This is a genomic window from Streptomyces sp. NPDC056222 (assembly GCF_042264065.1).
GTDB lineage: Bacteria > Actinomycetota > Actinomycetes > Streptomycetales > Streptomycetaceae > Streptomyces.
Genome location: NZ_JBHJTL010000010.1, coordinates 1 through 112,729 on the forward strand (window position 1 = coordinate 1; position 112,729 = coordinate 112,729).

At 71.9% G+C, this 112,729-nt stretch carries 99 protein-coding genes and 1 pseudogene (1 of these 100 cut by a window edge); 44 read left to right on the forward strand and 56 right to left on the reverse strand.

What is annotated here, in order from left to right; genetic code table 11:
* Positions 1-6: 6 nt before the first annotated feature.
* Together ACFC0D_RS07305 and ACFC0D_RS07310 are read right to left on the reverse strand one after the other, a co-directional pair.
* Positions 7-378, reverse strand: coding sequence for a hypothetical protein (locus ACFC0D_RS07305; RefSeq protein WP_376432001.1), 372 nt, complete (start codon positions 376-378; stop codon positions 7-9).
* 19 nt (positions 379-397) lie between these two features.
* The gene (locus ACFC0D_RS07310; protein ID WP_376432003.1) at positions 398-6,814 is read right to left on the reverse strand and encodes an RHS repeat domain-containing protein; all 6,417 of its coding nucleotides are present in this window, start codon (positions 6,812-6,814) and stop codon (positions 398-400) included.
* A 467-nt stretch (positions 6,815-7,281) separates the two neighbouring features.
* Here ACFC0D_RS07310 and ACFC0D_RS07315 point away from each other — a divergent pair, with 467 nt between their 5' ends.
* Together ACFC0D_RS07315 and ACFC0D_RS07320 are read left to right on the forward strand one after the other, a co-directional pair.
* Positions 7,282-10,821 (forward strand): ricin-type beta-trefoil lectin domain protein, encoded by a 3,540-nt coding sequence (locus ACFC0D_RS07315; RefSeq protein ID WP_376432005.1) that lies wholly within the window; start codon positions 7,282-7,284, stop codon positions 10,819-10,821.
* 84 nt (positions 10,822-10,905) lie between these two features.
* On the forward strand, positions 10,906-11,310 hold the full coding sequence (locus ACFC0D_RS07320) for a DUF1992 domain-containing protein (RefSeq protein WP_376432007.1): 405 nt from the start codon (positions 10,906-10,908) through the stop codon (positions 11,308-11,310).
* A 98-nt stretch (positions 11,311-11,408) separates the two neighbouring features.
* Here ACFC0D_RS07320 and ACFC0D_RS07325 read toward each other — a convergent pair whose 3' ends face one another.
* Positions 11,409-11,759 (reverse strand): hypothetical protein, encoded by a 351-nt coding sequence (locus ACFC0D_RS07325; RefSeq protein ID WP_376432009.1) that lies wholly within the window; start codon positions 11,757-11,759, stop codon positions 11,409-11,411.
* A gap of 50 nt (positions 11,760-11,809) precedes the next feature.
* Positions 11,810-12,463, reverse strand: a complete 654-nt coding sequence (locus ACFC0D_RS07330) for a TIGR03086 family metal-binding protein (protein WP_376432011.1) — start codon at positions 12,461-12,463, stop codon at positions 11,810-11,812.
* Positions 12,464-12,514: 51 nt separating this feature from the next.
* On the opposite strand from ACFC0D_RS07330, the gene ACFC0D_RS07335 reads away from it, so the two are divergent.
* Positions 12,515-12,931, forward strand: a complete 417-nt coding sequence (locus ACFC0D_RS07335) for a MarR family winged helix-turn-helix transcriptional regulator (RefSeq protein WP_376432013.1) — start codon at positions 12,515-12,517, stop codon at positions 12,929-12,931.
* Between the two features lie 37 nt (positions 12,932-12,968).
* On the opposite strand, the gene ACFC0D_RS07340 is transcribed toward ACFC0D_RS07335, so the two are convergent.
* Positions 12,969-14,189, reverse strand: coding sequence for an RNA-guided endonuclease InsQ/TnpB family protein (locus tag ACFC0D_RS07340; protein ID WP_376432015.1), 1,221 nt, complete (start codon positions 14,187-14,189; stop codon positions 12,969-12,971).
* Positions 14,190-14,512: 323 nt separating this feature from the next.
* On the opposite strand from ACFC0D_RS07340, the gene ACFC0D_RS07345 reads away from it, so the two are divergent.
* Both ACFC0D_RS07345 and ACFC0D_RS07350 read left to right on the forward strand, forming a co-directional pair.
* Positions 14,513-15,019, forward strand: coding sequence for a DinB family protein (locus ACFC0D_RS07345; protein WP_376432017.1), 507 nt, complete (start codon positions 14,513-14,515; stop codon positions 15,017-15,019).
* A gap of 133 nt (positions 15,020-15,152) precedes the next feature.
* The gene (locus ACFC0D_RS07350) at positions 15,153-17,378 is read left to right on the forward strand and encodes an FG-GAP repeat domain-containing protein (RefSeq protein ID WP_376432019.1); all 2,226 of its coding nucleotides are present in this window, start codon (positions 15,153-15,155) and stop codon (positions 17,376-17,378) included.
* Between the two features lie 68 nt (positions 17,379-17,446).
* Here the strand turns inward: ACFC0D_RS07350 and ACFC0D_RS07355 are convergent, their stop codons facing one another.
* Together ACFC0D_RS07355 and ACFC0D_RS07360 are read right to left on the reverse strand one after the other, a co-directional pair.
* Positions 17,447-17,827, reverse strand: coding sequence for a VOC family protein (locus ACFC0D_RS07355; protein ID WP_376432021.1), 381 nt, complete (start codon positions 17,825-17,827; stop codon positions 17,447-17,449).
* 263 nt (positions 17,828-18,090) lie between these two features.
* Positions 18,091-18,456, reverse strand: coding sequence for an SSI family serine proteinase inhibitor (locus ACFC0D_RS07360; RefSeq protein WP_376432023.1), 366 nt, complete (start codon positions 18,454-18,456; stop codon positions 18,091-18,093).
* A 72-nt stretch (positions 18,457-18,528) separates the two neighbouring features.
* Between ACFC0D_RS07360 and ACFC0D_RS07365 the strand changes: the two genes are divergently transcribed.
* Positions 18,529-19,161 (forward strand): HAD family hydrolase, encoded by a 633-nt coding sequence (locus tag ACFC0D_RS07365; RefSeq protein ID WP_376432025.1) that lies wholly within the window; start codon positions 18,529-18,531, stop codon positions 19,159-19,161.
* An 89-nt stretch (positions 19,162-19,250) separates the two neighbouring features.
* Positions 19,251-21,197 carry a protein kinase gene (locus ACFC0D_RS07370; protein ID WP_376432027.1) on the forward strand — a complete coding sequence of 649 codons (1,947 nt, stop codon included), beginning with the start codon at positions 19,251-19,253 and terminating at the stop codon, positions 21,195-21,197.
* Between the two features lie 181 nt (positions 21,198-21,378).
* Here ACFC0D_RS07370 and ACFC0D_RS07375 read toward each other — a convergent pair whose 3' ends face one another.
* Both ACFC0D_RS07375 and ACFC0D_RS07380 read right to left on the reverse strand, forming a co-directional pair.
* On the reverse strand, positions 21,379-21,771 hold the full coding sequence (locus ACFC0D_RS07375; RefSeq protein WP_376432029.1) for a Zn-ribbon domain-containing OB-fold protein: 393 nt from the start codon (positions 21,769-21,771) through the stop codon (positions 21,379-21,381).
* Positions 21,768-22,220: a DoxX family membrane protein gene (locus tag ACFC0D_RS07380; protein WP_376432031.1), complete on the reverse strand. Its 453-nt coding sequence runs from the start codon at positions 22,218-22,220 to the stop codon at positions 21,768-21,770. Before ACFC0D_RS07380 ends, ACFC0D_RS07375 begins: the two co-directional genes overlap by 4 nt.
* A 191-nt stretch (positions 22,221-22,411) precedes the next feature.
* On the opposite strand from ACFC0D_RS07380, the gene ACFC0D_RS07385 reads away from it, so the two are divergent.
* The 5 genes from ACFC0D_RS07385 to ACFC0D_RS07405 all read left to right on the forward strand — a co-directional run bounded on the left by ACFC0D_RS07385 (position 22,412) and on the right by ACFC0D_RS07405 (position 31,351).
* The gene (locus ACFC0D_RS07385) at positions 22,412-23,566 is read left to right on the forward strand and encodes a flavin-containing monooxygenase (RefSeq protein WP_376432033.1); all 1,155 of its coding nucleotides are present in this window, start codon (positions 22,412-22,414) and stop codon (positions 23,564-23,566) included.
* Positions 23,567-23,728: 162 nt separating this feature from the next.
* Positions 23,729-25,960: an acetate--CoA ligase family protein gene (locus ACFC0D_RS07390; protein ID WP_376432035.1), complete on the forward strand. Its 2,232-nt coding sequence runs from the start codon at positions 23,729-23,731 to the stop codon at positions 25,958-25,960.
* Complete coding sequence (locus tag ACFC0D_RS07395) at positions 25,951-26,793, forward strand: enoyl-CoA hydratase/isomerase family protein (RefSeq protein ID WP_376432220.1); 843 nt, start codon at positions 25,951-25,953, stop codon at positions 26,791-26,793. Before ACFC0D_RS07390 ends, ACFC0D_RS07395 begins: the two co-directional genes overlap by 10 nt.
* Before the next feature lie 99 nt (positions 26,794-26,892).
* Positions 26,893-30,570 (forward strand): hypothetical protein, encoded by a 3,678-nt coding sequence (locus tag ACFC0D_RS07400; RefSeq protein WP_376432037.1) that lies wholly within the window; start codon positions 26,893-26,895, stop codon positions 30,568-30,570.
* 181 nt (positions 30,571-30,751) lie between these two features.
* The gene (locus ACFC0D_RS07405) at positions 30,752-31,351 is read left to right on the forward strand and encodes a flavin reductase family protein (protein ID WP_376432039.1); all 600 of its coding nucleotides are present in this window, start codon (positions 30,752-30,754) and stop codon (positions 31,349-31,351) included.
* Between the two features lie 37 nt (positions 31,352-31,388).
* Here the strand turns inward: ACFC0D_RS07405 and ACFC0D_RS07410 are convergent, their stop codons facing one another.
* Both ACFC0D_RS07410 and ACFC0D_RS07415 read right to left on the reverse strand, forming a co-directional pair.
* Positions 31,389-32,708, reverse strand: coding sequence for an MFS transporter (locus ACFC0D_RS07410; protein WP_376432041.1), 1,320 nt, complete (start codon positions 32,706-32,708; stop codon positions 31,389-31,391).
* A gap of 88 nt (positions 32,709-32,796) precedes the next feature.
* Positions 32,797-34,008, reverse strand: coding sequence for an MFS transporter (locus ACFC0D_RS07415; RefSeq protein ID WP_376432222.1), 1,212 nt, complete (start codon positions 34,006-34,008; stop codon positions 32,797-32,799).
* Positions 34,009-34,149: 141 nt separating this feature from the next.
* On the opposite strand from ACFC0D_RS07415, the gene ACFC0D_RS07420 reads away from it, so the two are divergent.
* Positions 34,150-35,121 carry a GlxA family transcriptional regulator gene (locus ACFC0D_RS07420; RefSeq protein ID WP_376432044.1) on the forward strand — a complete coding sequence of 324 codons (972 nt, stop codon included), beginning with the start codon at positions 34,150-34,152 and terminating at the stop codon, positions 35,119-35,121.
* Positions 35,122-35,142: 21 nt separating this feature from the next.
* Here the strand turns inward: ACFC0D_RS07420 and ACFC0D_RS07425 are convergent, their stop codons facing one another.
* The gene (locus ACFC0D_RS07425) at positions 35,143-36,192 is read right to left on the reverse strand and encodes a Zn-dependent alcohol dehydrogenase (RefSeq protein ID WP_376432046.1); all 1,050 of its coding nucleotides are present in this window, start codon (positions 36,190-36,192) and stop codon (positions 35,143-35,145) included.
* A 508-nt stretch (positions 36,193-36,700) separates the two neighbouring features.
* Positions 36,701-37,615, reverse strand: coding sequence for an SDR family NAD(P)-dependent oxidoreductase (locus ACFC0D_RS07430; protein WP_329117409.1), 915 nt, complete (start codon positions 37,613-37,615; stop codon positions 36,701-36,703).
* A gap of 71 nt (positions 37,616-37,686) precedes the next feature.
* On the opposite strand from ACFC0D_RS07430, the gene ACFC0D_RS07435 reads away from it, so the two are divergent.
* Positions 37,687-38,655, forward strand: a complete 969-nt coding sequence (locus tag ACFC0D_RS07435; protein WP_376432049.1) for a cyclase family protein — start codon at positions 37,687-37,689, stop codon at positions 38,653-38,655.
* A gap of 178 nt (positions 38,656-38,833) precedes the next feature.
* Here ACFC0D_RS07435 and ACFC0D_RS07440 read toward each other — a convergent pair whose 3' ends face one another.
* The 4 genes from ACFC0D_RS07440 to ACFC0D_RS07455 all read right to left on the reverse strand — a co-directional run bounded on the left by ACFC0D_RS07440 (position 38,834) and on the right by ACFC0D_RS07455 (position 42,887).
* A complete protein-coding gene (locus ACFC0D_RS07440) occupies positions 38,834-39,292 on the reverse strand; it encodes an ATP-binding protein (protein WP_376432051.1) in 459 nt (152 codons plus the stop codon).
* Between the two features lie 390 nt (positions 39,293-39,682).
* Complete coding sequence (locus ACFC0D_RS07445) at positions 39,683-40,546, reverse strand: acyl-CoA dehydrogenase family protein (RefSeq protein WP_376432053.1); 864 nt, start codon at positions 40,544-40,546, stop codon at positions 39,683-39,685.
* Between the two features lie 14 nt (positions 40,547-40,560).
* Positions 40,561-41,697 (reverse strand): acyl-CoA dehydrogenase family protein, encoded by a 1,137-nt coding sequence (locus ACFC0D_RS07450; protein WP_376432055.1) that lies wholly within the window; start codon positions 41,695-41,697, stop codon positions 40,561-40,563.
* Positions 41,697-42,887, reverse strand: coding sequence for an amidohydrolase family protein (locus ACFC0D_RS07455; protein WP_376432057.1), 1,191 nt, complete (start codon positions 42,885-42,887; stop codon positions 41,697-41,699). Before ACFC0D_RS07455 ends, ACFC0D_RS07450 begins: the two co-directional genes overlap by 1 nt.
* Before the next feature lie 151 nt (positions 42,888-43,038).
* On the opposite strand from ACFC0D_RS07455, the gene ACFC0D_RS07460 reads away from it, so the two are divergent.
* Positions 43,039-44,562: a class I adenylate-forming enzyme family protein gene (locus tag ACFC0D_RS07460; protein WP_376432059.1), complete on the forward strand. Its 1,524-nt coding sequence runs from the start codon at positions 43,039-43,041 to the stop codon at positions 44,560-44,562.
* Here ACFC0D_RS07460 and ACFC0D_RS07465 read toward each other — a convergent pair.
* Both ACFC0D_RS07465 and ACFC0D_RS07470 read right to left on the reverse strand, forming a co-directional pair.
* Positions 44,549-45,067: an EF-hand domain-containing protein gene (locus tag ACFC0D_RS07465; protein WP_376432061.1), complete on the reverse strand. Its 519-nt coding sequence runs from the start codon at positions 45,065-45,067 to the stop codon at positions 44,549-44,551. The genes ACFC0D_RS07460 and ACFC0D_RS07465 overlap by 14 nt on opposite strands.
* 147 nt (positions 45,068-45,214) lie before the next feature.
* Positions 45,215-45,586: pseudogene (locus tag ACFC0D_RS07470) on the reverse strand (STAS domain-containing protein); the annotation flags it as partial.
* 221 nt (positions 45,587-45,807) lie between these two features.
* Here ACFC0D_RS07470 and ACFC0D_RS07475 point away from each other — a divergent pair.
* Both ACFC0D_RS07475 and ACFC0D_RS07480 read left to right on the forward strand, forming a co-directional pair.
* On the forward strand, positions 45,808-46,389 hold the full coding sequence (locus tag ACFC0D_RS07475; RefSeq protein ID WP_376432063.1) for a sigma-70 family RNA polymerase sigma factor: 582 nt from the start codon (positions 45,808-45,810) through the stop codon (positions 46,387-46,389).
* Positions 46,386-47,708 carry a maleylpyruvate isomerase N-terminal domain-containing protein gene (locus ACFC0D_RS07480; protein ID WP_376432065.1) on the forward strand — a complete coding sequence of 441 codons (1,323 nt, stop codon included), beginning with the start codon at positions 46,386-46,388 and terminating at the stop codon, positions 47,706-47,708. The genes ACFC0D_RS07475 and ACFC0D_RS07480 overlap by 4 nt, the downstream gene beginning before the upstream one ends.
* 573 nt (positions 47,709-48,281) lie before the next feature.
* Here ACFC0D_RS07480 and purU read toward each other — a convergent pair.
* Complete coding sequence (purU, locus tag ACFC0D_RS07485) at positions 48,282-49,133, reverse strand: formyltetrahydrofolate deformylase (protein WP_376432067.1); 852 nt, start codon at positions 49,131-49,133, stop codon at positions 48,282-48,284.
* 46 nt (positions 49,134-49,179) lie between these two features.
* Complete coding sequence (locus ACFC0D_RS07490) at positions 49,180-49,626, reverse strand: hypothetical protein (protein WP_158994551.1); 447 nt, start codon at positions 49,624-49,626, stop codon at positions 49,180-49,182.
* A 203-nt stretch (positions 49,627-49,829) separates the two neighbouring features.
* Here ACFC0D_RS07490 and ACFC0D_RS07495 point away from each other — a divergent pair, with 203 nt between their 5' ends.
* Positions 49,830-51,116 (forward strand): ABC transporter substrate-binding protein, encoded by a 1,287-nt coding sequence (locus ACFC0D_RS07495; protein WP_376432069.1) that lies wholly within the window; start codon positions 49,830-49,832, stop codon positions 51,114-51,116.
* Positions 51,117-51,126: 10 nt separating this feature from the next.
* Here the strand turns inward: ACFC0D_RS07495 and ACFC0D_RS07500 are convergent, their stop codons facing one another.
* The 3 genes from ACFC0D_RS07500 to ACFC0D_RS07510 form a co-directional block, all read right to left on the reverse strand.
* A complete protein-coding gene (locus tag ACFC0D_RS07500; RefSeq protein ID WP_376432071.1) occupies positions 51,127-52,341 on the reverse strand; it encodes a glycosyltransferase in 1,215 nt (404 codons plus the stop codon).
* Between the two features lie 123 nt (positions 52,342-52,464).
* Positions 52,465-53,994 (reverse strand): hypothetical protein, encoded by a 1,530-nt coding sequence (locus ACFC0D_RS07505; protein WP_376432073.1) that lies wholly within the window; start codon positions 53,992-53,994, stop codon positions 52,465-52,467.
* A 179-nt stretch (positions 53,995-54,173) separates the two neighbouring features.
* Entirely contained in the window at positions 54,174-55,556 is a 1,383-nt protein-coding gene (locus ACFC0D_RS07510; protein ID WP_376432075.1) for a transcriptional regulator, read from the reverse strand.
* A 263-nt stretch (positions 55,557-55,819) separates the two neighbouring features.
* On the opposite strand from ACFC0D_RS07510, the gene ACFC0D_RS07515 reads away from it, so the two are divergent.
* The 5 genes from ACFC0D_RS07515 to ACFC0D_RS07535 all read left to right on the forward strand — a co-directional run bounded on the left by ACFC0D_RS07515 (position 55,820) and on the right by ACFC0D_RS07535 (position 60,090).
* The gene (locus tag ACFC0D_RS07515; protein ID WP_376432077.1) at positions 55,820-56,506 is read left to right on the forward strand and encodes a bifunctional DNA primase/polymerase; all 687 of its coding nucleotides are present in this window, start codon (positions 55,820-55,822) and stop codon (positions 56,504-56,506) included.
* 57 nt (positions 56,507-56,563) lie between these two features.
* Entirely contained in the window at positions 56,564-57,409 is an 846-nt protein-coding gene (locus ACFC0D_RS07520) for an ABC transporter ATP-binding protein (protein ID WP_376432079.1), read from the forward strand.
* A complete protein-coding gene (locus tag ACFC0D_RS07525) occupies positions 57,406-59,016 on the forward strand; it encodes a transporter (RefSeq protein WP_376432081.1) in 1,611 nt (536 codons plus the stop codon). Before ACFC0D_RS07520 ends, ACFC0D_RS07525 begins: the two co-directional genes overlap by 4 nt.
* Complete coding sequence (locus ACFC0D_RS07530; RefSeq protein ID WP_376432083.1) at positions 59,013-59,309, forward strand: hypothetical protein; 297 nt, start codon at positions 59,013-59,015, stop codon at positions 59,307-59,309. Before ACFC0D_RS07525 ends, ACFC0D_RS07530 begins: the two co-directional genes overlap by 4 nt.
* 322 nt (positions 59,310-59,631) lie before the next feature.
* Positions 59,632-60,090 (forward strand): SSI family serine proteinase inhibitor, encoded by a 459-nt coding sequence (locus ACFC0D_RS07535; protein WP_376432085.1) that lies wholly within the window; start codon positions 59,632-59,634, stop codon positions 60,088-60,090.
* A gap of 24 nt (positions 60,091-60,114) precedes the next feature.
* Here the strand turns inward: ACFC0D_RS07535 and ACFC0D_RS07540 are convergent, their stop codons facing one another.
* Positions 60,115-61,050, reverse strand: a complete 936-nt coding sequence (locus tag ACFC0D_RS07540) for a LysR family transcriptional regulator (protein WP_376432087.1) — start codon at positions 61,048-61,050, stop codon at positions 60,115-60,117.
* A 124-nt stretch (positions 61,051-61,174) separates the two neighbouring features.
* Here ACFC0D_RS07540 and ACFC0D_RS07545 point away from each other — a divergent pair, with 124 nt between their 5' ends.
* The gene (locus ACFC0D_RS07545; RefSeq protein WP_376432089.1) at positions 61,175-62,578 is read left to right on the forward strand and encodes an MFS transporter; all 1,404 of its coding nucleotides are present in this window, start codon (positions 61,175-61,177) and stop codon (positions 62,576-62,578) included.
* Between the two features lie 69 nt (positions 62,579-62,647).
* Here the strand turns inward: ACFC0D_RS07545 and ACFC0D_RS07550 are convergent, their stop codons facing one another.
* The gene (locus tag ACFC0D_RS07550) at positions 62,648-63,433 is read right to left on the reverse strand and encodes a sulfite exporter TauE/SafE family protein (protein WP_376432091.1); all 786 of its coding nucleotides are present in this window, start codon (positions 63,431-63,433) and stop codon (positions 62,648-62,650) included.
* 214 nt (positions 63,434-63,647) lie between these two features.
* Between ACFC0D_RS07550 and ACFC0D_RS07555 the strand changes: the two genes are divergently transcribed.
* Complete coding sequence (locus tag ACFC0D_RS07555) at positions 63,648-64,391, forward strand: class I SAM-dependent methyltransferase (protein ID WP_376432094.1); 744 nt, start codon at positions 63,648-63,650, stop codon at positions 64,389-64,391.
* Between the two features lie 208 nt (positions 64,392-64,599).
* Here the strand turns inward: ACFC0D_RS07555 and ACFC0D_RS07560 are convergent, their stop codons facing one another.
* A complete protein-coding gene (locus ACFC0D_RS07560; protein WP_376432096.1) occupies positions 64,600-64,956 on the reverse strand; it encodes a DoxX family protein in 357 nt (118 codons plus the stop codon).
* Between the two features lie 132 nt (positions 64,957-65,088).
* Here ACFC0D_RS07560 and ACFC0D_RS07565 point away from each other — a divergent pair, with 132 nt between their 5' ends.
* Positions 65,089-65,955 (forward strand): arginase family protein, encoded by an 867-nt coding sequence (locus tag ACFC0D_RS07565; protein ID WP_376432098.1) that lies wholly within the window; start codon positions 65,089-65,091, stop codon positions 65,953-65,955.
* 204 nt (positions 65,956-66,159) lie between these two features.
* Positions 66,160-67,356, forward strand: coding sequence for a serine hydrolase domain-containing protein (locus ACFC0D_RS07570; protein ID WP_376432100.1), 1,197 nt, complete (start codon positions 66,160-66,162; stop codon positions 67,354-67,356).
* Positions 67,357-67,365: 9 nt separating this feature from the next.
* Here the strand turns inward: ACFC0D_RS07570 and ACFC0D_RS07575 are convergent, their stop codons facing one another.
* Positions 67,366-68,217, reverse strand: a complete 852-nt coding sequence (locus ACFC0D_RS07575; protein ID WP_376432102.1) for an alpha/beta fold hydrolase — start codon at positions 68,215-68,217, stop codon at positions 67,366-67,368.
* 487 nt (positions 68,218-68,704) lie between these two features.
* Positions 68,705-69,397: a metal-dependent transcriptional regulator gene (locus ACFC0D_RS07580; protein ID WP_362362954.1), complete on the reverse strand. Its 693-nt coding sequence runs from the start codon at positions 69,395-69,397 to the stop codon at positions 68,705-68,707.
* Positions 69,398-69,546: 149 nt separating this feature from the next.
* On the opposite strand from ACFC0D_RS07580, the gene ACFC0D_RS07585 reads away from it, so the two are divergent.
* The gene (locus ACFC0D_RS07585; RefSeq protein ID WP_376432105.1) at positions 69,547-70,314 is read left to right on the forward strand and encodes an SIS domain-containing protein; all 768 of its coding nucleotides are present in this window, start codon (positions 69,547-69,549) and stop codon (positions 70,312-70,314) included.
* Here ACFC0D_RS07585 and ACFC0D_RS07590 read toward each other — a convergent pair.
* Complete coding sequence (locus tag ACFC0D_RS07590; RefSeq protein WP_376432107.1) at positions 70,311-71,051, reverse strand: DUF2470 domain-containing protein; 741 nt, start codon at positions 71,049-71,051, stop codon at positions 70,311-70,313. The two genes, ACFC0D_RS07585 and ACFC0D_RS07590, sit on opposite strands and share 4 nt — an antisense overlap.
* 228 nt (positions 71,052-71,279) lie before the next feature.
* Here ACFC0D_RS07590 and ACFC0D_RS07595 point away from each other — a divergent pair, with 228 nt between their 5' ends.
* The gene (locus ACFC0D_RS07595; RefSeq protein WP_376432109.1) at positions 71,280-72,008 is read left to right on the forward strand and encodes a DUF6333 family protein; all 729 of its coding nucleotides are present in this window, start codon (positions 71,280-71,282) and stop codon (positions 72,006-72,008) included.
* 37 nt (positions 72,009-72,045) lie between these two features.
* Here ACFC0D_RS07595 and ACFC0D_RS07600 read toward each other — a convergent pair whose 3' ends face one another.
* A complete protein-coding gene (locus ACFC0D_RS07600; protein WP_376432111.1) occupies positions 72,046-72,549 on the reverse strand; it encodes a hypothetical protein in 504 nt (167 codons plus the stop codon).
* Positions 72,550-72,735: 186 nt separating this feature from the next.
* Here ACFC0D_RS07600 and ACFC0D_RS07605 point away from each other — a divergent pair, with 186 nt between their 5' ends.
* Positions 72,736-72,999, forward strand: coding sequence for a hypothetical protein (locus ACFC0D_RS07605; RefSeq protein WP_376432113.1), 264 nt, complete (start codon positions 72,736-72,738; stop codon positions 72,997-72,999).
* A 44-nt stretch (positions 73,000-73,043) separates the two neighbouring features.
* Here the strand turns inward: ACFC0D_RS07605 and ACFC0D_RS07610 are convergent, their stop codons facing one another.
* Together ACFC0D_RS07610 and ACFC0D_RS07615 are read right to left on the reverse strand one after the other, a co-directional pair.
* Positions 73,044-74,249, reverse strand: coding sequence for an ATP-binding protein (locus ACFC0D_RS07610; protein WP_376432115.1), 1,206 nt, complete (start codon positions 74,247-74,249; stop codon positions 73,044-73,046).
* Positions 74,246-74,905: a response regulator transcription factor gene (locus tag ACFC0D_RS07615; RefSeq protein WP_376432118.1), complete on the reverse strand. Its 660-nt coding sequence runs from the start codon at positions 74,903-74,905 to the stop codon at positions 74,246-74,248. Before ACFC0D_RS07615 ends, ACFC0D_RS07610 begins: the two co-directional genes overlap by 4 nt.
* 89 nt (positions 74,906-74,994) lie before the next feature.
* On the opposite strand from ACFC0D_RS07615, the gene ACFC0D_RS07620 reads away from it, so the two are divergent.
* From ACFC0D_RS07620 to ACFC0D_RS07635, 4 genes are read left to right on the forward strand one after another with little or no spacing between them, the layout of a single operon-like run.
* Positions 74,995-75,486, forward strand: a complete 492-nt coding sequence (locus tag ACFC0D_RS07620; RefSeq protein WP_376432120.1) for a hypothetical protein — start codon at positions 74,995-74,997, stop codon at positions 75,484-75,486.
* Positions 75,483-76,544 carry a peptidoglycan-binding protein gene (locus ACFC0D_RS07625; protein ID WP_376432122.1) on the forward strand — a complete coding sequence of 354 codons (1,062 nt, stop codon included), beginning with the start codon at positions 75,483-75,485 and terminating at the stop codon, positions 76,542-76,544. Before ACFC0D_RS07620 ends, ACFC0D_RS07625 begins: the two co-directional genes overlap by 4 nt.
* Complete coding sequence (locus ACFC0D_RS07630; RefSeq protein ID WP_376432125.1) at positions 76,541-77,368, forward strand: ABC transporter ATP-binding protein; 828 nt, start codon at positions 76,541-76,543, stop codon at positions 77,366-77,368. The genes ACFC0D_RS07625 and ACFC0D_RS07630 overlap by 4 nt, the downstream gene beginning before the upstream one ends.
* A complete protein-coding gene (locus ACFC0D_RS07635; RefSeq protein WP_376432127.1) occupies positions 77,368-78,573 on the forward strand; it encodes an ABC transporter permease in 1,206 nt (401 codons plus the stop codon). The genes ACFC0D_RS07630 and ACFC0D_RS07635 overlap by 1 nt, the downstream gene beginning before the upstream one ends.
* Positions 78,574-78,975: 402 nt before the next feature.
* On the opposite strand, the gene ACFC0D_RS07640 is transcribed toward ACFC0D_RS07635, so the two are convergent.
* A complete protein-coding gene (locus ACFC0D_RS07640; protein WP_376432129.1) occupies positions 78,976-80,313 on the reverse strand; it encodes a PAS domain-containing protein in 1,338 nt (445 codons plus the stop codon).
* Between the two features lie 127 nt (positions 80,314-80,440).
* Between ACFC0D_RS07640 and ACFC0D_RS07645 the strand changes: the two genes are divergently transcribed.
* Both ACFC0D_RS07645 and ACFC0D_RS07650 read left to right on the forward strand, forming a co-directional pair.
* Positions 80,441-80,593 carry a hypothetical protein gene (locus tag ACFC0D_RS07645; RefSeq protein ID WP_376432131.1) on the forward strand — a complete coding sequence of 51 codons (153 nt, stop codon included), beginning with the start codon at positions 80,441-80,443 and terminating at the stop codon, positions 80,591-80,593.
* Between the two features lie 37 nt (positions 80,594-80,630).
* Complete coding sequence (locus ACFC0D_RS07650) at positions 80,631-81,254, forward strand: hypothetical protein (protein ID WP_376432133.1); 624 nt, start codon at positions 80,631-80,633, stop codon at positions 81,252-81,254.
* Between the two features lie 261 nt (positions 81,255-81,515).
* On the opposite strand, the gene ACFC0D_RS07655 is transcribed toward ACFC0D_RS07650, so the two are convergent.
* On the reverse strand, positions 81,516-81,668 hold the full coding sequence (locus tag ACFC0D_RS07655; RefSeq protein WP_376432135.1) for a helix-turn-helix domain-containing protein: 153 nt from the start codon (positions 81,666-81,668) through the stop codon (positions 81,516-81,518).
* 182 nt (positions 81,669-81,850) lie between these two features.
* Between ACFC0D_RS07655 and ACFC0D_RS07660 the strand changes: the two genes are divergently transcribed.
* Positions 81,851-82,654, forward strand: coding sequence for an esterase/lipase family protein (locus tag ACFC0D_RS07660; RefSeq protein WP_376432137.1), 804 nt, complete (start codon positions 81,851-81,853; stop codon positions 82,652-82,654).
* A 22-nt stretch (positions 82,655-82,676) separates the two neighbouring features.
* Here the strand turns inward: ACFC0D_RS07660 and ACFC0D_RS07665 are convergent, their stop codons facing one another.
* From ACFC0D_RS07665 to ACFC0D_RS07675, 3 genes are read right to left on the reverse strand one after another with little or no spacing between them, the layout of a single operon-like run.
* A complete protein-coding gene (locus tag ACFC0D_RS07665) occupies positions 82,677-83,498 on the reverse strand; it encodes an ABC transporter permease (RefSeq protein ID WP_376432139.1) in 822 nt (273 codons plus the stop codon).
* A complete protein-coding gene (locus ACFC0D_RS07670) occupies positions 83,495-84,469 on the reverse strand; it encodes an ABC transporter ATP-binding protein (protein ID WP_376432141.1) in 975 nt (324 codons plus the stop codon). Before ACFC0D_RS07670 ends, ACFC0D_RS07665 begins: the two co-directional genes overlap by 4 nt.
* Position 84,470: 1 nt before the next feature.
* Positions 84,471-85,274 carry an ABC transporter permease gene (locus ACFC0D_RS07675; protein WP_376432143.1) on the reverse strand — a complete coding sequence of 268 codons (804 nt, stop codon included), beginning with the start codon at positions 85,272-85,274 and terminating at the stop codon, positions 84,471-84,473.
* A 122-nt stretch (positions 85,275-85,396) separates the two neighbouring features.
* Here ACFC0D_RS07675 and ACFC0D_RS07680 point away from each other — a divergent pair, with 122 nt between their 5' ends.
* On the forward strand, positions 85,397-86,275 hold the full coding sequence (locus ACFC0D_RS07680) for a winged helix-turn-helix transcriptional regulator (RefSeq protein WP_376432145.1): 879 nt from the start codon (positions 85,397-85,399) through the stop codon (positions 86,273-86,275).
* On the opposite strand, the gene pdxH is transcribed toward ACFC0D_RS07680, so the two are convergent.
* Positions 86,267-86,899 carry a pyridoxamine 5'-phosphate oxidase gene (gene pdxH, locus ACFC0D_RS07685; RefSeq protein WP_376432225.1) on the reverse strand — a complete coding sequence of 211 codons (633 nt, stop codon included), beginning with the start codon at positions 86,897-86,899 and terminating at the stop codon, positions 86,267-86,269. The two genes, ACFC0D_RS07680 and pdxH, sit on opposite strands and share 9 nt — an antisense overlap.
* Before the next feature lie 219 nt (positions 86,900-87,118).
* On the opposite strand from pdxH, the gene ACFC0D_RS07690 reads away from it, so the two are divergent.
* Entirely contained in the window at positions 87,119-88,228 is a 1,110-nt protein-coding gene (locus tag ACFC0D_RS07690; RefSeq protein WP_376432147.1) for a citrate synthase 2, read from the forward strand.
* A gap of 308 nt (positions 88,229-88,536) precedes the next feature.
* On the opposite strand, the gene ACFC0D_RS07695 is transcribed toward ACFC0D_RS07690, so the two are convergent.
* The gene (locus ACFC0D_RS07695) at positions 88,537-89,577 is read right to left on the reverse strand and encodes an isopenicillin N synthase family dioxygenase (RefSeq protein WP_376432149.1); all 1,041 of its coding nucleotides are present in this window, start codon (positions 89,575-89,577) and stop codon (positions 88,537-88,539) included.
* 277 nt (positions 89,578-89,854) lie between these two features.
* On the opposite strand from ACFC0D_RS07695, the gene ACFC0D_RS07700 reads away from it, so the two are divergent.
* Positions 89,855-91,579: an FAD-dependent monooxygenase gene (locus tag ACFC0D_RS07700; protein WP_376432151.1), complete on the forward strand. Its 1,725-nt coding sequence runs from the start codon at positions 89,855-89,857 to the stop codon at positions 91,577-91,579.
* 19 nt (positions 91,580-91,598) lie between these two features.
* Here ACFC0D_RS07700 and ACFC0D_RS07705 read toward each other — a convergent pair whose 3' ends face one another.
* Genes ACFC0D_RS07705 through ACFC0D_RS07715 form a run of 3 tightly spaced genes read right to left on the reverse strand, consistent with a single transcriptional unit; the run spans position 91,599 to position 94,446 of the window.
* On the reverse strand, positions 91,599-92,177 hold the full coding sequence (locus tag ACFC0D_RS07705; RefSeq protein WP_376432153.1) for a TetR/AcrR family transcriptional regulator: 579 nt from the start codon (positions 92,175-92,177) through the stop codon (positions 91,599-91,601).
* On the reverse strand, positions 92,165-92,872 hold the full coding sequence (locus ACFC0D_RS07710; protein WP_376432156.1) for an enoyl-CoA hydratase family protein: 708 nt from the start codon (positions 92,870-92,872) through the stop codon (positions 92,165-92,167). The genes ACFC0D_RS07705 and ACFC0D_RS07710 overlap by 13 nt, the downstream gene beginning before the upstream one ends.
* Positions 92,869-94,446: a 4-coumarate--CoA ligase family protein gene (locus ACFC0D_RS07715; protein ID WP_376432158.1), complete on the reverse strand. Its 1,578-nt coding sequence runs from the start codon at positions 94,444-94,446 to the stop codon at positions 92,869-92,871. The genes ACFC0D_RS07710 and ACFC0D_RS07715 overlap by 4 nt, the downstream gene beginning before the upstream one ends.
* Before the next feature lie 184 nt (positions 94,447-94,630).
* Here ACFC0D_RS07715 and ACFC0D_RS07720 point away from each other — a divergent pair, with 184 nt between their 5' ends.
* Entirely contained in the window at positions 94,631-95,428 is a 798-nt protein-coding gene (locus ACFC0D_RS07720) for a sporulation protein (protein ID WP_376432160.1), read from the forward strand.
* A 72-nt stretch (positions 95,429-95,500) separates the two neighbouring features.
* Here the strand turns inward: ACFC0D_RS07720 and ACFC0D_RS07725 are convergent, their stop codons facing one another.
* The 6 genes from ACFC0D_RS07725 to ACFC0D_RS07750 form a co-directional block, all read right to left on the reverse strand.
* Positions 95,501-96,634: an acyl-CoA dehydrogenase family protein gene (locus ACFC0D_RS07725; protein WP_376432162.1), complete on the reverse strand. Its 1,134-nt coding sequence runs from the start codon at positions 96,632-96,634 to the stop codon at positions 95,501-95,503.
* Positions 96,631-98,556 (reverse strand): acetyl/propionyl/methylcrotonyl-CoA carboxylase subunit alpha, encoded by a 1,926-nt coding sequence (locus ACFC0D_RS07730; RefSeq protein WP_376432164.1) that lies wholly within the window; start codon positions 98,554-98,556, stop codon positions 96,631-96,633. Before ACFC0D_RS07730 ends, ACFC0D_RS07725 begins: the two co-directional genes overlap by 4 nt.
* A gap of 106 nt (positions 98,557-98,662) precedes the next feature.
* Positions 98,663-100,261, reverse strand: coding sequence for an acyl-CoA carboxylase subunit beta (locus ACFC0D_RS07735; protein WP_376432166.1), 1,599 nt, complete (start codon positions 100,259-100,261; stop codon positions 98,663-98,665).
* A 19-nt stretch (positions 100,262-100,280) separates the two neighbouring features.
* Positions 100,281-101,969, reverse strand: a complete 1,689-nt coding sequence (locus ACFC0D_RS07740; protein WP_376432168.1) for an acyclic terpene utilization AtuA family protein — start codon at positions 101,967-101,969, stop codon at positions 100,281-100,283.
* The gene (locus tag ACFC0D_RS07745) at positions 101,969-102,757 is read right to left on the reverse strand and encodes a TIGR03084 family metal-binding protein (protein ID WP_376432170.1); all 789 of its coding nucleotides are present in this window, start codon (positions 102,755-102,757) and stop codon (positions 101,969-101,971) included. Before ACFC0D_RS07745 ends, ACFC0D_RS07740 begins: the two co-directional genes overlap by 1 nt.
* Positions 102,758-103,396: 639 nt before the next feature.
* Complete coding sequence (locus ACFC0D_RS07750) at positions 103,397-104,005, reverse strand: TetR/AcrR family transcriptional regulator (protein WP_376432227.1); 609 nt, start codon at positions 104,003-104,005, stop codon at positions 103,397-103,399.
* A gap of 105 nt (positions 104,006-104,110) precedes the next feature.
* Between ACFC0D_RS07750 and ACFC0D_RS07755 the strand changes: the two genes are divergently transcribed.
* Complete coding sequence (locus tag ACFC0D_RS07755; RefSeq protein ID WP_376432172.1) at positions 104,111-104,584, forward strand: VOC family protein; 474 nt, start codon at positions 104,111-104,113, stop codon at positions 104,582-104,584.
* On the opposite strand, the gene ACFC0D_RS07760 is transcribed toward ACFC0D_RS07755, so the two are convergent.
* Entirely contained in the window at positions 104,581-105,537 is a 957-nt protein-coding gene (locus ACFC0D_RS07760) for a DMT family transporter (RefSeq protein ID WP_376432174.1), read from the reverse strand. The genes ACFC0D_RS07755 and ACFC0D_RS07760 overlap by 4 nt on opposite strands.
* Positions 105,538-105,645: 108 nt before the next feature.
* Here ACFC0D_RS07760 and ACFC0D_RS07765 point away from each other — a divergent pair, with 108 nt between their 5' ends.
* Entirely contained in the window at positions 105,646-106,545 is a 900-nt protein-coding gene (locus tag ACFC0D_RS07765; protein WP_376432177.1) for a LysR family transcriptional regulator, read from the forward strand.
* Positions 106,546-106,555: 10 nt separating this feature from the next.
* Here the strand turns inward: ACFC0D_RS07765 and ACFC0D_RS07770 are convergent, their stop codons facing one another.
* A complete protein-coding gene (locus ACFC0D_RS07770; protein ID WP_376432179.1) occupies positions 106,556-107,554 on the reverse strand; it encodes a hypothetical protein in 999 nt (332 codons plus the stop codon).
* A 53-nt stretch (positions 107,555-107,607) separates the two neighbouring features.
* A complete protein-coding gene (locus tag ACFC0D_RS07775; protein WP_376432181.1) occupies positions 107,608-108,201 on the reverse strand; it encodes an MBL fold metallo-hydrolase in 594 nt (197 codons plus the stop codon).
* Positions 108,202-108,316: 115 nt separating this feature from the next.
* Here ACFC0D_RS07775 and ACFC0D_RS07780 point away from each other — a divergent pair, with 115 nt between their 5' ends.
* Entirely contained in the window at positions 108,317-109,315 is a 999-nt protein-coding gene (locus ACFC0D_RS07780; RefSeq protein ID WP_376432183.1) for a GlxA family transcriptional regulator, read from the forward strand.
* A gap of 31 nt (positions 109,316-109,346) precedes the next feature.
* Here the strand turns inward: ACFC0D_RS07780 and ACFC0D_RS07785 are convergent, their stop codons facing one another.
* The 4 genes from ACFC0D_RS07785 to ACFC0D_RS07800 all read right to left on the reverse strand — a co-directional run.
* Positions 109,347-110,036, reverse strand: coding sequence for a DUF5701 family protein (locus tag ACFC0D_RS07785; RefSeq protein WP_376432185.1), 690 nt, complete (start codon positions 110,034-110,036; stop codon positions 109,347-109,349).
* A gap of 70 nt (positions 110,037-110,106) precedes the next feature.
* Positions 110,107-110,694 carry a DUF2867 domain-containing protein gene (locus ACFC0D_RS07790; protein ID WP_376432187.1) on the reverse strand — a complete coding sequence of 196 codons (588 nt, stop codon included), beginning with the start codon at positions 110,692-110,694 and terminating at the stop codon, positions 110,107-110,109.
* Positions 110,633-111,364 (reverse strand): TetR/AcrR family transcriptional regulator, encoded by a 732-nt coding sequence (locus tag ACFC0D_RS07795; RefSeq protein ID WP_376432189.1) that lies wholly within the window; start codon positions 111,362-111,364, stop codon positions 110,633-110,635. The genes ACFC0D_RS07790 and ACFC0D_RS07795 overlap by 62 nt, the downstream gene beginning before the upstream one ends.
* Before the next feature lie 9 nt (positions 111,365-111,373).
* Positions 111,374-112,729 carry the end of an FAD-binding and (Fe-S)-binding domain-containing protein gene (locus ACFC0D_RS07800; RefSeq protein WP_376432191.1) on the reverse strand. It continues 1,398 nt past the right edge of the window, so 1,356 of the gene's 2,754 nt are visible here — the last part of the coding sequence; its start codon lies beyond the right edge, outside the window; the stop codon is at positions 111,374-111,376.

The window sequence follows — 112,729 nt, forward strand, 5'->3', positions numbered from 1 at the left end:
GCTCTCCTACGGGGCGATCAGCTGCGGCTTCGGCATGATCCAGATCGCGAAGACCACCTGCGCGAGGAACCAGATCCCGAAGAGGCTGCCGCTACCGCCGAAGATCAGCGGCAGCACGGGCAGGATCAGCAGGAACAGGGCCCAGGTGCGGAAGCCGCCCGTCGTCCCGTACCTCTTGCAGAGCCCGAGCATCAGCAGCAGGAACAGCGAGGCCGCTCCCAACGCCAGAGTCAGGCCGATACTGAGGCCCACCTGCCGGCCGAAGGAGTCCCAGAAGAACTCACCCTCCTTCCGGGGAGCGAACGCCGAGGTGAGCACGTGCCCGGCGAAAAGCACCGGTATATATCGGAGCACACAGTGCACCAGCCATTCACCCATCGTTACGGCCTCCGCCCGTTCAGTTGCCGGGAACGCAGTAGTCCGAGTGCCATCTGCGCATCCCCTTGTCGTTGTTCCCGGGGATGGAGTCCAGCCCGCTGGGGTCGTTCATGACGTCCCGCACGATCGCGCGCGGGGCCTGCGTCCGGCGGTATTGAACCACTTCCATGTCCGGGTACTGGTCCCCCTTCTTGGTCACCTCGACCGTGGACCTGTTGGCCGCGATGGTGACCCTGACATCCACGGCGAACAGCGGGAAGAGGCTCTGAACCCCGTGGATTCCGAGATCCAGCTTGTCGGAGTTCGACTGCATGGGGCCGAAGTTGTGGTTCACGACGTTGTTGCCGAGGATGGTCTCGGACGGGTAGTCGTTGAGCAGGAGCTCGTTCGCCGGGATCATCCGTGACGGCGTCTCGATCGTCATGGGCGCGCCGCCTGTCGCGTAGGACGAGATCGTCCGCTTGCCGGGCAGGGTGTGCGACGGGGCGACCTTGAAGGTCACCTCGCCCGAGGCGGTGTCCCAGAAGAGAACCATGCGGTACGCCTGGTCAGGATCCAGCGAATGCTCCCGGTTGTCGCCGAGCAGCTGGTAACCCAGCCCTGGGATGTTCATCGCCTCCTTGGTGTGGATGAAGAACCGCATCATGATGATGCCCCTGTCCTCGCCCTTGCCCACGTTGAACTTCCCGAACTTGGTGCCCTTCGGCCCCTTCGACCACATGGCCCGCTTGGCCGCGTAGTAGCTCCAGGAGGCCGCCCGCTTGCGCACATAGGCGACGACCTTCCGCACGTACTGGACGATCTTCTTGAGCTTCTTGATGATCGAGCCGAAGGCCCACTCACCGGACGGGTCGCTGTCCGTCACCGGCGAGTTGCCCGCGTAGGCGTAGCCGTTGATCTGCTGCGGGTCGTCCGTGCTCAGCACCGGGTCGACGGAGATGAACCGGCCGTTCGCGGAGTCGTATTCGCGCGCGCCGATATGGGTCAGCCCCGTGGAGGCGTCGTTCGTACCGCCTACGAAGCCCCGGTCACCGGTCCACTTCCCGGCCTCCGGCTGCGTGCCGCGCGGCGTGCCGAACGGGCCGAGGTCCCGGCGCTCATAGCCCAGCGTCGAGGAGTTCACCTCGACGTCGTTCGTTCCCTGGTGGTCACCCAGCTGATATGACACCGAGCCACTGGAGGAGCGGATCACGGTCGCCTTGCCCGCCGTGTAGTAGCGCAGCGCGGACACCGTGGAGCTGAGCGTGTCGAGCTTGAGCTCCATGGACCCCAGGTACAGGGTCACCGCGCCCGGGTCGCGGCGCAGCAGCCGGCTGCCGTCCGCGTCGTACAGGAAGGTGGACTTCTTGCCCGCCGTCGTCGAGGAGGCCATCCGACCCTCGGCGTCCCACGTGATGCTCTGGTCACCGGCGGCGGTCACGCGGCGGGTGGTGTTGCCCGAGTCGTCGTACTCGAAGCTGTCGGTCCGGGCACCTGGGCCGCCTATGCCGACCTCGTCGAAGGCGTGCGGCCGCGTCTCGCCCGGCGCCGGGTAGGCGTACGAACGCGTGACGTCCTTGGCAGTATCGCCGAAAGGATCGTGCCGGATCTCGGACGAGCGGTTGCCGACGGCGTCGTAGGCGTACGAGTACCAGTACGGGTCGAGGCCGCCGACGTGCGGCCGTACACCGGTTGATGGCTTCAGCGCGCAGTCGTCGGTGCCGGTCCAGGCGTGCGAGAGCCGGGCGGCGAAGTCGTACGTGAAGCACTGCGTGTCGGTGACGGCCTTGTCGTCCCGCTCGTTGCGGATGCGGGTGATGTTGCCGGCCGGGTCGTAGGTGTACAGCTTGTTGTCGATGGTCTGCGGGCCGTCGGCCTCCCGGTCGTTGATCACCGTGGACAGTCGGCGGGTGGCGTCCTCGAAGGTGAAGGTCTGGACGGTGCGTCCGCCGATGTCGCCGAGGATGGTCTGCAGGAGCTCGCCGGAGGGCGAGTACTCATTGCCGAGCGAGTAGACGGTGGATCCGCTGCTCAGTGAGGTGGCCAGGCCGTACTCGGTGTAGCTCTGCCGCACGGTCTCGGCGGGCAGACCGCCCGCGGCCGGGAACGTGGTCGTGGTGGCCAGTCCGGTGTTCGCCGAGTAGGTGGTGCTGAACTCGTAGGTGCCCTGCAGCTTTCCCTCCGCAGCGGGGACGGTGATCACGGATCCGAGCGCCCGGCCCGCCGTGTCGTATCCCTTCACCGCAGTGGTGTACGCGTGGCCGTTGTCATACCGGGTCGACGAGGACAGCATGCCCTTGCCGCCGGCCAACGCGTCGTACGTCCAGGAGGCGAGCTTGGTGCCACCGACCCCGTCCTTGTACAGCGCGGTCGGCCGGTTCAGCTCGTCATAGGTGTACGCGACGGTCTGCTCGCGGCCGTCGGTGACGGTGTCGACCTTGTCGTCCGCCGTGTAGGTGGTCTTCGTCGTTCCCTTGTCAGGGTCCTTCGACTTCACCTTGCGGCCGCGCAGGTCGTACTCCATCGTCCACGTGTTGCCCGCCGCGTCCACCAGCCGGGTGAGCCGGTCGGAGGTGTCGTAGCCGAACTTCAGTGCCTCGTACGCCGTCGGGCTCGCGGTGTAGACCGGGTTGCCGCCCTTGTACTCGCGCACCTCGACCGGCTTGTCGTGCGCGTTGGTCACGGTGAGCGTGGCTGTGCCACCGGCGGGCGGCACGGTGGCGGTCCAGTTGCCGCCGTGGGACGTGGTGGTGCGCCACTTCTCGACGTTCTTGGAGAGGGTGACGGAGGCCGTGGCGCGACCCATTCCGTCGTACTCCGTCACCGTCTGGGACGGGACGAGGTTGTCGGCCACCGTTTGCACAGTCGTGGCCACCGGCTTGTCGTTGTAGTACTCGCCGTTGGAGCGGACGACCCGGCCGTGGGTGTCGTAGAAGTTGTCCGACACGAGACGGCCGGTGCCGCCGAACGCCTGGGTCTGGCTCTGCCGCTGCCGCAGCATGCCGTCGTAGAGCGTGATGGCGGTGCGGTACGCGCCGCTCTCCAGGAGCGTCTTGGAGGTGACCGTCGTCGGGCCGGTCTTGGTGACGCCGTACGTGAAGGTGACGTCGGCCGAGGAGGTGACGGGGCGGCCCGGCTTCCACGCCGCGATCAGCTGACCGAGGCCGTTGTAGTCCTGCACCGTGACCCGGCCGTTGGCGTCGGTGGCCTTGAGCGTGAGCCCGCGAAGACCGTCCAGTTCCGCCTTGGTCACAAACCCCTTGGCGTCGGTCGTCGTCACCACTGTCGGCTGGGCGCCGCTCGTGGGCGTGTAGGCCGTGATCGTCTTGAACCCGCTGGCGTCGCTCGCCTCCAGGCGGCGGCCCGCAGCGTCGTACGAGACCCTGGAGGTGGTCACGAAGACCGGAGCGCCTGTGGCGTCGTACCGGTCCAGCTCATCTATCCGGGTCGGATTGCCCTTGCCGGCGACCGGCGCGGCTCCGAAGGCGCTGGTGTCGTACCAGGTGCGCTGCTCGCCGACGACATTGGCCGGCGCGGCGGGCACGGAGCATACGGCCGACGTCTTCTGGACCGACGCCACGTAGGAGATCAGCCAGTTCGTCAGGTCGGGCGTCGTGTGCGTGGTGCGGGTGCACGACTCGTCGCCCATGACGGCGATGTCGCCCTCGTCGGACGAGGTGAGCGACTGGCCGTACGCGTCGAAGGTGTTGGTGACGCGCGTGGTGCGCCATGCGCCGGTGGACAGGAGCTTGCTCGACGACTGAGCGCGGGTGTCGACCTGGTACGCCTTCAGCGCCGTGGTGCCCGGCCGCGTCATGCTCGCGGTCTCCTTGGTCCACGGCTCGCCGATCGCGACCTCGGCGGGCGCGCCGCCGTCCTTGTCGTAGGTGACGGACTGGACCTCGGTGCCGCTGAGCGGCTCGGCGTCGGTGTGGACCTTGTCGAACACGTCGACGATCTCCGCGCCGTCGATGCCTCGGTAGTACGTCGTCTCTTCCAGCGTCCTGTTCTCGGTGCCGGTCCAGGTGCGCACCCGGCCGTACCCGCGGAAGTCGCTGTACGTGCGGTGCTTCTCCAGCGTGAACTCGCTGGTGTCCTTGGCCCAGGCCACCCCGCCGAGGTAGTCGTACTCGGTCACCGAGGACTCGGCGCCGGCGACCTTGTCGTCCTCGACGATCTTGGTGACGACATAAGTGTGGAACCAGTCCTTGGTGGGCTCGTTGTCGTTCTCCGGAGTCCACCAGACCGGGTAGCAGCGCTTGGAGTTGGTGACGGGGTCCGGCGCCGCGCCGTAGGTGCACTCGGTCGGCGAGTAGGTGACGAGGGTGTCTGCGCCGGTCTCGTTGCTGATCCGGGTGATCCGGTACTTGTTCAGCGGCGGACGGCCCTCGGCACCGTCGACACGGTTGGCCATGAGCGTGCCGCCGAACGTGACCGACGGCATGGCCATGGCAGTGCGGCCGGCCTTACCGGTGCGCACGATGGAGGCCAGCCACAGCGAGGGACCACCGGAGTCGCCGACACCCGGGAACTGGTGCGTGAACGTCCAGACGTCGATGTCCGTGTAGACGCCTGCCTTGAGGACCTGGGTGGTCACCGAGGTCAGGCGGTACTGGGAGAAGAAGGTCGGGGATCCGCTCAGGCAGTCCTGGCCGAGGACGCACAGCTGGTCGACCGGGGTGTCGGGCCAGTTCGCGGCGTGCGCCTTGTCGAAGGCGCAGTCCGCGGCGGTGGCGGCGAGGCAGCGGTTGCCGTAGCCGTAGACGACCTTGCCGGCGGGTGAGGCCGTGTAGACCTGGCCGGCGCGGTGGCCGTACTCGATGCGGGCCAGGGTGCCGCCTCGCACGTAGGTGGCGTCGGCCTTGGGCTTGGTGGAGGTGACGCCACCGGAGTTCTTGGCGTAGGCGTTGGCCTCCCGGTCGTAGAAGAGCGCCATCGCGTTGCCATGCGGGTCGACCACGTAGTCCAGGTTCCAGCGCCACGCCTGGGTGTCGGCCGAGTCCTTGAAGGCGGTTGCGTGGCCCGGCTCATCGGCGTGGTTGCCGAAGACGGGGGCCGTGTACGTCGACTTGGTCTCCGTCTTGCCGGCAGCCCAGCCGGGCAGCCTGTTCTTGCCGAAGAAGTACTGGGTGCCGTCGGTGGTCGTCACCTTCCAGTACTCGTTGTCCTCGTCGCCGTTGGCGGTGTCGGTCGCGGTGCCCTTGATCCGCTCGACGCGGGAGCCGTCGTCGTCGGCAGGGCGCCAGACGTCGCCCTGGCCGGTCTTGACGAGCGGGCTCGACGAGCCGTTCAGGGACAGGACGGCGTTGTCGCTCTTCCAGCACAGGTCACCGGACTTGGTACCGGCGTTGGAGCCGGTCGCGTTGTCGTCCTTGCAGGCCATGTACTGGCGCTCGATGAAGCCCAGTTCCATGGACCAGCCGTCGCCGACCGTGGACGACTGGTTGTTGCTGGCGGCGGTGCGTCCGTCGATGGAAGAGGACGAGTAGCCGAGCCCGAGCTTGGGGGTCAGGTCGCCGGGGACGGGCGGGACCTGGAGCGGGTACGACCAGTTGAAGCCGCCCTGGTTGCCGCCCGCGGCCCAGGACCCGGACGGGGACAGGGAGGTCGCCTTGAAGTCGCCGCCCGCACCGCCGCCACCGGCGGTCGCGGCCAGCACGGTCATGGTCGAGGCTGGGGCGGCCGCCACCGTCGCGGCGGCGGCATTGCCCCCGGAGGGGGTGGATTCGGCCGTAGCGGCCGTTGCCTTGCCGGGGGCGGTGTCGGGGGCGACATCCACCTCCGCGGTGAGCGTTCCGGTCCGCGTGTCGTTGCGCGTCGGCAGCGGCTCTGCCACCTGGCAGGCGGCCTTCTCCGGAGTGGTCAGGGCGCAGGCGGGCAGCTGCACCAGCCGAAGCCGGGAGGCCCAGTCGGCGCCGTAGGCCCCGCGGAAGGAGGTGTAGTCGAGCTGGACAGTGGCGCGGCCCGTTGCCGCCTCGCCGTCGGCGCGCGCCACCCCCATCAGCACGCCGTCGATACCGGCCTTCTGGGCCGTTGCACGGTCCGCCATGCGCAGCCGCAGCCGGTCCGGGGCGTCCCCGGAGACGGTCTTGCGCTCTCCCGTTCGAGCGTCGGACGCGGCGAGCTCGACCGGTGCCCCGGGCGCCTTCGTGAGGGCGCGCGCGTCACTCGTACCGGACGGGACGGTGGTGACGTCGACCTCGGTCTGCCCGGCCTTCGGCCAGACGATCTCGGGGGCGCGCCACGGCTTGCGGTCCGTCTCCGAGGAGGCCCTGGTCTCGACGCCGAGGTCCTTGCCCGGGACTGGGTCCGTCTTCTGTACCGGGCGGACCTTGAAGTCGAGGCGCGGATCGGCCTGGGCCGATCCTTGCAACAATGTCAGAAAGAGCGCACCGGCCGTGACGAGCGCCACGGAGCCGGCCCGGGTCGCCGGGCCGCCCGGCGCCCGGCCGAACATCGGTCTGCGGGCTCTCCCCCCGCTTTTTGATCGAGCGTTGAATATCAAAGCCCCACCCCTGTGTAGGAGTTCGCATGGAACTCTCTGATTGCGGATGAAAAGGGCACCCCAACTCCGGGGCGCCGGAGGGGAATTTAACACCCTCGATTCCCCACCCCCACCCAGTCCCCAGGCAAATGCGGAATGGTGAATTCCTGATCTGGGTGCGAGCCCCCAGGACGTCCACGCCCACCCGACCTGCGGGATCGCCCCCCCTGTGAGCCTGCCGTGAACTTCCTTTACTCTGACGGCACTTGCCGCTCATGGCCGCCGCGGACAGCGGGAAAATACCGACCAGCATTCCGGAATTCAGCATTCCGGGACTACTCTCTCGCTCGCACTACGCACCATCCACAATTGAGGGGGCGGAAAACTTGAGGGGTCATCGATCCAGATGGCTTCGGCACCGGCTGCCCACCGCCATAGCGGTGGCGGCGATCGGCACCGGCGTCCTGACACCCATATCCACGACACCGGCCTTCGCCGTGGACGCCCGGCAGTCGGGCGCACAGGAGGCCTTCGGCACGGAATCCGGATCGTCCGGGTCGTCCGGGCAGCCCGAGCAGGACACCGAGGAGGCCCGCGCACAGCGGGAGGCCGCCAAGAGCGGCAAGCAGGTGGAGATCCTCGGCAAGCGTGACGAGACCACCCAGGTCCTGGCCAACCCGGACGGCAGTTTCACCTGGCGCCAGTACATCCGCCCGGCCTTCGCGAGGACCGGCGGCCAGTGGCGCAAGGCCGACGCCACCCTCCGGCAGGACCCGACCGGCCGGATCAGCCCGGTCGCGGCCACCTTCGGGCTCTCGTTCTCCGGAGGCGGGACCGACCCGCTGGCCGTCATGGACAAGGGCGGACGGACACTGTCGATCTCCTGGCCCGACCCCCTGCCCGCCCCCCGACTGGGCGGCGACACGGCCGTCTACCCGGAGGTGCTGCCGGGTGTGGACCTGCGGATCCGCGCCGATGTCGACGGCTTCGCCCAGCACTTGGTGGTCAAGACCCGCGAGGCCGCCCAGCACCCCCGCCTGGCCGAGCTCTCGCTGGGCCTGAAGACCCAGGGCACCACGCTCAAGGAGGACGGCGCCGGAAACCTGGCGGCCACCGACGCCAAGGGCGTCAAGCTGTTCGGCGCCCCGGCCCCGGCGATGTGGGACTCTGCCCACCTGGCCGCTCCCGAGGCGGAGAAGCTCCGCAAGGGCAGCACGGTCGAGGTGGCCGAGACGGTCCCGCCTGCCAAGCTCGTCGAGATGGACACCGCGGTCGACGGCGACCGGCTGCGGATCACCCCCGACGCCGCGGTGCTCGACGACCCGAAGACCGTCTACCCGGTGGTCATCGACCCGATCTTCTCCGGTGGCCAGCGCAACAACTGGGCGATGGCCTACAAGCAGGCCGGCAACGCCAACATCGCCAACACCCCGTTCTGGAACGGCGGAACGTTCAGCGACAAGCTGGCCCGGGTCGGCCACGAGAACGCGACCGACGGCACGGCCCGCTCCTTCTTCCAGATGAACACCAAGGGCCTGGACGGGGCCACCATCCTCAAGGCCACCTTCCAGGTGTTCAACAGCTACTCGTGGTCCTGCACGGCCACTCCGGTGGAGCTTGGTCACACCGGCCCCATCACCACCGCCACCAGCTGGAACAAGCCCCCGGTCTGGCACAAGACCCTCCAGACCAAGACCTTTGCCCACGGTTGGAGCCCCACGCAGTGCGGGCCCGAAGGCGAGGACTTCGCGGATCCCAAGCTCAAGGCCGTCGTGCAGTCGATCGCCGACAGCGGCGCCGACACCCTGACGCTCGGTCTTCGTTCGGCCGACTCGCACGAGGGGGCCGTCAGCAGCTGGAAGAAGTTCCAGAACGACCCGTATCTGGAGGTCGACTTCAACAGCCCGCCGAAGGTCGACTCCTCGGCCGCCTACCAGGGCTCCTGGAGCCCTTCGGCCACGGGCAACCAGCACGTGCTGTGCAACACCTCCACCGACGCGGCGAGCTGGCCGCTGGTGGGCAACGCCGGCGTGACGCTGACCGCCAAGGTCTCCGACCCTCAGGGCGGCCAGGTCACCGGCGCGTTCTCCATCGGCGAGTACGCCGGGGCCAACCTGTCCCAGCCCGCCAACGCCGTCACTTCCGGCGGTACGTCGCAGGTGCGGGTGCAGTCGTCCGCGCTGACGGACGGCAAGGCGTACCAGTGGATCGTGCAGGCCCGCGACGGCATCGACACCTCCGCGTGGACGGCTCCGTGCCGCTTCAAGGTCGACAAGACCGCGCCGACCAAGCCCACCGTCACCGCGGCGGACGGGTTCGCCCTGGACGTGGCGGAGGTGCCCGCCCGGAAGACCCGCTCGATCACCTTCGAGTCCAGTGACACCGTCGGTCTCGACGGCTTCTGCTACAACCTGAACGACCCGCTGTCCGTCTCCAGCACCAAGTGCGCGAACGGCACGTTCGTCGCCGCCGACGCGAACGGCAGGGCGACCGTCAGTGTGACGCCGAGCCTCTGGCCCAACAACCGGCTGCACGTGCAGGCGTACGACAAGGCGGGGAACACCTCCCTGTACAGCGGCGCCGACGGCTCCGAGACCGACACCACCCTGATCGTCACCGCCCGCCCCGAGTTCGTCCGCGACGCCGACGGCCGAGCAGCCGGCGACCTGCCCGGCGACCTCGACGGCGACGGTCACATCGACCTCGTCGCCACCGACTCCGCCGGTGACCTGCGGCTGTACGCGGGCGACGGTAACGGCACCGGCGACATCCGCAGCAGCAGCGTCCTCGACCGGGGCGGCTGGAACGGCGTGGTGATCACCCACCGCGGCGACTTCACCGCAGCCACCGTCGGCCAGACCAAGGACGGCTACGAGGACTACTTCGTCAAGATCGGGAACAAGCTCTACCTGTACCCGGGCGACGGCACCGGAAATCTCCTCACTGCCAAGCGTGTGGAGCTGCTCCACCCCACCGGAAAGCAGACCGGCCGACTCACCGGCTCCGGAGGCAAGTGCCTCGACGTGAGGTCCGGCGCCACCGCGAACGGCACACCGATCCAGATCTACGGCTGCAACGACACCGCCGCCCAGGACTTCCACCTGACCGGCGGAGCTCTGAAGGTCCTCGGCAAGTGCGTGGCCGCGGACGGCGTCGACAACCGGGCGGCCGCCGAGCTCTGGACGTGCGACGGCGACTCCCGCCAGCAGTGGCGGGACCGCGGCGACGGCTCCCTGGTCAACGCCGCATCGGGGCTCTGCCTGGACCTGCCGGGCGGGAGCGCCACCGACGGCAACGCGCTGCAAATCTACGACTGCAACCGCTCCGCCGCCCAGCGCTGGGTCGTCCCCGGCAGCTGGTCGGGCACGGGCGAGATCCTGGCCGTAGGCGACGCGGACGGCATGCCCGGCAATGACCTGATGGTCCGCGAGGGCGTGGGCATGTGGCTCTACAGCGGCACTGTCGCAGGGCCTCTCGACGCCGAGCCCGGCTCGTACAAGCTGCGCCCGGGCAAGCAGTTCGGCTACAGCGGCTGGGACGCGTACGACTGGATCGCTCCGGGTGACATCACCGGGGACGGCGTGACGGATCTGCTGGGACGGCTCCACTCGGTGCCGTCCACTCACGCGGACTACGGGAAGCTGTTCCTGTACCCGGGAGCACGGACGACGGACACCACGGGCACGTCGCTCTACCGCACAGGTACGCGGTCGGTGTACGGCACCGCGAGCTGGCAGCCGGCGAACATCCCGTCGCTCGCCTCGGCGGGCAACGCCCAGGGCACGGTCGTCGACCACGGCACGTACAAGCAGTTCGTGCCCACTGCGGGCGAGGAGAGCCCGGACTTCTGGGCGACCCAGCCCGGCGGGGCCTCGGGGACCGGCGTGCTGCGGTTCTACCCGGGGCGGCCCGCCGCCCACGGCTCGCCGACCGTCGTCGGCGAAGCGGGCTGGACCTCGTCCATCGCCGCCATCTTCTGACCGAGCCGCCGAGCTGCAGGGCCCCCGTTCCGTACCGGAGCGGGGGCCCTGCCGTCGCCGGGGCCGTCTTCGTAGTCTGGACGTATGACCGAACGCAAACCGCCTGGCGTCAGCTTCGAGTCGTTCGTGGACAAGCAGATCCGCGAGGCCGCGGAGCGCGGCGAGTTCTCGAAGCTGGCCGGCTTCGGGAAGCCGCTCGACGACGACACCGCCCCCTACGACGAGCTGTGGTGGATCAAGGGGAAGATGCATCGCGAGGGCGCGTCCGTCCTCCCGCCCTCCCTGGCCCTGCGCAAGGAGGCCGAGGACGCGGTGGAGGCGATCGGCCGGGCCGTTTCGGAGTCGCAGGTGCGCCGGATCCTCGGCGAGATCAACACCAAGATCGCCGCGGCCCTGGCCCGCCCACCGGCCGGGCCGCCGCTGAATCTGAAGCCGTTCGACGTCGAGGAGACGCTGGCCCGGTGGCGGGCGGAGCGGGCGGACACGTAGCTCGGTCGAGTCGGCCGACTCGACCGCCCGAGTCGCGTCGCCCCCGGTCGAAGGCGCCGTCGGCCCACCTCGGGGCGCGGTCGGCGCCGTCGGTGCGGTCAGAGGGTGGTCCTTCCGGCCGTCGGCCGGAGAAGTGCGCGGGCGCGGGCCCACGTCTCCCCCGGGTCGAACTCCTCCGCCTCCCACCCGGTCGACGTCAGCGCGCCCCGCCCCCGGTACGCGCGCATGATCTCGACGTGCGGGGCCCAGGCGACGAAGGCCCGCAGGGCCGCTTCGTCGTGCCAGACGGCGACGGCGCCGCAGCGGCGGGCCAGGGGAAGCGCCCAGAGCCACATCCCGTACGCCCCGTCGAGCTCCGTCCAACGCGCCGCGAGCCGGCGGGCGGCGCGATGGACGCCGGGGAGGTCCGTAAGGCGGTCGAGGGTGAAGTCGGTGACGCTGACCAGCACGTGGCCCCCGTCGGCCGGTCCGCCGTACCGGCCGGGTGTCCACGCGGATCTCAGCACGCGGTGCCGCCGATCGGCCCGTCCGGTGTGCGGCCGAGGGTCGCGAGGATCCGGTCCAGTGTGGCCGCGCCCGGGGGCAGGGGGATGCCCGGGCGGAAGGGGCTGTCCGGGGCGAGTCGGGTGTCGCCGTCCGGGACGGAGAGGGCGATCGGGAGCGCGGCGTCGAGGACGTCGGGTTCGGGGTCGTACGGGAGGTCCAGGCCGCGGGCGATGTCCCAGCCGTGGACGACGTAGTCGATGAAGTGGAAGCCGACGGCGCGGCCGGCGGGGAACGTCCGGTCGACCGTGAACTCGGGCAGGAGGAAGGGCCGGTCCGGGGCGTCCAGGGCCGCGAAGGCGGCGACGACGCGCTCGGCGGCCTCGGCGTACCGCGCGACGGCTTCGACGGTGTCGGTCACGGGGCGGACGGACCAGTGGGCGAGATCCGCGCCGTCGCCGAGGGCGGCGGCCGCGAACCCGCGGTGCTGGGCCGTCATATGGGCGAGCAGATCGGCAACCGTCCATCCGGCGCAGGGCGTCGGCCGGTCGAGGTCGCCGGGGGTCACCCGATGCACCAGGGCGACGCTGTCGCGGACCACGCGCGCGTGGAGGAGCCGTAACCGCTCGAACCGCTCCGTGGGGTCCGCACCATCCGAAGAGATATGCATGTGCTTACGATCTGCTCGGGCTTATGAATTGTCAACGGGTATTTTCGTGCCATGGAAGAGCCCCGCCCCGATCTCGCCGCAATGGTCGTGCCGCTGGGCCGCACCCTGATGGCGGCGGAGCAGCCGGTCCTGGACGCCCACGGCGTGACCATGTGGGCGTACGCGGTCCTGCTGCACCTCGACGAGACCCCCATCCGCACCCAGGCCGCCCTGGCGGAGGCGATCCGGGCGGACAAGACCCGGATCATCGCCGTCCTCGACGACCTGGAGACGCGCGGTCTGATCCGCCGCCGCCCCGACCCCCAGGACCGTCGGGCGCGACTGCTCTCACTCACGCGCGAGGGCCGCGAGCTGCGGGACACCGTGCAGTCCGAGATCCAGAAGGGCGAGGAAGGCGTGCTGTCCCGGCTTCCGGCGGCGGACCGGGAGGCGTTCGTCCGGGCCCTGCGGATCCTGACGACCGAGTAGTTGAATCCTCCCCTCCTTGAGGGAGGGGATTCCTGGCTCAGGCCGCCTCCTGGAGCAGCGCTCCAGGAGGTCTTCCGCCATCAGCACCAGCCGGGTCGAGACCAGCCCGGACAAGCATCACGCGTGCGGAGTTCTTGTCCCTGGGAGACACGGCTCCGCATACGGTGCAGGTGTAGGTGCGCTCACCCAGCGGCAGTGCATGCTTGGCTCTCGCATGGCACTGCGCGCAGTCCATCGTGGTGTACGCAGGACGGACAAGGCGGATGTCCCGCCCGTGCTTGCGGCCCATCTCGATCAGAGCGGCTTTGGTGGCGCCGATGGCGGCGTCAGCCGCCTTGCGGGCCATCGTGGTCCTGGCGAGAAACCTCGGACGGAAGTCCTCCACCGCAAGGACATCGTGGTCGCGGACGACCTTCTTGGCCCACTTACGGCTGGTGTCCTCACGCTGCCTCGCGACCTTCTTGTGCGCCTTCGCCCGCAATTTCTTCGCCCCGCGGTAGCCCTTCGATCCAGGCCGCCCCCTCTCCGGCCTGCGGCGGGCCATCATTCGGTCGTACCGGCTCAGCTTCCCTTTCGCCTTCTTGCCATGCTCGGCGTGTGGCAAGTCATGCGCGTCGGACGTGGTGGTCGCGGTCTCCTTCACACCCCAGTCGACACCGAGGACACGGCCGGTCCACGGCAGAGGCTGGACCTCGGCGGCGACGACGAACGAGGCATACCAGTGCCCAAGGCTGTCCTGGTACACGCGCACCGAGGACGGCTCCGCCGGCAGCTCGCGCGACCACACCACAGTAAGGACGATGTCGCCCGCCAGGTGCAGTCTGCCGTTCTTCAGACGGAAACCGCGCTTGGTGTAGTTGAGACTCGGCAGAGCCTCCCGCTTCTTCTTGTGCTTCGGCATCCCGGCCCGGCGCGCCATGGGCAATCGCTCCCGAATGTCCTTGTGTGCCTTGGCGCGGGAGCGGCCGAAGTCGCGAATGATCTGCTGCTGACACACCGACGAGCCCTCACGCAGCCACGGCGTACATGCACGGGCCTCGGTAAGCATCCTGTCGAGTTGGGCCGGGCCGCACGTGATCTTCTGACCGGTGGCCTTGTTGCGCAAGTGCACCGCCCTGGACTTGGCGACGCATTCGTTCCAAACCCACCGGCACCGGCCCCACTCCGCCGCCAGGGAGGTGCGGGCGATGGACGACACGCGAAGCCGGTAGGCGTACCGGGCCAGCCCGGCCTCCGCAGCAGCGTTCACCCGCGCCATCCCCCCCTCACGCTCCCAGCCAAAACGCCGCGGCATCCGAACACTCTCAGCGACCATATGCACGACTGCCGCACGCGCGTACCCGATCCCCTTACCGTCACTCCAACCGGCGACGATCGGCACACGCGTTCGCGCCATTCCCGCTCGTACCGGCAGCCGTACAGATGCTCCGCACCCTGAACCGAATACCGGAGCCTCCTCACGAGAAAGGGTGAACTCGGCCGCCTCCCGGCCCCGTCACCGGCCGCGCGGCCCCGCCGCGGCACCTCCTCGATGGCCCACTGGGTGGAGCACACCGCACCGTCGAGCGAGGAGTGAGTGACATGAAAAGCGCCGATCTGCTGCTGGACGCGTTCGGCCGCGTCCAGGAGGCCGTGCACGGAGCCGTCGAGGGCCTGTCGGAGGACGAGCTGGCGCTACGGATCGACGAGGACGCGAACTCGATCGCCTGGCTGGTCTGGCACCTCACGCGGATCCAGGACGACCATGTCGCGGGCGCGTTCGACAGCGAGCAGGTGTGGACGTCCGACGGCTGGAAGACCCGCTTCGGTCTCCCGTTCGGCGCAGGGGCCACGGGGTACGGCCACTCCAGCCCCCAGGTCGCCAAGGTCCGGGCCCCCGCGGACCTGCTGCTCGGCTACTACGACGCCGTCCACGCCCGGACCCTGGAGCACCTCGGCTCCTTGACCAACGCCGACCTCGACCGTGTCGTGGACGACGCCTGGGACCCGCCGGTCACCCTCGGCGTCCGCCTGGTGAGCGTGATCGCGGAGGACAACCAGCACGCGGGCCAGGCGGCTTACGTACGGGGCGTGGTGGAGCGGCGGTAGAGGTCGTGACGGGTGCGGCCGGGGTTGCGGCTCCGGGGGGCCGCCTGCCGCCTCCGTACAACCCTTTCTCCCGAACAGGAGTCTGACCCGCCGCAACCCATGGTGCGCCTGGTACTCCTGAGGAGAAGACACTTTGCTCCACGCACGTCCCGCCCGTCGGCGACTCGCTGTCGCCGTCGTCACGGTGCTCGCCGTCACCGTCGGCTCGACCGCACTGACCGCCCCGGCGATCGCCGCCCCGGCCGCCGAGGGCGTGACGGAAGCGGCGACCACGAACGTCGCGCCGTACCCCAAGGACAGCACCATCGTCGGCGCGGGCGCCACGGGCTACCTGACGGTCACCAGGCCCCCGGGATCCCTCGCCTCGCGGCACTGGGTCCCGGCGGACGGTTCCCCCGTGAAGCCGATGGACTGGACGGACGAGAGCACGGGCTCGGGGGACATCGTCGCCGACCACTGGGCCGCCGGCGCCAGCCTGACGGACATGGCGACCGGGAAGCGGTTGCGGTCGGTGTCTCTCGACAGTGAGACGACGTACGCGGGCGCCGCGGGCACGGCCCTGTTCACCACCGTGGTCAATGTGAACGGGGACAGGCTCCTTCACATGCACACCACGACCAGTGGCACGGGCAGGATGACGACCGGTCTGCCGGGGGACGCCACGGGCATCGTGGTGAAGCCGGGCACGGCCGATCACGCCCTGCTGACCTACTCCGTCGGCACGGATGCGGCGGCCACGAAGTACGTGGCCCTGCTCGACTTCGCCACCAACGCGGTGACCGAGACGTACGCACTTCCGGCCGCCGCCGCGAAGGGCGACCTCGCCGTCTCGGCGACGCACCTGGCCTGGGTCGAGCACGACGGCGAGGCGCAGAACGTGACCGTGGTGGCCGTCGACCGCGCGACCCGGCAGTCCCAGCGCCTGAACGTCGGCCGCACCTGGTGGCAGAAGGACGTCGAAGTCGGTCTGGTCGGCGACTGGGTCACGTACGGCACGCGCGTCGGCCTCGAGGCCTTCGAGCCGAATGCTCTGGACGCCCTGACCGCCCGCAGCCTGAAGGACGCGTCCGCCCCCGCCCGCAAGCTCCTCGATCACACCCTCTCGGCCGCCGTCGCACCCGACGGCGCCCAGATAGTCCGCGGCGGCACGATCGAGCAGGGCGAAGGGCTCTATCGGATCGCCCCGGGAGCCGACGGGGCTCCTACCGCCACGTTCGTCGCGAGCAGTGGAGAGCCCACCAAGATCGGCCTGCTGCGCTCCGAGGTCCCCGCCGTGATCGACCTCGACCGGAATCGCGGCCGGATATCGCTCGAATGGCAGGTGACCCGGTACAACGTGTACGCCAAGGTGACCCTGCGCCACGTGCGGACAGAGAAGACGAAGTCGTTCCACGACCTCCAGCTGGAGGGTGGGGTCATGCGTGTCGACTGGGTGGGCGACATCGACCCCGGCACCAGCACCCCCTACCAGAGCGCCTTCAACGGCGACTACACGTGGGAGCTCAGCGCCGAGCCCATGAGCGGCATCGGCCCGACCCTGATCTCCACCGGGACGTTCAAGGTCGTCCGCAAGCCCGCCCCGCACGACTACAACGACAACGGCTCCCCGGACGTGCTCCTGCGCGACGGGTCGGGCCGGCTGTGGCGCGCCGACTCGCACTTCGACCACTACAACCCCTGGCTGTCGTCGGGGGAGGAGAAGCTCGTCGGCAGCGGCTGGGGCGGTTACAACCAGATCGAGGCCGCCGGGAACATCGCCGGAGCCGCCCACGGGGACATCGTCGCCCGTGACACGGCCGGTGTCCTGTGGCACTTCCTCGGCAACGGCGACGGTACCTTCGCCGGCCGGTACAAGATCGGCACGGGCTGGGGCGGGTACAACAAGATCGCCGCGGGCAGCGACCTCAACGGTGACGGCAGGCCCGACCTCGTGGCCACCGACGCCGCCGGGGCCATGTGGCTCTACAAGGGAACGGGCAGCTGGCGGACGCCGTACACGACGCGCGTGAAGATCGGTACGGGCTGGCAGGGATACAACCTGATCACCGCCACCGGCAACATCGCCGGAGCGGCTGCCGGAGACCTGGTCGCCCGTGACAGCTCTGGCGTTCTCTGGCTGTACCTCGGCAAGGGTGACGGCACCTTCGCGCCGCGCATCAGGGTCGGTGCCGGGTGGGGCGGGTACGGCCACATCGTCGGCGTCGGCGACGCCGACCGTGACGGCCGACCCGACCTGTTCGCGACCAACGCCGGCGACACCAACACGTACCTGTACAAGGGCACCGGAAGCTGGAGCGCCCCCTTCGGGCAGCGCCAGGCCACCACGATGCCCAACAGCAGGCCGACCTCCGTCGTCTGATCCGAGTGCCCTCGGCCCCGGGTGTGACGTGGTCACCACGTCACGCCCGGGTGCCCGGGGCCTTCGGCCTACAGGTACGGGCGGGTGATCAGCTCGATCGCGTGGCCGGCCGGGTCCTTGAAGTACACGCCCCGGCCGCCGTGTTCGTTGTTGATCTCGCCCGAGCGCTGCATCTGCGGATCGGCCCAGTGCTCGACGCCGCGGTCGCACAGTCGCCGGTACGCCCGGTCGAACAGCTCGTCGTCGATCAGGAGGGCGTAGTGCTGCATCTGGATCTCGATGTGCGGCGGCGGCGTCGCGAACTGGAGCAGCACGCCGTCGGTGAGCTGGACGTTGGTGAACGGCCCCCAGGACGGCGCTTCGGGAAGCTCCAGCAGCTCCCTGAAGAACAGCGCCGATTCCTTGCCGTCCTTGGCGGCGATGATGGTGTGGTTGAACGTGACTGACATACGGCTGACCTCGATGGTGTTCGACACGAAAGATGGACGCGAAGTGCAGGAGCACTGGGAGGTCCGCGTGCCGAACCGCGAGGGCTGGGGTGCGTCGAGCGCACCCGCCGTGCGATCAGTCCACCACCGGGTAGCCGATCCGTGTGTGGCGTCGAAGCGCCGATCCGGTGTTCACGTCGGATGATCTTACGGATCGCCGGTCGAGGCCGCAGGTCGATATCACGTCAGCGGTACGACGACGTTTCCGGCCAGGACGTGGCGCGTCAGAACGCGAAGACCGTGCCCGTCCTGGCATTCAGCTCGCAGATGTTCCCGAACTCCTTCTTCCAGCCCACCGGGACGTTGTCGAAGGTGCCTTGCGCCTCCGCCACCACCGGTTCGTAGACCATCGGGCAGACCACGTCGGCGTCGCCCTTCAGCTTCTCGAAGTTCCCGCGCGCGTCGTTCAGGGCGCCGCACGCGACCTCTCCCTGGGGATGGTTGCCCCCGGTGGGGCCACACCCGAGATAGACCTCCTTCACGTCGCCGGTCGCACCCGACGTGATCGTCAGGAAGATCCTGGTGGGCGGGGTCGGCGCGGCATCCTCCGCGCCCGCGAGGCCGAGGCCCGCGACGGTGGCCGTGGCCACGGCGAAAGCAAAGGTGCTCTTCATGCCCCGGCAAACGAGCGCTCCGACCCGCGGTCACTAAGCTCCACTCGCATGACCGGGAAGTTCATCCTCTTCGACGTGGACGGCACTCTGATGGACGCCGTCGCCAACCAGCGCCGCGTCTGGCACGCCTGGGCGGCACGGCACGGGCTGGACGGCGAGGAGGTGTACGGGATCGCGCTCCGCACGCGGCCCGTCGAGACGTTCGCCGCCGTCGCGCCGGGTCTCGACCCGGAGGCGTGTCTGGCGCTGCTGCACTCGCTGGAGGACGAGGACGTACGGAGCGGTGAGTACGGCGCCTTCGCGGGCGCCGCGGAGCTCCTCGGCGCCCTCCCTCCCGGCTCCTGGGCGCTCGTGACCTCCAATTACGAGCACCGGGTGCGGGGCCGTTTCGCGCGCACGGGCCTCCCGCTGCCGGGGCTGGTCGTGGACGCCGCCTCCGTCACCGAGGGCAAGCCGTCCCCGGCGCCGTACCTCCTGGCGGCGGAGAAGCTGGGCGCTTCGCCCGCCGACTGTCTGGTGATCGAGGACGCGCCGTCGGGCGTTCTCTCGGGCGTGGCCGCGGGGATGACGGTGTGGACGGTCAACGCGCCGGCGACGCCTCCGGGGTCGGGTGCGCACCGTCACTTCCCGACCCTGTCAGAGGCCGCTCCGGAGATCCTGGCCTTCGCCGTCTCGGGCTGAACTCGCCCTGCGAGGCGTCGACTTCCGCTTCTGTACTGTGACTTGACGGGTCGTTCAGATCGCAGGATAGCTCCGCTATCCTGCTGACCATGCAGGGGGAGCAGGCAAACAACTCACATCTGACCGGCAGCGGAGCCACGCCACTGGAGTCGGGGGATCCCCGGCAGATCGGCGCGTTCAGGCTACTCGGCGTCCTCGGATCCGGGGGCATGGGACGGGTCTATCTCGGGGCCGTGCCCGGGAAGTTCGCGGCGGTCAAGCGGGTGCTGCCCGTGCTGGCCGAGGACTCGGACTTCCTGAACCACTTCGGGCACGAGCTCGACAATCTGGCCCGGCTGCCCGGCGGCGCCAGTGTGAAGCTGCTCGCCAGTGACCGCACGGCGAAACCGCCGTGGTTCGCGACCGAGTACATACCGGGGGTCACCCTCAACGAGGCGATCAGGCTGCACGGCGGCCCGCTTCCCCCCGACGCCCTGTGGCGGCTCCTGCATCAGGCGGCCGCCGGGCTGAAGGCCGTGCACGCCGCGGACATGGTGCACCGCGACCTCAAGCCGTCCAACGTCATGCTGACGCCCGACGGCCTGTCGCTCATCGACTTCGGCGTCGCACGCGCCGCCGACCAGAGCCGGCTGACGCGGACCGGCATGGTCATCGGGACGCCCGCCTACATGGCTCCCGAGCAGGCCGTCGCCGATCCTCAACTGACGGGTGCGGCCGATGTCTTCGGCCTCGGCAGCCTCCTGCTGTACGCCGCCATCGGCCGTCCGCCCTTCGGTGACGGCTCCGGGCCCGGCCTTCTCTACCGGGTCGTCCACGGCGAGCCCGACTTCGGACAGCTCGCGGAGACGGCGCCCGAGCTCGCGGAGGTCGTACGGTCCTGCCTCGCCAAGGACCCGGCGGACCGGCCGACGGCGGCCGAACTCGTCGGCCTCACCGACGGCCACGCGGAGGGCGTCCGGTGGCCGTCGGCCGTCGCCGAACGGGTCGAGGAGCGGGCGGCCTTCGCCGCCGGGGCGCCCACGGCCGAGCAGCTCGCGGAGTTCGGGGACGCCGGGGAGGGCGACCAGGTCGAGGACATCGGGACGGTGGCGCTCACCCCGCGGGGCCCGAGGGAGCCCGCGACCGCCGGCCCCGACGCGGCCGCCGTCACCGGCCCCACCGCGGCACGCGGGTGGCGGGAGCGGCGCAACCGGTTCGTCCTGGTCGCGGTCCCCGTCGTGGTGGCCACCGGCACCACCCTGACCGTCGCCCTCGGGCCGTACGAGATCGGCCGACAGGGCGGCGGCCCCGACGCGTCGGCGGCGCCGCCCGCCGCCACCGCCTCGCAGCCCGCACCCGGCGCGCCCGCACCGGCGACCACTCCCCCGTCCACCCCACCTTCCGCCTCCGCCTCGGGATCCCCCTCGGGTCAGGGACCAGGGCCCACCACGGGCGGCGGCGCGGCGACAGGCGGTGGGGCTGCGGCAGGCGGCGGGGGTACGGCGGCGGGCGGCGGCGCGGCCGCCGGCGGCACCTTCCCCGGGAGCGCCAGCGGAAGCGGGGGCGGGTCCTCCTCGACCGGAGGCGGTTCCGGCTCCACGACCACGCAGCCCAAGCCCCGACCGTCGTCCGGCGGCTCGGCGCCCTCGGGGACGTACTCCCTGGAGAACGCCTCCAATGGCGAGTGCATCGGCGAGTACATGCCGGGGTACGGCATCTTCGCCAACACGTACGAGTGCGGTTCCGTGCCCAACAACAGCGGCAGCATGTCGTACGCATGGACCTACTCGGCGGGCGCGAACGGCACCTTCCGGCTGGTCAACAGGACGACCGGGCGCTGCCTCCAGTCGGGCGGGAACCCCGGCGGCGTCGGCGTCGGCGCCTGCAACGGCTCCAGCAAGCAGGCGTGGAAGATCCACGCCACGACGCCCTACGGCCGGACGATCATGAACGTGAGCAACGAGGAGTGCATGATCGTCGGGCCACCGTTCCTGACCACGTACGCCTGCGACTCGGGCAACCGCGCTCAGCTCTGGCGGAACATCCCACCCGTGTGAGCAAACCGCCGGGTGACACAACCTCAGCTCCCGCTCATGTGTCTGATCATGGATCGCGCGTTCCGCGCCGCTCTTGAGCAGCGGAGGACCTCATCAAGGGCACCGGCAGCTGGAGCGCGCCCTTCGGCCCCCGCTCGGCGATCGCCAACTCCGGGCTCGGTACGGCCGCTCCGATCTCCCTCTACTGACCGAAGACCGGGACCGTCACATCCCCCTCCGGCCGGAAGGCGACCTCCAGATCCATCCCGATCCGGAGGTCCGCCTCCGCCACCCCCACGACCTCCGTCATCATCCGCGGGCCCTCCGCCAGGTCCACCACCGCCGCCACGTACGGCACCCGGTCCCCGAACGGCGGGAGGTCGTTGCGGTGGACGACCGACCATGTGTAGAGCGTGGCGCGGCCGCTCGCCTCTTCCCAGCGCACGTCCTCGCTCCAGCAGTGGGGGCAGAACTCGCGCGGGTAGTGGTGCGCCCGGCCGCAGGCCTCGCAGCGCATGAGCAGCAGACGGCCCTCGGCCGCCGCGTCCCAGTACGGGCGGGTGAAGGCGTCGATGTCCGGGTCGGCGGCCGTCATCGGAACAGTCCGATCGCGTGGTCGAGGGACCAGGTCTGCCAGGACATCGCGAAGAGGGCGACCAGCGAGATCAGCGCCATCATCGCGTTCTGCCCCTGCTCGGCCCAGTCGTGGATCATCAGGACGAGGTAGAGGAGGTTCAGGAGGAGGCCGCCGATCAGGGCCACGGGCGTGAGGAGGCCGAGGATCAGGCCGAGGCCCAGGGCCAGTTCGGCGTAGACGACGACGTACGCCATCGTCTTCGGGCGCGGCGCGACGACCGAGTCGAAGCCTTTCCGCACGAACGGCCACCGGTGCTTGCCGGCGACGTCCGCGGCCCACGCGATGCCCGTGCCGCGCTCGAACCAGCCCTTCCTGTCCTTGTGGCGCCAGCTCTCCAGCCACCAAAGGCCGAGGCCTATACGGAGGACGGCAAGCCATTCCGCGCCGGTGAGCCAGATGGTCTGCATCGGTCGATACCTGCCCCTCCCCGGTCCTGATCTGACGGTACGTCAGTTCAGCGGATGCGGTGGCGTCTGCGCAAGACCCCCGCACGCCCCCGCGTACTCCCCCCACACCCCACGCACACGTGACCGTTTCGCAACCGATTCCCCTCTTGACCGAGACCCAACAAGTGAGCATCTCGTTACGCTGAGCATTCGTGACCAACACCCCCCGTTCCAGACCCGACCACCCCGTCTACGTCATCGGCGGCGGACCCGGCGGACTCGCCGTCGCCGCCTCCCTGCGCGAGCAGGGCATACGGGCCGTCGTCCTGGAGAAGTCCGAGGCGGTCGGCGCCTCCTGGCGGGCGCACTACGACCGCCTGCGGCTGCACACCACCCGCCGTCTCTCGGCGCTTCCCGGACTGCCGATCCCCCGCTCCTTCGGCCGCTGGGTCGCGCGCGCGGACGTCGTGCGGTACCTGGAGAAGTACGCCGAGTTCCACGAGCTGGAGATCGTGACCGGCGTCGAGGTCTCCCGCGTCGAGCGCGTCGGTGAGGACTGGCTGCTGCACGCCACCGGTGGCCGGCAGCTGACCGGCCGGGCCGTCGTCGTCGCCACCGGGTACAACCACACCCCGCGGCTGCCCGAGTGGGCTGGCCTGGACACGTACGGCGGCGAGCTGATCCACGCGAACGCCTACCGGAACCCGGGGCCGTACGAGGGCAAGGACGTCCTCGTCGTCGGCGCCGGGAACACCGGGGCCGAGATCGCAGCCGACCTCGCCGCGGGCGGGGCCGCACGGGTACGGCTCGCGGTGCGCACCGTGCCGCACATCGTGCGGCGCTCCACGGCCGGGTGGCCGGCGCAGCGCACCGGCATCCTGGTGCGGCGGCTGCCCGTACGCCTGGTCGACAGGATGGGCGAGCTGATGTGCCGCATCTCGGTGCCGGACCTGTCGGAGCAGGGGCTGCCCCGGCCGGACACGGGGCTCTACTCGCGGGTGCGCGAAGGGGCCGTCCCCGTGCAGGACGTGGGCCTGATCGATGCCGTACGCAAGGGGAAGGTGGAGATCGTCGGCGCGGTCGACTCCTTCGACGGCGACAAGGTCCTCCTCGCCGACGGCTCCGCGATCACCCCGGACGCCGTGATCGCGGCGACCGGATACCGGCGGGCCCTGGAGCCGCTCGTGGGGCACCTCGGTGTCCTCGACGAGCGCGGGCGGCCGGTGACCCGGGGCGCGCGGGCTCCGCGCGAGGCGGCGGGGCTGTACTTCACGGGGTTCACGAACCCGATCAGCGGGATGTTCCGGGAGATGGCGATCGACGCGGAGAAGATCGCCCGCGCGATCCGGAAGTCGGCCGGCCGGTAGGCGGCCGGCGGCCCGGGAACGCCCGCTCGGCGACCTCCGCCCCCGTCCCTCCGTTCATTGGCTCTGTCGCAGTCATTCCTGACTGAGCGTCAGTTCTGTAATCTGACTGAGTGTCAGGTGACGCGCTGCGGCAGAACGACGAGCGGGAGAGTGGGCGGAACGATGCTTGGATCGACTCACGGCACCTTCACCACCGACCTCCGCGCCCGCGTGGTCGCCTGCGGGGAGCATTCCGGGGCGCCCGGCATCGCCGTGCACGGTGTCACCGCCGTGGACGGCGACCGGGACGTCAGCGGACGGCCGCTGCACGCCCCCGTACCCGACCTCGACCGGTTCTTCCGGCCCGGGTCCGTCGCCGTCGTCGGGGCGTCCGACGCCGAGGGGCGGCCCAACACCGGCATCACACGGCAGCTCATCGCCTGGGCCGAGCGGGTCGGCGCCCGGCTCGTGCCCGTGCACCCCACCCGTACGAGCGTCTTCGGGATCGACTGCGTGCCCTCGGTCGGCGCACTCGCCGAGCCCGTCGACCTCGCCGTCCTGCTCGTCGCCGACCCGCTGCCCGTCATCGAGGAACTGGGCGAGGCCAAGGTGAGGTTCGCCGTCGCCTTCGCCTCCGGCTTCGCCGAGACCGGCGACGAGGGCGCCGCCGCGCAGGAACGTCTCACCGACGCCGTACGACGCTCCGGGATCCGCCTGCTCGGCCCGAACACCAACCTCAACGCCTTCGAGCGCTTCCGCGACGACCTCGACGGGCCGGCGATCGCGCTCATCACGCAGTCGGGCCACCAGGGGCGGCCCGTGCACACCCTCCAGGAGCTGGGGGTACGGCTCTCCCACTGGGCGCCCACCGGCAACGAGGCCGACCTGGAGACCGCCGACTTCATCTCGTACTTCGCGACCCGGCCCGAGGTCGGGGCCATCGCCTGTTACGTCGAGGGGCTCAAGGACGGCCGCTCCTTCCTCCTCGCCGCCGACCGCGCCGCCCGCCAGGGCGTGCCCGTCGTCGCGGTGAAGGTCGGGCGGACCGAGACCGGGGCACGGATGGCCGCCTCGCACACCGGCAAGCTCACCGGCGCGGACCAGGTCGTCGACGCGGCGATGCGGCAGTTCGGGGTCATCCGGGTCGACGGGCTGGACGAACTCCAGGACACCTCCGCCCTGTTGGCGCGGGCCCGCAAGCCGGTCGCCGACGGTGTCGTCGTCTACTCGATCTCCGGCGGCACCGGCGCGCACTTCTCCGACCTCGCCACGGCCGCAGGCCTGCGCCTGCCGACGCTGCCGCAGACCAAGCAGGACGAGCTGCACCAGTGGATACCGCCGTATCTGAACGTCGCCAACCCGGTCGACAACGGCGGGCATCCGGTGGGCGACTGGCGCGGCCGGAAGATCATCGACGCGATCCTCGCCGACCCTTCCGTCGGGGTTCTGATATGCCCCATCACGGGCCCCTTCCCGCCGATGAGCGACAAGCTGGCGCAGGACCTGGTGGAGGCGGCCGAGGCCACCGACAAGCTGGTGTGCGTGGTGTGGGGTTCGCCGGTCGGTACCGAGGCCGCCTACCGCGAGACCCTGCTCGGATCGTCGCGCGTCGCCACCTTCCGTACGTTCTCCAACTGCATCGGCGCCGTGAAGGCCTACCTCGACCACCACCGCTTCACCACCGCCTACCGCTCCCCCTTCGACGAGGCCCCCCGCACCCCCTCCCCCTCCTTCCGCAAGGCGCAGGCCCTGATGCGGCCCGGCCGGCAGCTCAGCGAGCACGCGGCGAAGCAGCTGCTGCGGGCGTACGGGATCCGGGTGCCGCGCGAGCAGTTGGTGACGAGCGCCGCGGCGGCCGTCCGGGCGGCCGGACTCGTCGGCTACCCGGTGGTGATGAAGGCGTCCGGCGCGCAACTGGCGCACAAGACGGAGCTGGGTCTGGTGAAGGTCGGGCTGACCTCGGCGAGCCAGGTGCGGGACGCGTACCGCGAGCTCACCGACATCGCCCGCTACGAGGGCGTCGACCTCGACGGGATCCTCGTCTGCCAGATGGTGGGGCGCGGGGTCGAGATGGTGGTGGGCGTGACCCGCGACCCGCTCTTCGGGCCGACGGTCACGGTGGGCCTGGGGGGCGTCCTGGTCGAGGTCCTCAACGACGCGGCCGTGCGCGTGCCGCCGTTCGGCGAGGACCAGGCGCGCGAGATGCTCGGCGAACTGCGCGGGCAGGCGCTGCTGAAGGGCGTACGGGGGGCTCCGCCGGCGGACGTGGACGCGCTGGTGGAGGTCGTGCTGCGGGTGCAGCGGATGGCCCTGGAGCTCGACGGCGACCTCGCCGAACTGGACATCAACCCGCTGATGGTGCTGCCGAGGGGGCAGGGCGCGGTGGCGCTCGACGCCCTCGCGGTCTGCCGATAGGAGCCCTGGTGGAAGACGTTCTGCACTCCGTCGAGAACGGCGTCTCGTGGATCACGCTCAACCGGCCCGAGGCGATGAACGCCGTCACCTGGGACCAGCGTGAGCGGATCATCGCGCTCCTCGGGGACGCCTCGGCCGACCCGGACGTACGGGCCGTGGTACTGACGGCGACCGGGCGGGGCTTCTGCGCCGGGGCGGACCTGAGGGGCGCCCCGTCGTCGGGCGAGGGAAGCGAGATGGGGGTCCCCCCGGCCGGAGGCCGGGGGCGAGTCCCGGGGGACGTGGCGCGGACCATCAGGCTCGGGGCGCAGCGCCTCATCGGGGCCGTACTGGACTGCGAGAAGCCGGTGATCGCGGCGGTGAACGGGACGGCGGCCGGGATCGGGGCGCATCTGGCGTTCGCCTGCGACCTCGTGCTCGCGGCGGAGCCGGCGAAGTTCATCGAGGTGTTCGTACGGCGCGGGCTGGTACCGGACGGGGGCGGGGCGTATCTGCTGCCCCGGCTCATCGGCCCGCAGCGCGCGAAGGAGCTGATGTTCTTCGGCGACGCGGTGACGGCTCACGACGCCCGGGAGCTGGGTCTGGTGAACCGGGTGGTCCCGGCGGAGGAGTTGGAGAAGACCGCGCGGGAGTGGGCCGAGCGGCTGGCCCAGGGCCCGACGCGGGCGCTCGCGCTCACCAAGCAGCTGGTGAACGCGTCCCTGGACACCGACCGGGCCGGCGCGTTCGCGGCGGAGGCGGCGGCGCAGGAGATCAACATGACGACGCGGGACGCGAACGAGGGGGTGGCGAGCTTCGTGGAGCGGCGCACGCCCCGGTACGAGGGGCGCTAGAGCCGCCCTCTCGAGCCCCCGGAATATGTGGCGCCGGGCGTCGGCTGCGGACCGTATCGTGTGTCGGGCATATGACAAGACCGCTCCGGGGGGAACGGAATGCCCGACTTCGCGCGTACGCGTGAGAGATCCACGGTGCCGATGGCACCGATCCTGCTCGTCCTGACTCTGCTGACCGCCCTGCTCGCGCCCCTGCTGCCCATCGGGCTCGGCGGGGTCGCGGTCGCTGCGACACCACAGACGCTCCCGGCCACCGTCGCCGCCACCGACGCTCCGGCCACCGGCTCTCCGGCCACGGACTCTCCGGCCACCGGTGACGCCACGGACGCGCCCGCCTCGGCCGGCGCCACCGCCGACGCCGAAGCCGCAACCGGCGCCACCGCGAGCGCCGCCACCGAGAACGGCACCACCGACGAGGCCGCCTGCCCGGCGCTCGCGCTCGCCCCGCTGGGCGACCCCGGTGACGCCGTCGGCCGCGCCACGATCGCCGCCAACGAGTCGGCCTGCTTCACCTTCACCGTCGAGAAGCCCGGCACGCACCGTGTGCTCCTCGGCGGCGGCATCCACCAGCAGGCGTACGCCCAGGTCTCCCAGGGCGAGACGCAGGTCGACTGCTACGACCCGTTCTACGGCGCGGGCTGGTGCGACCTGACCGCCGGCACGTACACGCTGAGCGTCCACAACTCCGGCTGGGAGCCCGGCGAGGCGCAGGCCGCCGTCGTCCCGCTGCTGCCGTCCACGAACTGCACCGACGCCGGCAGCACCGGGTACGACACCGCACCGCTGACCGGCGAGGCCGTCAGCCGGCTCGGGATCGTCTGCCGCGGCTTCGCCGCGAACGCCGGTGACCGGATCACCAGCGACTTCCGGCTCGAGAAGTACGGCCAGGCCATCCACTGGATCACCGACGACAGCGGCCGGCGCATCTGCCCCCGCTACAACGAGGACAACAGCGACGGCTGCGTCCTGCCCGCCGGCAACGGCGGCTACCGGGTGCTCGCCGAGGTCCGCGACGTCGAGAACGGTTTCCCCGCCGCGTACAGCCTGAAGATCCGCCGGCTGTCCACTCCGGCGGGCTGCGCCTCCGTGCCCGTCAACGCCTACGGCACCGCGCCCACCCAGGTCTCCCCGCAGACCGAGTGCAAGACGTTCACGCCGGCCACGACCGGCCGGTACGACGTCCACGGCGTCTCGGAGTCCGGCGAGCACACCGCGCTCAAGGTGTACGCGGCCGACGGCACGACGGCCTGCGCGGCGGGATCGGCCTGCACGCTGACCGCGGGCACCGCCCACACCCTGCTCACGGCCGGATCCGTCCTCGTCCTGGACCGTTCCTCGTCCAGCGGCTGCACGTCGGACGTCCCGCTCGCGCAGACCTTCACCGGCTCGTTCGGCGCTGCCGGTGAGGTCGACTGCCTGAACCTGCCGGTGCCGCAGGGCGCCCACATCGGCGTACTGACCTCGCACAAGTCCGGCGCCCCGGACCCGAAGGTCACGATCGTCGATGCCACCGGCGCCGCGTTCTGCGACGACACCTCCCTCCGCGAGGGCACCTGCGCGCCGGCCGGCACCGCCCCGTACCGCGCGCTCGTCTCCAACGAGGAGACGGTGCCGGCGACCGGTGACTACCACCTCGTCGTCCACCGCACGGACGTGGCCGGCGCCTGCCGGACGTTCGTGGCCGGCGACTTCACCGCCTCCCCCGCCCGGATGAGTGTGAAGACGGGCGACGGCGTCTTCGCCGACTGCCTCACCATCCCGGCGGATAACCACTCCGCGCAGGAGAACCTCCAGATCCAGGCGGTCTCCGGCACCTCGTCCGCCGAGGTCAGCGTCCTCGATGCCACCGGCAAGCAGGTCTGCACGGTCCGGTCGTACTACGGCACGTGGACCACCTGCTCGCTCACTCCCGGGCTCGCGCACACCGTGCTCTTCCAGGGCCGGGACGTGCCCGCCGAGTACGCCCTGACCCGACGCGACGTCACCGCCGCCGCGCGCGGCTGCGTGGCGACGCCGGCCGCACCGGTCGGCGGCCCGTCGACCGGGGGCACTCCGTTCGCCCCGGGCACCTTCCTGTGCCATCAGGTGACCACGGCCGACTCCGAGGACACCCTGCACCTGAACGTCCGGGACGCGCTGGGCACGGCGCGAGCCGTCGTGTACGGCGCGGACGGCACGGCCGTCTGCGACTTCTTCGCGGCCGGTTGCGCGGCCACCGGCTCCACCCGCTACCAGGCCCTCGTGATGGTCCCGGAGGGCAAGGCCGCCGCCGACTCGTACCGTCTGGACGCCCTGCGCATCGGCACGGCCGCCGGGCCCGCGCCCGAGTGCGTCAAGGTCCCGAACGTCAGCTACGGCTTCGGGCCGCTGACGGGCGCCCTGACCGAGCAGAAGACCGCGGTGTGCGCCGTCCTTCCGACCGCCTCCGGCGACCGGTTCGACCTGAAGATCACGCCCACGACGACCTTCGAGCAGACGGTCACCCCCTGGCTGTACGACCACGCGACCCGCAGGAACGGCTGCATGGGGTTCATCTCCAGCGCGGGCCACCGCTGGGAGTGCGCGCTCGCGAACGCCTACCCCCGTGTGGCCGGCCCCGCCACGCTCGTCATCGGGCTGCCCGAGAAGGCGTCGCAGGCGGACCTCCGGGTGGACGGCGTCTGCCGGGGCATCTGCGGTCTGGAGGAGAAGTCGATCGGGACCGTGACACCCGCGACGGGTGTCTCCGGCGCCAAGGTGACGGTCACGCTGACCGGTACCGCCCTGCACGAGAAGGACCAGGTCGGGCTCTCCGGCAACGGCTTCTCCGTGCGGTCGACGACCGTGACCGTGGCGCCCGACCGCAGGAGCCTGACGGCCACCCTGGACCTGACCGGCGCGCCGGTCGGTTCCCTGTCCATGAGCGTGCACACGGTCAACGGCACGCAGTACTCCAAGGGTTCGTTCGACGTCCTCGCCCCTAACCGGTCCACCGCCGCCCCGGCCCTCGCCGGCACGGTGGCGGTCGGCGCGGCGGTGACGGCCGGCAACGGCTCCTGGTCGGTGACGCCGGACTCCTACACGTACGAGTGGAAGGCGGACGGGGTCGCGATCGCGGGCGCCACGGCGTCCTCGTACACCGCGCCGGCCTCGCTGCTCGGCAAGAGGCTGTCGGTGGCGGTGACCGCCCACAAGGCCGGGCACCCGGCCGTGACGGCTTCGAGCGCGGCCGTCGCCGTCGCCAAGGGTGTCGCGCCGAAGGCGGTGCAGGCACCGTCCATGTCCGGCGGCATCCGTGTCGGCGTGAAGACCACGGCGGTACTGGGCACCTGGTCGCCCGCGCCGACCTCGTTCACGTACCAGTGGCGGGCGAACGGCGTCGCCATCCCGGGGGCGACCGGGGCGAGTTACTTCTCCCCCGCGTCCATCGTCGGGAAGAAGCTCTCGGTGACCGTGACGGCGCACCGCACCGGGCACCTGAGCGCGTCGGCCACGACGGCGGCGTACACCGTCGCGAAGGGGTTCGCGCCCAGGACGACGACGGCGCCGTCCATCACCGGCACGGTCAAGGTCGGCCGCACCCTGACGCTGAACCGGGGTGTGTGGACGCCGGCGCCGACGTCGTACACGTATCAGTGGTACGCCAACGGGCGGCCGATCTCCGGGGCGACGCGGGCCACGCTGACGCTGACGAAGGCGCAGCGCGGGATGAAGATCGCCGTCCGGGTCGTCGCGCACCGGACCGGTCACGACTCGGGTGTCGCCTGGACCAGGTCGACGGCGGGCGTCGCCGCCTAGTCCGACGCCGCATCCTCGGGGGACCCCGGGACGGGCCTGAACGGCCGGTCCCGGGGTTCTTCCGTGTGCGGGGTCCTGGACCGGGGCCGGGTCGAGCCGAGCCGGGTCGGGCCTCGGGCAAAGTCCTGGGTGGGGCCAAGGGTTCCTATCTGACGGATCGTCAGCTTCAATGGACGGTGTGATGGGACACGCAGGGATGGCGGCCACCGCCGTCCGATACCTCAGGTCGGCCGGATCGCCCACGGCCGTCGAACCACTCCCCAGGCCCCGGCTCCGCGCGGTACGGGAGGACGAGCGGCTGCCCGTCGACCCGGCCGAGTTCCGCCGGGTGCTCGGGCACTTCGCGAGCGGCGTCACCGTGGTGACCGCCCCCGGCCCCGAAGGACCGGCCGGCTTCGCCTGCCAGTCCTTCGCCTCGCTGTCCCTGGACCCGCCACTGGTGGCCTTCATGGTCGCCCGTACGTCGACCACCTGGCCCCGTATCGCCCACGCGGGCGTCTTCTGCGTCAACATCCTGGGCGCGGACCAGGGGGAGTTGTGCCGGGGGTTCGCGAAGAGCGGGGCCGACAAGTTCGCGGGCGTGGGGTACGACGGCGCCCCGGTGACGGGCTCCCCGCGCCTCGCCGGGGCCCCTGCCTGGGTCGACTGCACGATCGCCACGGTCCACACGGGCGGGGACCATCTCATCGTGGTGGGCCGGGTCGAGGCACTGGGCACCCTGGACACGGACGACGAGCCGCTGCTCTTCCACCGGGGACGCTTCGGCCGGTTCACCGGCTAGAGCGGGAACGGCCGGAGCAGTAGGAGTAGGCGTACGGTCAGGCGGCCGCCGGCTCCTTGACGCCCGCGCCCTCCCGGCGGCGGATCACCAGGGCCATCAGCGCCGCCGCCGCGCACAGGGCGCCCGAGGCGTACCAGACCACGTTGTACGAGCCGAAGACGTCCCGCGCCGCGCCGCCCGCGAAGGCGACCACGGCCGCGCCCACCTGGTGGGAGGCGAGGACCCAGCCGAAGACGATGGCGCTGTCCTCGCCGTAGTGCTCGCGGCACAGGGCGATCGTCGGCGGGACCGTGGCCACCCAGTCCAGGCCGTAGAAGACGATGAAGAAGACCATCGGCGGGTGCACGGACGGCGCCAGGAGCATGGGCAGGAAGAGCAGTGAGATCCCGCGCAGCGCGTAGTACACGGCGAGCAGGCGCCGCGCCTCGAAGCGGTCCGTGAACCAGCCGGACGCGATCGTGCCGACGACGTCGAAGACCCCGATGACGGCGAGTAGCGAGGCCGCCGCGGTGATCGGCATCCCGTGGTCGTGGGCGGCGGGCACGAAGTGGGTCCTGACCAGTCCGTTCGTCGAGGCGCCGCAGATGGCGAAGGTGCCGGCGAGGAGCCAGAACGGGCCGGTCCGGGCCGCCTCGAGGAGGACGGTCACGGCCCGGCGGGCCGCGCCGGTGACGGGGGCGGGCTTCGGCGCGAACGTACCGCCGTACGGTGCGAGGCCCACGTCGGCGGGGTGGTCGCGCAACAGCAGCCAGACGAAGGGGACGATCACGAGCGCGGAGAGGGCGACGGTCACCGAACCCGGGCGCCAGCCGTGGTTCTCGACCAGCCAGGACAGCAGGGGCAGGAAGACCAGCTGGCCCGAGGCGCCGGCCGCCGTGAGGATTCCGGTCACAAGACCGCGGCGGGCGACGAACCACCGGTTCGTCACCGTCGCCGCGAATGCCAGCGCCATCGTGCCGCTGCCGAGGCCGACGAGAATCCCCCAGTAGAGGACGAGCTGCCAGGACGCCGTCATCCACACGGTCAGCAGGGACCCGAGCGCGATCACGGTGAGGGCGACCGCGACGACCCTGCGGATGCCGAAACGGTCCATCAGGGCCGCGGCGAACGGCGCCGTCAGGCCGTACAGCGCGAGGTTCACCGACACCGCGAAGCCGATCGTGCCGCGCGACCAGTCGAACTCGCCGTGCAGCGGCTCGATCAACAGGCCGGGCAGCGAGGCGAAGCCCGCGGCGCCGATGATCGTGACGAAGGTGACCGCCGCGACGAACCAGGCGCGGTGGACACGGGGAGTACGAGTGGAGCGCCTGCCGACGGGTGCGGGGGTCTCGGTTGTCTGGGTCACGTCAGACAGCATCGTGATCGGGGACCACGCCCACCACTGGCCCGGATGACAGCTTTCACAAGGATCGGGCCACCGTCCGCTCCGAGCCCGCCTCCAGGGACTACGCCCGCGGCAGCGTCCTGATCGGCCGGACCACGAGGAGCGCCACCACCACCAGCACCGCGATCCCGGCACCCGCCAGCAGGACCTCCTCCGTGCCGACGGCCTCCGCCACCGGACCCGCCAGCGCCCGGCCGGCCGCCATCATCAGGAGCGAGCCGGCCACCTCGTACGCGTGCATGCGGTTCAACGCGTCCTGCGGCACATGCGTCTGGACCGACGTCGACCACATCACCAGCCAGAACGCGAAGGCCGCTCCACCCAGGAACTGCCCCGCCCCGAGCAGCGCGACGGGCGCTCCCGAGCCGAGCAGGACAAGGTTGACCGGGAGGCCGAGCAGGGCGACCGCGCCCGCCGCGAGCGGGCGGCGGGGCCGCAGCCGCAGGGCCAGGAGCCCGCCCGCCGCGTTGCCCGCTCCGGCGACGGCCATCAGCACGCCGTACGTCGCCGAGCCGTGGTCCCCGGTCACCAGGGTCGCGGTCAGCGGCACCATCGGCCCCGCGACCGTGAATCCGTAGACCGTCCAGATCGCGATCACGCCCCACAGCCAGGTCCGCGCCGTGAACTCCCGCCAGCCGACGACCATCTCGGCCCGCAGCGAGCCCCGCCGCACCGAGTCGAACGGGGCTGCCGGAATCCGCATCAGGGTGAGGCAGACCGCGCTGACGGCGAAGGTCGCGCCGTTGAGGCCGAAGGCGGCGCCCGCGCCGCCGGTGAGCGCGACCAGGACTCCGGCGGCGGCCGGACCCGCCATCGTCATCAGCGACTCGACGACCCGCAGGACGGCGTTGGCGCGCTGCACGTCGGGGGCGATACGCGGGATCGTGGACGCGACGCCCGGCTGGAAGAGCGCGGCGCCGATGCCGCTGACGGCACTGAGCGCGTACACCGCCCAGAGGGGCGGGCTGCCGACGCCGAAGGAGACGGCGAGGACGGCCGCGCCCGGCAGCCGCACCAGATCGGCGATGATCATCATCCGGCGGGCGGTGAACCGGTCCGCGAGGACCCCGCCGACGACGACGAACAGGGCGAAGGGCCCGATCCAGGCGCCCAGCGCGTAGCCGACGGAGGAGCCGGAGTGTCCGGCACCGAGCAGACCGGCGGCGAGGGCGACGGGCACCATGCCCTCGCCGAAGACGGCGGCGGCCCGGGCCACGAAGAAGAGCCGGAAGTTACGGTTCCACAGGGCCGGAGCCCCGACAGGCCCGGGAATGCGCTGCCGGTCCTCGGACTTGTACGGGTACTGCTCCGCCCGTCCGTCCGCTTGCCTGTCCGCTCGTCCGTCCGCCTGCTTGTCCGTCGTCACGGATCCGACTTCTAGCACCAAGTGGTCTGGACCACAAAGGACTTTCTCGTGCCGCACCGCATCGCCGTCCTCGCCCTGCCCGGCCTCCTCCCCTTCGAGCTGGGCATTCCCCACCGGATCTTCGGCCGCGCCAAGGACGCCGAGGGCCGGCCGCTGTACGAGATCGTGACCTGCGCCCAGGAGGCCGGTCCGGTCCGGACGGACGCGGACTTCGCCGTGCAGGTGGAGCACGGCCCGGAGGCGCTCGCGACGGCGGACACGGTCGTCGTCCCCGCCTCGTACGAACTCGGCCCCGTCTACGAGGAGGGCAGGCTGACCGACGAGCTGGCGGCCGCCCTAGCGCACATCCGGCCCGGGACCCGGCTGGTGTCCATCTGCACCGGCGGGTACGTGCTCGCCGCCGCCGGCTACCTCGACGGGCGTCCGGCCACCACGCACTGGGCGTCGGCCGAGCACTTCCAGCGGCTGTTCCCGAACGTACGGGTCGACGCGGACGTGCTGTTCGTCGACGACGGGGACGTGCTGACCTCGGCGGGCGTGGCCGCCGGGCTCGACCTGTGCCTGCACATCGTGCGCCGCGACCACGGGAGCGCCGTCGCCAACGAGGTCGCCCGCAGGACCGTCGTACCGCCGCACCGGGACGGTGGGCAGGCCCAGTACATCGCCCGCCCCCTTCCGGAGGCGGGCACGGCGACCACGACGTCGGCGCGCGCCTGGGCGCTGGCCCATCTGCACGAGCCGATCCAGCTGCGGGACCTGGCGGTACGGGAGTCGATGAGCGTACGGACGTTCACCCGCCGCTTCCGTGAGGAGGTCGGCATCAGCCCCGGCCAGTGGCTCACCCAGCAGCGGGTGGAACGCGCCCGCCACCTCCTGGAGTCCACGGACCTGCCGGTCGACCAGGTGGCGAGGGACGCGGGCTTCGGCACGCCCCAGTCGCTGCGGTCCCACCTCCAGGCGGCGATCGGCGTGACCCCGACGACGTACCGGCGCACGTTCCGCGCGGGCGCGGTGGGCTGAGGCCGGCGGGCCCGGGCGGAGCTAGAAGGTGAGCACCCCCCGCGCGACGCGCCCATGCTCGGCGTCCTCGGCGGCCTTGGTGAAGTCCTCCACCGGATAGGTCTCGGTGACGAGTTCGTCGAGGAGGAGGCGGCCCTGGCGGTACAGCTCGGCGTAGAGGGCGATGTCCTTCTGCGGGCGGGAGGAGCCGTAGCGGCAGCCGAGGATCGACTTGTCCAGGAACATCGCGGCGGGCAGGAAGCTCGCCTCGGCGGTGGGCGCGGTCATGCCGAGGAGGATCGCCTGGCCGTGCCGGTCGAGGAGGTCGATCGCGGTGCGGACGAGGCCGGTGTGGCCGACGCATTCGAAGACGTGGTCGGCGCCGGTGGGAAGGATGTCCCGTACGCCGTCGGTCGAGGTCAGGAAGTGGGTGGCGCCGAAGAGCAGGGCGGTCTGCTCCTTGGCCGGGTTGGTGTCGACGGCGACGATCGTCGTGGCGCCGGCGATCCGGGCGCCCTGGAGGACGTTGAGGCCGATGCCGCCGGTGCCGATGACGACGACGGTCTCGCCGCGGTCGACCTTGGCGCGGTTGAGCACGGCGCCGACGCCGGTGAGGACGCCACAGCCCATGAGAGCGGCGGAGGTGAGCGGGATGTCCTCGGGAATCTTCACGGCCTGGACGGCCTTGACGACGGTCCGCTCGGCGAAGGAGGAGTTGGAGGCGAACTGGAAGAGCGGGGTGCCGGCGCGGGAGAAGGGCTGCTTGGGCATCCCTATGGCCTTGCGGCACATGGTGGGCCGACCACGGTCGCAGTCGGCGCAGGCGCCGCAGTTGGCGAGCGTGGAGAGGGCGACGTGGTCGCCTTCGGCGACATGCGTGACGCCGGGGCCCACGGCCTCGACGACGCCGGCGCCTTCGTGGCCGAGGACGACGGGGGCGGGGAAGGGGATCGTGCCGTCGACGACGGACAGATCACTGTGACAGAGGCCGGCGGCACGGACGCCGACGAGAACCTCACCGGGCCCGGGATCCCGAACCACCAGGTCGTCGACGACCTGGACGTGCTTGCCATCGAAAACGACACCGCGCATGGACGTACTCCTTCGTCGGACTAGTTGTGGGCATGCGTTCGTTCGGTGGGGGCGGTGCCCCACCCCCACCACCGTTGTGGGCAACTGTTCCGCTGGGGCTGGGGGTCCCCCCGGACGGAGTCTGGGGGAGGGTGGGCACAACGGAACGGCGCCCTTGCAGGCGCCTGTGCCCCTTGTGCCCCGAGGCCCAGGGCCCTGGACCGTGCAGGTGCGTCGTGGTGCGGGGGTGGGTCGGAGCGGACGCGCCCGCAAGGGCGCCGTCCCGTGTGCCCACCCGTCCCGCCCAGCGGGACGATTGCCCACACGAGGGTGGGGCGTGTGGGGCGGCGGGACCCGAACGCCCACACGAGGGTGGGGTGGGTGGGGCAGCGGGACCCGAACGCCCACACGAGGGTGGGGTGGGTGGGGCAGCGGGACGCGAGCGCCCACACGAGGGTGGCATCGTGGGCCATCGCCCCCACAAGGCGGCGCGAGGTGACTGCCCCGCCGGCGGGCGCCCGCACCCCGGCTACCCGTTCGGGCGGGAGCCCTCCGCCGCCGCTCGCGCCATCTCCTCCAGCCGCGCCAGCAGCGGCATCGGGTCCACCCCCACCGTCCCCGGCAGGAAGTCCGCGATCCGTTCCGGCGTCCACGCGCCCCCCTCCGCGTACCCCGCCCGCAGCTCCCTCGGCTGCGCCCAGACCGCGATCTTGGGGCCCGCGATCGTGTACACCTGGCCCGTGATCTTCTCCGCCCGCGCCCGCTCCGACAGGAGGTAGACGACCAGCGCCGCCACGTCCTCCGGCTCCCCGATCTCCTTCAGCTCCATCGGCACGTTCGCCGACATCCGCGTCCGCGCCACCGGCGCCACCGCGTTCGCCGTCACCCCGTACTTGTGCAGGCCCAGCGCCGCCGACCGCACCAGCGAGATGATCCCGCCCTTCGCCGCCGAGTAGTTCGCCTGCGCCACGGATCCCTGGTGGTTGCCGCTCGTGAAGCCGATCAGCGTCCCCCCGCCCTGCTTGCGCATCACCGCCGACGCCGCCCGGAAGACCGTGAACGTCCCCTTCAGGTGGGTCGCGACGACCGGGTCCCACTCCTCCTCGGACATGTTGAAGAGCATCCGCTCGCGCAGGATCCCCGCCACGCACACGACGCCGTCGATCCGCCCGTACTCCGCCAGCGCCACGTCCACGATCCGCTGACCGCCCGCCATCGTCGAGATGTCGTCGGCGACCGCGACCGCCGAACCCCCCGCCGCCTCGATCTCCTTCACCACCGACAGCGCGACCTCCGACGTCGGCTCCCCGCCCTCGATGGAGACGCCGTAGTCGTTGACGACGACCTTCGCCCCCTCCGCCGCGCACGCGAGGGCGACCGCGCGCCCGATCCCCCGCCCCGCACCCGTGACGGCGACGACCTTGCCTGCCAAGAAGTTCCCCACGCCCGGCCCCTTCCCGCACTTTCTGACGGTCCGTTAGATTCGTTCGTCGACAGGATTCTACGGTCCGTCAGATGCAGGAAAACAAGACCCTGGAGGCCCCGATGTCAGTTCCCTCGCAGCTCCCTGTCGAATTCCACGACATCGCCAAGCGCGTCAACAACTGGGGACGTTGGGGCCGGGACGACGAGATCGGGACCCTCAACCTGATCACCGACGAGGTCGTACGGGAGGCCGTCGCGACCGTCCGCTCCGGGCACCGCGTCCCCCTCGCCCTCGACCTCCGACAGGACGGCGTCCAGACCGGCATGATCCCGGGACGGGTCAACCCCCTCCACGTCATGGTCCAGGTCAACCAGGAGCTCTTCGGCCCCGGCACCGTCGCCACCAGCGACGACGCCGTGACCCTCGGCCTCCAGGCCGCCACGCACTGGGACGCCCTGACCCATGTCTCCCACTCCGGAAAGATCTACAACGGCCGTCCCGCCGCCACGATCACCCCGCACGGCCGCTCCGAGTTCAGCGGCATCCACACCGCCCGCCACATCGTCAGCCGCGGCGTCCTGCTCGACGTCGCCGCCGCCAAGGGCCTGGACCGGCTGCCCGGCGACCACGCCGTCACCCCCGAAGACCTCGACGAAGCCGCTGAATTCGGCCGTGTCACCGTCCGGGCCGGCGACATCGTCCTCGTACGGACGGGGCAGATGCAGCAGTACCTGGCCGGGGACAAGCACGCCTACGCCTTCCCCTCCCCCGGACTCTCCATCCGTACGCCCGAGTGGTTCCACGCCCGCGATGTCGCCGCCGTCGCCAACGACACGCTCACCTTCGAGATCTTCCCGCCCGAGATCGAGAACCTCTGGCTGCCCGTCCACGCCCTCGACCTTGTCGAGATGGGGATGCTCCAGGGCCAGAACTGGAATCTGGAAAGTCTGTCCACAGCCTGTGCACAGAGGGAGCAGTACGCGTTCCTGCTCTCCGCGATGCCCGAGCCCTTCGTCGGCGGTACGGGCACACCGGTGGCCCCCGTCGCGATTCTCTGAAACGAGGGATCGAAGAAGTCTGTTACGCGGGTGGCGGCGCACTCGCACGCGCCCCGAGCACGGCACGGCCGCCGCCACCCCGGACACGACCCGCACTCGTCGAGGGCACCTTGGCGGGCCCCCGTCGTCCCCTCACGTCGAATCGCTCACCCCAGAGTGAACAAAACGGCACGAACCGTCAACAGTGCACCGAAGCCGTAGAGGTGGCGACGATCGACACCGACGGCTCCTTCGGCGCCCCGCGGTCCACCTCGCACCAGATGCTCTTGCCGGCACCCTCACGCTGCCAGCCCCATCGGTCGGCCAGGCCGTCCACCAGCTCCAGGCCGCGCCCGTTGGTGTCCTCGCCCTGCGCGTGGCGCGGGAGCGGCGGACGGTCGCTCGTGTCGGCTACCTCCACCCGTACCGTCCCGGCCTCCGGACAGCCCTCGCCGAACAGCATCCTCAGCACGGCCGGACAGCCCGTGTGCACCACGGCGTTGGTCACGAGTTCGGAGATGAGCAGCACCAGCGTCTCGGCCAGCGGTTCGTCATCCCCTATGCCCGATCCGGCGAGCCTCGAGCGTGCCCATCGCCGGGCGCGCCCCACCTCCGCCGGGTCCGGCCCGACCTCCAACTGAACCTGAAGCACCTGCACCGCTCACACCATCCGAACCGGCGGACACATCGCCTCGCGCCTCACAGCCATCGACGTCCTCACGGACCGTGATTCCCTTGTGAGACAGCATGGTTGACGTACAGTCACCGCAACAAGCGCTTCGGGCATATTCCAGCGCGAAGGAGTACGCATGGTCCATACTGTGCGACGCACGCTGCGGGGAGTCGAACAGGAGGGCGCCCAGCGCCTCCACGGGGTACGAACGGCGGGCATCGCCCGATCCGGAGCCGCCGCATCGGCGACACCGGGACGATCCGGGCCCACAACCACTCGCATCCCACGGAGCGTACCGGAGCGGAACCCCGACTCCGGGCCGTGACGGACCGGCCGAAGGACACAACCCGATATCGACGCTCCGTGAGCGTCCGCCTACAAGGCAGCCGCCTCCGCCTCCTCCGCCTGCGCCTTCGACGGACCACGCCGGGACCGCACCCAGGCCCGCTTCAGATGCAGATGCACATCGGCCTCCCACGTGAACCCCATACCGCCGTGCACCTGAAGACAGTCCCGCGCACAGTCCACCGCCGCCTCGTCGGCGAGCAGTTTCGCCCCGGCGATCTCGACGGGGTCGCCGGTGACGGCGGCCGCGTAGACGGCGGCCCGGGCCACCTCGGTCCGCACGAGCATCTGCGCACAGAGATGCTTGACGGCCTGGAAGGCCCCGATGGCCTGCCCGAACTGCACGCGGGTGCGCGCATACGAGACGGCCGTCTCGGTGGTGCGCGCAGCACTGCCGAGTTGCTCGGCAGCGGTGAGCAACCCCGCCACCCCCGTTGTGGGCACAACCACAGGCGCCGGCACCCGATGCAGCGGCGTGAGCGGATCCACCGACCGCACGGCCACGGCTCCGGCGACGTCCCCCAGGACCACGTCCGCCTCGTCGAGCCACTCGACCAGCCCGCCGTCGGCGGCAGCGACGACGACCTCCCCCTCAGCAGCCCCCTCAACCACCCCCGCCGCCACGTGCGTCGCCACCAACGGCCCCGGCAGCAGAACCCTCCCCGCCTCCTCGAAGACGAGTACCGCCTCCGGCAGCCCCAGCCCCACACCGCCCTCCGCCTCCGGCACCCGCAGCGCGAAGAATCCGGCGGCCCCCAGCTCCCGCCACAGCGCGCGGTCGAGCGTGCCGCGCTCGACGGAAGCCCGCAGCGCGTCCCGGTCGAAGCGGCCGGCGAGCAGCTCCCGTACCCCCGCCTTCAGCGCCTTCTGGTCGTCCGTCAGTCGGAAGTCCACGAGACCACCACCCCTCACCGCCCCTTGGGCAGGCCGAGGGTCCGCTCGGCCACGATGTTCGCCTGGATCTGACTGGTACCGGCCGCGATCGTGTACGAGAGCGAGGACAGCCGGTCCAGGTTCCACTCCCGCCCGAGGTCGAGCGCGTCCGGACCGAGGACGTCCGCCGCCGTGTCGTACAGCTCCTGCCGCGCGTGCGAGTACCGCAGTTTGAAGACCGAGCCGCCGATCCCCGGCACCCCGCCCGTCGCCTCCGCCTCGCTCACGTTCCACTGGGTCAGCCGCCACAGCGCCCGGAACTCGGCGCTCAGCCGGCCGAGCCCGCGCCGGATCACCGGGTCGTCCCAGGTGCCGTTCTCCCGCGCCGCCCCCGCGAGTTCGGCGAGCACCCGCCGGCAGGCGACGACCTCACCCACGAAGGCGGTCCCGCGCTCGAAGGAGAGCGTCACCATCGTCACGCGCCAGCCGTCGTTCTCCTCGCCAATCCGGTTGGCGACCGGCACCCGGACCTCGTCGAGGAACATCTCGGCGAACTCCGTCGACCCGGCGAGGGTCCGCAACGGCCGCACGGTGATGCCCGGGGCGTCCATGGGCATGGCGAGCCAGCTGATCCCCCGGTGCTTCGAGGCCGCCCCCGGGTCCGTCCGTACGAGCAGCTCGCACCAGTCGGCGACCTCGGCGTGCGAGGTCCAGATCTTGGAGCCGGTGACGACGTACGCGTCCCCGTCCCGCACCGCTCTCGTCCGCAGCGAGGCCAGGTCGGAACCGGCGTCCGGCTCGCTGAAGCCCTGGCACCACACCTCGTCGCCGCGCAGCACCGGCGGCAGCCACCGCTCCCGCTGCTCGGGCGTCCCCTCGGCGGCGATCGTCGGCCCGGCGTGCAGCAGTCCGACGAAGTTGGCGCCGACATAGGGGGCCCCGGCCCGTTCGGTCTCCTCCAGGAAGATCAGCCGCTGGGTCGGCGAGGCGTCCCAGTGCACATCCGCGTACCCGGCGTCGTACAGCGCCCGCTGCCAGCCGCAGTCGTAGGCGCGCCGTCCCGGCCAGTCCAGCGGGTCGGGCTTCGGCGGCAGCGCGGGCAGCGCCGTGGCCAGCCACTCGCGCAGCCGGGCCCGGAACTCCTCCTCCTTCTCGTCGTACGCGAGGTCCATCAGACGATGCCCAGGTCCAACATGCGGATGGCGTTGCCGCGCATGAGCTTGTAGATCGTCTCGTCGTCGAGTCCCTTGACGTGGTCGAGGGCGACTTCCTTGGTGTGCGGGAAGGTGGAGTCGACGTGCGGGTAGTCGGTCTCGAAGGTGGCGTTGTCCCGGCCGACGACGTCGAGCGAGGCGATGCCGTGCTTGTCGCGGAAGAAGCAGCAGAACATCTGCCGGTAGTAGTACGTCGACGGGGGCTCGGGGATGAGGTCCCTCACCCCGCCCCACGCCCGGTGCTCCTCCCAGACGTCGTCCGCGCGCTCCAGGGCGTACGGGATCCAGCCCATCTGCCCCTCGCTGTACGCCAGCTTCAGCCTCGGGAACTTGACCAGGACCCCGCTGAAGAGGAAGTCCATCATCGAGGCCATGGCGTTGTTGAAGCTGAGCGAGGCCTGGACGGCGGGCGGGGCGTCGGGCGAGGCGGCGGGCATCTGGCTGCTGGAGCCGATGTGCATGTTGACCACCGTGCCCGTCTCCTGGCAGACCGCGAAGAACGGGTCCCAGTAGCCGGAGTGGATCGACGGGAGCCCCAGATAGGTCGGGATCTCCGAGAAGGTCACGGCCTTCACCCCGCGGGCCGCGTTCCGGCGGATCTCGGCGACGGCGAGGTCGATGTCCCAGAGCGGGATGATGCAGAGCGGGATGAGCCGGCCGCCGCTGTCGCCGCACCACTCCTCGACCATCCAGTCGTTGTAGGCGCGGACGCAGGCGAGGGCGACCTCCTTGTCCTTGGCCTCGGCGAAGGTCTGGCCGCAGAAGCGCGGGAAGGTGGGGAAGCAGAGCGAGGCCTCGACATGGTTGAGGTCCATGTCCTTGAGCCGCTCGACGGGGTCCCAGCAGCCGCGCCGCATCTCCTCGCGGGTGATGCCCTCCAGCGTCATCTCGTCGCGGTCGAAGCCGACGGCGGCGATGTTGCGCTTGTACGGGAACTTGAGGTCCTCGTAGATCCACCAGTCGGTCGGCGGCCCGTCCGGGTCCATCGTGATCTGGTACTTCCCGCCGACATAGGCGAGCTCACCGATCCCGGCCGTCAGGGGCTGGGGCCCGCGGTCGCGATACTTGGCCGGCAGCCAGGTCTCGAAGAGGTGGGCCGGCTCGATCACATGGTCGTCGACGCTGATGATCCGCGGAAGTTCCGTCATGAGACCTTCTCCCATTCCCGCATTTCTGATGACCCGTCAGATACTGATCGGTCTCAGGCTAGCCCCCGACCTCTGGACCGACAAGCGGCGCGCCTCTACGCTCTCCAGGCAATCTGACTGGCCGTCAGTTATGGACGGAGAGGGGATCGTCGTGACCGACACCGCACACACCCTGGGCACCTCCCGCACCCTGTGGGAGCTCGTCCAGCGGCGCGCCGCCCTCACCCCCGAGCGGCCCGTCCTCCTCCAGGGGGACCGGGCCCTCACCTTCGGTGGGCTGCGCGAACGCGCCGAGCGGTGCGCCGCCGGGCTGTACGGGATGGGGGTGCGGCCCGGCACCGTCGTGGCCTGGCAGCTGCCCACCCGGATCGAGACCGCCGTCCTCTCCTTCGCGCTGGCCCGCATCGGAGCCGTACAGTCCCCGGTCATCCCCTTCTACCGGGACCGCGAGGTCGGCTTCGCGCTGCGCGAGTCCAAGGCCGACTTCTTCGCCGTGCCGGGGGTGTGGCGCGGCTTCGACCACACGGAGATGGCGCGGCGGCTCGGGGCGCGCGGGATCTTCGAGGCGTACGACTCCCTGCCGGACGGCGATCCGGCGGTCCTGCCGCCGCCCCCCGAGAGCGGCACCGATGTGCGGTGGATCTACTGGACCTCGGGGACGACCTCCGACCCCAAGGGGGTCCTGCACACCGACCGCTCGCTGCTCGCGGGCGGCGCCTGCCTCGCCCACGCCCTGCGCCTGACCTCCGCCGACGTCGGCTCGATGGCGTTCCCGTACGCGCACATCGCCGGGCCCGACTACACGGTGATGCTGCTGCTCTACGGCTTCCCGGCGGTGATGTTCGAGCAGTTCGCGCTGCCCGAGGCGCTGTCGGAGTACCGCCGGCACGGCGTGACTGTGGCGGGCGGGTCCACGGCCTTCTACTCGATGTTCCTCGCCGAACAGCGGAAACTGCCGCCCGGCGAGAAGCTGATCCCGAGCCTGCGGCTGCTCGCGGGCGGCGGGGCGCCGAAGCCGCCGGAGATCTACCACGCCGTCGTACGCGAGATGGGCTGCCAGCTCACCCACGGGTACGGGATGACCGAGGTCCCCATGATCACGATGGGTGCGCCGGACGACACCGCGGAGAACCTGGCGACGACGGAGGGCCGGCCGCCCGAGGGCATGGAGATACGTATCTCCGAGGGCGGCGAGGTCCGGCTGCGCGGCGAGGCCGTCTGCCGGGGCTATCTGGACCCCGCGCAGTCGGCGGCCGCCTTCGACGAGGACGGCTTTCTGATCACGGGTGACGTGGGGCATGTGACCGCGAGCGGGCACCTCGTCCTCACGGGCCGGATCAAGGACATCATCATCCGCAAGGGCGAGAACATCTCGGCCAAGGAGATCGAGGACCTCCTGCACCGGCACCCGGCGGTCGGCGACGCGGCCGTCGTCGGCCTCCCCGACACCGGGCGCGGTGAACGGGTCTGCGCGGTGATCGAGCAGCCGCCGGGCGCCGAGCCCCTGACCCTGGAGGCCGTCACGGGGTTCCTGCGCGCGGAGGGCCTCTCCGTCCACAAGCTGCCGGAGCAGCTGGAGGTGGTGGAGGCCCTGCCTCGTAACGAGACCCTGCGGAAGGTCCTCAAGTACAAGCTGCGCGAGCGCTACGCCGGGAGCCGGGTCACTCCGTCATGAAGTAGTGGGCGAAGGCGGTCACCGCCGCGGCCTCGTCGACCTGACCGGAGGCGACGGTCGGCAGCGTCCGGGCGCTCAGAGCCGCAGGCTCCGTGTCGACACCGAGCGCGAGCAGAGCTCGCTCCACGTCGGCGGGGGTCGCGGCGATGGCGAGGACGGCGTGCAGGAAGGGCCGGGCGATCTCGGCGAAGCGCTCGGGGTGGTCGTGCAGCCGCTTCACCGCCCCGCCGACGAACTCCTCGCGGCTGACCCGCTGGTCGCCGTCGACATCGGCGATACCGGCCATGCCCTGCCAGAAGGCCTCGGCGCCGTCGCACAGCGCCTGTCCCCGGTCGGAGCGGAACGACACCTCGAACTCCGTCAGAAGGCGTTTCGCCGCCGTACTGAAGTCCTCGCGCGAGATCGTCCCGTCGCCGTCCTGGTCGAAGGCGGCGAAACGGCGGGCGATCCGGCGCTGGTAGAGCTGTCCGGCGTCCTGGTCCTGCTCGGGTTCCATGGGCTCCATGGGCGGAGCGTACGACGAAGGGGGCCCTCGTGCCGAGAGGGGCGGCTGTGTGGAGCCGACCCGCTACGCGGAGAGACGGCGCGCCTCGTGGTTGCGTGACCGGACGGGCTGGGCGGGCACGGAGCTGGTCTGTCCGACGAGGGAGTCCACGGGCAGGGGCCGGGTCCGCTCGTCCACCGCGTCGGTGGCGTCCGCGTACACCTCGAAGAGCCTGCGGACGCCGAGCGCGGCAAGGACGCGGTTGACGTGCGAGCCCTCCACGGCACCGCGCGCGGGCAGCACGACCCGCAACCGCCCGCCGCAGGAGCGCATCAGACGACGCGCGGCGATCAGTACGCCCACACCGCTGGAGTCGCAGAACAGCACCCCCGACAGATCGAGGACCACGTCGTGCCGGCCGCCCGCGACGGCGTCGTGGACGCGTCTGCGGACCAGCGGTGACGTCACCAGGTCCAGCTCGCCCTCAATGCGCAGCACGGTCCAGGGGTCCCGCTCGTCTTCCTCGACGTGGAGCATCACGACTAGCACCCTTCAAACGGAGGCAGTGCTTCCTGTCCCCTCCCGCTGCCCCGCCACGGCGGAACGAAACACCCCGGATGAATGGTGGCGCTTTCTCTACCATCACCAGGCCCTGTGAGGGTGTACTTGCCACAAAGGCGGGTGCGCTGTCGGTCGGGCGCATTACTTTGGTTGGTGAACTCGGGTCGGGAGGGCAGCCGAAGAGCTCCGGAGGGCTTCGTATGGCGAAGGACACACCACCGCGCTGGGACCGCAGGATGCAGCAGCGGCTGGCGCGCGGTGAGGCCGCCGCGCTCGGCGAGCTCTACGACCGGTTCGCCTCCCTCGTCCACAGCCTGGCCCACCGGGTGCTCGACGACGACAGCGCCGCCGACCAGGTCACCCGCGAGGTGTTCGGCTACATCTGGGAGAACCCCGACGCCTACGACCCCAAGCAGGGCAACATGCGCTCGTGGGTCGCCAAGCTGACCCAGCGGCAGGCCGTGCACCGGCTGCGGCAGACGGAGGCGACGGCGTACGCGGAGACCGGCGAGGGGTCGGCGGAGGAGCTGGAGCTGAAGGTGCGCCGCGCCTCGGTCGCCGCCCGTGCCGACTACATCGTCACGTCGATGCCGGCGCCGCTGCGCGCCGCGCTGGAATTGGCGTACTTCCAGCGGCGGGACTACCGCCAGACCGCCGCCGACCTCGGTGTGACGGAGGACGAGGCGCGGCGCCGGCTGCGGCTCGGACTGCAGCTGCTGTCGACCGCGAACACCCGGCCGCTGGAGGGGACCTCACCGCCCGGCTACGGACGCACGCTGTGACCGGGGCGAACGGCGACCCGGACGAGTTCGCGCGCGCTCCGTGGATACCGGGACCACGGTCGGCCGCGGACGACCACGCGGATCTGACGGGACGGCCCGTGGTGAACGCGCCCGAGCCTGTGATGAACGCGCCCGAGCCGGCGGAGGAACCCGCGCCGCCGGTCGTGCCCGTCGTGCCGGTCGTGCCGGTCGTGCCGGTCGTGCCGGTCGTGCCGGTCGTGCCGCCGCACAGTGTGCTCAAGTCCCTCCTCGGGGCGTGGGCACTGTCCGCGTGCTCGGCCGAGGAGACCCAGGCCGTCGAGGACCATCTCACCGTCTGCGCGCCGTGCGCGGACGAGGCGCTGAGGCTGCGGGACGCGGTCGGGCTGCTGCACTCCGAGCGGGACCTGGACCTCGATCCGCTGCTGCGTTCCCGGGTCCTGGAGAACTGTCTCGGCCGGCGCCCCGCCCGTATCCCGGTGCCCGCCTGGGCGACGTCGTACGACGCGGAGACGGCCCGGCTCGACGCGCTGCTGCGGGACATCGGCGAGTCGGAGTGGCACGCGCCGGTACGGCTGAAGTGGTTCGAGGGCGAGCGCCCGGTGAGCCGCAAGACGACGGTGGCCGGCGTGATCGGGCATCTGCTGACGGTGGACGGCCTGGTGTCGGCGGCGCTCGGACTGGACGACCCGCTGGGGCCTTCGGCCACGGAGGTGTCGCCGACGGAGCGGACGGAGACGTACTGGCAGGGCTCGTACCATCCGCCGACGCGCGGGGTGCGCGAGCCGTGGCGGGAACAGAGCCACACGCTGATCCGCACGGTGTCGTTCGCCGGGCGGGGTGTCGCGGACCTGACGGTGACGTACGGCGACTTCGCGCTGCCGATGCGGGACTCGCTCCTTGAGCGGGCGTTCGAGTGCTGGGTGCACGCGGACGACATCGCGAACGCGGTGGCGTATCCGTACGAGCCGCCGAGCGGAGCGCATCTGCACGGCATGATCGACCTGGCGGCCCGGCTGCTTCCGGCGGCGCTGGCCGACCGGCGCCGAGCCGGCCTGGCGTCCCCGCCGCGCCACCTGGTGACGGCGGGCGCGCCCGGCCGCTCGCTCCATCTGGAGGTCGAGGGCTCGGGCGGCGGTCACTGGTACATCGCCCTGGACTCCCCGGGAGCCCTCGGCTCCCCGGACCACGCGGTGGCGCAGGTGGCGATGGACGGGGTCGAGTTCTGCCAGCTGGTGGCGGGCCATGTCCCACCGGAGGAAGCGGCGGCGGGTCAGGACGGGGACCGCGAGGCGATCCGCGACGTCCTCTTCGCAGCGGCGTCCTTGAGCCGCCTGTAGCTACGGTGCCCTGCGGCGCCCGCCCACCCGGTTGCGGGCAGGCGCCCCACGGGGCGGCGCCCACCCCTCGACCCCGCCCCCGCGGGTTGTGGGCAGTCGTTCCGCAGAGCGGTGCCCACCCTCGACCCCCGCCCCCGCGGGTTGTGGGCAGTCGTTCCGCAGAGCGGTGCCCACCCTCGACCCCCGCCACCCCGGTTGTGGGCAGGCGTTCCGCAGGGCGGTGCCCACCCTCGGCCCCCGCCACCCCGGTTGTGGGCAGGCGTTCCGCGGGGCGGAACGGGTGGGCACAACCCCACGACGGCGCCGCACCTTTGCGCACCGTACGAACCGGGAGCCTGGGCCCGGCAAGGGCGCCGTCCGTTGTGCCCACCCTCCCCCAGACTCCGTCCGGGGGGACCCCCAGCCCCAGCGGAACAGTTGCCCACAACGGGGGTGGGAGGGGTGAGGCGTGGGTGGGCCCGCCCCGCGGCACGGGTGCCCACGACGGCGGGTGGTCGGGGTTGCGGGTGCGCCCGCCCCGGCGGGGCGGCTGCCCGCCGCCCGGTTGTGGGCAGGCGCCGGCCCGTGGCGTGGCTACGTGAAGACCACCGTGCGGCGGCCGTTCAGCAGGATGCGGCGTTCCGCGTGCCACTTCACCGCTCGCGCCAACGCCTGGCACTCCACGTCGCGGCCGATCGCCACCAGCTGGTCCGGGGTGACCTCGTGGCCCACCCGTTCGACCTCCTGCTCGATGATCGGGCCCTCGTCGAGGTCCGCGGTCACGTAGTGGGCCGTCGCGCCGATCAGCTTCACGCCGCGCGCGTGCGCCTGGTGGTACGGCTTCGCGCCCTTGAAGCTCGGCAGGAAGGAGTGGTGGATGTTGATGATCCGGCCCGACAGCTGCTTGCACAGGTCGTCGGAGAGCACCTGCATGTAGCGGGCGAGGACGACGAGCTCGACGTTCTCCTCGCGGACGAGCTCCAGAAGCTCCGCCTCCGCCTCCGACTTGGTGTCCTTCGTGACCGGAATGTGCCGGAACGGAAGGCCGTAGGAGCCCACCAGCTCCTTGAAGTCCGTGTGGTTGGAGACGACCGCGACGATCTCGACCGGCAGCGCCCCGATCCGCGAGCGGAAGAGCAGATCGTTCAGGCAGTGGCCGAACTTCGACACCATCAGCACGACCCGCATGCGCTCGTCGGCCCGGTTGATGTGCCAGTCCATCGCGAACGAGTCACCCACCGCCGCGAAGCTCGCGCGGAGCTTCTCCACGCTCACCGGCGTCTCCGCCGAGAAGTGGACCCGCATGAAGAAGAGACCCGTGTCCCGGTCCTTGAACTGCTGACTGTCCTCGATGTTGCATCCCGTGATGAAGAGATAGCTCGACACGGCGTGCACAATGCCCTGTTTGTCCGGGCAGGAAAGTGTGAGGACGTACTGGTCGGTCATCCCCGTAGGGTGCCACACCCCGCCGGAACGGCAGGGCCGCCGTCCGTCAGGCGGACCGCGTCATGATACGGAGCACGTCCAGGGAGCGCGGGGGCGTGTCCGGGTCCTCGCCGTCCGCCGACGCCATCCGTACGTGCGCCTCGCGGGCGGCCCGCACGGCCTCCGGCCACCCGTGGTGCTCCATGTACGCGGAGAACGGCGCGTCGGGCCCCACCTGGTGCATGATCCGCAGCACCCGCAGCACGGCCACGTCCACCAGTGCGGCCTCACCGGAGTCGCGGAAGATCGTTCCGACGTACTTCTCGGCGGACCAGTTGTCCAGCCAGGTGTCCTCGACCAGGCGGTAGACGGCGTCGGTGACGTCGCCGTACCCGTCGTGACCGGCCAGCCAGGTCGTCTCGTGGAACCCTGGATCGGAGAGCATGTGCAGCGCCGAGCGCACATTGCTGCGCCAGCGCCACCACGGCATGTCGTTGAGCGGCATGCCGCCCATGGTGGGGGAGCGACGGCCGCGACGGGAAGAGTTCACCGAACCTGAGACTGGACTGGACACCGTTCGATCGTACGTTCCCCTTCAAGATCGGCCGACCGGCCCCCTCCCCCACCGTCGCCGACCCCCGTAATTCACCTTCACGTCACCCCGCGTTGAACCCCGCACACTTCTGCGTTACCCATGAGGCGGAAGTGTGCGTGTCCATGACCGGTAGGCGACTGACCTCACTCCTCGCATGTGTCACGGCGGCGGCGGCCGGAGCGTCGCTGCTCACCGGCTGTGGCGTGCTCCCTGGGATCACGGGGGGATCCAGGGAGCCCGTCACGGTGATGACCTGGGCACCGGACGGCACCCGTGCCACCAACCAGCCCGGGATGCCCGCCATGGCCCAGGCGTACGCCCGCTGGGTCAATGCCAACGGCGGCATCGACGGCCACGAGCTGCGCATCCTCACCTGCAACGAGCTGAACACCTCCGCCGGCGCGGCGACCTGCGCGCGCCGGGCCGTCCGCGAGAACGTCGTCGCCGTCGTCGGCTCCTACAGCCAGAACGGCCGGGCCTTCATGGCACCGCTGGAGGCCGCGAGCATCCCGTACATCGGGGGCTACGGGATCTCCGAGGACGAGTTCACCAGCCCGCTCTCCTACCCGGTGAACGGCGGCCAGGCCTCCCTCCTGGCCGGTCACGGGATGCAGCTGGCCGAGTCCTGCCGCAAGGTCTCCCTCGTTCGGCCCGACACCCTCGCCGGCGACAAGCTGCCCGACCTCCTCAACTCCGGCCTGAGCAAGGGCCGTCACAAGAACGCCACCGACATCCCCGCACTCGAGGACGCCGCCGAGTACACCGAACAGGCCGGCCGCGCCCGCGCCAAGGCCGGCGGCGAGGAAGGCTGTGTCGCGGCCGTCCTCGGCGAGCGCACCCAGACGTTCTTCGACTCCTTCCGGCGCCTGCCCGAGGACGAGGAGTCCGGCGGCGACGGGGACGACGGGAACAGCGAGGAGCAGGTACGGATCTCCTCCGTCCTCGGCAGCGTCAGCCAGCCCGTCATCGACCGCACCGGCGGCGCGCACAGCCCCTTCGAGGGCGCGTACGTCACCGGCTGGTACCCGGAGGCCAACGACGCGCGCTGGACGCCGATGCGCAAGGTGATCAAGGAGCACGCGTTCGCCGACAACCGCGTCGACCCGGCCGACGCGGGCGTGCAGACGACCTGGATCGCGTACACCGTCCTGAAGCAGGTGATCGAGTCGCTCGACAAGGACACGATCACGGCGGGGGCTGTCGCGCACGCCCTCGACCGCGGTGTCCAGATCGACACCGGCGGCCTCACCCCCGAACTGCGCTGGCACTACGAGGACATGCTCGGCGCCCCTCGCTTCCCCCGGATCGTCAACCATGAGGTGACGTTCCAGGTGGTCCGCAGGGGGCAGCTCGTGGCGCAGAAGCCCGGCTTCGTCGACGTCGGCGCGACCGTGCTCAGCGCGCCCTGACCCTTCTCGCTCAGCGGACTCCGTCGAGCAGCCGCCTCGCGGCGACCGTCGCCCCGTCGGTACGGATCAGGTCGGCCACGGCCTTCGCCCGCGCGCCGGCCTCGGGGGCGAGGGCCGTCGCGAGCGCGGCCGACAGGGACGCGACGGTCGGAGTCGGTCCGTCGTGCGCCACGCCGATGCCCAACTCGGCCACCCGGCCCGCCCAGTACGGCTGGTCCGCCCCCTGGGGAATCACCACCTGAGGCGCGCCGGCCCGGGCGGCCGTCGTCGTGGTGCCCGAGCTGCCGTGGTGCACGACCGCGGCCACCCGGGCGAACAGTGCCTGGTGGTTGGCCTCGCCGACGGCGAAGCAGTCGTCCCGCTCGTCGATCGGGACCAGGCCGCCGTAGCCGCGAGAGACGATCGCGCGGCGGCCCTGTGCGCGGATCGCCTCGACGGCCACCCGGACGACGTCCTCCGGGGCGCCGACAGGCGTACTGCCGAAGCCCAGGTACACCGGCGGTGCGCCGGCGTCCAGGAACGACAACAGCGCGTCGGGGAGCGGGCGTTCGTCCGGCCGGAACCATGCGCCGGTCTGTACGACGTCGAGGCCGGTCGGCGGCCACGGGCTGAGTGTCGGGTCCGTCGCCAGCCACGGCTGGTCGGAGAAGGCGTAGTCGCGGACGTTGTCCACCGGCGGCAGGCCGATCGCCGCCCGGTGGGAGTTGAGCATCTCGCCGAACATGTCGTTCGCGTTCCGGGCGTCCACGTCCCACAGCTCCAGGTTGTCGCTCACCCCGGGCGGCAAGGGACGGCCCCGGCGCGCGGGGGGCGGCTGGTGCGGCGACGGCAGGATGACCGGCTGGTGGCTCGCGTGCACATAGCGGATGCCCAGCTTCTCGGCCACCGACCGCGCGCCGGCCGTGACCGGCAGCGGGCCGCACGCCACCAGCGCGTCGCACCCCTCGGCCGCCGCGGCGACCGGGCCGAACTGCGCGGCGATCAACTCGGCAGCGCGCTGCGCCAGACCCACCGCCGAACCCGGCACGACCGTGGTCACCATCGGGCGCACCGGCCGGCCGACAGGCACCAGCGGAATGCCGGCACCGGCGAGGAGTTCCACGAATTCGTCGTCCGGCGGCGCGCACACCCGTACCTCGGCGCCGAGCTCCCGCAATCGGACCGCAAGCCCCACCATCGGTTCGACGCTGCCACGCGCCCCGTACGTCGTCACCAACACGCGCATGCGCGACTCCCCGTTCCGGCGTTCCCCTACCCAGCCCGGAGATTGTGCGCCATGGGCGGGGCCTTGCCGCAAGGCCCCGGCGCGGTTTTGTTGATCATGGAGAGGGTGGCAACTCCCCTTCCCCTACAGCTGGGTGGGAGTCCGCTGCGGCAGCCCGTACTTCGTGGCGGTCGGATTCCACAGCGTGGCCGCCTGGCGCTTGGAGGTCGTCGCCTCCGCGCTCTTGTTCGTCGCCGCCACCGTCTGGTTGGTGGAGCGGGCCTTGCCGCCCTTGCACGCCTTCTTGGGCTTCATCTGGTCGGCCCAGGCGGCGTAGTGGTCGTCGGCGGCGGCCGAGGCCTGCCACGCCTTGGTGAGGGCGGTGGTCAGGGCGGCGTTGTTCGGCACCTGGTCGACCGACAGCGCCTGCAGCCGGGTCACCAGATCCCGGCGCTGCTGGGCGGCGCCCCGCAGGTCGGTGGCGGCCTGGTCGAGGTTCTTGCACTGCTTGATGGCCTCGACCGAACGGATCACCGCGTCACGGCTGTTGTTGCTGTCCGCGAGCAGCTTGTCGAGCGCCTTCGCCTGCGGCTCGGCGGGGTCGGCGGCCTTCTCCGTCGTGCCCGTGGACGGGGCTCCGGAGGAGGCGGCCACGTTCTGGCCGGGGTCCTTCTCCTTCTTGTCGTCGTCCCCGCCGCTGAGCAGCGCGCCGGCGCCGAGGCCGACGATCGCGCAGCCGACGACGACGGCGGCGATGAGGGCGACGGGCGACTTGCGGCGCGGCTCGGGCTCGTCGTCGTACGCGTCCTGGTACGCGTCCTGCTGATAGGCGCCCTGGAACGGGGACGGCTGGGCAGGCTGGTGGAACTGCTGCTGCGGGGGCGGCTGGGGGCTGTACTGCTGCTGCGCCCGCGGCGGCTGGGTGTGCTGCGGCGGCTGGGGCAGGTGCTGCGTCGCGTCGCTGCGGAAGAGGTTGTCGAACTCGGCGGGCGGCTGCCGCTCGCCGGGCATCTGCGGCGGCACGGGAGCGATGTACTGGGTCGCGTCGGAGGCGCCGGCCGGCTGGGCGGGAGCGCCCGGCTGCTGGTGCAGCGGCCCGGTGCCGAGGAACTGCGTGTCCGGCCCGCCCTGCGCCGCGGCGACCGGCGGGATGTGCTGAGTCGCCTGCATGTCTCCGGCGCCCTGCGCGGGTGCCGCCGGAGGGTATCCGTAGCCACCCTGCGCGGGAGCCTCGGGAGGGTATCCGTAACCACTCTGCGGAGAGGCCGGCGGCGGGAAGCCGTAGCCGCCCTCCGGCGGACGGTGGGACGGCAGCGGGTGCGCGCCCGGTATGTCCCCGTTCGCCCCGGGCATGGCGCCCGGCATCGGGCCGGGCAGCGGCCCCGGTCCGGCGGCAGGCGGCGCGCCCTGCGGCGGGACCGGCGCGATGTACTGCGTCGCCTGCATGTCCGCGGCCCCGCCCGGCACGGTCTCCGGCGGCAGCGGCTGGGCCGGCGGCAGGGGCTGCCCCTGCGGCGCCCCACCGGGACCCCAGGCGCCGCCCCACGGCTGTCCGCCGGCCGGGCCTGCGGCCGGGCCGGTCTCCACGCCACCCTCGGCGGGCAGCACGACACCTTCGTGCGTGGGCCGTACCGCCGGATACTGCGGCTCCGGACCCTGTCCGCTTTGCGTCACCGGGACTCCTACTGATGGACCTACGGAATCGTCGGCTCACGCTACCGGGTGCGTCCAGGGCCGCGCACACACGTGTGAGTCCGGTAACAGACCCACAACAACCCCACACACAACTGCCGCACCACCGTGGCCGATCGGGCCCGCGGTGTGACCGGAACGGTGACCGTGGTCACACGATGTCAGGCCGCGAACAGCTCGAGACGCGCCCCGAACTCCCGCACCGAAGGCTCCCCCGCGTACGGCTCCAGCCGCTCCTTGAGATCGTCCAGATACTCCGCCCCGCGCGAGGACCGCAGTGTGGCCAGCAGCTCCAGCGCCTGCGTCCCGGTGTGACAGGCCTGCTCCACCTCGCGCCGCTGCACCTGCGCGGAGGCCAGCAGCACCAGACCGATCGCCCGGCGCCTCGCCCGCGTCTGCGGATGGCCGCTCAGCGACTCCTCCGCCGCCCGCGCCGCCGCCTCCGAACGGCCCAGGTCCCGGTGGCAGTGGGCCAGTTCGTCCGCCAGATACGCGTGGTCGAAGTGCGCGATCCAGTCCGGGTCGTCACCCGACTCCGGATCGGCCTGCTCCAGCGCCCGTACGGCCCGTCCGGCGACCGCCTCGAAGGAGTGGACGTCCCCGAGCAGCGCGTGTCCCCGGGCCTCCGCCGCGCAGAACATCGCCTCCGCCCTCGGCGTCACCCGCCCCCGCGCGCCCTCCTGCGCCGCCCGCGCCAGCTGCGCGATCTCCCTCGGGTTCCCGAGCTGCGCGGCCAGGTGACTCATCGAGGCCGCCAGCACATACCCGCCGTAACCCCGGTCGCCCGCCGCCTGCGCGAGCCGCAGCGCCTGGATGTAGTACCGCTGGGCGAGCCCCGGCTGCCCGGTGTCCACCGCCATGTACCCGGCCAGCTCCGTGAGCCGCGCCACCGCCGCGAACAGCTGCCGGCCCACCGCCTCCCGGTACGAGCCCGACAGCATCCCCGCCACCACGCTGTTCAGGTAGTGCACCACCACGGGCCGGACGTGTCCGCTGCCGAACCGCCGGTCCAGGTCGACCAGGGCACTCGTCATCGCCCGGACCGCCTCCACGTCCGAGACGCCCACCCGCGATCCGGCCGACCGGGCCACCTGCGCGTCCGCGCCCGTGATCAGCCAGTCCCGGCTGGGCTCCACCAGCGCGGAGGCCGCCACCGTCGAACCGGACAGGAAGTCCCGGCGCCCCACGTCACTGCGCCACAGCTCGCAGACCTGCTCGATCGCGCCGAGCACGGTCGGCGCGAACTGCAGACCGACACCGGAGGCCAGGTTCTTGCCGTTCGCCATGCCGATCTCGTCGATGGTGACCGTGCGGCCCAGCTTGCGGCCCAGCGCCTCCGCGATGATCCCCGGCGCCCGGCCGCGCGGCTGCTGCCCGCGCAGCCAGCGAGCCACCGACGTCTTGTCGTAGCGCAGATCGAGACCGCGCTCGGTCCCGACCATGTTCACCCTGCGGGCGAGGCCGGCGTTGGAACACGCGGCCTCCTGAATCAGCGCCTGCAGCCGTTCGTTCGGCTGACGGGCAACGAGTGGCCTGGCTGCCATGAGTACCCCCTGAGGCCGGAGTGCGATCCGAGAACTGATCACTGCCCGGCGGATATCCGGTCAATGCCGATGTGAACACGCGAAACCGGACGCATCACCCAGTCGTGCAGAACTCTGGGCGACACCCCCCGATGGTGGCTACCCACCCGCCGCGTCCCGGGCCCACGCGCGCCCCCACCCGTGCACCCATGCGCCCCGCATGCAGGATCGATGCTCCACACCGCTCTTCACCGCGCCCGTAACCCCAGGTGACGGCGGGAGTTGTGCTCACCGTGGAAGAGACCATCGGAGTCACGGAAGCCGCACACATCCCCAAGCAGCGAGGCGAGCTGCTGCTGGACTGCGCCGTGCGGTACGCGGAAGAGCGGCACTGGGACGTGTTCCCCGGGACCTGGCTGGAAGCCGTGGAGGGCAGGGAGCGCTGCTCCTGCGGCGTCGAGAGCTGCGCCACCCCCGGCGCCCACCCGGCCAGGCCCGACTGGTCGACACAGGCGACCGGCAGCGCCGTCGGGGCGCGGCGCATGTGGTCGAAGCAGCCCAAGGCGTCGATCCTGCTGCCGACCGGCCGCACCTTCGACGCGATCGACGTGCCCGAGTCGGCCGGCTTCCTGGCGCTGGCCCGGATGGAGCGCATGGAGCTCACGCTCGGCCCGGTGACCTGTACCCCCGACCGACGGATGCTCTTCTTCGTCCTGCCCGGCGCCGCCACCAAGGTCCCGGACCTGGTCCGCAAGCTGGGCTGGGCCCCCACCTCGATCGACCTGGTCACCCGGGGCGAGGGTCACTTCGTCGCGGCGCCGCCCACCCGGGTCGGCGGGTCCGGGGCCGTGCAGTGGGCACGGCGGCCCACCGCGGCGAACCGCTGGCTGCCGGACGCCGACGAGTTGATCAGTCCTCTCGCCTACGCGTGCGGCCGGGAAGCGGCGGCCGCCAGGGCACGTCGGCCCTAGGCGGTCCCCCTTAGGGTGTGCTCGTACTTACGGGGACAACCAAGGGGTTGACGGAAAATGCCTGACCAGGCATCTGACGGAGTGTTCGAACAGGCGGGCAGCGCACCGGGATCGGGTGCGGTGCCCGCCGTTCGTGTCGAGGGGCTGTGGAAGCGCTTCGGACAGCAGATCGCGGTGAACGGCATCGACCTCGTGCTGCCCGCGGGCAAGTTCATCGGTCTCGTCGGGCCCAACGGCGCCGGCAAGACCACCACTCTGTCCATGATCACCGGCCTGCTGCGGCCCGACGCCGGGCGCATCCTGGTCGCCGGTCACGACGTGTGGCGCGACCCGGAGTCGGTGGCCGAGGTGAAGGCCCGGATCGGCATCCTGCCGGAGGGGCTGCGCCTCTTCGAGCGGCTCTCGGGTCGCGAACTCCTCGGGTACAGCGGACGGCTGCGGGGGCTGCCCGGCGCCGAGGTCGACAAGCGGGCCGCCCAGCTGCTGGACGTACTGGACCTCGCCGGGGCGCAGAACAAGCTGGTCGTGGACTACTCGACCGGTATGCGCAAGAAGATCGGGCTCGCCGCGGCGCTGCTGCACAACCCCGAGGTGCTCTTCCTGGACGAGCCGTTCGAGGGCGTCGACCCGGTGTCCGCGCAGACCATCCGGGGCGTTCTGGAGCGGTACACCGGCTCGGGTGCGACCGTCGTCTTCTCCAGCCATGTCATGGAGCTGGTGGAGTCGCTGTGCGACTGGGTCGCGGTGATGGCCGCCGGGCAGATCCGGGCGCAGGGCCCGCTGGCGCAGGTGCGGGGCGAAGCGCCCTCGCTGCAGGCCGCGTTCCTGGAGCTGGTGGGCGCGAACGGGCGCGAGGCCGCCGGCGACTCCCTGGACTGGCTGGGCGGCGGTACCGCCCGATGACCGCGGTCGCTCCGGCCCCTGCCTCCCTGACCTCGGTCTTCGTGCGGCTCAAGCTGTCGCTGCTGCGCAACGGGCTGCGGCAGTCGGCCGGCCGTACCGCCGCGTACATCACCTCGATCGTGATCACGGCCGTCTTCGCGGCGGCGATGCTGCTCGCGTTCGTGCTGATGCGGGGCAACGCGGACACGGACTCGATCGTGGTCCTGCTGACCGCGGTGCTCGCGCTGTCGTGGACCGTGATGCCGCTGTTCGTCCCCAGCGGGGACGAGACGCTCGACCCGTCCCGGCTCGTGATGCTGCCGCTGCGGCCCCGGCCGCTGGTGCGCGCGCTGCTCGTGGCCTCGCTGGTCGGCGTCGGGCCCCTGTTCACGCTCTGCATAGCGCTGGGCGCCTGTCTGGCGCTGGCGCACGGCGCGGCGGCTGTGGCGGCCGCGGTGCTCGCGGTGCCGCTGGTGGTCGTGGTGTGCGTGGCGCTGTCGCGAGCGGTCGCCGCGGCCAACGTACGGCTGCTGACCTCGCGCAAGGGCCGTGACCTGGCGATCCTGAGCGGGCTGATGATCGCGGTCGGCATGCAGGTGATCAACTTCGGCGCCCAGCAGCTCAGTCGGTCCGGGGGCATGTCCTCCCTCGAACCGGCGGCCGCGGTCGTCAGCTGGCTGCCGCCCTCGTCGGCGATCGCCGCGGTGGACTCGGCGAGCAGGGGTGACTACACGGTGGCCGCGGCCCAACTGCTGCTGACCGTCGTGGCGCTGGGGGCGCTGCTGTACTGGTGGCAGCGGAGTCTGGTGCAGCTGATGACGACGCCGGACGGCTCGACGATCGGCGCGGCGTCCGACGCGGGCCGGGAGCGTGCCGGTACGGGACTCCTGGGGCGGATGCTGCCGGGCGGGCGTACGGGCACGGTGATGGAGCGCAGCCTGCGCTACATGTGGCGCGACCCGAAGACGAAGGGGGCGTGGGTCTCCTCGCTCGCGGTCGGGGCGATCGTGCCGCTGTTCAACGCCCTCCAGGGCACGGGCTCGCTCTACTTCGCGTGCTTCGCCTCGGGAATGCTCGGCATCCAGATGTACAACCAGTTCGGGCAGGACACCTCGGCGTTCTGGATGGTCGCGCAGACGATCTCCACGACGAAGGACGCGTACGCCGAACTGCGGGCGCGGGCCCTGGCCCTGCTGCTGGTCACGCTGCCGTTCACGGTCCTGGTGACGACGGGGACCGCCGCGCTCCTCGGCGACTGGTCCTCCCTCCCGGACGCGCTCGGCGTGGCGCTCGCCCTGCTCGGCGCGATGCTGGCGACGGGCGCGGTGACCTCGGCGATGTTCCCGTACTCGATCCCCCAGGACAGCGCGTACAAGAACGTCGCTCCGGGGCAGGGCGGGCTGGCCTGGATGTCGATCTTCGGCGGAATGATCGCGGGCGCTCTGCTGTGCGGCCCGGTGATCGGGGCGACGATCTACCTCAACGTGACGGACCAGGACTCCCTGCTCTGGCTCCTGCTCCCGGGCGGCGCGCTGTACGGCGCGCTGATCGCCTGGGCCGGCCTGAAGATCGCGGCGCCCAGGACGGCGCGGCGACTGCCGGAGATCCTGGCGGCGGTGAGCAAGTGACGACCTCCCCCTGGTCCGAGGACGAGGAGGAGCACGTCCGGATTCTGGCGAGCGAGCGCCGCGGCTTCGCCTGGGTGCTGCACCGGTACGGGGGCCGCACGAAGGCACAGGCGGGGGCGGAGGCCGTGGAGTTCTACGCGTACGAGCCCGCGGACAAGCCGTACCGGGGCCTCGTCTTCCACGACGAGGCGTGGCACTGGGCGATGGGCCGGGTCTTCGGCGACTCCTACCACCGGGACCGCCCCGAACTCGCCGCGCCGCCAGGGGAGTACAAGAGGTACATGGCGCTCTGAGAGCGCGAACAAGCGGACGCGGGTCCTGTTCGACTGGAGGCCTTCCAGTCGAACGGGACCCTTCGCATTTGCTCCAATGGAGAACCAATTTCGGATCCCCGCAGGTCAAAGGGTCGTTCGCGCTTGTACCAATGAGGCACGGAGCCGTTCTGGGCGGCTGCCGGCAGCTCGCCGCACCCCTTCCCAACTGCCTGAACGACCGGTCGGTCGGGTGCCGGAAAGGGGGTGCGGCCGGAAAGTGGCGGGCGATTGGCGATCACCCTCCGCATCGGCAAGACTCCGGCGCGCAATCAGGTAGCACCCGCCTCGAAGGGACACCCCCGTGCGTTACGTCCTCCGCAACACCGCTCTCACCACCGCTCTCGCCACCGGCCTGGCACTCATCGGCGTCGCGGCAAGCCCCGCCCAGGCCGAGCCCGCTCCCTCGACCGCCGCGCCGACCGGCCTCTACCCGCCGTCGGCGCTCGTGCTCGCGATCGGCAGGGGCGAGGACGCGGCGACGGCGACGGTCGCCAGGGCGGTCACCCTCAACTGCGCCCCCACGCCCAGCGGTACCCACCCGGCGCCCGAACTGGCCTGCGCCGACCTGACGTCGGTCGACGGAGACCTCGCCGAACTGACCGTGGCCTGGAGCAACAGCCCCTGTACGAAGATCTGGGACCCGGTCACGCTCACCGGCGACGGCGTATGGGAAGGCAAGCGGATCAGCTGGACGGCCACGTACGGCAACGCGTGCGAGATGAACGTCGGCATGGCGAGGAGCTCGGTCTTCTCGTTCTGACACCTCGACAGGCCGCGGCCGACGTCAGGACCCCGAGCCGGCCCAGCTCGGTGTCCAGGCGTCGGCCGGTGGCGTCGGGCGGGCCCGCACGAGATGCCCGCGCAGCGCCGCGAGCACCGGATGCGGGTTGGCCGTCCGGTACACGAACGAATGCGGATAGACCGGTGCCGGCCCCTCGATCGGGATCCGCCGCAGGTCATGGCCCGTCGGCCACACAAAGCTGTCTCCGCTTCCCACGAGCGTGGCGAGGGCGGCGGAGTCGGCGATCGAGTCCATGAGCGCCTCGCTCCCGAAATCGGGGCCGACCGCGTCGATGCGGAGGTCGAAGGCCTCCGTGAGCTCGTCGTAGAAGGCTCCCCATTCGGTGCCCGGCTTGATGCCCGGGATCCAGATCCGATGCCCGGACAGCTCCGCCAGGGTCAGGGACCTGGCCGAGGCCAGCGGGTGGCGCGGTCCGACGAGCAGCTGCAGCGGATCGTCCAGGACGCGCTCGGCGCTGATCCCCTCGGGCAGGTCGCCCGGGGCCACGGCACGGAAGGTCGCGTCGACCTCGCCCGCCAGTACCGCCTCGATCGCCCTGGTCGCGTTCGCGTCCGAGAGCGTGACGACGTCCAGATCCGTGCCCGGGTGGGACGAGTAGAAGCCACGCAGGGCCAAGGCCGGGGAGATGCGCCGCTGCAGCACGTCCACGCGCAGCGCCCGCTCGCCGGGCCGTACCGAAGCCGCCGCCCGTTCCACGGCCCGCAGGACCTCGCGGGCGTGCGGGAGGAACGCCTGCCCGTCCAGGGTGAGGCGGGCACCGCGGGCGGTACGGACGAACAACATCACCCCGAGCACGCGCTCCAGGCTCGCCACACGCTTGGAAACCGCCTGCTGAGTGATGCGCAGCTCCACGGCGGCCTCCTGGAACTGCCCGGCCTCCGTGACGGCGACGAAGGTGCGCACGGCTTCGTTGTCCACACATCGAGCCTATGCGTCCACAACCTGTGGTTGTGGCTCACCGATGCCGTGGTTGTTGGATCCCGGGCCGGTCGCCCTGGTCCAATCCTCGCCGTCAACGACGGGTTGTGACGGAGGGTGCTCCATGGCACGGCAGAGGCTCGGCCGCTCGTTCGGACGGTTGTGGTCGGCGTACGCCGCGTCCACGATCGGCACCTGGTTGGGGTTCGGCGCGTTCCCCCTGATCGCGATCCAGGTGCTCCACGTCGGGCCGGCCGCGGTCTCGGCGCTGACGGCCGCCGGCCTGGCGGTCGGCGCGCTCCTCGCGCTCCCGCTCGGCCCATGGGTCGACGCCCGGCGGAAGAAGCCGGTGATGATCGCCGCCGACCTGGTGCGGTTCGGGGCCCTGCTGACGATCCCGGCCGCGTACGTCACCGACCGGCTGACCTACACCCAGCTGCTGGTCGTCACCGTGATCGGTGCGGCGTCGAACATCGCGTTCACCTCCGCCAGTGGCGCCTACCTCAAGCAGCTCGTGCGCCCGGACCACCTGCTGGTGGCCAACGGCCGCCTCGAGTCGACCACCTGGACCGCCACGGCGGTCGGCCCGACCCTGGGCGGGGCGGCGATCAGCCTGCTGGGCCCGCCGGTGACGGTGATCGCCAACGCGGTCGGGTTCCTGCTGTCCGCGCTCGGGATCGGCGCGATCCGGCAGAAGGAAGCTCGGCCCGAGCGGGGCGAAGGTGACTCCGGGCGGGGCGAGGGTGACTCCGGGCGGGGCGAGGGCGACTCCGAGCGGGGCGAGGGCGAGCGGGGCGGGAGCGGGAGGTTCCGGGCGTCGGACCTGGTCACGGGCTGGACGTTCATCCACGGCGACCGGCGGCTGCGCCCGCTGTTCTGGAACACCGTGGCCGTCAACGCGCTGATCATGGCCACCGAACCACTGCTGGCCGTCCTTCTCCTGGACGACCTGGGCTGGGCGGCCTGGCAGTACGGGCTCGCGTTCGGCCTGCCCTGCGTCGGCGGGTTCGTCGGCGCTCGCCTCTCCCCGCGCCTGGCGGAGCGCCACGGGCGCAGCCGCGTCCTGATCGTCTCCGGGGTCCTGCGTGCTCTGTGGCCCGTCGGCCTGTTCTTCGTCATGCCCGGGACCGCCGGTGTGGTCCTGGTCATCGCCGTCGAACTGGCCCTGATCACCTGCATGGGAGTGTTCAACCCGCTGTTCGCCACCGAGCGCCTCCAGCGGGTGCCGGCCGACCGTATCGGCCGGGTCCTGGTGGCCTGGAAGGTGACCGGCACCGGCGCCATCGCCGTACTGACCGGCCTGTGGGGCGCCCTGGCCGCCGTCACCGACGCGCGCGTCGCGATCGGCATCGGCGGCGTGCTGCTCCTGGCCACCCCGTTCCTGCTGCCGCGCTCGGGAGGAGGAACTCGTGCCGGTCGCGGGCGGGCGGCCGGTGAGCAGGTGGGCCGTACTCCCGTCGTCCTCGTCCTCGTCCGGGGACGTACCGCTCGGGGATCGGACGCCGGGCACACGGGGTCGACGCCGTGATCGGCGATTTCCCACGGAACGGCAGCGTGCGGAGGTACCTGCTCGTCATCCGGGGCAGGTCATGTCAGGTCAGGTCAGGACCTGGACGGCGTAGAGGGCGCCGATGGCGGTGGCGAGGGTGCCGAGGAGGAGCCGTAGGAAGGTCTCGGGGAGGCGGGGCTGGAGGTGGGCGCCGAGGTAGCCGCCGACGAGTCCGCCAAGACCGCAGGCGATTCCGAGCGACCAGTCGGGGGCGATGGAACCCTCGGCGGTCAGAGACAGCAGCGCGTACGTTCCGGCGCCGACGACCGAGGTGACAAAGGTGGTGGCGAGCGCGGCCGGGGCGACCTCGGCGACGGGTGTCCCCCGTCCGGCGAGGATCGGGCCGAGGAGGGAACCGCCGCCGATGCCGTAGATCCCGCCGACGGCCCCGACCACGAGAGCCAGGCCGCCGGTCGACCGCGCGGACAGCGGCCGCACCGGCCGCTCCGCGGGGGCCGGTCGCAGTGTGCGCCGGATCAGCCACAGGCCGAGGGGCAGCAGGAAGACGGCGATCAGGAGGCGGAAGACGGCCGGGCCGGGGACGGCGAACACGCGGATGATCGCGCCGATCACGACTCCTGGGACGGTCCCGGCCAGCAGCAGGCGGCTCAACGGCCCGCCGAGCCGCCCGTCGCGGGCATGCCGCAGGAGGGCGCCCGGTCCGGCGACGACGTTGTAGAGCAGGTTGGTCGGTGTGACAGCGGGCGAGGGGACGCCGAGGACGCTGACCTGGACGGGCAGCAGGAACACCGCCCCGGAGACGCCTACGGGCGCGGTGACCACGGAGATGACCAGCCCGGCGGCGAAGCCCAGGAGGCCGGACGTCCAGTTCATGATGCGACCGCTTCGCAGATCATCGGATCAGTATGAGCGCCGTTGCCCGGCCTGCCGTCGGGTGGGCCTTGGGTGATCCGGGGTTCACCAGGCCAACTTCTTTGGCGCATCAGCCAGTACAGGCACTCGGAGGTGGCGGAGGAGACTCTGAGCCACTGGCGACCCGGAGGCCGGCGTGGCCACGTACAGACCGAGCGACACGAGGGGGCGGCACGTGAGCGTGCAGCAGTACGACCAGATCGGCGAGGCGTTCGAAGGGTTCAAGTCCCTGCCGCTGACGCGTTACGGAGAGGTACCGAGCTTCCTGGGCATGGTCGGGGACGTGCGCGGCAAGTCGGTTCTCGACCTGGCGTGCGGTACCGGCTTCTACAGCAGGGAGTTCAAGCGGCGCGGCGCAGCGGACGTCTTCGGTGTCGACATCTCCGTCGAGATGATCGCCGCCGCGCGGAAGGTCGAGGAGCGCGACCCGCTGGGTGTGCGGTACGAGGTCGGTGCCGTGGAGGAGCTGGAATCCCTCGACCGGCGCTTCGACATCGCGCTGGCAGTGCAGTGCCTCAACTACGCCGAGGACATCGCGGCGATGAAGCGGATGTGCCGCAACATCCACCAGAGTCTTGTCCCGGGTGGAGAGTTCTTCGTGTTCGCCCAGAAGCCCGACTACGGGTTCGACTGCGCGTCCCTGGACACGTACGGGTTCCTCTGCGAGCCGCTCGGCGAGGAGCTCGAGACGGGGCCGCGCGTGCGGGTCACGGCTCTCCTCGACCCGCAGCCGATCAGCATCGTCGCCGCGGCCCCGCGCCGCGAGGTCTACGAGGAGTGTCTGGAGGCGGCCGGGTTCAGTGCGGTGGAGTGGGTTCCGCTGACGGTGTCCGAAGCCGGCATCCGTGAGTACGGCGAGGAGTTCTGGGCGGACCTCCTCGCGCACCCGCCGCTGGAGATGCTGCGCTGCCGCGCCTGACGGCCCGACCGGACGCCCCGTCGGCCGGCCGGCCTGCCGGCTGACGGGCCGCCCCGCTGGGCGTTTGCTTCGGATCAGGCCTCTTCTGGGACGCGACCTGTCCGGAGTGCGGGGCGAGGTTCAGCATCTCCGAACGCGTCGCCCACTGAGCCCTTCACCTGCGAAAGGTGCGGCTCCTCCTGAGGGCGGAGCCGCTCACGTCACCGGCTCACCAGGTGCCGTGGTACGTCAGGTTCACGGCCAGGGCGGCCACCGGCAGAGAGAAAAATACTGCCCAGGGGCCCAACTGGTAGTCACGAACCCGCAGGTGGGCGCAGAACGCACCCAGGAAGTACAGCACGAGACCGGCGGCGGCCAGCGTGCCCAGCACCGGCACGGCGAACCCGGCCGCCAATCCCAGCGCGCCCGCCGCCAGCAGTGCGCCCAGCGGGCGCATCCAGGACCGAGGCACACGCAACTTGTCCGCCTGGCTCTTGGGGTACTCGTGACCGATGAAGTTGGCGACAGCGGCCAAGCCGTTGATGGCCGAGGTGAGGAGGGTGACCACGAGGTAGGCGGCGAACACGGAATCTCCTTCTACGCGAGAACGACGGATGATTGTTCGCCTTCAGGACGAGGCAGCCCCGGAAAACGTGACATGCCCGCCGCCTGGTCCCGCTTCCTTCGGGAGTCCGGCGGCCGCTGACACACTCGGATCGTGCGTGAACCGGCGATCATCGAAGCTCCGTCCGTGCTCGGGCTGCGGCCGTCCGGCGTTCAGGACCTGCCGGCGGCCCTGCTCGGCGGAATGGCGCGGGTCGGGCGCGTCGAGGCGCCCGTGTACGACCCGAAGCGGGACGTCGAAACCGGTGTGCTCAATCCGGACGGCATCGCGGAGTACTCCGTACAACTGGCGGATGTCGTCGGCGAGGTTCTCGACTCGGGGCGCTTCCCCGTCGTCCTCGGCGGTGACTGCAGCATCCTGCTCGGCAACCTTCTCGCCCTGCGCCGCCGTGGCCGGTACGGACTGCTGTTCCTCGACGGGCACACCGACTTCTACCAGCCGTCCGCCGAGCCGACCGGCGAGGTCGCGTCGATGGAGCTCGCGCTGGCCACCGGCCGTGGCCCCCGGCTGCTCGCCGATCTCGAAGGGCGGGGGCCGCTCGTTCGGGACGAGGACGTCGTCGCGTTCGGGTTCCGGGACGCCGTCGAGTCCGCCGCGGCGGGGATGCAGCCACTGCCGCTACGGCTGTGCGCGCTCGACCTCGACGACGTGCGCGCGGTCGGGGCCGCCGAGGCTGTCCGTCAGGTCATGGGCCGACTGACCTTGGGCGACGGGTTCTGGATCCATCTCGATGTCGACGTCCTGGACGACGCGATCATGCCTGCCGTGGACTACCGCCAGCCGGGTGGGCTGAGCTGGGCGGAGCTGGAGGACGTACTGCGGACGGCGCTGGCGCACGAGGGTGCCGTCGGGTTCGACGTCACGATCTTCAACCCGCGCCTCGACCTCGACGGGACGATCGCGGCGCGGCTGAGCGAGTGCCTGCGGCGGGGGTTGTCGGCCGGGACGCCCGGCGCCTGACGACTCGCTCCGTGCGGCGAGGTGAATGCGCCGCCGGACCGGCCTCGCTTCTCGGGCTTGCTCAGGTCCCCGCCGGAGGCCGGGAGCCGCCCGGGTCCGAATGAGTGGAATCACCGGGGCCCCCGGCCGAGGAAGGGGCGTACCAAGGCGTCGCCGGGGTCACGTTGGCGTTCCCGATCCTGAACCGGAAGAGGCGCCCCCGACATGCGACGTATCCCCGCCCGCCGACTGTTCGCCGCCGCGCTGCTCGTGGCGTCCGTACTGGCCCCGGTGGCCACCACTCCCGCCACAGCCGTCCCCGCCGCCGTCGCCCACCACGGCACGGAGGACTGCCCGCCCGACGGTCTCGGCCCCGAGCTGACCGCTCGCCTCGACAAGGCCGTCGAGGACGTCCGCAAGCAGGCCGGCATCCCGGGCCTCGTCGCCGGGCTGTGGATGCCGGGGAAGGGCAGCTACGTCCGTGCGTTCGGTGTCGCCGACAAGGTCACGGGCGAGCCGATGAGCACCGGCGGCTTCGTGCGGATCGGCAGCGAGACCAAGACCTTCACGGTCACCGCGCTCCTCAAGCTCGTCGACGACCGCAAGGTCCGGCTGGACGACCCGATCTCCGACTACATCCGCGGCGTGCCCAACGGCCACAAGATCACGCTGCGCCACCTCGCCGAGATGCGCAGCGGCCTCTTCCCGTACACGTCCGACCCGGACTTCACCCAGGATCTGCTGAGCGACCCGCAGCGCTCGTTCACCCCGCACGAGGTGCTCGCCTACGGCTACCGGCACAAGAACACCTTCGCGCCGGGGGCGCAGTTCCAGTACTCCAACAGCAACCTCATCCTCCTCGGCCTGGTGGTCGAGAAGGTCAGCGGTCACCGCCTCGTCGACTTCATCGACAAGCGGGTCCTCCGCCCGGCCGACCTGCGGCACACGATGCTGCCGGATGGCTCGGAGTTCCCCGAGCCGCACCCCCGTGGGTACACGAACCAGACGCTGAGCGGTGAGGTCGCCGACTCCACGGACTGGAACCCCAGTTGGGCCTGGGCGGCGGGGGCGATGATCTCGGACCTGGAGGACCTGCGCCGCTGGGCGAAGATCGTCGCCACCGGGGAGCTGCTCAGCCCGAAGACCCAGGCCGAGCGGCTCAAGACGCTGCCGACGGGCTTCCCCGGCACCAGCTACGGCCTCGGCATCTTCAACGCCAGCGGCTGGATCGGGCACAACGGTTCCATCCCGGGCTACGAGACCGTGACCGTCTATCTGCCCTCGCAGAAGGCGACCTTGGTGCTCATGCTCAACACCGACATCTCCCCCCAGGGCCAGGAACCGAGCACGCTGGTTGCCCGGGCGATCACCGCGATCGTGACGCCCGACAACGTGTACGACGGGGCGGTCCAGCCGCGCTGAGCCCGGGTGTCAGGACGTCAACACGCCGTTGAGGAACGGCTCGATCGCCGTGCGCCAGGCTTCCGGCTGGTCGTAGTGGAGGAGATGGCCGGCGTCGGGGATCTCCGCGTACGCCCCTCGGGGCAGGACGCGGACCATCTCCTGGGCCTCCGCGCGGCCCAACTCGCCGTCCAGGCCGCGGACGACGAGGGTCGGGCAGCGGACCTGGGCGAGCGAGTCCCAGTGGGCGTCGTGGACCCAGGTCTCGCGGGAGGTCAGCATCTGGGCGGGGTCGAAGACCGGGTACCAGCCGTCGGGGCGCTCGGTCATCACCTCCGTGAAGAACTCGCCGCGAGCGGGGTTCGGCCGCTCGACCCAGGGGTCTTCGTCGCCGAACCACTTCCGTACGGCATCGAGCGTGGTGAAGGGGACCGGCCAGCGGCGGAACCAGTCCTGCCACTCCCGCTGCGAGGCGGCCCCGAGGGCCGAGGCCCGCATGTCGCAGATGACCAGGGCGCGGACGAGGTCCGGGCGCTCGGCGGCGAGCTGCCAGGCGGTGAGGGCGCCCATGGAGTGGCCGATGAGGGTGACCGGCCCGAGGCCGAGCTGCTCGACGGCCGCTGCCGCGTCGGCGACGTACGCCTCGCGGGTGTAGGGGCCGGCGGCGGGCTTGTCGCTGCGGCCGTGTCCGCGCTGGTCCAGCGCGACGGCCCGGTGGCCCTCGGCGAGCCAGCGGGCGGTGGGCGCCCAGTGGGAGGCGCGCCCCATGAGCCCGTGCAGGAGTAAGACGCCGGACCCGGCCGTCTCCGCCCGCTCTTCCATGAACTCCCAGGCAGCCAGGCGTACGCCGCCGGCCCCGGTGACGTCGAGACGTCGCACCATGTTCCCTGGCACCCCCTCTTTCCATCGAGCGTGTCGAGCACCGCCAGACTATCGAACCCTTATTCGAAAATGCGGTTCTGCCACCTAACACCCCTCGTTCGAGTGACGGGGCTCAAGGATTGACGCGCGCCGCCGAGGGGAGATCTTCAGCGGGAGGCGGACCGCTCGGGGAAAACGGTCCGAGGGGAATGACCCTGGGAGCTCGGGGCTCCGGGTCAGCACAGGGGAGGACAGGCCCCGGCGCCCATGGGCGCCGGGGCTCTCTGTCTCTTCACGTACCGCCCCGGACACCTTCGTCATCGCCACACCCCTCCCCGACCGTACGGCTCCCCCCAGCGTGGCACGCCGAGGGTGCGGGCGTGGTGATTCCGCCGTAAAACGGGCCCGGGGAAGCAGGAGGGGGTGTTCCCGGGGCCCTGAAGAGGTCCTGGACCGGTGCTTCGGCCTCGGCCCTGCGCTGCAGAGTTCGGCCGACGCTCGGGATCGGCTAGCGCTTCGCCACGAAGACGTGCGCCGCCACATCGGCGTCCAGCTCGGCCGCCTCGCCACTGCTGCCGACGAGAACACCGCCCGCCGACTCCGTCACGCTCACCACGGAACCGGGCTGCACGCCCGCGCGCCGCAGCGTGTACATCAGCTGGGCGTCCGTCTGGATCGGCTCGCCGATCCGGCGGACGATCACCGTCTTGCCCTCCTGGCCCGCGTCCAGATCGGCCAGCGAGACCATGGAGTCGTCCAGGAAGGACTCCGCCTCGGCCTTCTCGCCCAGCTCCTCGAGACCCGGGATCGGGTTGCCGTACGGCGACTCCGTCGGGTGCCGCAGCAGCTCCAGAACGCGCCGCTCCACGGCCTCGCTCATCACGTGCTCCCAGCGACAGGCCTCGGCGTGGACCTGCTCCCACTCCAGGCCGATCACGTCGACGAGCAGGCACTCGGCGAGCCGGTGCTTGCGCATCACGCGCGTGGCGAGTCGACGGCCCTCGTCCGTCAGCTCCAGGTGCCTGTCACCCGCGACGGTCACCAGACCGTCGCGCTCCATACGGGCCACCGTCTGGCTCACCGTGGGGCCGCTCTGGTCGAGCCGCTCCGCGATCCGGGCGCGCATGGGGACCACACCTTCCTCCTCGAGCTCGAGGATGGTGCGGAGATACATCTCCGTTGTGTCGATCAGTCCGGACATACGTGCCCCTCGATGAGTCGTGCGCTGGCCCTGCCCCAATTCTGACGCATGCCACAGACAACCGTGCCGCGCCGGGGAAAGGCGGTATTGACAGAGCAATGGTCCAGACCGCACCGTGATCCGCGACACGACGACAAGGAGCTTCGGGAATGGGCGACAGCGCGCGCGAGTCCAAGCTGGCCGGACAGTTCTTCGACGCCGCGATCGGCCTGCTTCAGCAGGTCCGCGACGAGGACGCCGAGGAGATCGCCGCGGCCGGAACCGCGATCGCCGAGGCCGTCGCCGCCGGCGGCCGCCTCTTCGCCTTCGGCGCGGGACACTCCTCGCTCGCCGCCCAGGACGTCGTCTACCGGGCGGGTGGACTGGCGCTGATGAACCTGCTCGCCGTGCCCGGCGTGGTCGGCGTCGACGTCATGCCGGCGACACTCGGCTCGGCCCTGGAGCGTGTGGACGGTCTCGCGGGGGCGGTGCTCGACTCCTCGCCCGCCAGGGCCGGCGACGTACTGATCATCATCTCGCTCTCCGGCCGCAACGCCCTGCCGGTCGAGATGGCGATGAACGCGCGCGCCCTGGGTCTGACGGTGATCGGTGTCACCTCGCTGGCGTACGCGACGGAGACGAAGTCCCGGCATGTCTCGGGGACGTATTTGAAGGACCACTGCGACATCGTCCTCGACTCGCACATCGCCATCGGCGACGCCGAGCTCACCCACGAGGCCGTCGAGGCCCCCTTCGCGCCCGCCTCGACGGTGGTCACGAGCGCGCTGATGCAGGCCACGATGGCCGCGGCGACCGAGGAGATGGTCCGCCTGGGCATCGAGCCGCCGCTGCTGCGCTCGGGGAACGTGGACGGTGGCCACGAGTGGAACGGCCGGGTGATGACGGAGTACCGCGACCGGATCTTCTTCCGGCACTAGGAGTCCGCCCCGTCCCGGCCCGCCCGCTTCCCGGAAGGCGCGGCCACGGCGCGGCGCAGGAGAATCTCCACCTGCCGGCCGACCTCGTCCACGTCCTTCACCGGAGTCCTGAACGCGATCCGGAGATCGGCGCTGCCGTGGGCGCACTCGCATCGGAGGGTGATCCCGTGGCGGTCCAGCGCGAGGGGCGCGACGCGGACCGCTGCATGCGGAAGCTCCGGGTCGGCCAGCCGGGCCAGCCGGTCGACGACATCCCGATGACCTTCCTCCAGATGGGTGAGCATCGCAGCCTCGGCCACCGCCAGCACGTCCGGAGCGGCCCGCTCCAGGTCGTCCGGGCCGACGTGCTCGACGAGCGCGCCCCGCTGGATGCTCGCCTGCGCCACATCGAGCCGGAGCACGAGTACGCCGGGCGAAGTCTGCAGGGGAGACGGCGTGAGCCGCCCCGCGAGAGTGACACGCGCCCTGACCCGGTCGCGGACCGCGATCGGGGCGATGTCCGTGAACTCCAGCAGCGCGGAGAGCATTCCGCGGGGAGCGCACGCGACCTCGGCCGCCAGCGGGCTGTCCGCCGGGGCGTGCAGCGCCAGCCGGCCCGCGTCGTCCACGTCGTGCATCGCCACCAGGTCGTAGCTGTTGCCGTCCGTCGTCAGACTCAGGGAGCCGGCGGCGGCGATGACGGAGCGGATCCGCTCGGCGTCGGTCGACCCGTTGCGGCGCGCCTTGGCGAAGGTCATCAGAACTCCTTAGGTTAGGCTTGCCTAACCTAGCAGCCCGCGGGCCACCGGTGAACCCCCCTTTCGGGCGAGAGCGGCCCCGCGCGCTGGGTGCCGGCCCGGCGGCCCCGCACGGTTCGCATCGGGCTCCCCTGGGCCCAGGATGGATTGGCTGACGCAGCCTGGGCTCCAACTCGCCTCGAACGGACGGAGGTTGCAACGAAGGTTCGTGGCGCTACGGTGACGGCCATGACGGAGAACGGCTTTTGGACGTACCCGCCGCAGGCACCGGTACGGGGATCGGGGAATTACGCGATCACGGTCGTGCTGCCGCCGTCTACGGAACACTCGCCGGAATGGCCGCCCAATGACCCGGACCGAGCACGGGAGTTCGCCTCGTCGTTCGGGACGGTCGACCAGGTGCTGGAGTATCAGGGAGAACGGAACATCAGCGACGGATTCTCGCTCCGGACACGGGCCGACCTGGAGTGGATCCAGGTCGGGGTGTGGGGGAACGTGATCGGCGTCTCGGATCCCTCCTTGGCGAGCGACGGAAATTCGTGGCCGGTTCTGGAACAGGTCAAGGAGCTGGCGGAACGGTTCCCCGACGCGAAGATCGTCGGCGGGGCGTCGGTGGACCGTGGCGAGACCCATGAGGAGGCGGCATGGGTGGTTCCGGGCTTCGAGCTCGTGCACTCCGAGGGCTGGCCCTGCGAGGACGACGCATCGATGTGGACGCTGGACGGTGACCCGCGGGCCGTTCTGGACGCCTGCGGGGTGACGGCACGGACGGCGAAGGACGCCGGTGTCGACTACGACCCGTCCGACCCCACCTCGACCTACTGGGGCGGGCTCGGGGAGCTGATCCTCGGAACGCATCGCCCGTGGCGGCGACGGAGGGTGCGGACGTCGGTGTTCCGTGTGCGGCACACCCACGCCGCGACGGATCTGATGGAAGAGAACTGGATCCGCGACTGAGCAGTGCACCGAGCCCCGCCGCGAGTGCGCGAACGGGTCAGGCCCGGGCCCGGTGGCGCTTCGCGTACGACCAGGTCACGGCGGTCATCAGCGCCGGGATCGCGAACAGCGGGGCGAAGACGAACCACCAGACGGTCTGCGCCGTACCGCTCGACATGTACGTCTGGCTCTCGACCGTGAACGCGACCACGAGCTGCCACAGCGCCACCAGGACCAGGACGGCCGAGGCGGTCCAGGACACCGCGGCGAGCGTCCGGGGAGAGAGCGGCCGCCACCGGTCGCTGACGAGCAGCAGCGGGAACAGCGCGGCCACCTCGGCGAGGACGGAGAGGCCGACGACGTACGCGATGCCCCAGCCCGGGATGTCGAAGACATCGCGCAACACCTGCTCGCTGTAGCCGACATAGACCCCGGACGCCATGGCGACGCGCCACAGGCCGGACGGAAGGGCGCACAGCGCGATGGCGTGCGCGGCGCGTCGGGCCCATACGGGGGCGGGGGCAGGGGCGGTGAGAGGTGCGGTCGTCGTCATGACGACCATGCTGGCCGGGGCGACCCTCGCCGCACTTCGTCCGCTGCGACGAAGCACCTCCGCCGTGCGGGGGAGAAGGGAGAGGGCCGGGTCTGATTCCACCGGCACTCACGTGGTGCGGCGACAAGCTGGACCGGTTCAAGGAACTGGTCATGAAGAAGACATGGATTCCGCGCGGTGGTAAGGGGTGACGCAATGGTCAAGGACCACGAGGAGTTCGACGTGGTGGTTCTCGGGGTGGCGACGGTGGGCTCGCGGGTGAGGATCGAGGGCACGCAAGGCGAAGAGGGCTTCATCGACCAGGCCAAGCATCCCTCGTGGTGGTCGGAGGAGGCGCCGCCCCCGGCGGCGGGCGACCGGCTTCATGTGGTGGTTCTGGACTCGTCCAGGACCCCGCCGCGGCTGAGCGCGCTGGAGAAGGACATCGAGATCGGGCGCCGGCTCCGCGGCGACGGCTGACGGGCACCGATGTCCGGGGCCAGGCGGGTGTCGCGGCGCGGGACTCAGCCGTGCGCCGCGAACCGCACCCGTACCGTCAGGCCTCCGCCCTCCCTGTTCGGGAACGCCTCCGTCGTGGCGTCGTGGGCCCGGGCGATCGAGTCGACGATCGAGAGACCCAGGCCCGCGCCCTCGTCGGGGGCCTGGGTACGGGCCGTCAGCCGACGGAAGGGCTCGAAGAGGAGCGGGACCGTGTCGGGCGGGACCTCGGGACCGGTGTTCGTCACCTCGATGCCCTCCGGACCCGTACGGACCTCCACCCGGCCGTCGGGGACGTTGTGGCGGACGCCGTTCACCACCAGGTTGTGGACCAGCCGGTCCAGCAGCACCGCGTCTCCGTCGACCGTCAGCGGCCGGGCCCGTACCGTGACCGTCACCCCGCGCTCCGCCGCCTCCGCCGCCAGCGCGTCCACCGCCCCGCGGGCCACCTCGTGCACCGCCACCGGCCGCCGCTCCCGCAGCCCCTGGTCGGAGGCGGCGAGCAACAGCAGCCCCTCGATGATCCGTTCGCTGTCGTCGGCGACCTCGATCAGCTTCTCCCTGATCCGGGCGACCCGCTCCGGGGACGGCTCCCCCGCGAGCCCGATCTCCGCCGCCGCCCGCTGCACCGCGACCGGCGTACGCAGCTCGTGCGCCGCGTTCGCCGCGAACCGCTGCTGCGCGGAGACCAGCCGTTCCATCCGGCCGAGCATCCCGTCGAAGGTGTCGGCCAGCCGCTTCAGCTCGCCCGGCGGGCCCTCCAGCGCGATCCTCTCGTGCAGGTTCTCGCCCGACAGCCGACGCGCCGTCTCGGTGATCACGGCCACCGGCCGGAGCACCCGGCCCGCCATCCACCAGGCCAGCGCGACCGAGAGGACCGCGTACACGGCGAGGACGATCAGCGACACCGTCAGGAGCCGCTCCAGGGCCGCGGACTCCGCCGCGTCGCTGACCGTCCGCGCCACCGTCAGCATTTCGGGAGAGACCTGGCCGGGCACCGTCGGAGCGGGGCTCGCCGGCACGGCGCTCGGGTAGCCCGACGGGAACGCCGTCGGCAGGTCCTCCAACCGCCGCGCCGGCACCGCGCCGGTGATCGCCACGCTGATCGAGGAGTACAGCCCCTCCTTCACCAGCAGATAGACCACCCCCGTCAGCAGCCCGCCCGCCAGCAGCAGGAGCCCGCCGTACAGAGCCGTCAGCCGGGACCGCTCCCCCGTCACCACCCGCCTCATGACGAGATCCGGTAGCCCGCGCCCGGCACCGTCTCCACCACCGGCGGCTCGCCCAGCTTCGCCCGCAGCTTGCTCAGCGCCACCCGTACCGCGTTCGTGCGGTAGCTCGTGTGCTCCTCCCAGACCTGCTCGATCAGGTCCTCGCCGCTCACCACCGCTCCCTCGGCCCGCAGCAGCGCCTCCAGGACCGCGAACTCCTTCCGCGACAGATGCAGATGGCGCCCGTCCCTGCTGGCCTGGCGGCGGGCGGTGTCGAGGACGATCCCGGCGCGCTCCAGCACGGGAGGCAGCGCGGGCCGGGCGCGCCGGCCCAGCGCCAGGACCCGGGCGAGCAACTCGTCGTACGCGAAGGGCTTGGTCAGATAGTCGTCGGCGCCGAGGCCGAGGCCCTCCACCCGGTCCCGTACCGTCCCCGCCGCCGTCAGCATCAGCACCCTGGTCATCAGCCGCTGCTCGACCACCCGCCGGCACACGTCGTCGCCGTGCATCCCGGGCAGGTCGCGGTCCAGGACGAGGACGTCGTACTCGCCCAGCTGCAGTTTCCGCAGCGCTTCGAGGCCGTCGGCCGCGACGTCCACGGCGATCGCGTCGCGGCGCAGCCCCTCGGCGATCATCTCGGCGAGAAACGCCTCGTCCTCCACCACCAGTACGCGCATGGCCCCTGTGTATCCGAAGGGGACCTTTCGCCGGTGTTAACCCATCCGCTGAGAGAAGCGAAACATCCCTTCGCGGCACGCTCCCGCCCATGACGACCTCACGGAAGACCAAGCTGGCCGCCGCGGCCTCGTTCGCCGCCCTCTCCCTCTTCACGGCCGCCTGCTCCGGCGGCTCCGGCGGGAGCGACGCCCCCGAGGCGAACGAGGAGGGCACGAAGGCCGACCAGGCCTTCGAGCACCGCAAGTGCCTGCGCGAGCAGGGCCTCGACGTGCCCGAGCCCAAGCCGGGCGAGCAGGGCGTCGGGCTGACCATCGGCGGCGACGGCATGTCGAAGGAGAAGATGGAGAAGGCGTTCAAGGCGTGCCAGGGCAAGGACGGCGGCGCCGGCCTCGGCAAGGAGCCGACGCAGGCCGACAAGGACAAGGCCCTGGCGTACGCGAAGTGCATGCGCGAGAACGGGTTCAACATGCCCGATCCGAAGTTCGACGGCGGCGCGCAGGCCGCGATGCCGATACCGAAGGGCGCCGAGAAGCAGAAGTTCGACAAGGCGGCCAAGGCGTGCGAGGGCGTGGGCCGATGAGCAGGCGCAGGCTCGTCGTCGCCCTGGTGGCGATCGTCGCGGTCGCGGGCGGCGGAGCCGCCGTCACCGCGCTGACCGCCCCCGACAAGCCCGAGGTCGAGACCGACTCCAAGGGGCTGCCGAAGGCCACCGCACCCGTCACCCGCGGCGACCTCAGCAACAGCTCCCAGCAGGACGGCACCCTCGGCCACCTCGGCGAACGGAAGATCAACGCGGGCCCGGCCGGGATCCTCACCTGGATCGCGGGCACCGGCTCCGTCGTCGAACGCGACGAGCGGCTGTACGAGGTCGAGGGCAACCCGGTCCGGCTGATGTACGGCGCCGAGCCCATGTACCGGACGCTCAAGACCGGCGACAAGGGCAAGGACGTCCACCAGCTGGAGGAGAACCTCGCCGCCCTCGGGTACACCGGCTTCGACGTCGACGAGGAGTACACGGCGAAGACGGCCGCAGCCGTCAAGCGCTGGCAGAAGTCCCACGAGCTGAAGCAGACCGGCACCGTCGGCCCGGACCGGATCGCCTTCGCCGGCAGCGCGGTACGGGTCAAGGAGGCGGGCGCCGCACCCGGCGACCGGGTCACGCCGGGCGGTCCGGTGCTCACCGTGACCGGCTCCGAGCGTGTCGTGAGCTTTGAACTCCCGGTCTCCGACGCCGCGTTGGCGAAGGCCGGCACCCGGGTGAAGGTCCTGCTGCCGGACGGTACGGAGCTGCCGGGCAAGGTGTCGTCGGTCGGGAAGACCGCGAAGACCGGCGACGACCCGCAGGACCGGACCCCGAAGATCCCCGTCACCGTCTCCTTCGACGACCCGGAGAAGGTCAAGGGCGTCGACCAGTCCCCGGTCACCGTCGACCTCACCGGCGAGACACGCCAGGACGTCCTGTCCGTACCCGTCAACGCGCTGCTCGCCCTGCCCGGCGGCGGCTTCGGTGTCCAGGTCGTCGAGAACGGGACGGCCCGGGACGTGGAGGTCGAGCTCGGCATGTTCGGGCAGGGCCGGGTCGAGGTCAGCGGCGACGGGCTGCGCGAGGGCATGAAGGTCGGGGTGCCGTCCGCATGACCACGGTCGTACGACTCTCCGGAGTCACCAAGGAGTACGCGGGCGGCGTCCGGGCCCTCGACGGCGTCGATCTCACCGTCGCCGAGGGAGAGTTGCTCGGAATCGTCGGGCCGTCCGGCTCCGGCAAGTCGACGCTGCTGCACATCGTCGGCACCCTGGACCGGCCCAGCGCCGGAACGGTCGAGATCGCCGGCCACGACGTGGCCTCGCTGACGGACCGCAGACTGTCGGCGCTGCGGGCGCGCCGCATCGGGTTCGTCTTCCAGGCGTTCCATCTGGTGCCGGGTGTGGGCGCGTTGGAGAACGTGGCCGAGGGGCTGCTGTACTCCGGGCTGCCCCGGGCCCGGCGCCGGAAGATGGCCGCCGACGCGCTGGCCCGGGTGGGGCTCGCCGACCGGATGAAGCACCGGCCGCACGAGCTGTCCGGCGGACAGAAACAGCGGGTCGCCATCGCCCGCGCGGTTGTCGGCGAACCGGCCCTGCTGCTCGCCGACGAGCCGACGGGCGCGCTGGACTCGGCGTCGGGCGAGGCGGTGATGGAGCTCCTGCACGACCTGAACGCGGAGGGCGCGACGATCGCGGTGATCACCCACGACGGCGAGATCGCGGGACGGCTGCCGCGGCAGGTACGGGTGCGGGACGGGCGTGTGGTGGGGGACACGGGGGGCGGGGGTGCGGCTGCGGCGGGCGGCTTCGGGGGTGTCGCGCACGGCACCGGTAGTGAGGCGCGGGGCTCCGGGGGTGCGGCGCCGGACTCCGGGGGTGCGTGGGTGGGTGCGGACGCCGCACCACCCCGCTCCGGCGACGGAAAGGGCGCGGCCTGATGTCCCGTACGCGTACGAAGCTCTCGGCCGCCCGGCTCGGGCCGCGTGACGTTCTCCATGTCGGATCCGCCGGGCTGCGGAGCCGGCCCGTACGGGTCGTACTGTCCGCGCTGGGGATCGCCATCGGCATCGCCACGATGATCGCGGTCGTGGGCATCTCGGCCTCCAGCCAGGCCCAGTTGCTCCGGCAGCTCGACGCGCTCGGCACGAACATGCTGGTCGCGCAGCCGGGCGAGGGGATGTTCAGCGGGCAGGAGGTCAAGCTGCCCAAGGACGCGGTGGGAATGGTCGGCCGTATCGCGGGGGTCGAGAAGGCCGCAGGGACCGGCGACCTCAAGCGCTCGGTGCGCCGCTCCGAGAAGATCCCGGAGGCCGAGACGGGCGGGATCGCCGTGAAGGCGGCGACGGAGGGACTCCTCGACGTCCTGCGCGGCGGGATGGCGTCCGGCACGTGGCTGAACACCGCCAACGGCCGCTATCCGTCAGTGGTGTTGGGCCATGTCGCGGCCGAACGGCTGGGCATCACCCGGCCTGGGCAGCAGGTGTGGATCGACGACCGGTACTTCACCGTCATCGGCATCCTCGACCCGCTGCCGCTCGCCCCCGAGATCGAGCGCTCGGCGCTGGTGGGCTGGGAGGGCGCGGGGCTGCTGCTGGGCTTCGACGGACATCCGACGACGGTGTACGAGCGGTCCACGGACGCGTCCGTACGGGAGGTCCAGCAGCTCCTCGCCGCGACGATCGACCCGCAGAACCCGCAGAACGTGTCGGTCGGCGATCCGTCGTCGGCGCTCAAGGCGAAGGCGGCGACGGAGGGCGCGTTCTCGACGCTGCTGCTCGGGCTGGGCGGGATCGCCCTGCTGGTGGGCGGTGTCGGTGTCGCCAACACCATGATCATCTCGGTGTTGGAGCGCCGCCACGAGATCGGGCTGCGGCGGTCCTTGGGCGCGACGCGGGGGCAGATCAGGATCCAGTTCGTGACGGAGTCCCTGATGCTGTCCGGCCTCGGCGGCCTGGCGGGCGTGGCGCTGGGCGCGGTGGCGACGGGGGTGTACGCGTCCACGGGTGGGCTGCCGTGGGTGGTGCCGCTGTGGGCGGTGGGCGGCGGCTTCGCGGCGACGCTGGCGATCGGGACGGTGGCGGGCCTGTACCCGGCGGTCCGCGCGTCCCGCCTGTCCCCGACGCTGGCCCTGGCGACGGCGTAGGGGCGGTCCCCACCCCCCCGTGTGGGCAATCGTCCCGCTGAGCTGCGGGTCCCCCGGACGGAGTCTGGGGGAGGGTGGGCACATGGGACGGCGCCCTTGCCGGGCCCAGGCTCCCCGTGCCTGCGCTGCGCACAGGTGCGGCGCCGTCGTCGGGTTGTGCCCACCCGTTCCGCCCCGCGGAACGCCTGCCCACAACGAGGTTGGCGGGTGTGGGTACCGCCCTGCGGAACCGGTGGCCTCAACCCGGCGGGGGTGAGGGCGGGTACTGCCCCCTACTGAAGGCCCGCCCATAACCCGGCGGCAGTCCGGGTAGGCACCGCCCTGGCGGAGCGAGGGCCAACAGCGGAGGTTGAGGGGGCGTACAGGCCGGCCGAACGCCTGCCGGCAACGAGGGAAGTCGTCCTACGGAGTCGGTGGCGTGGACGCCGTCGACAGGTCCAGATACGACGCCACACGGACCGCCACCACCTCCGCGTACACCGCGTCCGGGCGTTCGAAGGACGTGCGGGACGCACCGCGGAGGAAGGTCACCGCGCCCACCGTCCGGCCGCGGCTGCGCAGCGGGAGGCACAGCGCGTGGACCGCGTCCCGCGGCCAGTGGCGTTCCGCCGCCCATTCCTCGGCGCCCTGCGGGCTCACCGCCGGGGCGGACGCGCGGACCGGGCCCGTACGGGACACCGCCTGGAGGACCGGGTGGCCCGCCGGGTACCGCACCGGGATTCCGCCGCCCGCGACCGGGGCGACCGGGCCGGGCTCGCCGCCGGGCGTGGCCGCCACACGGACCAGCCGCCGCTCCCCCGCCGCCACGTCGACGAGCGCGTGGTCGGCGAACCCGGCCAGCGCGAAGTCCAGCAGGACCGTCGCCGCCTCCCCCGGGTCCTCGCACTCGGCCGCCGCCACGCCGGCCCGGTGCAACTGGCTGTACCGGAACCGCAGTCGGCCCGCCTCCTGCTCCGCGAGCCGCTCCTCCGTGACGTCCTGGAACAGCCACCCCACCCCCAGCGGCACCGGCTCCTCCGCGAGCGGTGACGACAGCCGCACGAACCCGCTGCGCCAGCACCGCCGCCGCTCGCCCTCCGCGGTCCGCAGCGTCACCCACACCTCCGCCAGGGCCCGCGGCGCGCCCTCCGCCAGCACGTGCTGGAGCGCGCCCTCCAACTCCTCGACGCCCTGCGCGATCAGCTCGCCGAGCGGCCGGCCGAGGAGCGTGGTGCGGCCCCCGCCCATCGCCCGGGCGGCGTACCCGTTGACGGTGGTGGGCCGCAGGTCCACGTCGACGAGGACGACGCCCCAGGACGCGTCCTCGAAGAGCGCCTCGCTGAGCGCGATCGAGCGCTCCAGGTCTATCTGCGCGTGCACCTCGCTGAACGCGCAGTACACCCCCGCGGGCTTTCCGTCCGCGCCGCGCACCCCGGCCGACTGCGTCCGTACGAGGACCCGCCCGCCGTCCTTCCGAACCAACGCCAACTCGTGCACCAGCCGCCCCGGCGCCTCCATCGCCGCCATCAGCCGCTCCAGCGCCTGGGCCGCGTCGGCCCGCCGCGCGGCCCACCCCTCGAACCCGCGCCGCCCGACGGCCTCCCCGGCGGACCAGCCGAGGATCCGCTCGGCCTCCTTGTTCCAGTGCGTGACGGTCCCGTCGGCGTCGAATGCGCAGAGCGCCGCGTCCATCCCGTCGAGCAGCGCGGCGAGCAGATCGTCACCCGGCACGGACGTGGTCTCACTCCTGGCAGCACTCATCCCGGCACCCCCTGCAGGACGGTGTACGCGCGTGCACCCGCACGCCCCCGATCATTCAACTTGAACGTGACGCAGGACACACCCGGTTCCATGAAATCGTTGCGTCCCGGAAACGAACACGGGGCGAGTGAGGAGCAACGACATCCTGGAGGGCCTGGCCCTCAACCGGGCCCTGCCCGTACCCCTGTTGGCGGATGGCGACGGACGGATCGCGAAGGCGGCGGCCGGGAACCCGGCGCCGCCGGCCACCACGATGGCGAGGCTGATCGACGCCCCGTGAGCGACGGCGTGAGCGGGCGCCCGGCAGGATGGACGCCATGGAGAGCCTCGTACAGCGGTGGAGCCGACGCGTAGGGGTGACGGTCGCCGTCCGGGTGCGGGACGAGTTCGTATACGTCGACGACGTCGACCGCGGCGTTCCGCTGGTCCTGCTCCGGGAGACGGCGCATCCGGAGTTCTGGAGCTTCGCGCTCGGGCGCGGAGGGCGGTACGTGGACGGGTGTCTGCCGTCCGGGGCCTGGACGGGCGCCGCCGAGAAGATTCTCGACCATGCCTGGACGTACCGCGTGACCGCGCCGCCCATGCCCGACCCCCTCTCCTACGCCGGAGTCGTGCCCGCGCTCGTCGAGGCCGTTCCCGAGCTGCGGGAGGATCTAGAGGTCCATGTCTTCAACGAGCACGAAATCCTCCCGCACGTCTTCCTCGACCTCGACGTGACACCTTTCGTGCTCGACGCCTGGGCCCGGGGAGACAGCGAGCTCGTCGGACGGTGCCTGGCGTTCCTGGAGCGGGCGATGACCGCCGAGGACCCTGACACCCGCAGCCTCGTCGGCACGTCCTTCGTCGGACCGGTCCACCCCTGGGATCCCGCCGTGGCCGATTTCCTCGCGATCTGGCCGCCCGCACTGGCCCGGCAGGCCCGCCGCGAAATCGGAGAATAAATGGCTTGAGGCTTCGCGGAAGGGTTCCTAAGGTGTGGAGCACACGCGAAAGGAGGTGATCCGAGAACATGATTTCTTTTCGGATTCGTGAGGTGACTGCGGGCTAACGGCCTGCCGTCGCACTCTGTGCACCTCGGCAGGCCACCTGCCGAAACCCAAGCAGTCACCCGACCCGTGGGCCGCCGGTAAGTCCGGCCGGCTCTCGTCCGAACTCGAGCGGACGGGACCAAGGCCCACGGGTCGTCTGCGTTCTCCTCCGTGTCAGCCCTCGCCCGGCTCCAGGGCTCGCGTGCGCAGCGCGAGCAGTGCCTCGAAGCGGAAGCGGGGGTCGTTCAGCCGGTCGCCGAAGAGGGCGTCGAGCCGGCGCAGTCGCCGGCGTGCCGTCTGGGGATGGATGCCGAGCGACTGGGCCACCTCCGGCGCCGTACGCCCCCAGGACGTGAGCAGCGCGTCGAGGGTCTCGGCCAGCCGGGCCGCGCGGCCGTCGGGCAGTCCCTCGAAGGCGTCCAGGACGCGGCCTCGCCGGGACCGAGTCCGCGCAGGGGGCCCTGGCGGCCGAGGCCCCGGCGGCCGAGGCCGCGGCGGCCGCCGACCCCGTGGGGCCGCCCCAGGACGGCTTCTTCGCCGCCCTCGGGTACGCCCTGCTCCATCCGACGGCCGTCCCCACCGGCGCGAACGACTGGGGCTGCCGCCCGAGCGCCGCGCATCCGCGCCCGGTCGTCCTCGTCCACGGGACCTTCGAGAACCGGTACGCCAACTGGGCGGGCCTGGCGCCGAAGCTGAAGGCCGAGGGGTACTGCGTCTTCGCGCTCAACTACGGCGGGGGCTCGGGTCCGGTGATGGGCACCGGTGACACCCCCACGTCGGCCGGGCGGCTGGCGGAGTTCGTCGACCAGGTGAGGGCCGCGACCGGCGCCGCCAAGGTCGACCTCGTGGGCCATTCGCAGGGCGGTGTGATGCCGCGGTACTACATCAAGCATCTCGGCGGCGAGGTGGAGGTCGGCCGCCTGGTGGCCCTGTCCCCCACCAACCACGGCACGTCGCTGTGGGGTCTGGGCCTGCTCTCCCGCGCTTTCCCCGGCGGTGAGACCCTCCTCGGCCGTTCCTGTGCCGCGTGCGGTCAGCAGGTCACCGGCTCCGACTTCCTCGAGGAGCTCAACACCGGCGGCGAGACCCACCCGGACGTCTCCTACACGGTGATCGCCACCCGGTACGACGAGGTGGTCACGCCCCACACCTCGTCCTTCCTGGCGGCGGCGCCGAATGTCGTCAACCAGCGGGTCCAGGACTTCTGTCCGACGGCGTTCACCGAGCATCTCGGCATCAACTACGACGACGTCTCCGGCCGGATGGTCCTCAACGCCCTCGATCCGGCCCACGCCCAGCGCCCCGCCTGCTGAGAGCGAGGGAGGGGGCCAGGTTCTAGGCCAGCGAGAGCCTGCCCGTTCGCTGGGACCTGGCCTCCCCCACCCGCAGGATCACCGCGGCCGCGCCGAGCAGGAGGGCGCTGAGGGCGGCCAGGCCGAGGAGTGTGGGGGCGAGCTCCGTCAGGGTGCGGTGTTCGAGGAGGGCTCCGCGGACCGCGATCAGGCTGCCGGTGAGCGGGAAGACCGCGCCGACGATCTGGATCGCCGCGGGCAGGGCGAAGTGGGGGAGGCGGACGCCCGAGACGAACCAGAGGGGCTCGTCGAGGATCGTGTACAGGAACGCCGAGTCGCGGGAGAAGACCAGCAGGCTGTTGAGGAACGCTCCCCAGGCGACCGCCGGGATCAGCAGGGCGAGGAGGACGACGCCGTACATCCACCAGGCCGAGACCGACAGCGTGCCGAAGCCGGTGAGGGCGGCGACCGTGAAGCAGGTGAGCAGCCAGGCGTTCTGGAGCAGGGCTCCCGCGCCGTTGGCGAGCATGAGGGTGAGGCGGCCGGCCGGGGAGAGGAAGAGGAGTTCCAGGGTGCCGGTGGCGCGCTCGAAGGAGAGGTGCCAGGCGCTCTGGACGAGGGAGAAGAAGAAGGCGTAGGCGAGGGTGCCGGTGGCCAGGAAGGCGAGGAGCCGGTCGGGGTCGGCGGCGAGCGGCCAGTTCGCGGCGGCCGGCGAGGCCGTGGCGACGGGGCGCAGCGTGTAGTAGGTGGTGGCGAGTTGGAGGACGGGCCAGACGAGCATCGAGAAGACGACGAGGGGCTGGCCGAAGAGGCGCCGGTGCTGTTTCAGGGCCTCCGCCGCGAAGACCCGGACGGCGTGGTTCATACGAGGGCCTCCTCGCCGGTCTCGGCGAGCGCCAGGATCGCGTCCTCCAGGCTGGCCTCGGCGATCTCGAGCCCGCCGATCGAGCCGCCCGCCCCGACGATCGCGGCGGTCAGCGGTCCGGCCATGTCGTCCGGGTGGCGCAGAGTGATCAACTCGGCTCCGGAGGGGAGGAGTTCGGAGCCGGCGCCGAGGCGTGCGGCCACCGCGGCCGTCGCTTCGCTCGGGTTGGTGACCGTCAGGCGGATCGTGCGGTGGCTGCCGGTGGCCGCCTTCAGTTCCGCCGGGCTGCCTTCCGCGAGGTGGCGGCCGGCGGAAATCACGTACACGTGGCCGCAGAGTTCCTCGACCTCGGCGAGGTAGTGGGAGGTCAGCAGGACGCCCGTACCCTCCTCGGCGAGCCGGGCCACGACGCGGCGCAGGTCGCGGGCGATGGGGGCGTCCAGGCCGAGGGTGGGCTCGTCGAGCAGGAGGTAGGCGGGCCGGTTGATCAGCCCGCGGGCGATGGCGAGGCGCTGGGTCATGCCGCGCGAGTACCGCTCGACCATGGTGTCCGCGGCGTCCGACAGGCCGACCATGCCGAGCAACTCGTCGATGCGGGTGCGCAGTTCGCGCTTCGGGACGTCGTAGAGCTGACCGAAGTACCAGAGGTTCTCCCGGCCGGTCATCCGGGTGTAGACCATGCGCTCGCCGCCCGCGATGAGGTTGATGCGGCGGCGTACGGCGCGGGCGTCGGCGACGGTGTCGAGCCCGTCGACCGTGACCGCACCGGAGGTCGGGCGCAGCAGGGTGGCGAGGATCTTGATGGTGGTGGTCTTGCCGGCGCCGTTGAGGCCGAGGAGTCCGGTGATGCGGCCGGGCGGGATGTCGAGGTCGAGGCCGTCGACGGCCTTCTTGAGGCTGCGGGGGCCGAAGATCCCCTTGTCGCGTACGGGGAAGTCCTTGCGCAGCGCGCGCACCTGAATGCCCGTCATCTCAGTACGTCCTTTCTACGGCGCGGGCCTCGGCCCGCGGCAGGTACTTCAGGCCCAGGAGCAGGTAGACGCCGCTGAGCAGCGCGCAGACGGCCAGTCTCGGCAGGAGGTCGGGCAGCGACTGTCCGCCGGTGGTCGCCGCGTGCAGGACGTCCGTCGCCGCGGTGGTGGGGAGCAGTTCGGCGAGCCACTGGACGGGTTCGGGCAGGTAGGCGCGGGGGAAGGTGAAGCCGCCGACCAGGCCGAGGACGATGAAGACGGTGTTCTGGGAGATGTGCGCCTCGCCGGCGGCGATCATGAGGCCGCCGAGTCCGACGGAGAGTGCGAAGACGGCGCCGATCAGCGCGAGGCCGCCGAGGAGCAGCCCGGTCGCGGAGGCCACCGGGACGGAGATGCCGAGCAGGGCGACGACGACGCCGAGGGTGAGGAACTCGACGAGGCTGCTGAGGACGGCGAAGGCGGTGAAGCCGGCGAGGTACGGGAGGCGGCCGGCGGGTGCGATGAGGAGAGCGCCGAGGGTGCCCTGCCGCTGTTCGGTGATGAGGGCCTTCGCGGACCAGAGGATGAGCCGGACGGTGAACTGGAAGGCGGTCGCGCCGACGACGACGTAGGCGAGGTAGGCGGTGGTGCCGCTGCCTTCGGTGAAGTCGTCGGCGACGGCTGCGCCGCCGATGGCGTGGTAGCCGAAGTACGCGAGCGAGATGGCGAGCGCGGCCGGCAGGACCGTGCCGACGGCGTAGGTCCATGGATAGGCGCGGCGGGTCATCTGCCAGGTGCGCCAGGCGGTTGCCCGGGCTATGGGCATGCGGGCGTTCCCCTCCCCCGTGGATCGATCAGTGGGTTTCTTTTCGAAACTTACAGTGAGTTTCTATCGGGAACTCACTCGATGGCGCAAGATGGAGCGGTCGACCGACCGAGGAGGAGACCATGGCCCGAGCCGTGCCCGAGCGCGACGCCGCCTGCGCGATCGCCCAGGCCGCCGCCGTCGTCGGCGACTGGTGGAGCCTGCTGCTCGTACGGGAGGCCGCCCGCGGCCGGTACCGGTTCGACGAGCTCCAGAGCGAGCTGGGCATCTCCCGGAAGGTGCTCGCCGAGCGGCTGAACCACCTGGTCGACAGCGGCGTGCTCGACAAGGTGCCCTACCAGGAGGCGCCGGTGCGGCACGAGTACCGGCTCAGCGCCACCGGCCGGGCCCTGCTCCCCGTCCTGGTCTCCCTGCAGGACTGGGCCGACCGCTGGCTCCTCGGCGACGGCACCCTCACGGCCTCCGCCGACGAGCACAGCGCCGAGGCCCACCGCGTCCACGAACTCCCCGGCACCCGGCTCTCCCGCCTCACGCTGCCGGCGCACACCGGCGGAGAGCGGGACCCGGTGGACCCGGAAGCCGCCGCCACCGTCCTCTTCTGCTACCCCGCGACCGGGCGGCCGAGCCCGCTGCCCGAGGGCTGGAACGACATCCCCGGCACGGTCGGCTGCACGCTGGAGAACCGGCTGTTCCGGGACGCGTACGGTGAGTTCACGGCGGCCGGCGTCGCCGTCCACGGGGTCTCGACCCAGCGCCCCGACGAGCAGCGGGCCTTCGCCGCCGCCGAGGAGATCCCCTTCCCGCTGCTGTCCGACATGGACGCCCGGCTCTCGGCGGCGCTCCGGCTGCCGACCTTCCGCGCCGGACAGGCGCTGCGGCTCAAGCGGGCGGTCCTGGTCGTGGACCGGGAGCGGACCGTACGCCACGCGCAGTTCCCGGTCACGGACATCCCGCACGCCGTCGGGACGGCGCTCACGGAGGCGGCGAAGGTGTCAGGGTGAGAGGCGCTCCACGCGCCAGTCGTCGCCGGCCCCCACCCGCACGTACCGCAGCCGGTCGTGCAGCCGGTTCTCGTGGCCCTGCCAGAACTCCACCGTCTCCGGTACGACCCGGAAGCCGCCCCACTCCGGCGGCACCGGCACCTGCTCGTCGTCCGGGTAGCGCGCGGTCAACTCCTCGTACCGGGTGAGGAGTTCCTCGCGGGACTCGATCACCGAGGACTGGTGGCTGGCCCATGCGCCCAGCTGTGAGCCGTGCGGGCGGGTGCGGAAGTAGGCGACGGTCTCGTCGCGGCCCGTGCGCACCGCCCGGCCCGTGACGATGACCTGGCGGGCCAGCGGATGCCAGGGGAAGAGCAGCGAGATGTACGGATTGGCCGCCAGCTCGGTGCCCTTGCGGGAGCTGTAGTTCGTGTAGAAGACGAAACCGGCCTCGTCGTAGTGCTTGAGCAGCACCGTGCGGGAGGACGGGCGGCCGTCGGGTGTGGCGGTCGAGACGACCATCGCGTTCGGCTCATGGATCGCCGGGTTGGTGGCGGTCTCCTTGAACCAGCGCGTGAACTGTTCGATCGGTTCGGGGGCGAGGTCGGCCACAGTGAGCTCCGTGGTGCGGTACTGCTCGCGCATGTCGGCGGGATCGAGAGCGTCAGTCACAGAGGCCATCCTGCCGCAGAGACGCAGTTTGCCCGGCACGGCGGCCCGCTAACCCTTCCTTGCCGAATCGGCGGAGTGTGCCGGATGTCACGCTTCCCCGCATCATCGGAACCGTACAGACTCTTGGGCTGGATGACTGTTGATTCCCGACCAACACCCCGGATGATTGATCATCGATAGAGGAGCCGCCTGATGTCCGACTTCGTACCCGGACTCGAGGGAGTCGTCGCGTTCGAAACGGAGATCGCCGAACCGGACAAGGAGGGCGGCGCTCTTCGGTACCGCGGCGTCGACATCGAGGATCTGGTCGGTCACGTCTCGTTCGGCAATGTCTGGGGTCTGCTGGTCGACGGCGCCTTCGACCCCGGCCTGCCGCCGGCCGAGCCCTTCCCGATCCCGGTGCACTCCGGCGACATCCGCGTCGACGTCCAGTCCGCGCTCGCCATGCTCGCCCCGGTGTGGGGCCTCAAGCCGCTTCTCGACATCGATGCCGAGCAGGCCCGCGAGGACCTCGCCCGGGCCGCCGTCATGGCGCTGTCGTACGTCGCCCAGTCGGCGCGCGGCCAGGGTCTGCCGATGGTGCCGCAGAGCGAGATCGACAAGGCCCAGTCGGTCGTCGAGCGGTTCATGATCCGCTGGCGCGGCGAGCCGGACCCGAAGCACGTCAAGGCCGTCGACGCGTACTGGACCTCGGCCGCCGAGCACGGCATGAACGCCTCCACGTTCACCGCGCGCGTCATCGCCTCCACCGGCGCCGACGTGGCCGCCGCCCTGTCCGGCGCCGTCGGCGCCATGTCCGGCCCGCTGCACGGCGGCGCCCCGTCCCGCGTCCTCGGCATGATCGAGGAGATCGAGCGGACCGGCGACGCGAAGGCGTACGTGCGGCAGGCCCTCGACCGCGGCGAGCGGCTGATGGGCTTCGGCCACCGCGTCTACCGCGCCGAGGACCCGCGCGCCCGCGTCCTGCGCCGTACGGCCAAGGAGCTCGCCGCGCCGCGCTTCGAGGTCGCCGAGGCGCTGGAGAAGGCCGCCCTGGAGGAGCTGCACAACCGCCGGCCCGACCGCGTCCTCGCGACGAACGTCGAGTTCTGGGCGGCGATCGTGCTCGACTTCGCCGAGGTCCCGGCGCACATGTTCACGTCGATGTTCAGCTGCGCCCGTACGGCCGGCTGGTCTGCGCACATCCTGGAGCAGAAGCGCACTGGACGCCTGGTGCGGCCGTCGGCGCGGTACATCGGCCCCGGCCGGCGCGACCCGCAGGAGATCGCGGGCTACGCCGACCTGGCGGCGTTCGCGGGCTGAGCCCGCAGGCACAGGTATCCCGGGGCGAGCCCGCACAGCCCGCCCCGGCCGAGCCCGGCACCGCGACCGCGGGGCCGGGCCGAGCCATGTCAGGGGCCGCCCGGCACCGCGACCCCGGGCCCAGCCATGCCGGAGACCGCCCAGCACCGTGACCCCGGGCCGGACCATGCCAGAGACCGCCCAGCACCGCGACCCCGGGCCGGACCACGCCAGAGACCGCCCAGCACCGCGACCGCGGGCCGGACCTGGTCGTGCGGGGTCCGGCCGACCGCCGGGGCAGGTCGTGTCAGGCGCCCCCGGGGGCCCGGTCAGGCGGTGGTGAGCTGGCGCTCCTCCGCGAGCAGCAGGTCCGCGTGATGGCGGGCCGCCGCCAGCGGGTGGGCGCGCAGCTTGCCCTTCAGCTCGTTGCGGCCGTACTCGGCGAACAGCGGGTTCGCCGGATCGGTCGTGATCCCGGGCGCCGTCGAGGCGTACGGGAACGACAGCGGGGCGATCCGCGCGTCGAGCCGCGGGTTGTAGAAGAACGGGACGGAGTAGCGCTCCGTCGCCGCGGGCGGGGAGACCACCCGGTGGTTGGTGGCGATCAGATAGCCGTTGGTCGCCACTTCGAGGAGCTCGCCCAGGTTGACGACGAACGCGCCGGGCAGCGGCGGTACGTCATGGAAGGCGCCGTCCTCGCGCTCGACCTGGAGGCCGCCGACGTGGTCCTGCAGGAGCAGGGTCAGGAAGCCGTAGTCCTTGTGCGCGCCGACGCCCTGGTCGGCGCCGTCGCCGGCGCTTCCCGGGTAGCGCACCAGCTTGAGGTGCGGGTGGGCCCGGTCGCCGAAGACGTCGTCGTAGAAGCCGGCGGGCGCGCCGATCGAGGCGAGCAGCTCGTGCAGCAGCCGCTCCGCGACCCCGCTGAGGCGCTCGACCCAGTTCAGGGCGGCCGACCGCAGCTCGGGGAGGGCGGCGGGCCACTGGTTCGGGCCCTGGAGCCACCAGTACGGAGCCTCGCCGGGGCCCGGGACGCGCGCGGGGCGCTCGGCGCCGATGTCGAGCTGGTCGCGCCAGTCGCGGGAGCCGCCGGTGCGCTCGTCACCGATGCGGGTGTAGCCGCGGAAGTGCGGCGAGTTGGTGGTGTCGAGGGCGATCCGGTCGGCCTCCGGCAGCGCGAAGAAGGCCCGCATGGCGGAGGTGAGCGCCCGGGTCTCGGCCTCGGTCACACCGTGCCCGACCAGCTGGAAGAAGCCGACGTCGTGGGCGGCGCTGTGGAGCTGCGCATGGAGCAGTCGCCGGGCCTGGGGGCCGCGGTCGGCGGCGGCGAGGTCGACGATGGGGAGCTGGGAGCTGTACGAGGTGTGCGTCATGGTGTGCGTCCGCGGGGTGTACGGGGCCCGGGCGCGCCGCCAGGGGTGGGGCGGGGGGCGCGGGTGCCTGAAGTGGATCTGGGGGCTTCGAGGTCAGGCGGAGCGCCGACAGCCCATGCTCGTGACGCGGACGAAGTCCACGTGGCGGCGGCGTACGAGCGAAAGCATGGGACCAGGGTACTGCGGGGCGGGCGAGACGTATGTGGCGCGGGTCACGCCCCCGGGCGACCATGGTGTTCGGGACCGGTCCGGGGGCCAGGTGTACTGGGAGGCACCCGTGGCAGACACCCGTACAACCGACGTACTGATCGTGGGCGCCGGCCCCGTGGGGCTGAGCGCGGCCGCCGAACTACGCCGCCGCGGGGTGCGCTGCCGGCTCGTCGACCGGCTGCCGGCCCGGCTGCCGTACGCCAAGGCGGTCGGCATCCAGCCGCGCACCCTGGAGATCTGGGACCGGATGGGGCTGGCCCGCTCCGTCCTGGAGGCCGCCGTCCCGCTGCGCGGCCAGTTGATCCACGTCAACGGCCGGGAGGTCGCGAGGATCGAGCTCGCACTGCCCCCCGAGGTGCCGTACGGATTCGCCGCGCTGCCGCAGTACGAGACCGAGCGCCTCCTGGAGGAGTACGTCGCGGGCCTGGACACCACCGTCGAACGCGGCACCGAGCTGCTGTCGTTCGCCCAGGACGAGGACGGGGTGACCGCCCGGCTGCGGACCGCCTCCGGCGAGGACGAGGAGCTGCGCACCCGCTATCTGATCGGCTGCGACGGCGCGCACAGCACCGTCCGCAAGGGCCTCGGCCTCGGCTTCGAGGGCGGGGCCTTCCCCGAGGAGTACATGCTGGGCGACGTCGAGGCCGACTGGGACCTGCCGTACGGCTACGGCCTGCGGTCCCTGCACCATGCCGAGGACGGCTCGACCGACGACGCGCTGGTGTGCATCCCGCTGCCCGGCACGGGCCGCTACCGCATGTCGATGATGGTTCCGCCGGAGCTCTCCGCGCAGGGGCGTGACGCGAGCGGCGACGGCGTGGCGCACGGTCTGGAGGGCAGCCGGGCGCCGGAGCTGTCCCACATCCAGGCCGTGGTCGACCGGCTGGCCCCCACGCCCACCCGCGTCTCCGCGCTGCGCTGGTCCTCCGTCTTCCGCATCAGCCACCGGATCGTCGACCGCTACGGCGAGGGCCGGGTCTTCGTCGCCGGCGACGCCGCCCACATCCACCCGCCCACCGGCGCGCAGGGCATGAACACCGGCATCCAGGACGCCTGCAACCTGGCCTGGAAGCTCGCCCTCGTCCTCGACGGGGAGGCCGGGCCGGCCCTGCTCTCCAGTTATGACGCCGAGCGCCGCCCGGTCGGCGAGGAGGTGGTGGGCCGGACCGTCCGGCACGCGAGGCAGGGGATGGAGACCGACCCCGAGGACCCGAGCACCCTGATGCTCCGGGAGGCCCAACTGCTCGTCGCCTACCGGGACGGCCCGCTCGCCGGCAGTGCGTACGGGCCGGTCGACGCGCCCCAGCCCGGCGACCGGGCCCCCGACTGCGGCGGCCTGACCGTCCCCGTCGCCGCATACCCGCTGCGTCTGCTCGACGTCCTGCGCGGCCGCACCGGGCACGTGCTGCTGCTGTACGCGACCGCCTCCGCCGACCTCGCCAGGGCCGCCGAGGCGGGCGCGGTGGTCGCCGCCGCGGTCGGCGGGCGGAAGGCGCCCGGCGCGGAGCCGGTGGCCCTCGCCGGACTCGCCGGATCCGGACCCGACGGGCAGGGGCCCGAGAGCAGCCTGCAGACGGTCGCGGTGCTCGCCCGCGAGGCGGCCTCGGCCGCCGGTACCGGGAGCGTCCCCGGGTACGTCGACGCGGCGGGCGAGTTCGCCCGGATCTACCGCCCCGACGGGCCGACCGGGTTCCTGGTGCGCCCGGACGGGCAGCTCGGCGCCCGTTTCCCCCTCGCCGGCACCGCGGCCGCGCTGACCGGCTACCTCGCCGCGCTGTCCGTACCGGCCTGAGCACGGCGGGCCTCGGGGCTCAGCCCAGTGCGTCGTCCAGGAGCTTCGACCACTGGGCCACGATCCGTTCGCGGCGCGCCTTGTCGTCGGTCAGGAGGGTGGCGAGGCCCAGGCCGCGGGCCATGTCGAGGAGGCCCTGCACCGTCTCCCGTACGCCCGGGACGGACTCGTCCGCGGCCAGGAGGGAGACCGCCATGCGGTGGGACTCGCGGCCGACCCTGGCCTCCAGCTCGGTGACCCGGGCGTGGAGCTGGGGCTCGTGGGCCGCGGCCACCCAGAGGTGGAGGGCGGCGCGGAAGAGCGGTCCGGTGAAGAGGTCGACCAGGGCACCGACGGCTTCGCGGCGGTCGCGCGCCGGGAGGGTGCGCAGGGCGTGGGAGCGTTCCTCGGCGACGTACTCGACGGCCGCCGTGAACAGGTCCTCCCGGGTGGGGAAGTGGTGCTGCGCGGCGCCGCGCGAGACCCCGGCGCGCTCGGCCACCACGGAGACGGTGGAGCCCGCCCAGCCGTGTTCGGCCAGGCAGGACACCGCCGCCTCCAGGAGCCGCTGCCGGGTGGCGCGGCTCCTGTCCTGCTTCGGGCCGGTCAGAGCCGCCATTCAGGGTCCCGTCGTTCGAGGAAGGCCGTCATCCCTTCGCGCGCCTCGGCGGAGGCGAAGAGCGAGGCCGACCTCTGGACCAGGTCCTCCGCGTCGCGCTCGAAGGTCTCCAGGACTCTAGCCGTGACCAGGCGCTTCGACTCTGCCAGCCCCTGCGGGGACCCCTTGCGCAGCCCGTCGAGGATCGCGTCCAGGTCGTCGTCGGTGGCGGTCACCAGACCCATCCGTACGGCGTCCGCCGTGCCGAACCGCTCCCCCGTCAGGTAGTACCGCTCCGCCGCCCGCTGCTCCAGCTTGGGCAGCAGCGTCAGCGAGATGACGGCGGGCGCGACCCCGATCCGTACCTCCGTCAGCGCGAAGTCCGAGCCCTCGGAGGCGACCACGATGTCGCATGCCCCGAGCAGCCCCAGGCCGCCCGCGCGCACATGGCCGCGCACCACGCCCACCACCGGCTTCGGCAGCTCGACGATCTGCCGGAGCAGGTCGACGAAGGCGTACGGACTCGGCGGGGCCTTCAGGTCGGCGCCCGCGCTGAACGTCGAGCCGGTGTGCGTGAGGACCACCGCGCGTACGGCCGGGTCCTCGCCGCACTCGGTGAGCGCCTCCGCCAACTCGGCCACCAGGGCGGCCGAGAGGGCGTTGCGGTTCTCCGGACAGTCCAGCGTCAGGGTGGCGATGCCACGGTCGAGCTTCACTCGCGGTCCCTCAGTTCGCGGCGCAGGATCTTCCCCGACGCGGCGCGCGGCACCCCGTCGACGAACTCCACACGCCTGATCTTCTTGTACGGGGCGACCTTGCCTGCCACGTACGCCATGACGTCCTCGCCGTTCAGGTCGGCCGCGCTCGCCTGTCGGACGACGAACGCCTTGGGTATCTCGGCGCCGTCCTCGTCGTTCACGCCGATGACGGCCGCGTCGGCGATCCCCTCGTGGGTGAGCAGCAGGGCCTCCAGCTCGGCCGGGGCGACCTGGAAGCCCTTGTACTTGATGAGTTCCTTGACCCGGTCGACGACGAAGAGCCAGCCGTTCTCGTCGACCCGGCCGATGTCGCCGGTGTGCACCCAGCCGTCGGCGTCGATCATGTCGGCGGTGGCGTCGGGGCGGCCCAGGTAGCCCTTCATGACCTGCGGGCCCCGGATGGCGACCTCGCCTTCCGTACCCGGCTCGGTGTCCTTCGTCGGGTCGTCGAGGGACAGGATCCGCATCTCGGTGGAGGGGAGCAGCTTGCCGACGGCGCCGGGCGGAGGGTTCACGGCGTCGAGGGGGACGACGTGCGTGCCGGGGGACAGCTCCGTCATGCCGTACGCCTGGCGGACCGGCGGCAGCTTCAGCCGGGCCGAGCACGCCTCGGCGAGGGAGGCGTCGAGCGGGGCGGCGGCACTGACGATGTACTCCAGGGAGGAAAGGTCGTAGTCGGCGACGGCCGGGTGCTTGGCGAGCGCGAGGACGATCGGCGGGGCCACGTACAGGCCGTTGATGCGGTGGTCCTGGATGGCGGCGAGGAACTGGTCGAGTTCGAAGCGGGGCAGGACGACGACGGTCGCGCCCTGGCGCAGCGGGGCGTTCATCAGGGCGGTCAGCCCGTAGATGTGGAAGAAGGGGAGGACGGCGAGGATGCGGTCGCCCGGGCCCATGGGGATGAAGGGTTCGAGCTGGGCGAGGTTGGTGGCGATCGAGGTGTGGGTGAGCATCACGCCCTTGGGGACCCCGGTGGTGCCGGAGGAGTACGGCAGGGCGGCGATGTCCTCGTCCGGGTCGAACTCCAGGGCGGGCTCGGGGGCGGTGGTGGCGAGCATCGACTGGAGTGAGCGGATGCCCTCCCCCTCGGGCGCCTGGTCGCAGACGAAGATCTCCTCGATCCCGCCCGCGAGTTCGGCGGCCCGCCGGGCCGGTTCCAGGAGCGGGGAGACGGTGACGATCCAGCGGGCGGAGGAGTCGCGGAGCTGCTTGGCGAACTCCTCCGCCGTGGAGAGCGGATGGACGGTGGTGACGGACGCGCCGGCCCGGGTGGCGGCGTAGAACGCGATGGGGAACAGCACGGTGTTGGGGCTGTGCAGGGCGAGCACGTCCCCCTTGCGGACCCCTGCCTCGGCGAGCCCTGCGGCGACCTGCCGGTGGAAGGCGTCGACCTGGGCGTAGGTGAGGGTGAGCCCACCGGCCCCGTCGACGAGCGCGGGGGCGTCCCCGAACTCCGCGGCCCGGCCGAGGACGGCCTCGTGGATGGGGAGGGAAACGGTGGAGACGGCCTCGTACTCACTGTGGAACACCATGCAGGCCCCCTGGAGAGGTGGAAGGTGGTCGCCAGGATCGCGTGTCTCGGTACGACTTGGGGAGACCTTGTCAGCACTCCAGGGAAACAATCAAGCGTGCCTGCATGATTCGAGAGCGATGACCGCCGTGTACAAAGTGTCGAGGGCCGCACACAGAATGATCACAACCGGTTAGCCTGCGCGCATGGTCTTCAAACGTTTGCTGGGCAAGGGCGGCGTACCGCTCGAGATCGACACCCTCGTGGAGTCCGAACCGGCGCTGCCGGGAGGACTTCTGACCGGTGAAGTGGTGCTGCGCGCCCCTGAACGCAGGGTCGAGGTGAAGTCGATAAGTCTGAGGCTCGTCACCGACGCACCGGTGGCCCACAAGGGCGACGGCGACGGGGAGAGCGGCGACTCGTTCGACTACCCCAGCGTGAGCGGCTACTTCGCCCTGGAGAAGGGCGAGGAGAGGCGGGTCCGCATCCGCCACCGGCTCAAGTGGGAGACTCCGCTGACCGAGGTCAAGGGAGAGAAGCTGGGGGTCCACCTGGGCCTGCACACCGAGGTCGAGGCCGAGGGGATCAAGGCCCGGACGGACGACGACCTCGTGCACATCAGCGCGTTGCCCCTGCACGAGACGGTCCTCGACTCCTTCGCCGCCGAGGGCTACGTGTGCAAGGGATCCCGGATCGTCACCGCCAACATCCCCCGCACCGAGTACCACGTCTACCGGCGACAGAGCCTCCTTCTCGTCGATCGGTCGCCCGGGCACGAGCGCCCGCGCGAGCTGGAGTTGAACTTCCACACCAACGCCGTCGGCTGCGAGATCTTCCTCCGCAAGGCCGCCGTTCACGAGGAGTACTGGAAGAGCAAGCCGCCCGCCCTGCGCTTCGTCGCCGCCCATCACGAGGTCGGACGGGTGGACTTCGGAGCGGAGATCCGGCGCTGGATCGGCGAAGTCGCCCTCCTGGGCGACAGTCACGCCGCCGACGAGGACTGACCCACCGCCGTCCCGTTCCCTCCCCGGGTCTTCCGGAGGGAACGGGACCGAAGTGCCGGAACTACCCTCGTCTCAGTACGACTTGGGCAGCCCCAGCGTGTGCACCGACACGTAGTTGAGGATCATCTCCCGGCTGACGGGGGCGATCCGCGCCACGCGGGACGCGGCGATCAGACGGGCGAGGCCGAACTCGCGGGTGAGGCCGTTGCCGCCGAGCGTGTGGACAGCCTGATCGACGGCCTTCACACAGGCCTCGGCCGCCGCGTACTTCGCCATGTTGGCGGCCTCGCCCGCCCCGATGTCGTCGCCCGCGTCGTAGAGGTGCGCGGCCTTGGCCATCATCAGGCGGGCCAGCTCCAGCTCGATGTGGGCCTGGGCCAGGGGGTGGGCGATGGCCTGGTGGGCGCCGATCGGGGTCTTCCAGACCTGGCGCTCCTTCGCGTACTTCACGGCCTGCGCGAGGGCGTACCGCCCCATGCCGATCGCGAACGCGGCCGTCATGATCCGCTCCGGGTTGAGCCCCGCGAAGAGCTGGAGCAGGCCCGCGTCCTCGTCGCCGACGAGCGCGTCGGCCGGCAGGTGCACATCGTCGATGGTCAGCTCGAACTGCTTCTCGTTCGCGTCGAGTTCCATCTCGATGTGCCGGCGCTGGAAGCCGGGGGCGTCGCGCGGGACGATGAAGAGACAGGGCTTGAGCGTGCCCGTGCGGGCGTCCGACGTACGGCCCACGATCAGGGTCGCGTCGGCGATGTCGACGCCCGACACGAACACCTTGCGGCCGTTGAGGACCCAGCCCTCCTCCGTACGGGTCGCGGTGGTCGTGATGCGGTGCGAGTTCGAGCCCGCGTCGGGCTCGGTGATACCGAACGCCATCGTGCGCGAGCCGTCCGCCAGACCCGGCAGCCAGGACCGCTTCTGCTCCTCCGTACCGAAACGGGCGATGACCGTGCCGCAGATCGCGGGCGAGACCACCATCATCAGGAGCGGTGCGCCGGCGGCCCCCGCCTCCTCCAGGACGATCGACAGCTCGGCCATGCCGCCGCCTCCGCCGCCGTACTCCTCCGGCAGGTTCACCCCGAGGTAGCCGAGCTTGCCCGCCTCGGCCCACAGGGTGGCCCGGTCGAAGCCGGGGCCGTGGCGGTGGCCGAGCGCGGAGACGGCGGCACGGAGCGCGGTGAGCTCTTCGCTTTCGATCATGGTGCTCATACGGTCTGGTCCTCCTGTGCATCGGTCTGTACGACGGCGAGCAGGGCGCCGACCTCGACCTGGCGGCCGGGGACGGCGTGGAGCGCGGTGAGCGTGCCGGAGGCGGGGGCGATGACGCGGTGCTCCATCTTCATGGCCTCCAGCCAGAGGAGCGGCTGCCCGGCGGTGACCCGCGCGCCGGGCGCGAGGCCGTCGGCGACGCGGACGACGGTGCCGGGCATGGGCGCGAGCAGGGAGCCGGGCTCCCGCTGGTCGGTGGGGTCGGGGAAGCGGGGCCGCACGGTGAGCCGGTGCGGGCCGACGTGGACGGTGTCGCCGTGCCGGGCGACCTCGAAGTCCCGTACGACACCGTCCACGTCGAGCCGTACGCGGTCGGGGGCGACGCTCACGGGGCGGACGCCCTCGGGGACGGTGACGGTGTACCCGGCGCCACCGTCCCGAGTGGGCCGGTAGCGGACCTCGTGGTCGCCGTACACCTTGACCTGGTCCTGCGAGGCGAGGTTCCGCCACCCGCCTCCGAACCGGCCCCGGTTCCCCTCGGCCTGTGCGAGCGCGGCGGCGACGGCCGCGTGCGCCTCGCCGGGCGGGGCCTGCGTGAGGGCGTCCAGGTTCCGCTCGTAGAAGCCGGTGTCGAGGCGCGTGGTGTCGTGGAACTCGGGGTGCCGCAGGCTCGCGACGAGCAGGTCCCTGTTGGTCACGGGCCCGTGGATCCGGGCCCGCTCCAGTACGTGGGCCAGCTTGCGGACGGCCTCGGCGCGGGTGGGCGCGTGGACGACGACCTTGGCGAGCATGGCGTCGTAATGGACCCCGATGGTGTCCCCGGAGACGTAGCCGGTGTCGACGCGGGAGCCCACAGGGAGCTCGAGGGTGTGCAGTGTGCCCGTCTGCGGCGTCCAGCCTCCGGCCGGGTCCTCCGCATACAGGCGTGCCTCGATCGCGTGGCCCTGGGGGGACGGGGGCTCCGGGGGCAGTGCCCCGCCCTCCGCGACCGCGATCTGGAGGGCCACCAGGTCCACCCCGTGGACCTCCTCCGTCACCGGGTGCTCCACCTGGAGGCGCGTGTTCATCTCCAGGAAGTGCGCCTTGGGGGTCCCCCCTGCTCGAGCGGAGCCGAGAGTTTGGGGGACGTCCGCGACCAGGAACTCGACCGTGCCCGCGCCGACGTAGCCGACCGCCTTCGCCGCCGACACCGAACGGTCGTGGAGCTCCGCGACGAGCGACGGCGGCAGGCCAGGCGCCGGGGCCTCCTCGATCACCTTCTGATGGCGGCGCTGGAGCGAGCAGTCGCGGGTGCCGAGCGCCCAGACCGTGCCGTGGCCGTCCGCGAGGATCTGGACCTCCACATGCCGGCCGTTCTCCACGTACGGCTCGACGAACACCTCCCCGTCGCCGAACGCGCTCGCCGCCTCCGCCGAGGCGGCCGTCAGCTCCCCCTCCAGGGCGCCGAGGTCCCGCACGATCCGCATGCCGCGCCCGCCGCCGCCCGCCGCCGCCTTCACCAGGACCGGCAGGTCGGCCTCCGTGACGTCGGCGGCCACCAGCGGGGCGATCCCGAGCAGCTCCTTCGCCCGCGTCTTGGAGGCCATCGCCTCGATCGCGGACGGCGGAGGGCCGATCCACACCAGGCCCGCGTCCAGGACCTGCTGGGCGAACTCCGGGTTCTCCGACAGGAAGCCGTACCCCGGGTGCACCGCGTCCGCGCCCGCCGCCAGCGCCGCCTTCACGACGAGGTCGCCGCGCAGATACGTCTCCGCGGGCGTCGCCCCCGGCAGCCGTACCGCCGCGTCCGCCTCCCGTACGTGCAGGGCGGAGGCGTCCGCGTCCGAGTACACGGCGACCGTCCCGATGCCCAGCTCCCGGCACGTACGGAACACCCGGCAGGCGATCTCGCCCCGGTTCGCGACGAGGACTGAACGGATCATGGAGCCTCTCCCTCTGCCTTTGCGGCTAGACCGCCGCCGCTCTCGCGGAGCTGGTTGCTCGCCGTGGTGGTTCCTCAATTGATGGTTGCGGTGATCCAGTGCAGGCTCACATTCGGAAGACGCCGAAGCCGCCGCGCGCGCCCTCGACCGGTGCCGTGTGGATCGCGGACAGGCACAGTCCGAGGACCGTGCGCGTGTCGCGCGGGTCGATGACGCCGTCGTCGTACAGCCGCCCTGACAGGAACATCGGCAGCGACTCCGACTCGATCTGCGCCTCGACCATCGCGCGCAGCCCGGCGTCGGCCTCGTCGTCGTACGGCTGCCCCTTCGCGGCGGCGCTGGCCCGGGCGACGATCGACAGCACGCCGGCCAGCTGCTGCGGGCCCATGACGGCCGACTTGGCGCTCGGCCAGGCGAAGAGGAAGCGCGGGTCGTAGGCCCGGCCGCACATCCCGTAGTGCCCGGCGCCGTACGACGCGCCCATCAGCACGGACAGGTGCGGCACCTTGCTGTTCGACACCGCGTTGATCATCATCGCGCCGTGTTTGATGATGCCGCCCTGCTCGTACTCCTTGCCGACCATGTAGCCGGTGGTGTTGTGCAGGAAGACCAGCGGGATGTCGCGCTGGTTGGCGAGCTGGATGAACTGCGCCGCCTTCTGCGACTCGGCGCTGAACAGCACGCCCTGGGCGTTGGCGAGGATGCCGACCGGATAGCCGTGCAGCTCCGCCCAGCCCGTCACCAGGCTCGGCCCGTACAACGGCTTGAACTCGTCGAAGTCCGAGCCGTCCACGACCCGGGCGATGACCTCGCGCGGGTCGAACGGGGTCTTCAGGTCACCCGGCACGATCCCGAGCAGCTCGTCCTCGTCGTACTTCGGGGGCTCCGCGAACGCCGGATCGGCGTGCGCCTTGCGGTGGTTGAGGCGGGCGACGATCCGCCGCGCCTGGCGCAGCGCGTCGGCCTCGTCGACGGCGTAGTGGTCGGCGAGACCGGAGGTGCGGGCGTGCATCTCCGCGCCGCCGAGCGACTCGTCGTCGCTCTCCTCCCCCGTCGCCATCTTCACCAGCGGAGGACCGCCGAGGAAGACCTTGGACCGCTCCTTGATCATCACGGTGTGGTCGGACATGCCGGGGACGTACGCCCCGCCGGCCGTCGAGTTGCCGAAGACCACGGCGATGGTGGGGATGCCGGCGGCGGAGAGCCTGGTCAGGTCGCGGAAGAGCGCCCCGCCGGGGATGAAGATCTCCTTCTGGGACGGCAGATCGGCGCCGCCGGACTCGACGAGCGAGATCACGGGGAGCCGGTTGGCGTACGCGATCTCGTTGGCGCGCAGGGCCTTCTTCAGCGTCCACGGGTTGGAGGCACCGCCGCGCACGGTCGGGTCGTTGGCGGTGATCAGGCACTCGACACCCTCGACGACGCCGATACCGGTGACGATCGACGCCCCGACCGGGTAGTCGCTGCCCCAGGCGGCGAGCGGGGACAGCTCCAGGAACGGGCTGTCCGGGTCGACGAGGAGCTCGATGCGTTCGCGGGCGAGCATCTTGCCGCGCTTGCGATGGCGCGCCGTGTACTTCTCTCCGCCGCCCGCGAGCGCCTTGGCGTGCTCGGTGTCGAGGGCGGTCAGCTTGTCGAGCATGGCGGCGCGGTGGGCCGCGTAGTCGGGTCCGCCCGTGTCGAGGGCGGAGGCGAGGACGGTCACAGCAGTTCCTCCGGGGCGGTCAAAGGAGCTCTTCCGGTACGTCGAGTTCGCGGGCGCGGAGCCACTCGCCGAGGGCCTTGGCCTGGGGGTCGAAGCGGGCCTGGGAGGCGACGCCCTCGCCGAGGAGGCCGGTGACGACGAAGTTCACCGCGCGCAGGTTCGGCAGGACGTGCCGTACGACGTCCAGTTCGGCGGTCTCCGGCAGGAGTCGCTTGAGCCGCTCGACCGTGAGGGTGTGGACGAGCCAGCGCCACGCGTCGTCGGTGCGGACCCAGACGCCGATGTTCGCGTCGCCTCCCTTGTCGCCGCTGCGGGCCCCGGCGACGCGCCCGAGCGGTGCTCGTCGCACCGGGCCCTCGGGGATCGGCTCGGGCAGCGGGGGTGGGTCGAGCGGCGCCAGTTCCCGGGTGCGGTCGGGTACGGGGAGGGTGACGCGGCTCCCGTCGGGCAGGACGGCGGTGTGCGGGACGTCGGCGGCCGGGACGTGCCGGGCCTCGAAGACGCCGTAGGGCGCGCCCTTGCCGGGCGGGGCGGTGACGTGGAAACCGGGGTAGCTCGCGAGGGCCAGTTCGATCGCGGCGCCGCTGAGGGCACGGCCGACGGGCTCGGGGGCGGGGTCGCGGACGACGAGACGGAGCAGCGCGCTCGCGGTCTCCTCGGTCGCGGCGTCCGCGTGATCGGTGCGGGCAAGCTCCCAGCGGACGTCGGCGGGACGGGACTTGGACCGCTCGAAGGCGTCCTCGATCTGCTCCCTGACGAGCCGGGCCTTGGCCTCGATGTCGAGACCCGTGAGGACGAGGACGACCTCGTTGCGGTGGCCGCCGATCCTGGTGAACCCCGCCTTGAGGCTGGGCGGCGGCGCCTCGCCCCGTACGCCGTCGATCCGCACCCGGTCCGGTCCGTCCTGGGTGAGCCGTACGGTGTCGAGCCGGGCGGTCACGTCGGGCCCCGCGTAGCGCGCGCCCGACGTCTCGTACAGGAGCTGTGCGGTGACCGTGCCGAGGTCGACGACGCCTCCGGTGCCGGGGTGCTTGGTGATGACGGCGCTGCCGTCGGCGCGGAGTTCGGCGAGCGGGAAGCCGGGGCGGCGCAGCGCGCGCGGGTCGTGGTCGGTGAAGAAGGCGTAGTTGCCGCCGGTGGCCTGGGTGCCGCACTCCAGGACGTGGCCCGCGACGACCGCGCCCGCCAGCTTGTCGTACTCCTCCGGACCCCAGCCGAAGCGCCACTGCGCCGGCCCGGTGACGAGGGCGGCGTCGGTGACGCGGCCGGTGACGACGACGTCGGCGCCGGCCGTCAGGCAGGCGGCGATCCCGGCGCCGCCGAGGTAGGCGTTGGCGGTGAGCACTCCGTGCTCGGCGGGGAGGCGGTCGCCCTCGACGTACGCGATACGGGTGGGGATGCCGAGCCTTCGGCTCAGCTCCCCGAGCGCCTCGGCGAGACCGGCGGGGTTGAGGCCACCGGCGTTGGTGACGATGCGGACGCCGCGCTCGTGGGCGAGGCCGAGGCCCTCCTCCATCTGGCGCAGGAAGGTCTTGGCGTATCCGGCGTTCGGGTCCTTGAGAAGGTCCCGGCCGAGGATGAGCATGGTCAGTTCGGCGAGGTAGTCGCCGGTGAGGACGTCGAGTTCGCCGCCCGTGAGCATCTCGCGGACCGCGTCGAAGCGGTCGCCGTAGAAGCCGGAGGCGTTGCCGATACGGAGGAGGTCCACTAGGCCCCCTGCGGCGCGCGGCCTGTGCCGGCGGGGCCCGCGAAGGCCTGGGCGATGGTGAGCCAGTGCGCTGCGTCGGGGCCCTCGGCGCGGAGCACGGTGTCGTCGGGGTGGACGCGCTGGGTGACGAGCAGGCAGAAGTCGAGCGCGGGCCCGGTGATCCTCTGGGCCGCGTCCTCGGGTCCGTACACCCACTCCTCGCCGTCGGGGGCGGTCAGTTCGACGCGGAAGGGCGCCGGGGGCGGGGTGATCCCCCGGACGAGATAGGCGTAGTCGCGGGCGCGGATGCCGATCCAGGCGACGTGGCGCAGCCGGGCGGTCGGCTCGCGTACGACACCGAGGGCGTCGGCGATGTCCTTGGCGTGCGCCCAGGTCTCCATGAGCCGGGCGGTGCCCATGGAGATGGCGCTCATGGGTGGCCCGTACCAGGGGAAACGGGCGCCGGGCGGGGCCGCGCGCAGGGCGCTCTGCAGCCGCTCGCGGCCGACGCGCCACCGTCCGAGCAGCTCGGCGGGCGGCAGCGCGGCGCCCTCCACCGCCCCGTCGTCGACGAACGTGTCGGGTGCGGCGAGCGCCTTCTCGGCCTCGGCGCTGAAGGCCTCGGGATCGGTGGCGGCGAGCAGGGCCGCTCGGTCGGTCCAGGCGAGATGGGCGATCTGGTGGGCGATCGTCCAGCCGGAGGCGGGCGTGGACGCTGCCCACCCCTCGTCGCTCAACCCCCGTACGAGAAGGTCGACTTCCTCGCTCTCGCTGCGCAGATCGTCGAGGACGACGGCAGGGTCGGACACGGTGCGCTCCCCTCGGGACACGGGCGTGTGCCGAGGAGCATGGCAGCGGACGGAGAAACAATCAAGCGTGCTTGCTTTAGTTCTTGGGCACGACTGGACGGGCGCTCGGCCGCCGCGGTCGGGTGCGGCAGGGGCGCGGGGGTGAGGGCGAGGCGCGGGGCCGGGGCGCGGGGGTGAGGGCGAGGCGCGCGACCGGGACGCCGGGGGCGATCGCGCGACGGTGCGGCCCGCGACGGCACGGGGGGCGGGGCCGGGCGCGCGGCGCCAGGGCGCACGCCGCCGGGGCGCGGAGCCGGGCGGGCATCGCCGGGCCGGGGCCTGACGCGCGATGCCGGGCCGCGCGGGCTCCGGACCGCACGTCGCCGGGCCTTGCATCGCCCGGGACATGTCGCCAGAGCGCGCGCCGCCAGGGCGCGTCGCCAGGCCCCCCTGCCGGGGCGCGTGCCAAACCGCGTGTCGCCAGGGAGCGCACCGCCGGGCCGCGTCGCCGGGGCACGGGCCGCGCCCTGCCGGGCCGGGCGGGCTCCGGACCGCGCGCCGCGGGGCCGCGCATCGCCCGGGGCGCATCGCCAGAGCGCGCGCCCGCAGGCCCCGCATCACCAGGCCGCGCGCCCCGCGCCGCCAGGCCCCGCGTCGCCGTTACGGCTTCCGGTGGCGGAGGCCTGACAGGAGGGTGTCCAGGGCGTTCATCGTCTGGTCCAGCGATGCGGGCGTGCCGCCGCGGGCCAGCCAGAGTGCGGCCTCGTTCATCGCGCCCGACAGCAGGCGCGCCAGGGGTTCGACCGGCTGCTCGGCGACGATCCCGGCGTCGATCAGGGCCGCCAGGGCCTCGGCCAGATGGCGGGCGGAGGACTCCTCGTCCAGGGCCCGCCACTCCTCCCACCCGAGGACGTTCGGCGCGTCGACCAGCACGATCCGTCGTACGGCCGGGTCCGAGCCGGCCGAAAGGAAGGCCCGGCAGCCGGCGCGCAGCTGCTCCCAGGGGTCGGTGTGCCCCTCCGCCGCCGCCGCGACCCGCTCGCCCAGTTCGTGCTGGACCTCGGCGACCACGGCCCGGAAGAGCCCCGCCTTGCTCTCGAAGTGGTGGTAGGCCGCACCCTTGGTGACCCCGACGGCCTGGGCCACCTCGGCGAGGACCACGCCGTGGTAGCCGTCCTCGGCGAACCGCCGCCGCCCTTCGGCCAGCAGCGCCCGCCGGGTTGCCGCCCGCCGCTCCGCCCGGCTGCCCGCCGCCCGCTCGTCCGCCATCACCACGCACCACCCTTCCCGTTTCACATACCCGGGGTATGCTAGCCGCACGGTTCACATACCCGAAGTATGTGAAATAGAGCGCACGCGCAGAGGAGTCATGCCATGAGAACCGGGCTCGACAGCTTCTACCCCGTGATCTGCACCCGCGACGTCGCCGCGGCACGCGACTTCTACACCCGCCATCTCGGCTTCACGCCGACCTTCGAGGCCGACTGGTACGTGAGCCTGCGCCGCCCCGACGCGCCGCACTACGAGCTCGCACTGCTCGACCACAGCCACCCGACCCTCCCCGAGGGCCACCGCACCCCCACCCAGGGCGGCCTGCTGCTCAACTTCGAAGTGGAGGACGTGGACGCGGAGCACCGCCGGCTGGTCGGCGAGGCGGGGCTGCCCGAGCTGCTCCCGCTGCGCACGGAGGACTTCGGCCAGCGGCACTTCATCGTCGGGGCCCCGGACGGGGTGCTGATCGATGTGATCACGACGACCCCGCCGACCGCCGAGTACGCGGATCAGTACACGTCGGATCAGGGTGCGGCGGATCAGGGCGCGGCGGATCGGCACACGCCCGCCGACTAGGCCTCCGGCGGCAGGGCCGCGCGCTTCACCTGGGTGCGGACCGCGCCCATGCTCGCCGCGATGACCAGGGCGATCGCGAGCGCGTCAGTCAGGGCCAGCGCCTGACTGAGGACGAGGAAGCCGGCGGTCGCGGCGATGGCCGGTTCCAGGCTCATCAGGATGGCGAAGGTGGGGGCGGGCAGGCGGCGCAGGGCGAGGAGTTCGAGGGTGTACGGGAGGACGGACGACATCAGCGCCACGCAGAGGCCGAGGCCGATCGTGGAGGGCACGAGCAGCTTGTCGCCCGCCTCGACGATGCCGAACGGCAGGCTGAGCACCGCGCCGAACGCCATCGCCAGCGCCAGCCCGTCCGCCTGCGGGAAGCGCCGGCCGGTACGGGCGCTGAAGACGATGTACGTCGCCCACATCGCCCCCGCGCCGAGCGCGAAGGCGGCGCCCACCGGGTCGAGCCGGTCGAAGCCGCCGCCGCTGAGCAGGAGGACTCCGCCGAGGGCGAGCCCCGCCCACAGCAGGTTCATCAGTCGGCGCGAGGCGATCACCGAGAGGACCAGCGGACCGAGGACCTCCAGGGTCACGGCGGCGCCGAGCGGGATCCGGTCCGCCGCTTGGTAGAAGAGGATGTTCATGCCCGCCATGGCCGTACCGAAGGCGACGACCGTGCCCCAGTCGGCGCGCCCGTAACCGCGCACCTTGGGACGGCAGACGATCAGCAGGACGGCGGCGGCGAGGACCAGGCGCAGGGTGACGACGCCGAGGGCGCCGGCGCGGGGCATGAGCAGTACGGCGACCGCCGACCCGAACTGCACGGACAGACCGCCCGCGACGACGAGCGCGACGGGGCCGAGACGGGTGGCACGGGACGAGGCGGCCGGCGAGGCGGTCGACGTCCCCGAGCCCGTCGACGCCCCCGCCGCCGTCGCTCCGGCGGCGATGTCCTTGACCGGGCTGTCCACCGGCTCACTCCCTTGCACAGTTCATCAGACTGGACTCTCAGTCCAGAATACTGCACCCGTCAATCGGGTTCCGCCTCTCACGTTACGAGCCACCGCGCGGCGCGTGAAATGCCGATTGGGCTGCGGTTATGCTCCGAACGCATGAGCCGTACGAGCATCGAGCTGCGCCATCTCCGCTGCTTTCTCGCCATCGCCGAGGAGGGCAATGTGACGCGGGCGGCGGCCCGGCTCCACCTCACGCAGCCCGCCGTCTCCCGCACGCTCGCCGCCCTGGAGAAACACCTCGGCACCCGGCTCGTCGACCGCTCCACCCACCACCTGGCGCTGACCGCCGAGGGCCGCGCCTTCCACGACCGGGCCGCCGCGGCCGTCGCCGCCTTCGACACGGCCCTGGACCCGGAGCGACTGCGCCGGCGCCCCCTGCGGCTCGGGCACGCGTGGTCGGCCTTCGGCCCGTACACCACTCCCCTGCTCCGGCGCTGGCAGCACGAGCACCCCGAGACCCCCCTGGAGCTCCTGCGCATCGACGACCGCACCGCCGGTCTCGTACGGGGCGAGGTGGACGCGGCGCTGCTGCGGGAGCCGGTGGAGGCGCCGGGCCTGGCGACGGAGGAACTGGCGACGGAGGGCCGGGTCGCGGCGGTCCCGACGGACAGCGACCTGGCGTCCCGTACGTCGCTGACGCTGGCGGACCTCGCGGACGGGACGGTCGTCCTCAACACCGTCTCCGGCACGACGACCCTCGAACTCTGGCCCCCGTCGCACCGCCCGGCGACCACGCTCACGGTCGCCAACACCGACGACTGGCTGACGGCGATCGCGGCGGGCCGCGGCGTCGGTGTCTCCTCGGCCTCGACGGCCGCCATGCACCCCCACCCGGGCGTGGCCTACCGCCCGCTCCCCGACGCGCCACCGGTCCATGTCCTGCTGGCCTGGCGCGATGCGGCCCCGCACCCGGCGACGGAGCTGCTGGTGACCCTGGCCCGGGAGATCGCCCGGGAGGCGTGAAGCCGTCGCGTCACCACGACGTTCGGTCGCCCGCCCTTGGCTCCCCCGAGGCGGCGACGCGTCGGGCCGTGACGATGACGCGTACGGTCACCACCGCGGTGAGCAGAAGGACCGCGGCGAAAGCCCCGAAGGTCGCTCCGTCCGGGTGGATCAGGGACTGGCCCCGGGCCGCCTGCCAGGTCACGACCGCGACCAGGCCCCAGCAGCCGAGCGCGGCGCCGCCCACCAGCCGGGAGCGGACCCGCTCGTCCCGCAGCCACGCGTGTCGGGCCGACAGGGCGATCAGCACCGCGGTGAGCACGAGAAGGACCTGGATGCCGTGGAGGGCGAAGAAGTGCGGGACCCGGAAGTCGCCGCCGGTCACGCTCCAGTTGGTGAGGAACATTCCGTGGCCGTCGGGGTCGCCGATGCCGTGCCCCTGGTACATCGTGATGTCGTCGCCGTTGGCGTCGGTGACGGTACGGGGGTGTACGCCGGTCACCATCCAGTAGATCGGGATGATCATGCCGGCGGTGGCGAGCCCGAGCCCGGCGCGGATCGCGCGGTTCAGGTCCCGGCCGCCCGTGCGCTGTCTCAACACGACGACGGCGATGATGAGTTGCGCGATGACGATGACCATCACGCCGAAGGTGAGGATCGGCACCAGGGCCAGGGTGATCGGGTCGGTCCGGTCGGCGTTGAAGTGGCTGAACGTGCCACGCGCCGCCTGGACGGTGATGGCGCCCACCTCGGCGACCGTGGCCACCGCAAAGACGGTGCCCACCCACCAGGCCAGGCGTCTACCGCGGTTCAGTTTGGTCAGCAGCCACGCCAGCGTGCCGGAGTAGAGGGCAAAGGCGAAGCCGAACTTCAGCGGCTTGACCCAGACCGACTCACCCAGCAGGGTCCGGTCGTCCAGGGCCACTCCGACCGCGCAGAGGACCGTGAGTGCGGCCAACAGGGCGGCACACACCGCCAGCGGGCGGTGCCACGCGCGCCAACCGGAGGGCGCGGGATCGGGCAACAGCATCGTGGGGTTTCCTTGTGACGGTCGACAGGTGCGGTGAGCGGGAACGCGCCGTCCTAGAGCACCGCCTCGTCGTCGGCGGGGAACGGTGCGCCGTGCCCGGGAACGATCACGTCGGACGCCTTCAGGACCCGGAGGCGGTTGTCACGGAGGAGGTCGCGGTCGGGGGCGACCGGGTCCTCGGCCGGGCCGTCCGGGCGCCACCAGAGGTCGCCGACGAAGGCGACGACGCCCTCGGCCGTACCGGCGAGGAGAGTGATGTCCTCGGGGCTGTGGCCCGGGGTGCGGATCAGGCGCAGGGACGGGGTCAGTTCATAGCCCTCGGCGTCCCGGTCGGTCCACTGGTCGTCGAGGTACTCCGCCTTGTGGTCGTGGACCCGCGCCGAGCCGAACAGGCCCACGTTCATGGTGTTGTCGGGGTGGTGGTGGCTGAGCACGACATCGGTGATGTCCTCCGGGCCCAGGCCCAGTTCGGCGAGCGGGCCGAGGATGCGGTCGCGGCTCGCGACCATGCCGGGGTCGACGATCACATGGCGGTCGCCGTCGGACACGTACGAGACGGTGGCGGCGACGCCCGGGCCCGTGGAGGTCGTGTAACCGGTGGTCAGGACGGTGTAGTTGGCGGTGTTGCCGCGCGGCTGGTCTGTCATGTCCCCAAGCTTCGCCGAGCGGAAGGCCATCGACGAGTGGCCGTACTGCCACCCATCGCGGGTTTTGTGCCACACTCCCCGCGCACCCCGCTCCCGGCGTGCCACACTCCGCCCCATGCCGCCGTTCCTGAACGTCGCCGCCTACGCCCCGCCCCGCGTCGGGATGCTCGCCGTCGGCCTCGTCTCCGAAGTCTTCAGCGCTCCCCCCGCGGGCCTCCCGCGCTTCGACTTCGCGCTCTGCGCCGACCGGCCCGGGCAGGTCCCGACCGACCTCGGCGTCCCGCTCGCCGTCGAGCACGGGCTCGACCGGCTCGCCACCGCGGATCTCGTACTCGTCCTGCCCTGGGCCGACTTCCGCACCCCGCCGGCCGCGCCCGTGCTCGACGCGCTCCGCGCCGCCCACGCGCGCGGCGCGCTGGTCGGGTCGCACTGCGTCGGCGCGTTCGCCCTCGCCGCGGCCGGGCTGCTCGACGGGCTGCGGGCCACCACGCACTGGCGGTTCGCCGATCTGCTCGCGAACCGCCACCCGTCCGTGACCGTCGAGCGGGACGCGCTGTACGTCGACGAGGGCCGGATCATCACGGGCGCGGGCGCGGCGGCCGGATTCGACCTCTGTCTGCATCTGCTGCGGCGGGAGTACGGGGCGGCCGCCGCGAACGCGGTCGCCCGGGACCTCGTCCTGCCGCCGCACCGCGACGGCGGACAGGCGCAGTACGTCACCGCCCCCGTACCCGAGGACTGCGAGGACGAACGGCTCTCCGGCGTCCTCGCCTGGGCCCGCGCCCACCTCCACGAGCCGCTGCCCGTGGCCGAACTGGCCCGCCGCGCCCTGATGAGCCGCCGCTCCTTCGCCCGCCGCTTCGCCGCCGCGACCGGGACGACGCCCCACGCCTGGGTCCTCGGCCTGCGGCTCGGCCGGGCGGAGGAGCTCCTGGAGACGACCGACCTGCCGGTCGAGGAGATCGCCCGCCTGGTCGGCTACGGCAGCGCGGCGGTCCTGCGCGAACAGTTCGTCCGCCGCCGCGGGGTGCCGCCCCGCACCTACCGCCGTACGTTCACGAGGACGGACGCGGCGGGCGCGGAGGCACAACGGCCCCTGGAGCGGCGGGCTTAGGGGGTGTCTCGCCGATCAGGCGAGCCCGGCTTCATCGGCAAGACACCCCTTGGCTCTCGCGGCCCGTGGTGGAGCCGAAGCCCAGCCAGGTGTGGCGGTTGCCCCACCAGCACCAGCCGACCTTCGGGGCGTCGCGCCGCTCGCGGCCGTCCCGGCCCGTGCCGTTGCTGATCCAGATCGCGGGGGTACGGGCGTCCAGGGTGCCGTTCGCCTTGCGCAGCCGGGAGCCGATGGTCATGAAGCAGCGGTTGCGCTCCAGGACCTCCGGCTGCTGGAGCACCCAGTGGATGCCCTCGGTGAGCAGCAGCGGGGTGCGGTCCTGCTCGGCGAGGGCGGGCAGGGCCTCCTCCGGGCTCCAGTTGGCCATGTGGTCACCGCGGTCGATGCCGGTGACCAGGTAGAGGGGGCCGTCGGGGAGCTCGACGGCGCCGGACGGGGCGAAGTCGTCGACGTCGGGCATGTCGACGACGACGAAACCGGGCTTGCCCTCGCGCCGGAGCAGCGGTGCGAGGGCGGAGGCGGGGGCCCGGTCCGGGTGGACGGCGAGCAGGGCGACACCGTTTCCGTCGCCGTCCGCGCCGCCGGCGCCCGCGGCGAAGGCGCGCAGCTCGTCGGCGGGGATCCCCGCGAGCTCGTGCACCCCGAGCTCGATCAGGCGCTCGGCCTGGGCGGCGAGCGGCGGGAGCGGGGTCACGGTGGGGGGCGACGCGGGTGTGGGCACGGGACTCCTCGGTCGGTGGTGCGCAGTGGTGGTCCCGAGAGGAACGAGGCGGCCCGGCGAAATGTTCCCGTCAAGCCCGGGGCGCGGACGCACGCCACTCGCGCCCGATGTCGCGCATCAGCGGCGGGTAGACGATGAGGTGCCGGAAGGGGGCGATCGCGGCCATGTAGGCCTTGCCGAGAAGGCCGTTGGGCTTCACGAGGACGGCCATCTGACCCCGGTAGCCGCCCGCGCCGTCGGGGACCCAGCTCAGGTGCATCACTCCGTGCATGGTCCGGTTGGCCATCTCCGCCGCCCACTCGTCCTCCCTCAGATAGACGGAGGTGAAGGGCAGCAGGTCGAACTCGGGCCCGACCGGGCCGTCGCGGAGGTCCTGCGGCAGCCGGTCGCGCAGGGTCGGCACCCGGGAGCCGATGCCCTTCTCCTCGTCGTCCCAGCCGAGCAGCTTGCCGAGCTTCCAGCGGATCGCGAAGAGCAGGCGGGCGATCCGGGAGGAGTTGTCGCCCGTGTCGCCGGCGGCGAGGTTCCGTACCAGGCGCGGGAATTCGTCGGGGCCGCCGGGTGTGGGCAGCGCCCAGACGTCGTAGAGGCGGAAGTCAGGCGCTATCTCGTGGATCCGCCAGGGGCGGGACGTGTGCGCGGACGTGGGAAGTTCCATGATGTGCCTCCTGCGGTTCGTTCCGTACAGAGGAGTGCGTCGTGCGGGGGTCGAGCCCGAGGGCGCCGGCGACCGCGGCGACCACGAGTGACGCGTCGTCGGGCACCCGCCCGGCGAGGGCGATCGAGGTGCCTTCGAGCGCGCCGACATAGGCGAGCGCGACATCCCCGGCGGGGGGACCGGCGGGGATCGTCCCCGCCGCGCGTCCGGCCTCGATGTACCCGGTGCAGAGGTCGAGGAGTTGGCGGTAGCCCGTCTCCACCTGGTGTCCGATCGGATGGTCCTGTCCGGCGAACTCCAGGCGCAGCGCCACGGCCACGCGGGCGATGTCGCGCCGGCAGAAGACGGTGTGGGCACGGGCGAGCGTGAGCAGCGCCGCGAGCGGATCCGACTCCCGCTCGACGTGCCGCCCGACCTCGCGGTCCCACATCTCGAAGACCCACTCGGACACGGCGAGGGCGAGGTCCTGCTTGTCCTTGAACTGGTGGTAGAGCGCACCGCGCGTGTACCCGGCGTCCCTGGCCACCTGCTCCAGCACGAGGTTGCTGTACCCGTACCGGGACAGCCCCCGAGCAGCCGACTCCAGAAGCGCACCACGCGTCCGCTCCCGCCGCTCCGCCTGGGTCGAACGCCGGGGACGCGGAGAACCGGCCTGCTCACGTACATTCATGCATGTATGTTACTGCTCCCGCAGCGCCTCCGCCAGGACTTCCGCGACATGGCGGGCGCGACGGCCCGCCAGGTCGTCGATCTGGGTGCGGCAGGAGAAGCCGTCGGCCAGCAGGACCGCGTTGTCGTCCGACGCCCGGATCGCCGGGAGGAGTTGGTCCTCGGCGCAGGCCACCGAGACCTCGTAGTGGCCCGGTTCGAAGCCGAAGTTGCCCGCGAGGCCGCAGCAGCCTCCGCTCAACTCGCCGACCAGACCCATCCGTTCACGGAGCCGGCGGTCCGGGTCGTCGCCCAGGACCGCGTGCTGGTGGCAGTGGGTCTGGCCGGCCACCGGATGGTCGAGGCGCGGCGGTTCCCACTCGGGCGCGAACTCCTCCAGGGCCTCCGCGAAGGTCCGTACGGAGGACGCCAGCGTCCGGGCGCGCGGGTCGTCCGGGAGGAGTTCCGGGAGGTCGGTCCGCAGGGTCGCCGCGCAGGAGGGTTCGAGGACGACCACCGGATGGCCGAGCTTGGGCTCCATCACGTCGAGCGTCCTGCGCATCGTCTTCCGTGCCCGGTCCAGCTGCCCCGTCGACACATACGTCAGCCCGCAGCACACCCGCCCCGGCGGCAGCCCCACCCCCAGTCCGGCCGCGTGCAGCACCCGTACCGCCGAGCGGCCCACGTCGGGCGCCAGGTGGTTGGTGAACGTGTCCGGCCACAGCAGCACGTCCACGGCCTCCTCCAGCCGCGCCCCGAACCACGACACGAACGTCAGCGCCGCCACCCGCGGCAGCTTCCGCTCCGGAGTGACACCGGCGAACCGGGAGGGGAACATCCGCGCCACGTTCAGCGCCGGCCCGAACAGCCGCAGCCACTCCGGCAGCCGGCCCATCGTCAGATGCGAGCGCGGCCGCCGCCGGTCCGCGTAGTGGCGGTCCAGGAACTCCGCCTTGTACGCGGCCATGTCCACGCCCACCGGACAGTCGCTCCGGCACCCCTTGCACGACAGGCACAGGTCGAGGGCCTCCTTGACCTCCTCCGAGCGCCAGCCGTCCGTGATCACCTCGCCGAGCGCCATCTCGTGCAGCAGCCGCGCCCGGCCCCGCGTCGAGTGCTGCTCCTCCCCCGTCGCACGGTACGAAGGACACATCACCCCCGGTCCCGAAGTGGGCCCCTCCACCCGGCACTTGGCAACACCCACACAGCGCGCCACCTCCCGGCCCACCACCGGCAGCCCCTGGAAGCGCAGATTCGCGTCCATCGGCGCCGGGCGCACCAGCATCCCCGGGTTCAGACCGCCGTCCGGGTCCCACACGTCCTTCACCGCTCCGAAGAGCGACACCAACTCGGAGCCGTACATCTTCGGCAGCAGCTCCGCCCGCGC

Bases quoted from the DNA above. Each gene is read 5' to 3' on its own strand.
- ACFC0D_RS07305 (WP_376432001.1), bottom strand. From the start codon at position 378: ATGGGTGAATGGCTGGTGCACTGTGTGCTCCGATATATACCGGTGCTT.
- ACFC0D_RS07310 (WP_376432003.1), bottom strand. From the start codon at position 6,814: ATGTTCGGCCGGGCGCCGGGCGGCCCGGCGACCCGGGCCGGCTCCGTG.
- ACFC0D_RS07320 (WP_376432007.1), top strand. From the start codon at position 10,906: ATGACCGAACGCAAACCGCCTGGCGTCAGCTTCGAGTCGTTCGTGGAC.
- ACFC0D_RS07330 (WP_376432011.1), bottom strand. From the start codon at position 12,463: ATGCATATCTCTTCGGATGGTGCGGACCCCACGGAGCGGTTCGAGCGG.
- ACFC0D_RS07335 (WP_376432013.1), top strand. From the start codon at position 12,515: ATGGAAGAGCCCCGCCCCGATCTCGCCGCAATGGTCGTGCCGCTGGGC.
- ACFC0D_RS07340 (WP_376432015.1), bottom strand. From the start codon at position 14,189: ATGGCGCGGGTGAACGCTGCTGCGGAGGCCGGGCTGGCCCGGTACGCC.
- ACFC0D_RS07345 (WP_376432017.1), top strand. From the start codon at position 14,513: ATGAAAAGCGCCGATCTGCTGCTGGACGCGTTCGGCCGCGTCCAGGAG.
- ACFC0D_RS07355 (WP_376432021.1), bottom strand. From the start codon at position 17,827: ATGTCAGTCACGTTCAACCACACCATCATCGCCGCCAAGGACGGCAAG.
- ACFC0D_RS07365 (WP_376432025.1), top strand. From the start codon at position 18,529: ATGACCGGGAAGTTCATCCTCTTCGACGTGGACGGCACTCTGATGGAC.
- ACFC0D_RS07370 (WP_376432027.1), top strand. From the start codon at position 19,251: ATGCAGGGGGAGCAGGCAAACAACTCACATCTGACCGGCAGCGGAGCC.
- ACFC0D_RS07375 (WP_376432029.1), bottom strand. From the start codon at position 21,771: ATGACGGCCGCCGACCCGGACATCGACGCCTTCACCCGCCCGTACTGG.
- ACFC0D_RS07380 (WP_376432031.1), bottom strand. From the start codon at position 22,220: ATGCAGACCATCTGGCTCACCGGCGCGGAATGGCTTGCCGTCCTCCGT.
- ACFC0D_RS07390 (WP_376432035.1), top strand. From the start codon at position 23,729: ATGCTTGGATCGACTCACGGCACCTTCACCACCGACCTCCGCGCCCGC.
- ACFC0D_RS07400 (WP_376432037.1), top strand. From the start codon at position 26,893: ATGCCCGACTTCGCGCGTACGCGTGAGAGATCCACGGTGCCGATGGCA.
- ACFC0D_RS07405 (WP_376432039.1), top strand. From the start codon at position 30,752: ATGGGACACGCAGGGATGGCGGCCACCGCCGTCCGATACCTCAGGTCG.
- ACFC0D_RS07410 (WP_376432041.1), bottom strand. From the start codon at position 32,708: ATGCTGTCTGACGTGACCCAGACAACCGAGACCCCCGCACCCGTCGGC.
- ACFC0D_RS07425 (WP_376432046.1), bottom strand. From the start codon at position 36,192: ATGCGCGGTGTCGTTTTCGATGGCAAGCACGTCCAGGTCGTCGACGAC.
- ACFC0D_RS07435 (WP_376432049.1), top strand. From the start codon at position 37,687: ATGCAGGAAAACAAGACCCTGGAGGCCCCGATGTCAGTTCCCTCGCAG.
- ACFC0D_RS07450 (WP_376432055.1), bottom strand. From the start codon at position 41,697: ATGGACCTCGCGTACGACGAGAAGGAGGAGGAGTTCCGGGCCCGGCTG.
- ACFC0D_RS07455 (WP_376432057.1), bottom strand. From the start codon at position 42,887: ATGACGGAACTTCCGCGGATCATCAGCGTCGACGACCATGTGATCGAG.
- ACFC0D_RS07465 (WP_376432061.1), bottom strand. From the start codon at position 45,067: ATGGAGCCCATGGAACCCGAGCAGGACCAGGACGCCGGACAGCTCTAC.
- ACFC0D_RS07475 (WP_376432063.1), top strand. From the start codon at position 45,808: ATGGCGAAGGACACACCACCGCGCTGGGACCGCAGGATGCAGCAGCGG.
- purU (WP_376432067.1), bottom strand. From the start codon at position 49,133: ATGACCGACCAGTACGTCCTCACACTTTCCTGCCCGGACAAACAGGGC.
- ACFC0D_RS07490 (WP_158994551.1), bottom strand. From the start codon at position 49,626: ATGGGCGGCATGCCGCTCAACGACATGCCGTGGTGGCGCTGGCGCAGC.
- ACFC0D_RS07495 (WP_376432069.1), top strand. From the start codon at position 49,830: ATGACCGGTAGGCGACTGACCTCACTCCTCGCATGTGTCACGGCGGCG.
- ACFC0D_RS07500 (WP_376432071.1), bottom strand. From the start codon at position 52,341: ATGCGCGTGTTGGTGACGACGTACGGGGCGCGTGGCAGCGTCGAACCG.
- ACFC0D_RS07510 (WP_376432075.1), bottom strand. From the start codon at position 55,556: ATGGCAGCCAGGCCACTCGTTGCCCGTCAGCCGAACGAACGGCTGCAG.
- ACFC0D_RS07520 (WP_376432079.1), top strand. From the start codon at position 56,564: ATGCCTGACCAGGCATCTGACGGAGTGTTCGAACAGGCGGGCAGCGCA.
- ACFC0D_RS07525 (WP_376432081.1), top strand. From the start codon at position 57,406: ATGACCGCGGTCGCTCCGGCCCCTGCCTCCCTGACCTCGGTCTTCGTG.
- ACFC0D_RS07545 (WP_376432089.1), top strand. From the start codon at position 61,175: ATGGCACGGCAGAGGCTCGGCCGCTCGTTCGGACGGTTGTGGTCGGCG.
- ACFC0D_RS07550 (WP_376432091.1), bottom strand. From the start codon at position 63,433: ATGAACTGGACGTCCGGCCTCCTGGGCTTCGCCGCCGGGCTGGTCATC.
- ACFC0D_RS07570 (WP_376432100.1), top strand. From the start codon at position 66,160: ATGCGACGTATCCCCGCCCGCCGACTGTTCGCCGCCGCGCTGCTCGTG.
- ACFC0D_RS07575 (WP_376432102.1), bottom strand. From the start codon at position 68,217: ATGGTGCGACGTCTCGACGTCACCGGGGCCGGCGGCGTACGCCTGGCT.
- ACFC0D_RS07580 (WP_362362954.1), bottom strand. From the start codon at position 69,397: ATGTCCGGACTGATCGACACAACGGAGATGTATCTCCGCACCATCCTC.
- ACFC0D_RS07585 (WP_376432105.1), top strand. From the start codon at position 69,547: ATGGGCGACAGCGCGCGCGAGTCCAAGCTGGCCGGACAGTTCTTCGAC.
- ACFC0D_RS07590 (WP_376432107.1), bottom strand. From the start codon at position 71,051: ATGACCTTCGCCAAGGCGCGCCGCAACGGGTCGACCGACGCCGAGCGG.
- ACFC0D_RS07595 (WP_376432109.1), top strand. From the start codon at position 71,280: ATGACGGAGAACGGCTTTTGGACGTACCCGCCGCAGGCACCGGTACGG.
- ACFC0D_RS07600 (WP_376432111.1), bottom strand. From the start codon at position 72,549: ATGGTCGTCATGACGACGACCGCACCTCTCACCGCCCCTGCCCCCGCC.
- ACFC0D_RS07605 (WP_376432113.1), top strand. From the start codon at position 72,736: ATGGTCAAGGACCACGAGGAGTTCGACGTGGTGGTTCTCGGGGTGGCG.
- ACFC0D_RS07610 (WP_376432115.1), bottom strand. From the start codon at position 74,249: ATGAGGCGGGTGGTGACGGGGGAGCGGTCCCGGCTGACGGCTCTGTAC.
- ACFC0D_RS07615 (WP_376432118.1), bottom strand. From the start codon at position 74,905: ATGCGCGTACTGGTGGTGGAGGACGAGGCGTTTCTCGCCGAGATGATC.
- ACFC0D_RS07620 (WP_376432120.1), top strand. From the start codon at position 74,995: ATGACGACCTCACGGAAGACCAAGCTGGCCGCCGCGGCCTCGTTCGCC.
- ACFC0D_RS07625 (WP_376432122.1), top strand. From the start codon at position 75,483: ATGAGCAGGCGCAGGCTCGTCGTCGCCCTGGTGGCGATCGTCGCGGTC.
- ACFC0D_RS07630 (WP_376432125.1), top strand. From the start codon at position 76,541: ATGACCACGGTCGTACGACTCTCCGGAGTCACCAAGGAGTACGCGGGC.
- ACFC0D_RS07635 (WP_376432127.1), top strand. From the start codon at position 77,368: ATGTCCCGTACGCGTACGAAGCTCTCGGCCGCCCGGCTCGGGCCGCGT.
- ACFC0D_RS07640 (WP_376432129.1), bottom strand. From the start codon at position 80,313: ATGAGTGCTGCCAGGAGTGAGACCACGTCCGTGCCGGGTGACGATCTG.
- ACFC0D_RS07650 (WP_376432133.1), top strand. From the start codon at position 80,631: ATGGAGAGCCTCGTACAGCGGTGGAGCCGACGCGTAGGGGTGACGGTC.
- ACFC0D_RS07665 (WP_376432139.1), bottom strand. From the start codon at position 83,498: ATGAACCACGCCGTCCGGGTCTTCGCGGCGGAGGCCCTGAAACAGCAC.
- ACFC0D_RS07670 (WP_376432141.1), bottom strand. From the start codon at position 84,469: ATGACGGGCATTCAGGTGCGCGCGCTGCGCAAGGACTTCCCCGTACGC.
- ACFC0D_RS07675 (WP_376432143.1), bottom strand. From the start codon at position 85,274: ATGCCCATAGCCCGGGCAACCGCCTGGCGCACCTGGCAGATGACCCGC.
- ACFC0D_RS07680 (WP_376432145.1), top strand. From the start codon at position 85,397: ATGGCCCGAGCCGTGCCCGAGCGCGACGCCGCCTGCGCGATCGCCCAG.
- pdxH (WP_376432225.1), bottom strand. From the start codon at position 86,899: ATGCGCGAGCAGTACCGCACCACGGAGCTCACTGTGGCCGACCTCGCC.
- ACFC0D_RS07690 (WP_376432147.1), top strand. From the start codon at position 87,119: ATGTCCGACTTCGTACCCGGACTCGAGGGAGTCGTCGCGTTCGAAACG.
- ACFC0D_RS07695 (WP_376432149.1), bottom strand. From the start codon at position 89,577: ATGACGCACACCTCGTACAGCTCCCAGCTCCCCATCGTCGACCTCGCC.
- ACFC0D_RS07705 (WP_376432153.1), bottom strand. From the start codon at position 92,177: ATGGCGGCTCTGACCGGCCCGAAGCAGGACAGGAGCCGCGCCACCCGG.
- ACFC0D_RS07715 (WP_376432158.1), bottom strand. From the start codon at position 94,446: ATGGTGTTCCACAGTGAGTACGAGGCCGTCTCCACCGTTTCCCTCCCC.
- ACFC0D_RS07720 (WP_376432160.1), top strand. From the start codon at position 94,631: ATGGTCTTCAAACGTTTGCTGGGCAAGGGCGGCGTACCGCTCGAGATC.
- ACFC0D_RS07725 (WP_376432162.1), bottom strand. From the start codon at position 96,634: ATGAGCACCATGATCGAAAGCGAAGAGCTCACCGCGCTCCGTGCCGCC.
- ACFC0D_RS07730 (WP_376432164.1), bottom strand. From the start codon at position 98,556: ATGATCCGTTCAGTCCTCGTCGCGAACCGGGGCGAGATCGCCTGCCGG.
- ACFC0D_RS07750 (WP_376432227.1), bottom strand. From the start codon at position 104,005: ATGGCGGACGAGCGGGCGGCGGGCAGCCGGGCGGAGCGGCGGGCGGCA.
- ACFC0D_RS07755 (WP_376432172.1), top strand. From the start codon at position 104,111: ATGAGAACCGGGCTCGACAGCTTCTACCCCGTGATCTGCACCCGCGAC.
- ACFC0D_RS07765 (WP_376432177.1), top strand. From the start codon at position 105,646: ATGCCGATTGGGCTGCGGTTATGCTCCGAACGCATGAGCCGTACGAGC.
- ACFC0D_RS07770 (WP_376432179.1), bottom strand. From the start codon at position 107,554: ATGCTGTTGCCCGATCCCGCGCCCTCCGGTTGGCGCGCGTGGCACCGC.
- ACFC0D_RS07775 (WP_376432181.1), bottom strand. From the start codon at position 108,201: ATGACAGACCAGCCGCGCGGCAACACCGCCAACTACACCGTCCTGACC.
- ACFC0D_RS07780 (WP_376432183.1), top strand. From the start codon at position 108,317: ATGCCGCCGTTCCTGAACGTCGCCGCCTACGCCCCGCCCCGCGTCGGG.
- ACFC0D_RS07790 (WP_376432187.1), bottom strand. From the start codon at position 110,694: ATGGAACTTCCCACGTCCGCGCACACGTCCCGCCCCTGGCGGATCCAC.
- ACFC0D_RS07795 (WP_376432189.1), bottom strand. From the start codon at position 111,364: ATGAATGTACGTGAGCAGGCCGGTTCTCCGCGTCCCCGGCGTTCGACC.